Origin of the sequence: Heyndrickxia sp. FSL W8-0423, assembly GCF_038009395.1 — a bacterium.
Lineage (GTDB): Bacteria > Bacillota > Bacilli > Bacillales > Bacillaceae_C > Heyndrickxia > Heyndrickxia sporothermodurans.
In genome coordinates this window covers 3,283,327-3,398,669 of the sequence record NZ_JBBPBE010000001.1, presented here as the reverse complement: position 1 = coordinate 3,398,669, position 115,343 = coordinate 3,283,327, and the positions used below count along the sequence as shown (strand labels likewise).

The 115,343-nt window shown below is 35.8% G+C and carries 123 protein-coding genes, 3 pseudogenes, 1 riboswitch and 1 other annotated feature (2 of these 128 only partly in view); of the genes and pseudogenes, 100 read left to right on the top strand and 26 right to left on the bottom strand.

Annotated elements, in window-relative coordinates; genetic code table 11:
- Positions 1-1,022, top strand: partial view of an aminomethyl-transferring glycine dehydrogenase subunit GcvPB gene (gene gcvPB, locus MKY81_RS17425; RefSeq protein WP_066234420.1) — the 3' portion only. The gene continues 442 nt to the left of window position 1, outside the view; only the last 1,022 of its 1,464 coding nucleotides appear in the window; its start codon lies off the left edge, out of view; it ends in the stop codon at positions 1,020-1,022.
- Positions 1,023-1,070: 48 nt separating this feature from the next.
- On the opposite strand, the gene MKY81_RS17420 is transcribed toward gcvPB, so the two are convergent.
- Positions 1,071-1,499, bottom strand: a complete 429-nt coding sequence (locus MKY81_RS17420; RefSeq protein ID WP_213087488.1) for a rhodanese-like domain-containing protein — start codon at positions 1,497-1,499, stop codon at positions 1,071-1,073.
- A 373-nt stretch (positions 1,500-1,872) separates the two neighbouring features.
- Here MKY81_RS17420 and MKY81_RS17415 point away from each other — a divergent pair.
- From MKY81_RS17415 to MKY81_RS17400, 4 genes and pseudogenes are all read left to right on the top strand, one after another.
- Positions 1,873-2,661: pseudogene (locus MKY81_RS17415) on the top strand (ribonucleotide reductase N-terminal alpha domain-containing protein); the annotation flags it as partial.
- A gap of 786 nt (positions 2,662-3,447) precedes the next feature.
- Positions 3,448-4,068: pseudogene (locus MKY81_RS17410) on the top strand (vitamin B12-dependent ribonucleotide reductase); the annotation flags it as partial.
- 183 nt (positions 4,069-4,251) lie between these two features.
- A pseudogene (locus MKY81_RS17405) lies at positions 4,252-5,367 on the top strand (vitamin B12-dependent ribonucleotide reductase); the annotation flags it as partial.
- Between the two features lie 108 nt (positions 5,368-5,475).
- The gene (locus MKY81_RS17400) at positions 5,476-6,366 is read left to right on the top strand and encodes a patatin-like phospholipase family protein (protein WP_066234431.1); all 891 of its coding nucleotides are present in this window, start codon (positions 5,476-5,478) and stop codon (positions 6,364-6,366) included.
- 20 nt (positions 6,367-6,386) lie between these two features.
- On the opposite strand, the gene MKY81_RS17395 is transcribed toward MKY81_RS17400, so the two are convergent.
- Together MKY81_RS17395 and MKY81_RS17390 are read right to left on the bottom strand one after the other, a co-directional pair.
- Positions 6,387-6,740, bottom strand: a complete 354-nt coding sequence (locus MKY81_RS17395) for an SA1362 family protein (RefSeq protein WP_066234435.1) — start codon at positions 6,738-6,740, stop codon at positions 6,387-6,389.
- A gap of 137 nt (positions 6,741-6,877) precedes the next feature.
- Complete coding sequence (locus MKY81_RS17390) at positions 6,878-7,774, bottom strand: DUF1385 domain-containing protein (RefSeq protein WP_235993013.1); 897 nt, start codon at positions 7,772-7,774, stop codon at positions 6,878-6,880.
- 182 nt (positions 7,775-7,956) lie between these two features.
- On the opposite strand from MKY81_RS17390, the gene MKY81_RS17385 reads away from it, so the two are divergent.
- The 25 genes from MKY81_RS17385 to spo0A all read left to right on the top strand — a co-directional run bounded on the left by MKY81_RS17385 (position 7,957) and on the right by spo0A (position 29,373).
- Entirely contained in the window at positions 7,957-8,454 is a 498-nt protein-coding gene (locus tag MKY81_RS17385; RefSeq protein WP_108073422.1) for a YqhR family membrane protein, read from the top strand.
- A 73-nt stretch (positions 8,455-8,527) separates the two neighbouring features.
- Positions 8,528-8,974 carry a type II 3-dehydroquinate dehydratase gene (aroQ, locus tag MKY81_RS17380; RefSeq protein ID WP_341118799.1) on the top strand — a complete coding sequence of 149 codons (447 nt, stop codon included), beginning with the start codon at positions 8,528-8,530 and terminating at the stop codon, positions 8,972-8,974.
- Positions 8,975-8,977: 3 nt separating this feature from the next.
- A complete protein-coding gene (locus MKY81_RS17375; RefSeq protein ID WP_066234448.1) occupies positions 8,978-10,039 on the top strand; it encodes a M24 family metallopeptidase in 1,062 nt (353 codons plus the stop codon).
- Positions 10,040-10,108: 69 nt separating this feature from the next.
- On the top strand, positions 10,109-10,666 hold the full coding sequence (gene efp, locus MKY81_RS17370) for an elongation factor P (protein WP_066234451.1): 558 nt from the start codon (positions 10,109-10,111) through the stop codon (positions 10,664-10,666).
- Between the two features lie 160 nt (positions 10,667-10,826).
- Entirely contained in the window at positions 10,827-11,756 is a 930-nt protein-coding gene (gene spoIIIAA, locus MKY81_RS17365) for a stage III sporulation protein AA (protein WP_341118392.1), read from the top strand.
- Positions 11,749-12,264 carry a stage III sporulation protein SpoIIIAB gene (gene spoIIIAB, locus MKY81_RS17360; protein ID WP_066234456.1) on the top strand — a complete coding sequence of 172 codons (516 nt, stop codon included), beginning with the start codon at positions 11,749-11,751 and terminating at the stop codon, positions 12,262-12,264. Before spoIIIAA ends, spoIIIAB begins: the two co-directional genes overlap by 8 nt.
- A gap of 12 nt (positions 12,265-12,276) precedes the next feature.
- Positions 12,277-12,483, top strand: a complete 207-nt coding sequence (spoIIIAC, locus tag MKY81_RS17355) for a stage III sporulation protein AC (protein ID WP_066234458.1) — start codon at positions 12,277-12,279, stop codon at positions 12,481-12,483.
- 20 nt (positions 12,484-12,503) lie between these two features.
- Positions 12,504-12,890, top strand: coding sequence for a stage III sporulation protein AD (gene spoIIIAD / locus MKY81_RS17350; RefSeq protein ID WP_084347816.1), 387 nt, complete (start codon positions 12,504-12,506; stop codon positions 12,888-12,890).
- Between the two features lie 23 nt (positions 12,891-12,913).
- A complete protein-coding gene (gene spoIIIAE, locus MKY81_RS17345; protein WP_325945777.1) occupies positions 12,914-14,098 on the top strand; it encodes a stage III sporulation protein AE in 1,185 nt (394 codons plus the stop codon).
- A gap of 38 nt (positions 14,099-14,136) precedes the next feature.
- Positions 14,137-14,760 carry a stage III sporulation protein AF gene (gene spoIIIAF, locus MKY81_RS17340; protein WP_328007521.1) on the top strand — a complete coding sequence of 208 codons (624 nt, stop codon included), beginning with the start codon at positions 14,137-14,139 and terminating at the stop codon, positions 14,758-14,760.
- The gene (spoIIIAG, locus tag MKY81_RS17335; protein ID WP_107920150.1) at positions 14,757-15,410 is read left to right on the top strand and encodes a stage III sporulation protein AG; all 654 of its coding nucleotides are present in this window, start codon (positions 14,757-14,759) and stop codon (positions 15,408-15,410) included. Before spoIIIAF ends, spoIIIAG begins: the two co-directional genes overlap by 4 nt.
- A gap of 13 nt (positions 15,411-15,423) precedes the next feature.
- Positions 15,424-15,966, top strand: coding sequence for a SpoIIIAH-like family protein (locus tag MKY81_RS17330; RefSeq protein WP_066234474.1), 543 nt, complete (start codon positions 15,424-15,426; stop codon positions 15,964-15,966).
- 236 nt (positions 15,967-16,202) lie between these two features.
- Positions 16,203-16,691, top strand: coding sequence for an acetyl-CoA carboxylase biotin carboxyl carrier protein (gene accB, locus MKY81_RS17325; protein WP_066234478.1), 489 nt, complete (start codon positions 16,203-16,205; stop codon positions 16,689-16,691).
- 13 nt (positions 16,692-16,704) lie between these two features.
- Positions 16,705-18,054: an acetyl-CoA carboxylase biotin carboxylase subunit gene (accC, locus tag MKY81_RS17320; RefSeq protein WP_341118391.1), complete on the top strand. Its 1,350-nt coding sequence runs from the start codon at positions 16,705-16,707 to the stop codon at positions 18,052-18,054.
- 26 nt (positions 18,055-18,080) lie between these two features.
- On the top strand, positions 18,081-18,494 hold the full coding sequence (locus MKY81_RS17315; RefSeq protein WP_107920149.1) for an Asp23/Gls24 family envelope stress response protein: 414 nt from the start codon (positions 18,081-18,083) through the stop codon (positions 18,492-18,494).
- Positions 18,495-18,693: 199 nt separating this feature from the next.
- A complete protein-coding gene (gene nusB / locus MKY81_RS17310) occupies positions 18,694-19,086 on the top strand; it encodes a transcription antitermination factor NusB (protein ID WP_066234490.1) in 393 nt (130 codons plus the stop codon).
- 111 nt (positions 19,087-19,197) lie between these two features.
- Positions 19,198-20,541, top strand: coding sequence for an exodeoxyribonuclease VII large subunit (gene xseA / locus MKY81_RS17305; protein ID WP_066234493.1), 1,344 nt, complete (start codon positions 19,198-19,200; stop codon positions 20,539-20,541).
- A gap of 7 nt (positions 20,542-20,548) precedes the next feature.
- On the top strand, positions 20,549-20,773 hold the full coding sequence (gene xseB / locus MKY81_RS17300; protein ID WP_066234496.1) for an exodeoxyribonuclease VII small subunit: 225 nt from the start codon (positions 20,549-20,551) through the stop codon (positions 20,771-20,773).
- Positions 20,774-20,802: 29 nt separating this feature from the next.
- Complete coding sequence (locus tag MKY81_RS17295; RefSeq protein WP_107920153.1) at positions 20,803-21,663, top strand: polyprenyl synthetase family protein; 861 nt, start codon at positions 20,803-20,805, stop codon at positions 21,661-21,663.
- Positions 21,664-21,786: 123 nt separating this feature from the next.
- Positions 21,787-23,676 carry a 1-deoxy-D-xylulose-5-phosphate synthase gene (gene dxs / locus MKY81_RS17290; RefSeq protein WP_066234499.1) on the top strand — a complete coding sequence of 630 codons (1,890 nt, stop codon included), beginning with the start codon at positions 21,787-21,789 and terminating at the stop codon, positions 23,674-23,676.
- 3 nt (positions 23,677-23,679) lie between these two features.
- The gene (locus MKY81_RS17285) at positions 23,680-24,522 is read left to right on the top strand and encodes a TlyA family RNA methyltransferase (protein ID WP_066234504.1); all 843 of its coding nucleotides are present in this window, start codon (positions 23,680-23,682) and stop codon (positions 24,520-24,522) included.
- Between the two features lie 157 nt (positions 24,523-24,679).
- Positions 24,680-25,129: a transcriptional regulator AhrC/ArgR gene (ahrC, locus tag MKY81_RS17280; RefSeq protein ID WP_066234507.1), complete on the top strand. Its 450-nt coding sequence runs from the start codon at positions 24,680-24,682 to the stop codon at positions 25,127-25,129.
- A 46-nt stretch (positions 25,130-25,175) separates the two neighbouring features.
- On the top strand, positions 25,176-26,888 hold the full coding sequence (gene recN, locus MKY81_RS17275) for a DNA repair protein RecN (protein ID WP_066234511.1): 1,713 nt from the start codon (positions 25,176-25,178) through the stop codon (positions 26,886-26,888).
- Between the two features lie 140 nt (positions 26,889-27,028).
- Entirely contained in the window at positions 27,029-28,321 is a 1,293-nt protein-coding gene (gene spoIVB / locus MKY81_RS17270) for a SpoIVB peptidase (RefSeq protein ID WP_107920145.1), read from the top strand.
- Positions 28,322-28,584: 263 nt separating this feature from the next.
- Positions 28,585-29,373: a sporulation transcription factor Spo0A gene (gene spo0A, locus MKY81_RS17265; RefSeq protein WP_341118390.1), complete on the top strand. Its 789-nt coding sequence runs from the start codon at positions 28,585-28,587 to the stop codon at positions 29,371-29,373.
- A gap of 66 nt (positions 29,374-29,439) precedes the next feature.
- Here spo0A and MKY81_RS17260 read toward each other — a convergent pair whose 3' ends face one another.
- Entirely contained in the window at positions 29,440-29,769 is a 330-nt protein-coding gene (locus MKY81_RS17260; RefSeq protein ID WP_341118389.1) for a hypothetical protein, read from the bottom strand.
- A gap of 176 nt (positions 29,770-29,945) precedes the next feature.
- On the opposite strand from MKY81_RS17260, the gene MKY81_RS17255 reads away from it, so the two are divergent.
- Positions 29,946-30,686 (top strand): glycerophosphodiester phosphodiesterase, encoded by a 741-nt coding sequence (locus MKY81_RS17255; protein WP_341118388.1) that lies wholly within the window; start codon positions 29,946-29,948, stop codon positions 30,684-30,686.
- A 30-nt stretch (positions 30,687-30,716) separates the two neighbouring features.
- Here the strand turns inward: MKY81_RS17255 and MKY81_RS17250 are convergent, their stop codons facing one another.
- Positions 30,717-30,959 (bottom strand): DUF2627 domain-containing protein, encoded by a 243-nt coding sequence (locus MKY81_RS17250; RefSeq protein ID WP_341118387.1) that lies wholly within the window; start codon positions 30,957-30,959, stop codon positions 30,717-30,719.
- 171 nt (positions 30,960-31,130) lie between these two features.
- Between MKY81_RS17250 and MKY81_RS17245 the strand changes: the two genes are divergently transcribed.
- From MKY81_RS17245 to MKY81_RS17220, 6 genes are all read left to right on the top strand, one after another.
- Positions 31,131-33,200, top strand: coding sequence for a sigma-54-dependent Fis family transcriptional regulator (locus tag MKY81_RS17245; RefSeq protein ID WP_341118386.1), 2,070 nt, complete (start codon positions 31,131-31,133; stop codon positions 33,198-33,200).
- Between the two features lie 355 nt (positions 33,201-33,555).
- Entirely contained in the window at positions 33,556-34,653 is a 1,098-nt protein-coding gene (bcd, locus tag MKY81_RS17240; protein ID WP_066234532.1) for a branched-chain amino acid dehydrogenase, read from the top strand.
- Between the two features lie 141 nt (positions 34,654-34,794).
- Positions 34,795-36,219: a dihydrolipoyl dehydrogenase gene (lpdA, locus tag MKY81_RS17235; RefSeq protein ID WP_066234534.1), complete on the top strand. Its 1,425-nt coding sequence runs from the start codon at positions 34,795-34,797 to the stop codon at positions 36,217-36,219.
- Positions 36,220-36,255: 36 nt separating this feature from the next.
- Positions 36,256-37,251, top strand: a complete 996-nt coding sequence (locus MKY81_RS17230) for a thiamine pyrophosphate-dependent dehydrogenase E1 component subunit alpha (RefSeq protein ID WP_066234536.1) — start codon at positions 36,256-36,258, stop codon at positions 37,249-37,251.
- Between the two features lie 32 nt (positions 37,252-37,283).
- On the top strand, positions 37,284-38,267 hold the full coding sequence (locus MKY81_RS17225) for an alpha-ketoacid dehydrogenase subunit beta (protein WP_066234539.1): 984 nt from the start codon (positions 37,284-37,286) through the stop codon (positions 38,265-38,267).
- A 29-nt stretch (positions 38,268-38,296) separates the two neighbouring features.
- Positions 38,297-39,577, top strand: coding sequence for a dihydrolipoamide acetyltransferase family protein (locus MKY81_RS17220; protein ID WP_108073427.1), 1,281 nt, complete (start codon positions 38,297-38,299; stop codon positions 39,575-39,577).
- Positions 39,578-39,621: 44 nt separating this feature from the next.
- Here MKY81_RS17220 and MKY81_RS17215 read toward each other — a convergent pair whose 3' ends face one another.
- Positions 39,622-40,563 carry a magnesium transporter CorA family protein gene (locus MKY81_RS17215; protein ID WP_108073428.1) on the bottom strand — a complete coding sequence of 314 codons (942 nt, stop codon included), beginning with the start codon at positions 40,561-40,563 and terminating at the stop codon, positions 39,622-39,624.
- 178 nt (positions 40,564-40,741) lie between these two features.
- Here MKY81_RS17215 and MKY81_RS17210 point away from each other — a divergent pair, with 178 nt between their 5' ends.
- The 6 genes from MKY81_RS17210 to MKY81_RS17185 all read left to right on the top strand — a co-directional run bounded on the left by MKY81_RS17210 (position 40,742) and on the right by MKY81_RS17185 (position 48,362).
- Complete coding sequence (locus tag MKY81_RS17210; protein WP_341118385.1) at positions 40,742-41,356, top strand: TrkA C-terminal domain-containing protein; 615 nt, start codon at positions 40,742-40,744, stop codon at positions 41,354-41,356.
- A 122-nt stretch (positions 41,357-41,478) separates the two neighbouring features.
- Positions 41,479-43,338 carry a methylmalonyl-CoA mutase family protein gene (locus tag MKY81_RS17205; RefSeq protein ID WP_108073677.1) on the top strand — a complete coding sequence of 620 codons (1,860 nt, stop codon included), beginning with the start codon at positions 41,479-41,481 and terminating at the stop codon, positions 43,336-43,338.
- Positions 43,339-45,510 carry a methylmalonyl-CoA mutase gene (scpA, locus tag MKY81_RS17200; RefSeq protein WP_108073675.1) on the top strand — a complete coding sequence of 724 codons (2,172 nt, stop codon included), beginning with the start codon at positions 43,339-43,341 and terminating at the stop codon, positions 45,508-45,510.
- Positions 45,511-46,620 carry a methylmalonyl Co-A mutase-associated GTPase MeaB gene (gene meaB / locus MKY81_RS17195; RefSeq protein WP_108073673.1) on the top strand — a complete coding sequence of 370 codons (1,110 nt, stop codon included), beginning with the start codon at positions 45,511-45,513 and terminating at the stop codon, positions 46,618-46,620.
- 243 nt (positions 46,621-46,863) lie between these two features.
- Entirely contained in the window at positions 46,864-47,301 is a 438-nt protein-coding gene (locus MKY81_RS17190) for a BrxA/BrxB family bacilliredoxin (RefSeq protein WP_066234553.1), read from the top strand.
- A gap of 80 nt (positions 47,302-47,381) precedes the next feature.
- On the top strand, positions 47,382-48,362 hold the full coding sequence (locus tag MKY81_RS17185; RefSeq protein ID WP_108073671.1) for an aromatic acid exporter family protein: 981 nt from the start codon (positions 47,382-47,384) through the stop codon (positions 48,360-48,362).
- Positions 48,363-48,381: 19 nt separating this feature from the next.
- Here the strand turns inward: MKY81_RS17185 and prli42 are convergent, their stop codons facing one another.
- Complete coding sequence (gene prli42 / locus MKY81_RS17180; RefSeq protein WP_108073669.1) at positions 48,382-48,474, bottom strand: stressosome-associated protein Prli42; 93 nt, start codon at positions 48,472-48,474, stop codon at positions 48,382-48,384.
- A 162-nt stretch (positions 48,475-48,636) separates the two neighbouring features.
- Here prli42 and mce point away from each other — a divergent pair, with 162 nt between their 5' ends.
- From mce to MKY81_RS17155, 5 genes are all read left to right on the top strand, one after another.
- On the top strand, positions 48,637-49,041 hold the full coding sequence (mce, locus tag MKY81_RS17175; protein ID WP_108073667.1) for a methylmalonyl-CoA epimerase: 405 nt from the start codon (positions 48,637-48,639) through the stop codon (positions 49,039-49,041).
- Positions 49,042-49,079: 38 nt separating this feature from the next.
- On the top strand, positions 49,080-50,630 hold the full coding sequence (locus MKY81_RS17170) for an acyl-CoA carboxylase subunit beta (RefSeq protein WP_108073665.1): 1,551 nt from the start codon (positions 49,080-49,082) through the stop codon (positions 50,628-50,630).
- 69 nt (positions 50,631-50,699) lie between these two features.
- Positions 50,700-51,821, top strand: coding sequence for a tripeptidase T (locus MKY81_RS17165; RefSeq protein WP_066234560.1), 1,122 nt, complete (start codon positions 50,700-50,702; stop codon positions 51,819-51,821).
- A gap of 21 nt (positions 51,822-51,842) precedes the next feature.
- The gene (locus tag MKY81_RS17160; RefSeq protein ID WP_244913551.1) at positions 51,843-52,361 is read left to right on the top strand and encodes a chemotaxis protein CheW; all 519 of its coding nucleotides are present in this window, start codon (positions 51,843-51,845) and stop codon (positions 52,359-52,361) included.
- Between the two features lie 78 nt (positions 52,362-52,439).
- A complete protein-coding gene (locus MKY81_RS17155; protein ID WP_066234562.1) occupies positions 52,440-53,636 on the top strand; it encodes a DNA polymerase IV in 1,197 nt (398 codons plus the stop codon).
- Between the two features lie 3 nt (positions 53,637-53,639).
- On the opposite strand, the gene MKY81_RS17150 is transcribed toward MKY81_RS17155, so the two are convergent.
- Positions 53,640-54,089 carry a YueI family protein gene (locus MKY81_RS17150; RefSeq protein WP_108073663.1) on the bottom strand — a complete coding sequence of 150 codons (450 nt, stop codon included), beginning with the start codon at positions 54,087-54,089 and terminating at the stop codon, positions 53,640-53,642.
- A gap of 119 nt (positions 54,090-54,208) precedes the next feature.
- Positions 54,209-55,708, bottom strand: coding sequence for a glucose-6-phosphate dehydrogenase (gene zwf, locus MKY81_RS17145; protein WP_108073661.1), 1,500 nt, complete (start codon positions 55,706-55,708; stop codon positions 54,209-54,211).
- 223 nt (positions 55,709-55,931) lie between these two features.
- On the opposite strand from zwf, the gene rnz reads away from it, so the two are divergent.
- Positions 55,932-56,849 carry a ribonuclease Z gene (gene rnz / locus MKY81_RS17140; RefSeq protein ID WP_108073659.1) on the top strand — a complete coding sequence of 306 codons (918 nt, stop codon included), beginning with the start codon at positions 55,932-55,934 and terminating at the stop codon, positions 56,847-56,849.
- A 35-nt stretch (positions 56,850-56,884) separates the two neighbouring features.
- On the opposite strand, the gene namA is transcribed toward rnz, so the two are convergent.
- Positions 56,885-57,904, bottom strand: a complete 1,020-nt coding sequence (namA, locus tag MKY81_RS17135) for an NADPH dehydrogenase NamA (protein WP_108073657.1) — start codon at positions 57,902-57,904, stop codon at positions 56,885-56,887.
- Between the two features lie 87 nt (positions 57,905-57,991).
- Entirely contained in the window at positions 57,992-58,804 is an 813-nt protein-coding gene (proC, locus tag MKY81_RS17130; RefSeq protein WP_108073655.1) for a pyrroline-5-carboxylate reductase, read from the bottom strand.
- 46 nt (positions 58,805-58,850) lie between these two features.
- Positions 58,851-59,064, bottom strand: a binding site (T-box leader).
- Between the two features lie 174 nt (positions 59,065-59,238).
- Here proC and MKY81_RS17125 point away from each other — a divergent pair.
- The 10 genes from MKY81_RS17125 (at position 59,239) to MKY81_RS17080 (ending at position 69,214) form a co-directional block, all read left to right on the top strand.
- On the top strand, positions 59,239-60,201 hold the full coding sequence (locus tag MKY81_RS17125; RefSeq protein WP_108073653.1) for an MBL fold metallo-hydrolase: 963 nt from the start codon (positions 59,239-59,241) through the stop codon (positions 60,199-60,201).
- Positions 60,202-60,215: 14 nt separating this feature from the next.
- Positions 60,216-61,013: an SDR family NAD(P)-dependent oxidoreductase gene (locus tag MKY81_RS17120; protein ID WP_107920124.1), complete on the top strand. Its 798-nt coding sequence runs from the start codon at positions 60,216-60,218 to the stop codon at positions 61,011-61,013.
- A 115-nt stretch (positions 61,014-61,128) separates the two neighbouring features.
- Entirely contained in the window at positions 61,129-61,650 is a 522-nt protein-coding gene (locus MKY81_RS17115; RefSeq protein ID WP_108073651.1) for a sigma-70 family RNA polymerase sigma factor, read from the top strand.
- Complete coding sequence (locus tag MKY81_RS17110) at positions 61,643-62,950, top strand: DUF4179 domain-containing protein (RefSeq protein WP_108073649.1); 1,308 nt, start codon at positions 61,643-61,645, stop codon at positions 62,948-62,950. Before MKY81_RS17115 ends, MKY81_RS17110 begins: the two co-directional genes overlap by 8 nt.
- A 456-nt stretch (positions 62,951-63,406) precedes the next feature.
- Complete coding sequence (locus MKY81_RS17105) at positions 63,407-64,630, top strand: IS110 family transposase (protein WP_108072308.1); 1,224 nt, start codon at positions 63,407-63,409, stop codon at positions 64,628-64,630.
- Between the two features lie 531 nt (positions 64,631-65,161).
- Entirely contained in the window at positions 65,162-66,373 is a 1,212-nt protein-coding gene (locus tag MKY81_RS17100) for a Y-family DNA polymerase (protein WP_066234692.1), read from the top strand.
- A 21-nt stretch (positions 66,374-66,394) separates the two neighbouring features.
- Positions 66,395-66,736, top strand: a complete 342-nt coding sequence (locus MKY81_RS17095; RefSeq protein WP_066234589.1) for a YolD-like family protein — start codon at positions 66,395-66,397, stop codon at positions 66,734-66,736.
- 142 nt (positions 66,737-66,878) lie between these two features.
- Positions 66,879-67,712, top strand: a complete 834-nt coding sequence (locus MKY81_RS17090; protein WP_181294683.1) for an SPL family radical SAM protein — start codon at positions 66,879-66,881, stop codon at positions 67,710-67,712.
- 105 nt (positions 67,713-67,817) lie between these two features.
- Positions 67,818-68,387, top strand: coding sequence for a helix-turn-helix domain-containing protein (locus tag MKY81_RS17085; protein ID WP_066235443.1), 570 nt, complete (start codon positions 67,818-67,820; stop codon positions 68,385-68,387).
- Positions 68,288-69,214, top strand: a complete 927-nt coding sequence (locus MKY81_RS17080; protein ID WP_107920789.1) for an IS3 family transposase — start codon at positions 68,288-68,290, stop codon at positions 69,212-69,214. Before MKY81_RS17085 ends, MKY81_RS17080 begins: the two co-directional genes overlap by 100 nt.
- Before the next feature lie 94 nt (positions 69,215-69,308).
- Here the strand turns inward: MKY81_RS17080 and MKY81_RS17075 are convergent, their stop codons facing one another.
- From MKY81_RS17075 to MKY81_RS17045, 7 genes are all read right to left on the bottom strand, one after another.
- Complete coding sequence (locus MKY81_RS17075) at positions 69,309-69,506, bottom strand: CDGSH iron-sulfur domain-containing protein (RefSeq protein ID WP_066234591.1); 198 nt, start codon at positions 69,504-69,506, stop codon at positions 69,309-69,311.
- 92 nt (positions 69,507-69,598) lie between these two features.
- Positions 69,599-71,014, bottom strand: a complete 1,416-nt coding sequence (locus MKY81_RS17070) for a LysM peptidoglycan-binding domain-containing protein (protein ID WP_066234593.1) — start codon at positions 71,012-71,014, stop codon at positions 69,599-69,601.
- Positions 71,015-71,103: 89 nt separating this feature from the next.
- Entirely contained in the window at positions 71,104-72,042 is a 939-nt protein-coding gene (locus tag MKY81_RS17065) for an alpha/beta hydrolase (RefSeq protein WP_084347820.1), read from the bottom strand.
- Positions 72,043-72,129: 87 nt separating this feature from the next.
- Positions 72,130-72,261, bottom strand: a complete 132-nt coding sequence (locus MKY81_RS17060; protein ID WP_258223510.1) for a hypothetical protein — start codon at positions 72,259-72,261, stop codon at positions 72,130-72,132.
- 65 nt (positions 72,262-72,326) lie between these two features.
- Positions 72,327-73,220, bottom strand: coding sequence for a hydroxymethylglutaryl-CoA lyase (locus tag MKY81_RS17055; protein ID WP_108071306.1), 894 nt, complete (start codon positions 73,218-73,220; stop codon positions 72,327-72,329).
- Between the two features lie 126 nt (positions 73,221-73,346).
- Positions 73,347-74,525, bottom strand: a complete 1,179-nt coding sequence (locus MKY81_RS17050) for a toxic anion resistance protein (protein WP_108071307.1) — start codon at positions 74,523-74,525, stop codon at positions 73,347-73,349.
- Complete coding sequence (locus tag MKY81_RS17045; protein ID WP_108071308.1) at positions 74,522-75,181, bottom strand: 5-bromo-4-chloroindolyl phosphate hydrolysis family protein; 660 nt, start codon at positions 75,179-75,181, stop codon at positions 74,522-74,524. The genes MKY81_RS17050 and MKY81_RS17045 overlap by 4 nt, the downstream gene beginning before the upstream one ends.
- A 274-nt stretch (positions 75,182-75,455) precedes the next feature.
- Between MKY81_RS17045 and MKY81_RS17040 the strand changes: the two genes are divergently transcribed.
- The 4 genes from MKY81_RS17040 to MKY81_RS17025 all read left to right on the top strand — a co-directional run bounded on the left by MKY81_RS17040 (position 75,456) and on the right by MKY81_RS17025 (position 78,508).
- Positions 75,456-76,643: an acetyl-CoA C-acetyltransferase gene (locus tag MKY81_RS17040; RefSeq protein WP_107920119.1), complete on the top strand. Its 1,188-nt coding sequence runs from the start codon at positions 75,456-75,458 to the stop codon at positions 76,641-76,643.
- A 147-nt stretch (positions 76,644-76,790) separates the two neighbouring features.
- On the top strand, positions 76,791-77,480 hold the full coding sequence (locus tag MKY81_RS17035) for a CoA transferase subunit A (RefSeq protein WP_107920118.1): 690 nt from the start codon (positions 76,791-76,793) through the stop codon (positions 77,478-77,480).
- A gap of 30 nt (positions 77,481-77,510) precedes the next feature.
- Positions 77,511-78,179 (top strand): CoA transferase subunit B, encoded by a 669-nt coding sequence (locus MKY81_RS17030; protein WP_108071310.1) that lies wholly within the window; start codon positions 77,511-77,513, stop codon positions 78,177-78,179.
- A gap of 77 nt (positions 78,180-78,256) precedes the next feature.
- A complete protein-coding gene (locus MKY81_RS17025; RefSeq protein ID WP_066234698.1) occupies positions 78,257-78,508 on the top strand; it encodes a YqkE family protein in 252 nt (83 codons plus the stop codon).
- A gap of 27 nt (positions 78,509-78,535) precedes the next feature.
- On the opposite strand, the gene MKY81_RS17020 is transcribed toward MKY81_RS17025, so the two are convergent.
- Genes MKY81_RS17020 through MKY81_RS17010 form a run of 3 tightly spaced genes read right to left on the bottom strand, consistent with a single transcriptional unit; the run spans position 78,536 to position 79,676 of the window.
- Positions 78,536-79,150, bottom strand: coding sequence for a class D sortase (locus MKY81_RS17020; RefSeq protein ID WP_066234616.1), 615 nt, complete (start codon positions 79,148-79,150; stop codon positions 78,536-78,538).
- Positions 79,147-79,320 carry an anti-repressor SinI family protein gene (locus MKY81_RS17015; RefSeq protein ID WP_084347822.1) on the bottom strand — a complete coding sequence of 58 codons (174 nt, stop codon included), beginning with the start codon at positions 79,318-79,320 and terminating at the stop codon, positions 79,147-79,149. Before MKY81_RS17015 ends, MKY81_RS17020 begins: the two co-directional genes overlap by 4 nt.
- Complete coding sequence (locus MKY81_RS17010) at positions 79,305-79,676, bottom strand: helix-turn-helix domain-containing protein (RefSeq protein WP_066234619.1); 372 nt, start codon at positions 79,674-79,676, stop codon at positions 79,305-79,307. Before MKY81_RS17010 ends, MKY81_RS17015 begins: the two co-directional genes overlap by 16 nt.
- A 290-nt stretch (positions 79,677-79,966) precedes the next feature.
- Here MKY81_RS17010 and MKY81_RS17005 point away from each other — a divergent pair, with 290 nt between their 5' ends.
- From MKY81_RS17005 to MKY81_RS16970, 8 genes are all read left to right on the top strand, one after another.
- The gene (locus tag MKY81_RS17005; protein WP_066234622.1) at positions 79,967-80,527 is read left to right on the top strand and encodes a TasA family protein; all 561 of its coding nucleotides are present in this window, start codon (positions 79,967-79,969) and stop codon (positions 80,525-80,527) included.
- Positions 80,528-80,844: 317 nt separating this feature from the next.
- A complete protein-coding gene (locus tag MKY81_RS17000) occupies positions 80,845-81,438 on the top strand; it encodes a CalY family protein (protein WP_066234628.1) in 594 nt (197 codons plus the stop codon).
- Between the two features lie 100 nt (positions 81,439-81,538).
- Positions 81,539-82,471 (top strand): amyloid fiber anchoring/assembly protein TapA, encoded by a 933-nt coding sequence (gene tapA, locus MKY81_RS16995; RefSeq protein WP_341118798.1) that lies wholly within the window; start codon positions 81,539-81,541, stop codon positions 82,469-82,471.
- A complete protein-coding gene (sipW, locus tag MKY81_RS16990; protein ID WP_341118384.1) occupies positions 82,468-83,046 on the top strand; it encodes a signal peptidase I SipW in 579 nt (192 codons plus the stop codon). The genes tapA and sipW overlap by 4 nt, the downstream gene beginning before the upstream one ends.
- 241 nt (positions 83,047-83,287) lie before the next feature.
- Positions 83,288-84,862 (top strand): transposase, encoded by a 1,575-nt coding sequence (locus MKY81_RS16985; RefSeq protein WP_108071312.1) that lies wholly within the window; start codon positions 83,288-83,290, stop codon positions 84,860-84,862.
- Positions 84,863-85,098: 236 nt separating this feature from the next.
- Positions 85,099-85,707: an LPXTG cell wall anchor domain-containing protein gene (locus MKY81_RS16980; protein ID WP_107958666.1), complete on the top strand. Its 609-nt coding sequence runs from the start codon at positions 85,099-85,101 to the stop codon at positions 85,705-85,707.
- Positions 85,708-85,773: 66 nt separating this feature from the next.
- On the top strand, positions 85,774-86,391 hold the full coding sequence (locus tag MKY81_RS16975) for a TVP38/TMEM64 family protein (RefSeq protein WP_066234641.1): 618 nt from the start codon (positions 85,774-85,776) through the stop codon (positions 86,389-86,391).
- Positions 86,392-86,404: 13 nt separating this feature from the next.
- Entirely contained in the window at positions 86,405-86,698 is a 294-nt protein-coding gene (locus MKY81_RS16970; RefSeq protein ID WP_066234643.1) for a DUF5658 family protein, read from the top strand.
- Between the two features lie 20 nt (positions 86,699-86,718).
- Here the strand turns inward: MKY81_RS16970 and MKY81_RS16965 are convergent, their stop codons facing one another.
- The 4 genes from MKY81_RS16965 to mciZ all read right to left on the bottom strand — a co-directional run bounded on the left by MKY81_RS16965 (position 86,719) and on the right by mciZ (position 88,882).
- Positions 86,719-87,051: a helix-turn-helix domain-containing protein gene (locus MKY81_RS16965; RefSeq protein WP_341118383.1), complete on the bottom strand. Its 333-nt coding sequence runs from the start codon at positions 87,049-87,051 to the stop codon at positions 86,719-86,721.
- A 102-nt stretch (positions 87,052-87,153) separates the two neighbouring features.
- Positions 87,154-87,282 carry an anti-repressor SinI family protein gene (locus tag MKY81_RS16960; protein WP_107921359.1) on the bottom strand — a complete coding sequence of 43 codons (129 nt, stop codon included), beginning with the start codon at positions 87,280-87,282 and terminating at the stop codon, positions 87,154-87,156.
- 42 nt (positions 87,283-87,324) lie between these two features.
- A riboswitch (cyclic di-GMP riboswitch) is annotated at positions 87,325-87,433 on the bottom strand.
- Between the two features lie 336 nt (positions 87,434-87,769).
- Positions 87,770-88,684: an aldo/keto reductase gene (locus MKY81_RS16955; protein WP_327991093.1), complete on the bottom strand. Its 915-nt coding sequence runs from the start codon at positions 88,682-88,684 to the stop codon at positions 87,770-87,772.
- A gap of 69 nt (positions 88,685-88,753) precedes the next feature.
- Positions 88,754-88,882 (bottom strand): Z-ring formation inhibitor MciZ, encoded by a 129-nt coding sequence (gene mciZ, locus MKY81_RS16950; protein ID WP_084347829.1) that lies wholly within the window; start codon positions 88,880-88,882, stop codon positions 88,754-88,756.
- A gap of 101 nt (positions 88,883-88,983) precedes the next feature.
- Here mciZ and MKY81_RS16945 point away from each other — a divergent pair, with 101 nt between their 5' ends.
- From MKY81_RS16945 to MKY81_RS16850, 20 genes are all read left to right on the top strand, one after another.
- Positions 88,984-89,535, top strand: a complete 552-nt coding sequence (locus tag MKY81_RS16945; RefSeq protein WP_066234652.1) for an NUDIX hydrolase — start codon at positions 88,984-88,986, stop codon at positions 89,533-89,535.
- Positions 89,532-90,695 (top strand): endonuclease Q family protein, encoded by a 1,164-nt coding sequence (locus MKY81_RS16940; RefSeq protein ID WP_066234655.1) that lies wholly within the window; start codon positions 89,532-89,534, stop codon positions 90,693-90,695. The genes MKY81_RS16945 and MKY81_RS16940 overlap by 4 nt, the downstream gene beginning before the upstream one ends.
- Positions 90,696-90,742: 47 nt before the next feature.
- Positions 90,743-91,933: a class I SAM-dependent methyltransferase gene (locus MKY81_RS16935; RefSeq protein WP_244913471.1), complete on the top strand. Its 1,191-nt coding sequence runs from the start codon at positions 90,743-90,745 to the stop codon at positions 91,931-91,933.
- Between the two features lie 122 nt (positions 91,934-92,055).
- Positions 92,056-92,706, top strand: a complete 651-nt coding sequence (spoIIM, locus tag MKY81_RS16930; protein ID WP_066234657.1) for a stage II sporulation protein M — start codon at positions 92,056-92,058, stop codon at positions 92,704-92,706.
- Between the two features lie 111 nt (positions 92,707-92,817).
- Positions 92,818-93,261 carry a ferric iron uptake transcriptional regulator gene (fur, locus tag MKY81_RS16925; RefSeq protein ID WP_066234661.1) on the top strand — a complete coding sequence of 148 codons (444 nt, stop codon included), beginning with the start codon at positions 92,818-92,820 and terminating at the stop codon, positions 93,259-93,261.
- Positions 93,262-93,385: 124 nt separating this feature from the next.
- Complete coding sequence (locus tag MKY81_RS16920) at positions 93,386-93,607, top strand: YqzK family protein (RefSeq protein WP_066234663.1); 222 nt, start codon at positions 93,386-93,388, stop codon at positions 93,605-93,607.
- A gap of 4 nt (positions 93,608-93,611) precedes the next feature.
- Positions 93,612-94,505, top strand: a complete 894-nt coding sequence (gene xerD, locus MKY81_RS16915; RefSeq protein ID WP_066234666.1) for a site-specific tyrosine recombinase XerD — start codon at positions 93,612-93,614, stop codon at positions 94,503-94,505.
- Between the two features lie 210 nt (positions 94,506-94,715).
- Entirely contained in the window at positions 94,716-95,903 is a 1,188-nt protein-coding gene (gene deoB, locus MKY81_RS16910) for a phosphopentomutase (protein ID WP_327991099.1), read from the top strand.
- 13 nt (positions 95,904-95,916) lie between these two features.
- Positions 95,917-96,750, top strand: coding sequence for a purine-nucleoside phosphorylase (locus MKY81_RS16905; protein ID WP_066234669.1), 834 nt, complete (start codon positions 95,917-95,919; stop codon positions 96,748-96,750).
- Positions 96,747-98,054: a pyrimidine-nucleoside phosphorylase gene (locus MKY81_RS16900; RefSeq protein ID WP_066234671.1), complete on the top strand. Its 1,308-nt coding sequence runs from the start codon at positions 96,747-96,749 to the stop codon at positions 98,052-98,054. The genes MKY81_RS16905 and MKY81_RS16900 overlap by 4 nt, the downstream gene beginning before the upstream one ends.
- Before the next feature lie 142 nt (positions 98,055-98,196).
- Positions 98,197-99,357, top strand: a complete 1,161-nt coding sequence (locus tag MKY81_RS16895; protein WP_325945929.1) for a D-alanyl-D-alanine carboxypeptidase family protein — start codon at positions 98,197-98,199, stop codon at positions 99,355-99,357.
- A 168-nt stretch (positions 99,358-99,525) separates the two neighbouring features.
- Positions 99,526-99,876, top strand: coding sequence for an anti-sigma F factor antagonist (spoIIAA, locus tag MKY81_RS16890; RefSeq protein ID WP_325945932.1), 351 nt, complete (start codon positions 99,526-99,528; stop codon positions 99,874-99,876).
- A 3-nt stretch (positions 99,877-99,879) separates the two neighbouring features.
- The gene (gene spoIIAB / locus MKY81_RS16885) at positions 99,880-100,320 is read left to right on the top strand and encodes an anti-sigma F factor (protein WP_066228815.1); all 441 of its coding nucleotides are present in this window, start codon (positions 99,880-99,882) and stop codon (positions 100,318-100,320) included.
- Positions 100,321-100,332: 12 nt separating this feature from the next.
- Positions 100,333-101,091 carry an RNA polymerase sporulation sigma factor SigF gene (gene sigF, locus MKY81_RS16880; RefSeq protein ID WP_066228813.1) on the top strand — a complete coding sequence of 253 codons (759 nt, stop codon included), beginning with the start codon at positions 100,333-100,335 and terminating at the stop codon, positions 101,089-101,091.
- An 86-nt stretch (positions 101,092-101,177) separates the two neighbouring features.
- A complete protein-coding gene (locus MKY81_RS16875; RefSeq protein ID WP_327991103.1) occupies positions 101,178-101,798 on the top strand; it encodes a stage V sporulation protein AA in 621 nt (206 codons plus the stop codon).
- Positions 101,758-102,210 carry a stage V sporulation protein AB gene (locus tag MKY81_RS16870; protein WP_341118381.1) on the top strand — a complete coding sequence of 151 codons (453 nt, stop codon included), beginning with the start codon at positions 101,758-101,760 and terminating at the stop codon, positions 102,208-102,210. The genes MKY81_RS16875 and MKY81_RS16870 overlap by 41 nt, the downstream gene beginning before the upstream one ends.
- 45 nt (positions 102,211-102,255) lie before the next feature.
- Entirely contained in the window at positions 102,256-102,828 is a 573-nt protein-coding gene (locus tag MKY81_RS16865) for a stage V sporulation protein AE (protein WP_327991106.1), read from the top strand.
- Entirely contained in the window at positions 102,818-104,299 is a 1,482-nt protein-coding gene (locus tag MKY81_RS16860) for a spore germination protein (RefSeq protein ID WP_341118380.1), read from the top strand. Before MKY81_RS16865 ends, MKY81_RS16860 begins: the two co-directional genes overlap by 11 nt.
- A 139-nt stretch (positions 104,300-104,438) precedes the next feature.
- Positions 104,439-105,758, top strand: a complete 1,320-nt coding sequence (gene lysA, locus MKY81_RS16855) for a diaminopimelate decarboxylase (protein WP_341118379.1) — start codon at positions 104,439-104,441, stop codon at positions 105,756-105,758.
- Positions 105,759-106,119: 361 nt separating this feature from the next.
- Positions 106,120-106,473 (top strand): GNAT family N-acetyltransferase, encoded by a 354-nt coding sequence (locus MKY81_RS16850; protein ID WP_066228794.1) that lies wholly within the window; start codon positions 106,120-106,122, stop codon positions 106,471-106,473.
- A 70-nt stretch (positions 106,474-106,543) separates the two neighbouring features.
- Here MKY81_RS16850 and MKY81_RS16845 read toward each other — a convergent pair whose 3' ends face one another.
- Entirely contained in the window at positions 106,544-107,092 is a 549-nt protein-coding gene (locus tag MKY81_RS16845; RefSeq protein WP_066228791.1) for a DUF309 domain-containing protein, read from the bottom strand.
- A gap of 238 nt (positions 107,093-107,330) precedes the next feature.
- On the opposite strand from MKY81_RS16845, the gene MKY81_RS16840 reads away from it, so the two are divergent.
- The 9 genes from MKY81_RS16840 to ccsB all read left to right on the top strand — a co-directional run.
- Positions 107,331-108,086, top strand: coding sequence for a segregation/condensation protein A (locus tag MKY81_RS16840; RefSeq protein ID WP_341118797.1), 756 nt, complete (start codon positions 107,331-107,333; stop codon positions 108,084-108,086).
- On the top strand, positions 108,073-108,675 hold the full coding sequence (scpB, locus tag MKY81_RS16835; protein ID WP_066228783.1) for an SMC-Scp complex subunit ScpB: 603 nt from the start codon (positions 108,073-108,075) through the stop codon (positions 108,673-108,675). The genes MKY81_RS16840 and scpB overlap by 14 nt, the downstream gene beginning before the upstream one ends.
- A 116-nt stretch (positions 108,676-108,791) precedes the next feature.
- The gene (locus MKY81_RS16830; protein WP_107921205.1) at positions 108,792-109,904 is read left to right on the top strand and encodes a D-alanyl-D-alanine carboxypeptidase family protein; all 1,113 of its coding nucleotides are present in this window, start codon (positions 108,792-108,794) and stop codon (positions 109,902-109,904) included.
- Positions 109,897-110,490, top strand: coding sequence for a nucleoside recognition domain-containing protein (locus MKY81_RS16825; protein WP_107921204.1), 594 nt, complete (start codon positions 109,897-109,899; stop codon positions 110,488-110,490). Before MKY81_RS16830 ends, MKY81_RS16825 begins: the two co-directional genes overlap by 8 nt.
- Before the next feature lies 1 nt (position 110,491).
- The gene (locus tag MKY81_RS16820; protein WP_107921203.1) at positions 110,492-111,022 is read left to right on the top strand and encodes a spore maturation protein; all 531 of its coding nucleotides are present in this window, start codon (positions 110,492-110,494) and stop codon (positions 111,020-111,022) included.
- A 121-nt stretch (positions 111,023-111,143) separates the two neighbouring features.
- On the top strand, positions 111,144-111,878 hold the full coding sequence (locus MKY81_RS16815) for a pseudouridine synthase (protein WP_107921202.1): 735 nt from the start codon (positions 111,144-111,146) through the stop codon (positions 111,876-111,878).
- A gap of 98 nt (positions 111,879-111,976) precedes the next feature.
- Complete coding sequence (gene resA, locus MKY81_RS16810) at positions 111,977-112,510, top strand: thiol-disulfide oxidoreductase ResA (protein ID WP_107921201.1); 534 nt, start codon at positions 111,977-111,979, stop codon at positions 112,508-112,510.
- Between the two features lie 12 nt (positions 112,511-112,522).
- Entirely contained in the window at positions 112,523-114,148 is a 1,626-nt protein-coding gene (resB, locus tag MKY81_RS16805; RefSeq protein ID WP_327991114.1) for a cytochrome c biogenesis protein ResB, read from the top strand.
- A gap of 18 nt (positions 114,149-114,166) precedes the next feature.
- Positions 114,167-115,343, top strand: the 5' portion of a protein-coding gene (ccsB, locus tag MKY81_RS16800) for a c-type cytochrome biogenesis protein CcsB (protein ID WP_066228759.1). It continues 32 nt past the right edge of the window; 1,177 of the gene's 1,209 nt are visible here — the first part of the coding sequence; its start codon is at positions 114,167-114,169; its stop codon lies off the right edge, out of view.

The following is a 115,343-nucleotide window of genomic DNA, read 5'->3' as shown; positions in this document are numbered from 1 at the left end:
TAATGATGATTCGTGCCTATCACAAAGCAAATGGTGACCATAATCGGACTAAAGTAATTGTTCCCGATTCCGCCCATGGAACAAACCCAGCATCCGCTAGTGTTGCAGGACTTGAAACGGTAACGGTTAAATCGGATGAAAATGGACTTGTTGATTTAGAAGATTTAAGAAGATTAGTAGATTCAAATACAGCTGCTCTAATGCTAACAAACCCGAATACTTTAGGATTATTTGAAGAAAATATTTTGGAAATGGCAGAAATCGTTCATAGTGCAGGTGGTAAACTATACTATGATGGTGCTAACTTAAACGCAGTGCTATCAAAAGCTCGCCCGGGGGATATGGGATTTGATGTTGTTCATTTAAATCTTCACAAAACATTTACTGGCCCGCACGGCGGTGGTGGTCCAGGTTCTGGTCCGGTCGGGGTGAAAAAAGATTTAATCCCATTTTTACCAAAGCCAGTGCTTGTGAAAGAAAACGATGTTTATAAGTTCGATTATGAACGCCCACTTTCCATAGGTAGAGTAAAGCCATACTATGGTAACTTCGGGATAAATGTAAGAGCATATACGTATATTCGAACAATGGGACCGGATGGTTTAAAAGCTGTAACCGAAAATGCAGTGCTAAATGCAAACTATATGATGAGAAGGTTAGCAGAATACTATGATCTACCTTATGACCGTCATTGTAAGCATGAATTTGTTTTAAGTGCAAAACGCCAAAAGAAATTAGGTGTTCGCGCATTAGATATTGCTAAACGTCTGTTAGACTTTGGCTATCATCCACCAACTATTTACTTCCCGTTAAACGTTGAGGAATGTATGATGATCGAGCCTACTGAAACAGAATCAAAAGAAACTTTGGATTCCTTTATCGATGCGATGATACAAATTGCAAAGGAAACAGAAGAGAATCCTGAAATCGTTCAAGAGGCTCCACATACAACCGTTATCAAACGTTTAGATGAAGCACAAGCGGCCCGTAAACCAGTATTACGCTATAATAATCAAAGATAAAGATAAAAAGCCTCTTCCGAATGGAAGAGGCTTTAAACATGTATTCATTTATTTAGATTTAATTTTACCAGTCCATTTTTTAAATCCGCCTTGTAATTGGTAAAGATCTTTATAACCTTTACGGTAAAGCATTTGAGCAGCACGACCACTGCGCATCCCGCTTTGGCAATATAAGTATACAGGTTTATCAGGACGAATTTCTTTCATTCTCATTTTCAATTGCGATAATGGAATATTTCTTGAACCTAATATATGTCCTCCATCGAACTCATTCGCTTCTCGAACGTCGATTAATTGTGCCTTCCGATAGCCCGCTTTAAATTCTTCTTCAGTTAAAGTTTTAACCGCTCTCTTTTGAGAAAAATAATTATAGAGCGTATAGGCAATGACTGCTACTATGACAATAATAAGAAAATATAAACTACCCACTAAACTTTCTCCTTTCTTCGATACACCACTATCTTCTATTATATTCATCAATGGAAGAGGAATCAAAACTTTTTGCTATAAAAATATTTATTTTTGAAAGAAAGGGGTAGTATCTTTGATATACCTATCTTTCATTTGCTTCAAAAATATGCAACCGTGGAAATTTTCAAATTTACCCTAAATTTAATTCTATAACTCTCTTTTTCTCCTCTTTTCTCTTTATTTTATTTATTTTTCGATTTGACAAAAAGGAACAAAGTTTAACCATTTCACAATATATAGTATTTTTCTTAGTATTAATAACACTATATATTGTATTTATTTATTGATTTTCTATAAGTGAATATGATAACTTATAGAAGAATACAACAAGAGTACTCAAGCTAGATTTTATGCTAGAAAGATAGAAGGAGTTGTCAAAATGTCTGTTGCGTTTACAAATGAATTGAAGATTAATGAGGAACAATTAAACAAAGATATCAAATTGTTTCCACAGGTACATCCTGTTACACCAGATATGAAAATCACACATAAAGGTGTATCACGTTTAGTAATGATTGACCGCTATGCATTCAAAGATACCGAAAAGCTTACATTATCGAATGGTGATTTTGTCGTTTTGACCATCAAGGAAGATCCGAAATTTCCTGCAAGAGGACTAGGATTTATCAAAAATATTGATTGGGAACAAAAATTAGCAGATGTACTAGTTGATGAAGAATATCGGAGTGCTTTAGAAGATCCGAAAGAAATTGAAACAGGACTTATTACTAGACCACTAGATATTATCGAAAAGCCATTGGAAGTTTATTATGAGCAAATTGCCAAAAGGAACGCAACAGGTTTGGCTTCAGTTGAAACAACCGAGGAAAAACGTCAAGAATGGTTCGAAAAGTTTTATCAAGAACTTGTGAACTTAAATTTTGTACCTGCTGGACGTGTACTTTATGGTGCTGGTGCAGATACAGAAGTAACCTATTTTAATTGTTACGTTATGCCGTTCGTACCAGATTCTCGTGAAGGGATATCAGAACATAGAAAACAAGTAATGGAAATTATGAGCAGAGGTGGCGGAGTAGGAACAAATGGCTCGACATTAAGGCCAAGAAACACTTTGGCTCGCGGCGTAAACGGCAAGTCATCAGGTTCTGTATCATGGCTTGATGATATTGCGAAATTAACACATTTGGTTGAGCAGGGTGGATCCCGTTAAACACTCCAATGGCGGGATTAAAATCTCGTGAATTGCTGGAACACCCTTAGAGCTTTATCAACCACAACGTGACTGGCAACGGTGAGCGTGAAGGTTTGAAAATGATAAGGATTGGGCAATCAGCAGCGAAGCATCTCTGGAAACGGAGATGAACGTTCAACGACTATTGAAACTCCCTAATTCTTACTAAAAACATAAAAAAGGTGTAAATTAAATGGAAGAAATGGGAGGAGTAAATCATATGGTATGGAAACGACCTTATGAGGCGCGAGACAAGGAAGAGTTAATTAAAAAAATTTATATATCTCCATAATCATGGATATAGCTACGATTTTTTCTTCCTTGATGAGATAGTCTGATCTCATGTGAAAGCATGAGAGCTAGGCAGAAATGACCTAGCCACTCTTAGCCTGAGTGTAACAAAATAGCGTGGAGCTCAAATGATAATGTTAGCGGATTAAAAAGATGCCTTAGTCCGCGTCGTTCAGAAAATGAACGACTAAAAAATCGGGTGAATTGCGGGAAAATCCTTAGAGACTTACAAGCTACAACGTGTCCGGAAACGGTGAACGTGAATGCTATAAAAATTGTGAGTATTGGACAATCTGCAGCCAAGCGTCATAGGGCATAGGTTATGGCGAAGGTTCAACGACTAGAGGTTGAGTCCCAACAATAAAACCTCATAAGCGCCCGGCCCCTAACAGATCATGCTGAGGGTGATGATATAGTCTAGTCCGTTTTGCAAAAGCAGAGTAAATATCCTGAAAAGGACGGTAAAATACGTGGCATCCGGATATCATAGAATTTATTATTTCAAAGATGCAAAATCCAAGAATTTTGCGATTTTTAATTGAAAATACAAAAGATGAAACGATTAAAAAACTAGCGAAAGACAAATTGAAGTTTACACCTTTAACAATGCAAGAAATTGCTATATATCAAGGAATTATAAACTATAAAAATATTCCTGGGTATGGTGGCTTTAGTGAAAATATCATTGCTGATGCTGAAGAGAAATTAGCTGTTGGTGGCAATTACACAGTCCATAATCCAGAGTTCTTAACGGGTGCAAACATTTCTGTTTGCCTAACAAAGGAATTTATGGAAGCAGTTGAAAATGATGGAGAGTATGAACTTCGTTTCCCTTATGTTGAACATTATAATGAAGAGGAAATGAATATTTATAATGAGAAATGGCACAAAATCGGAGATGTCCGTGAGTGGGAAAAACTTGGATATAAAGTGCGCGTCTACAAAAAAATTAAGGCAAAAGAACTTTGGAACTTAATCAATATATGCGCCACCTACTCAGCAGAACCAGGAATTTTCTTCATCGATAATGCCAACGATATGACAAATGCTAAAGCATATGGTCAACAAGTTGTTGCTACAAATCCGTGTGGTAAATTGCTTGCCTCACGTTAAAAACTCGACCTAATTGACTTGGAACCCTAACAGGTTATGCTGAGGGCAACAGGGGGCAAGGGTAATGCCAGCCTGAGAGACTAAAGCGGTTGAGCCAGTATATTATACTATTATACTGTAAGCGATAGTCCGATCCTCTTAGAAATAAGAGAGCGAGATATGGAGCAACCTCTCGCACCATTTTCCGTCTGCAACCTTGCAGCAGTGAACCTTGCTGAGATGGCGGATAAGGTAAATAAAACGGTTAATTTTGAAAAGTTAATGAAAACAGTAGCAGTCGGCGTCCGCATGCAGGATAACGTTATAAACGCTACACCTTATTTCTTAGACGAAAATAAAAAGCAGGCGCTTGGCGAGCGTCGAGTTGGTCTTGGTGTCATGGGTCTTGCAGACTTACTGATCTATTGTGAGAAAGAATATGGTTCAGAAGAAGGCAACCAATTGGTTGATAAAGTAATGGAAACGATCGCGACAACAGCTTATCGTACATCCATCGAATTAGCAAAGGAAAAAGGAAGCTTCCCATTTTTACAAGGGGAGACTGATGAAGAAACAATTCGTTTACGAGAAGCGTTTATCCGAACTGGATTTATGAAAAAAATGCCTGAGGACATTCGTCAATCGATATTAGAAAACGGTATTAGAAATTCTCATTTGCTAACTGTTGCTCCAACTGGATCGACTGGTACGATGATTGGATGTTCAACTGGCCTAGAACCATATTTCTCATTTACTTATTACAGAAGTGGTCGACTAGGTAGATTTATTGAAGTAAAGGCGGAAATTGTCGAAGAGTATTTAAAGACAAATCCAGATGTAAATGCTGATCAATTGCCAAATTGGTTTGTGACAGCAATGGAATTACGACCAGAAGCACATGCTGATGTGCAATGTATTATTCAACGCTGGATTGACAGCTCAATTTCTAAAACAGTAAATGCACCGCGGGGTTATGCTGTTGAACAGGTCCAAAAAGTATATGAACGTCTATATAAAGGTGGAGCTAAAGGCGGCACAGTATATGTTGATGGAAGCCGTGATTCACAAGTATTAACTTTAAAAGCCGAAGAAAATCAAGTCGAAAATAGCATTGAGCCAATAAAGGATAAACAAACAGTTGTAATAGTTGATACGATTCAGGATTTGCGCTCAACGAGTGTAACAATTGGTTCGGAAATTGGCAATACATGTCCTGTTTGCCGTAAGGGGAAAGTTAAAGAAATTGGTGGCTGTAATACATGTGAAAACTGTAATGCACAATTAAAATGTGGATTATAAGTAATGGGAGATAGGCAAAAGCCTATCTCTTTTTCTTTTTTTGTTCTATTTTCTTAAACACCATCTTAAAAATATAACATGAGGATCGACACCAAAGGAGATGCGAACATGGATATAGATGGAGTGTTTTCAGGAGGTGGCATAAAAGGTTTAGCACTAATCGGTGCTTATGAAGAATTAGAATCACAAGGCTTTACATTTAATCGTGTAGCAGGGACAAGTGCTGGGTCAATTATAGCCGGTTTCATTGCAGCTGGTTACTCTAGTCAAGAGATGAAAAATCTTTTTTCACAGGTGCCATATGAAAGTTTATTGGATTCATGGAAAACATGGATGCCTATTCCAAAACAAATTTCAAAATGGATTTTTCTGTATTGGCGCTTAGGCCTGTATAGAGGGAAAGCGTTGGAAGATTGGTTACGAGAGATGTTAGGTGCAAAAGGGATATATACGTTTGCAGATTTACCGAAAGATTCCTTAAAAGTTGTTGCGTCTGATTTAAGCAATGGCCGTCTGCTTGTTCTTCCCGATGATCTTGTTCAGTACGGTATACCGATTGATAGTTTTCCTGTCGCTAGAGCAATCCGAATGAGCTGTAGCATTCCATATTTTTTTGAACCAGTGAAGTTGAAAAGTTTAGAAGGAATAAGTGTCATCGTTGATGGTGGTGTTTTAAGCAATTTTCCAATGTGGATTTTCGTTAATAATGAAACGAAAAAAAAGCGGCCAGTTGTTGGCGTATCGTTAAGTTATGATTTAAAAGAGCATCCAAAACATATGATAAAAAACGGAATACAATTATTCAATGCATTATTTGAAACGATGAAGGAAGCGCATGATTCTAGATATATATCAAGAAAACATGAAAAGGATATTGTTTTTATTTCTGCGGAAAACTATGTTTCGACAGACTTTCAAATATCCGAAGAAAAAAAAGACGCCCTCATCAAGTTAGGGCGAATGAAAACTAAGGAATTTTTAAAAACGTGGACATACTGATCAATTGAGAATAATCGAGTTTAGTATATCGCTCGATTTTTCTTTTTGCCTTTTTTTCCTTCAATTACAGTTAATTTTGCTTGAGACTTTTTTCGTATTGGCTTTTTCAAAGCATTAATCTGCGTACTAGCAGTAGCTTGTCGATTTTTTATTCGTTTTTTCGATCGTCGTGCGGCTTTTAGAAAAGCCCTTTTATTTTGATGAGAAGGACGTTTCCCTGACCATAATCGATAAATTAGATAAATACAACAAATAATAACAGCCCAAATAAGTAATTGTTTAAATAATGCTCCGGGCTGTTGAATTACATTTGATCCAAGCCCAATTAATGCAAGCAGAAAAACTAGTCCGATCAACCATTTTTTTGCAACCAAGAAAGCCACCTCCTTACGAGCATCATAAGCATTTTGTCCGTAAATTCATCCTTTTATACCATTTTTTTCACATATTTATATCTTTTCAAACATGCAAATAAAGACTTGGATAAAGTTTAGGCTTGAAATGCTTCATGTTACATTTGCAAAGACTGTGAATCCTCTTTAGACGTTGTTTGATTTTCTTCCAGTTTCAAAAGCTCATTAAAAGATGCAATGGCCACTTCTACTTGATCATCAGTAGGTTCTTTTGTTGTAAGTAACTGTAGCCATAGACCAGGGTATCCTAAATAACGGAGAACGGGTATCTCTCTTAACTTATTTGTAAATTGCAGAACTTCAAAAGAAATTCCTAATACAACGGGTATTAATGCAATCCGATCGACTAAGCGTAACCATAGTGGATTTGTTGGTACTAACATATAAATAAAAACGCCAATGATTACTGTAAAAAGAATAAAACTGCTTCCACATCGATAATGAAGTCTTGATTGTGATTGGACATTTTCAATGGTAAGTTCTAAATTATTTTCGAATGTATTGATGACTTTATGCTCCGCACCATGATATTGAAACACACGTTTAATAAGAGGCGTTAACGATACAAAGTAAATATAGGCCAATAAAAGGATTAGCTTTATTAATCCTTCAATTAGTACTTGAGCCACATCACTTGAAAAGATTGGCTTTGTGAATGATGCGAGTATTGCCGGTACAAGAGTAAACACAAATTTCCCAAAAATAAATGATAGAACGCCAAGTGTAGCAACACCTATAATCATCGTCGTTTTAGAAACTTTTTCTTCTTCAATATATTGATCATTTTCAGGATCTTGATCATACCGTTCACTCGAAAAATTTAAATGTTGGGAACCATTTGCACTCGCTTCAAGTATCGCAATAATCCCTCTTAAAAAGGGAATTTTTTTAAGCTTTTGCAATGTGGGGTGTGATTTCCTCGGTAAATAAAAATAATCTATTGTATGATCTTTACGACGGATCGCAGTTACAGTTTGGCTCTTCCCACCAAACATAACTCCTTCTATTACAGCTTGCCCACCATATGAGGGCTTTTTTTGACTTTCCACTAATTTTTCACCAACCATTTCTTTGAATGCAAGACTTATTAAGTTTATTTTACTAAAAAAACAAAATTACGACTAGCACCATTACTTGTGGTTATTCTATAAATAGTACATGTAATTGGGGGTGCATTATGTCAAATCATAAAGATGAAGTAGAATTTCCAAAAATGTCTTTTCTATTAATGACTGTCACAACCGGGTTTGTTGGGGGAATATTTTGGAGCTTAATTGGTTATTTATGTTACTATTTTAACTTTTCGACAATTGAACCAAATATTTTATTAGAGCCATTTACAGTAGGAACATGGCGAGAAAGCTGGATAGGGATTATTCTTACAATCATTTTGTACGGAATTATCTCGATCGGTGTAGCGTTAGTGTATTATATTCTATTAAAAAAATTAAATACAATGTGGGTCGGTATCGGTTATGGTTTCGTTCTATTTTTAGTTGTTTTTATGATCTTAAACCCAATATTTCCAAGTATGAAACCATTTTTTCAAATTGATATAAATACTTTAATTGCCGCTGCATGTGTGTACATTTTATATGGTCTTTTTATTGGGTACTCGATTTCCTATGAACATAATGAACTAAAATATTTTAAAGAAAATGAATTGAAGCGATAATTTTTATGATAAAATGTGTTGTGTAGAAAATTCTTAACAATTTCTACAAATACCATTTTTAAAGGTGCGTTTGATTATGAAAATCTTATTATTAAATGGACCTAATTTAAATTTATTAGGTAAAAGAGAACCGGATGTGTATGGAAAGAATTCGCTAAAAACTTTATATGAGCGCTTTAGTGAATTGGAAAAAGAATATAATGTAGAAGTCGTTTCAATGCAATCCAACCATGAGGGTGAACTTATTGACAAATTGCATGAAACAAGTAATGGGGACTTTTTAGGGGTTATTTTCAATCCCGGCGCATTTACCCACTATAGTTACGCGATTCGTGATGCGATTGCTTCGATTGATGTACCTGTCATTGAAGTGCATATTTCAAATGTACATAATCGCGAGGAATTCCGCAGGGTATCCGTCATTTCACCGGTGACAGCTGGACAAATTGTCGGATTAGGACTATTTGGTTATGAATTAGCGTTAAAAGCATTAGTAGAATACATAGGCAAGGGAGAGTAAACAATGCAAAAATTAGAGAACTTGCGCAATCAATTTTCTAAACAAGGGATTGATGGGATTTTAATAACAAGTCCATATAATCGGCGATACATGACTAATTTTACGGGAACAGCAGGTGTCGTGCTAATTTCAGAAACAAAAGCACTTTTTATTACCGATTTTCGTTATGTAGAACAAGCTGCAAAACAAGCACAAGATTTTGAAATTATTCAGCACAAAGGAATTGTCCATGAGGAAATTGCACAGCAGCTTACTGCTTTAGGAATTAAAAAACTTGGATTCGAACAAGACTACGTGAATTATTCCGACTATATTCTGTATGAAAAATCTTTTTCTGTAGAATTAGTTCCAGTTTCAAGTTTAATTGAAAATTTACGCTTGATTAAGACCGAATCAGAGATTAAGATATTAAAGGAAGCAGCCGACATTGCTGATGCTGCATTTAAACATATATTAGATTATATTAAGCCTGGTGTTACTGAGCTTGAAGTATCCAATGAACTTGAGTTTTTCATGAGAAAAGCAGGTGCAACTTCTTCATCCTTCAATACAATTGTTGCTTCTGGAACAAGATCAGCACTTCCGCATGGAGTTGCCTCCGATAAGGTGATTGAAAAAGGTGATTTCGTTACTTTAGATTACGGTGCACTTCATAAAGGATATGTTTCTGATATTACTCGTACGGTCGCAGTGGGGAAACCATCAGACAAGTTGAAAGAAATTTACGATGTTGTTTTAGAATCACAATTGCTTGCGATGGAAAACATTAAACCAGGAATGACAGGTATTGAAGCTGATGCCATCGCAAGAAATTATATTTCTGAAAGAGGCTACGGTGAATATTTTGGTCATTCTCTCGGACATGGAATTGGTTTAGAAGTTCATGAAGGACCTGCGTTATCAGTAAGATCTGATATTGTCCTACGACCTGGCATGGTTGTGACTGTTGAACCTGGTATTTATTTACCAGGTATTGGTGGAGTTCGTATCGAAGATGACACATTAATAACAGAGGATTCGAATGAAAAACTAACTCATTCAACAAAAGACTTAATTATTCTTTAATATGATTTTGAACCTCAGTATATTAAGGATTGATTCCTTAATTCTGAATAAATAGGAGGAAGAAACAACATGATATCAGTTAATGATTTTCGAACTGGTTTAACAATCGAAGTAGATGGTGGAATATGGAGAGTAATGGACTTTCAACATGTTAAGCCTGGTAAGGGAGCAGCGTTTGTTCGTTCTAAATTACGTAACTTAAGAACCGGTGCCATTCAAGAAAAAACATTCCGTGCCGGTGAAAAAGTAGGGAAAGCACAAATTGATAATCGCAGAATGCAATATCTTTATGCAAACGGTGATCAACACGTTTTTATGGACAATGAATCATACGAACAAATTGAATTAAGTTCTGCAGCAATTGATTATGAATTGAAGTTTCTTAAAGAAAACATGGAAGTACACATTATGATGTATCAAGGGGAAACACTTGGGGTTGAACTTCCAAACACAGTTGAACTTACCGTAACTGAAACAGAACCGGGAATTAAGGGAGATACAGCATCAGGCGGTTCGAAACCGGCTAAAGTTGAAACTGGTTTAATTGTACAAGTTCCTTTCTTTGTTAACGAAGGAGATAAATTAATCATTAATACAACAGATGGCTCTTATGTATCACGTGCATAATAGGAGTGCAAAGCTGTTCAAAAGGTTACATATAACCCTTTTGAACAGCTTTTTTTTATGTCTTTTTAGTCATACTCCCAAGTAGGATGAATACATATTAATATCGGGAGTACAAGCATTTTAAAACTTATTAAAGCAGCAACATAAGGAGGAACGAACGTTGGAAAATATACTTGCATTCTTGCCAAAACAAATTTCAGAAAAAATCCGCGAATTGCCAGCTCCCATTTTAAATACAATGGAGGAAATAAGAATTCGAATTAACCGACCTCTTGAGGTTTCGACTAGAGGGAAGCCATACTTCCTTCCATATCTTGTTTCAGAGCAAGATGCGGAACAGTTAATTAACAAGTTAGCTAATTATTCGTTTTATACATTAGAAGAGGAATTACAAAAAGGTTATATTACAATCCCCGGCGGCCATCGGGTTGGATTAGCAGGAAAGGTCATTCTAGAAAATGGATCAGTGAAAGCAATTAGAAATTTAGCATCTTTTAATTTTAGAATTGCAAGAGAAAAAATCGGTATTTCTGAACCATTTCTTCCATTTCTATATCAAGAAAAATGGAAACATACGATGATCATCGGCGCCCCGCAAACAGGAAAAACAACTTTGTTACGGGATATTGCTAGATTTATTTCAACAGGAAGTAAAGAAAAAGGGATTCCACCTTTAAAGGTGGGAATAGTCGATGAGCGCTCCGAAATCGCCGGTTGTGTGCGAGGGATTCCTCAATTAACCTTTGGTCCGAGGATTGACATTTTGGACGCATGTCCGAAAGCTGAAGGGATGATGATGCTTATTCGTTCGATGAGTCCGGACGTTCTTGTCGTGGATGAAATAGGCAGAGAAGAAGATAGTATCGCGATTATGGAAGCGATTAATGCGGGAATTACATTGATTATGACTACACATGGAAACTCGTTTGAAGAGATCAAAAAACGGCCTATATTAAGGGATATTTTGGACCAGCATGTATTTGAAAATTACCTTGAACTTTCCAGGAAAAATGGTCCCGGAACTATTAAAAAGTTTCTTAATGCAAATGGTGATGAAAAGAAATTTAAAGCTGGTGTTATGAGTGGTTAGTGTGATTGGAGCTATATTTATTATTCTTTCTACAACATGGGCAGGATTTGAACTATCAAGACATTTAAGTGAAAGACCGAAGCAGTTAAGGATGCTTCGAACGGCACTACAATCATTAGAAGCAGAAATCATGTATGGTCATACACCTTTACATGAAGCATCAAGAAAATTAGCCGCACAATTACCTAAACCAATATCCATTATTTTTGAGAGATTCTCACAAAAGTTAACGACTATGGAAACGACGGTTAAAATTGCTTGGGAAGAAAGCTTACAAGAAATTTGGAAAATAACTGCATTAAAAAAAAGTGAATACGAAATTCTTATTCAATTTGGTGAAACGCTAGGTAAGCATGATCGTGCAACAGAACAGAAACAAATTATTCTCACATTAACACATTTGGAACGTGAGGAGTCGGAGGCACGTGATAAACAACAAAAATATGAAAAAATGATGAAAAGCTTAGGTTTTCTTTCGGGCCTTTTAATCGTAATTTTGCTCTTGTAGGAGGAATATGTTGTGGGGATAGACGTAGATGTAATCTTTAAAATAGCTGGTGTAGGTATTGTCGTTGCATTTTTGCACACGATATTAGATCAAGTTGGAAAAAAGGAATACGCTCAATGGGTTACATTATTTGGTTTTTTATATATTTTGTTTTTAGTAGCCTCAATCGTCGATGATTTATTTCAAAAAATAAAGTCAGTATTCTTATTTCAAGGCTAGAGGAGGGATTAAGGATTGAAATCTTAAAAATAGTAGGGATTGCCTTAATCACAACTTTTCTTGCATTAATTATAAAAGAACAGAAACCTAATTTTGCGTTTTTATTAGTTTTATTTGTTGGATGTGGGATATTCATCTTTTTAGTCGACCAAGTTTACGCGATTATACAGATGGTAGAACGAATCGCTGCAAATGCGAACGTCAATACAATCTATGTAAAAACCATCCTCAAAATCATTGGCATAGCGTATATTGCGGAATTTGCTTCACATATTTCAAAAGATGCCGGACAGGGAACAATGGCAGCAAAGGTAGAACTTGCCGGGAAAATATTGATTTTAGCAATGGCCATACCTATTTTGACAGTTTTAATTGAAACTGTAATTAATTTAGTTCCGAAAGGATAGACCGAGTGATGAGGTGAAAAAATTTGAGGCAATGGTTCCCGATTTTCACTATACTACTGATTTTTTTTATTGGACAAGATACCGTTCATGCAGCCTCTTCGAGCGAAAACAAGACGACCATTCAAGATGAACTTGTTGAAAAACAGATGGATGATTTAGGTGTAAATGAATTAAAGCAGTATTGGGAAACAATCGTCGACGAATATGGCGGTTATTTACCGGATAGTCAAAAAGGAAGCTTAATTGATTTTATTAAAGGTGATAAAGATTTTTCGCTAAATCAATGGTTTCATGGTATTTTAAAATTTTTTTTCCATGAACTGATTGCCAATGGTAAATTACTAGGATCGTTAATCATTTTAACTATTTTTAGCATGTTTCTTCAGTCACTTCATAACGCATTTGAACAGGGGACAATAAGTAAGGTTGCCTATGCAATCGTATTTATCGTAATAATTATTTTAGCTTTAAATAGTTTTCACGTAGCAATTGATTACGCCAAAAATGCCATAATGATGATGATTAACTTCATTGTAGCAATTATTCCTCTTTTATTGGCATTAATATCAACCTCGGGCGGTGTTACTTCTGCGGCATTTTTTCATCCGGTTATTCTCTTTCTCATGAATACAAGCGGTATACTCGTTCAATATATCGTCTTACCATTATTATTATTGTCCACCGTTCTTAGTATTGTAAGTACGTTATCAGAGTATAAGGCGACACAATTAGCGCAATTATTAAGGAACTGCAGTATTGGGTTACTTGGAATCTTTATGACTATCTTTTTAGGCGTCATTTCCGTTCAAGGAACAGCAACTGCAGTTGCAGATGGAATTACGATAAGAACGGCAAAGTTTGTAACCGGGAATTTTATTCCTGTTGTGGGAAGGATGTTTACGGACGCTGCAGACACAGTCATTAGTGCTTCTGCATTATTGAAAAACACATTAGGAATTGCTGGGGTGGCGATCGTTCTTATTATTGCAGCATTTCCTGCAATCAAAATTTTGGTCCTTGCTTTTATGTTTAAATTTACAGCAGCAATTATACAGCCAATTGGAAATGGTCCGGTCATTCGCTGCCTTGATACAATCAGCAAAAATATGGTCTATGTTTTTGCTGCATTAGCCATTGTTGCTTTTATGTTTTTTTTATGCATCACCATTATAATTACAGCCGGAAATATTACAATCATGATGCGCTAGATTAAATAAACATATATGAATAGGGAGGGGTGACGTTTTTGTCCTTTATTACCGAATGGATTATGAATATTGTAGTATTCATCTTGCTGGCGATGATTGTGGATATGCTCCTACCAAACTCGGCAATGAAAAAGTATACAAAAATGGTAACCGGCCTGTTGTTGATTGCGATTATTCTAACCCCTCTTCTAAAGGTGGTAGCAAAAGATTTCGATCAGGTCGTTGCATCGTTTTCAAACAAAAAAATAATAGATAATAACAAAGTAGAAAATTTAATAGAATCGAAAAAAAAAGAAATACAAGCAGGACAAGTTGAATATACATTAAAACAAGTGGGTGAAAAAATGAAAAATGATGTTAAAGAGGAGTTGATAGACAGATTTGACAAAGATATTCAACAAATAAAGATAGATTCTAAAGACCGAGTTGCAGAAAACGAAAATCCGATAGAAAAGGTGATTGTTTATCTCGCGGAAAAAAAGAAAGATGATTCCGTTCCAATCATTAAACCAGTTAATATTAGCATTGGTGAAGAAGAGCCGGAAGAAGGGATGGGAAGTAGAGAAAATGAAAGCATATTATCTATGTTATCCGAACGCTGGGGAATAGCTCCCGACCAAATTGAACTCCATAACGGAGAGGGGGGTTCTAGACCGGAATGAGTAATAATAAAGGTCCAGTCGATTGGATTAAGGAAAAACTATTTCAGACAAACGAAAAAGATCCAAGTAAAAAAAGTAAAAAGTATCAATATTTTTTAATTGTATTAGTATGTGGAATTGCTTTCATGCTCATCAGTGATATATGGAAAAGTGGGAAAAAGGAAACATCCACATCCGTCTATAGTGCGGCAAATAATCAAAAAGATGTAGAAACATTTGGTTCTGGTAATAAAAATCAGAATAAATCGATGAAAGATTATGAAATGCAATTTGAAACTGAGTTAAAGGATGCGTTAGAACAAATATCAGGTGTTGGAAAGGTCCGGGTGATTGTGAATCTAGAAGCAACTGAGAGTAAAGTGTATGAGAAAAATACAGTCATCCAAAATCAAACAACAACTGAAACAGATCCAAATGGTGGTGAGCGTAAAATTGAAGATTTATCGAAGGATGAAAAGCTCGTTGTAATTAGGGATGGAGATAAAGAAATACCAATAATTACTGAAACAAAAAAACCAGCTATTCGAGGCGTTCTTGTTATTGCAGATGGCGCGAAAAATATATTCATTAAAAGCACCATTATTGAAGCAGTTTCAAGAGTTTTAGATGTTCCGAGCCACCGTGTATCTGTTCAACCTAAAAAAAGCTAAGGGGGATTTATCTATGTTATTAAAAAAACAAACAGTATGGTTATTAACAATGCTAAGCTTAGTTGTTGTTTTATCAGTCTATTATGTCACTTCCGAGCCAAAACAATCGGATATGGCAGCAGTTGAGAATAAAGATGGCAAAGAAGCAACAAAGAATCAAGACACTACTAAAAAAGGAAAAAATAAAAGTGTGGTAACTGAATCTGCAGATAATGAAGTATTTGAACAAATCCGCTTACAAGTTCAAGATGCTAGAAGTAAACTAAGAGAAGATTTAACTGCAAAAGCAGCTTCAACCGATTTATCTGCCGATGAAAGAAGTAAAGCGGTAGATGAAATGAAAAAATTAACAGAAATAGCTCAAACAGAAAAGGTTTTGGAAAACTTAATTAAATCAAAAGGATATGAGGACGTTTTAGTTCATGCAGATGGAGATGATATGAAAATCACGGTGAAGGCAAAAGAACACGATACAAAAGCGGCAAACCAAATTGTTCGACTCGTAACTGAACAATTAGGTAGCTTACAAAATGTTGCCGTAAATTTTCAACCTTAAAATACATGAAAGTCCCTTATTGATAAGGGGCTTTTTTAAATTCTTTTGAGATTGATTCGTGGGGATATTCGATTGTTCCTATTCAGTTATTGAATTTTGACTAACTATTATCGTATGATATTAGTAGCTAGTCATAAGCTACCAAAATCTAATTTTTTATTAGATGTTTGACATTGTCAGACTTTCAGCGGGATAATAGTAATAGCTGAAAAATTCAAAAAGAGGTGTAATTCAATATGAAAATACAAGAAATTCGTGAATTAATCAAACTTGTTGATCAATCAAGTATTGATGAAATTGAAATTGAAAATGATGGTTCAATTATTAAAATGAAGAAACAATCCGGAGTAACTCTAGTTGAAACACCACTTGTTGCTAACGTTCCAACTCAGCAAGTCGCACAAGTACCAGTATCTCAACCTGCTGTAGCAGAAGTGAAAAAAGAAGCTGAACAAGTTCAACCACAAGCGGCTGCTGACGAAAATTTACATAAAATTGTTTCGCCAATGGTTGGTACATTCTATCAATCACCTTCACCAGATAGTGATGTATATGTAAAGGTTGGTTCAAAAGTTCAACCGGATACTGTTGTTTGTATCGTCGAAGCAATGAAACTATTTAATGAAATCGAAGCTGAAGTTGAAGGAGAAATCGTCGAAATTCTAGTAAAGGATGGTCAACTTGTTGAATATGGACAACCTTTATTCTTGGTGAAGTCTAAGTAAGGAGCGAACTTCAATGATAAAAAAAGTGTTAATCGCAAATCGCGGTGAGATAGCCGTTCGAATTATTCGTGCTTGTCGTGATTTAGGAATCGAAGCAGTGGCTGTTTATTCGGAGGCTGATAAAGATGCTTTGCATGTACAATTAGCTGATGAAGCCTATTGCATAGGTCCAAAATCATCAAAAGACAGCTATTTAAACGTAACAAATATTATAAGTGTTGCGAAATTAACTGGATGCGATGCAATCCATCCAGGATATGGTTTCCTTGCTGAAAATGCTGATTTTGCAGAATTATGCAGAGAATGCAATATTATCTTCATCGGTCCAAGTCCGGAAGCAATTTCTAAAATGGGAACGAAGGATATTGCTAGAGAAACAATGAAGGAAGCTGGTGTTCCGATTGTTCCCGGGTCCAATGGGATTATTAACAACATAGAAGAAGCGATTGAATTAGCTAATTCAATGGATTATCCAGTCATTATAAAAGCGACTGCAGGGGGCGGCGGTAAAGGAATCCGCGTTGCAAACAATGAAGACGAATTAATTAAAGGGATTAATATTACTCAACAAGAGGCAGCAACAGCTTTTGGAAATCCAGGGGTTTATATTGAAAAATATATTCAAGACTTCCGACATGTTGAGATTCAAGTGATGGCAGATCAACATGGAAATGTGATCCATTTAGGAGAAAGGGATTGCTCAATACAAAGAAGATTGCAAAAATTACTAGAAGAGTCGCCTTCACCTGCACTCACTCCGGAAATACGCGAAAAAATGGGTGAAGCAGCTGTTAAAGCAGCGAAAGCAGTAGATTATACTGGCGCTGGAACAATTGAATTTATTTATGATCATCGTAATCAAATTTTCTATTTCATGGAAATGAATACGCGAATTCAAGTAGAACATCCGGTTACTGAATTAGTTACAGGTGTTGACCTAGTTAAAGAACAAATACTTGTTGCTTCCGGTCAGCCATTGTCCATTAAACAAGAAGATATAACATTTTCAGGTTGGGCAATTGAATGCCGAATAAATGCTGAAAACCCCGCTAAAAATTTTATGCCATCAGCGGGAAAAATTGAAATGTATTTACCGCCAGGTGGTTTAGGTATTCGAATTGATTCAGCTGCATATCCTGGTTATGAGATCCCTCCATATTATGATTCGATGATTGCTAAAGTAATATCGTATGGCTCAACGAGGGAAAAAGCCATTGCAAGAATGAAGCGAGCCTTAAGTGAATTTGCAGTTGAAGGTGTTCACACTACAATTCCCTTTCATTTAAGATTATTAGAACATGAGACTTTTGTTAAAGGTGACTTTAATACAAAATTTTTAGAGATATACGATCTAATGAAATAATTAATCGTACGGAGGTGCTTAATCATATGGTTGAGACAAATTCAATGCTAGAAATGGATTACGGGCACGATGGATTAGGTAAAGTTGAAATTGCACCAGAAGTTATCGAGGTTATTGCTGGAATCGCCGCTTCTGAGGTCGAGGGTGTCGCACAGATGCGTGGGAATTTCGCTTCGGGTGTTGCTGAAAAACTCGGAAGGAAAAATCATGGAAAAGGCGTAAAGGTAGACTTAACGGATGAAGGAATTATTATTGATGTATATTGCTCCATGAACTTTGGCATTTCAATCCCAACAGTGGCGCAAAAGATACAAGATAATATTAGGCAAGCATTATTGAATATGACAGCACTGGAAACAAAAGAAATAAATATTCATATTGTAGGGATTCAATTTGAAACCCAAAAACCTGAAACGGATTTCGAATCAGAAATGATGTAAATTAGAAAAGGTAATCCAAAATCTATTTTGGATTACCTTTTTAATTTGTTGAACGATGTTAAAATTCAATCTTCTCATGATAAATGTGCTTTCTTAGTTGTTTTTGTGATATTATCTTTTTAGGAAATGTGTAATTTTACAATGTAACTGGCGATAATGATATTATTCATGACTAGTTTAAAAGGAGTTTTATGTAAAGATGAAAAGAAGAACTGCTAGAGAAAAAGCACTTCAAGCATTATTTCAAATAGATATAAACGAGGCTGCTCCAGAAGAAGCAATTAAGAATATCTTAAGAGATGAACAAAATGATGAATACTTAAACACTTTGGTAAACGGAACATGTGGGCATATTAAAGAAATTGACGACACCATTTCACGCCATTTAGAAAAGTGGACAATCGAACGTTTAGCTAAAGTAGATTTAAATATTTTACGACTTGGAGTATTTGAACTTGTTTATGTACCCGAAGTTCCAGCAAATGTGGCGATTAACGAAGCGTTAGAGGTCTCTAAGCGATTTGGTGATGAACGTTCAAGTAAATTTATTAATGGAGTGCTTTCAAAAATAAAAGATTCGATCGAAAAGTAATTTAAACTTCGTAAATACGGTGATTAAGTTGTATAATGTAAACAAAAGCTGTCTTCCGTGGAAGCAGCTTTTGTTTTGTAACGTAATTTTTGAGATTAAGGATGTTTTTGAATGACAACAAAACCCTATCTTACAGTCCATGCATTAACAAAATATATAAAAAGAAAATTTGATGTTGATCCACATCTTGTTGATATTCATGTAAAAGGTGAAATTTCTAACTATAAGCAACATTCTAGCGGTCATATGTATTTTACATTAAAGGATGACAAAGCTAGAATATTAGCAGTGATGTTTTCAAAATCAAATAAAGGATTGAAATTCAAACCTGAAAATGGCATGAACGTTCTCATTCAGGGTCAGATTACCGTGTATGAAGGTAGCGGGCAATATCAATTATACGTAAAGCAAATGCAGCCGGATGGAATTGGTGAATTATATTTAGCCTATGAACAACTTAAAACTAAACTTAGTCAGGAAGGCTTATTTGCGCTAGAAAGAAAAAGAAAATTACCCCCATACCCGAAAAATATTGGTGTTATTACCTCTCCTACCGGTGCGGCCGTTAGAGACATCATTTCAACGATAAAACGTCGATATCCGATCGGCAAAATCAAATTAATACCTGCATTAGTTCAAGGTGAAAATGCAGCAAAATCGATTGCAAATGCGATTGAAAAAATGAATGAAATGAAAGAAATAGATGTATTGATCGTTGGTCGTGGTGGGGGATCAATTGAAGAGCTTTGGGCATTTAATGAAGAAATTGTTGCTCGAGCGATTTTTAACTCAAAGATACCTATTATATCTGCGGTTGGACATGAAACAGACTTCACAATAGCAGATTTTGTTGCTGACCTACGTGCACCAACTCCAACTGGTGCCGCTGAATTAGCTGTGCCGCATATCGAAGAAATTATGGAAAAATTATTAAATAGAAAATCAAGACTAATTAGGGGATTTTCCGAAATCGTTCAGCATCAACGAAAAAGGCTGCAATTTATTAAACGATCCTATGTTTTTCGCAACCCAAACAGATTGTATGAGCAAAAAATGGAGTATATGGATCACCTTACGGAACGATTGACACGGCAAATGAACAAAACGTTGCAACACGAAATGACAGGATATGAACAACTAGCGAAAAGACTACAAAGAAATCAGCCTCATCAGTTACTTGAGCGGGGAAAAGAAAAACATGTACGGTTAAATAAAGAATTAAGGAGTCGTTTGCAAGCAATTTTACAAACGAAACAACAAGAGTTTTCAAAAGCAATTACTGCACTGGAGGCTTTAAGTCCCCTTAAAGTAATGGAACGAGGATATAGCCTCGCATATACTCCAGAAAAAGAAATTATAAAAAGCATCGAACAAACCTCTAAAGGTGAAGAAATTCAAGTAATGGTTTCGGATGGGAAAATCATCTGTTCGGTTGAAAACATTGAAAAGGGATGAGAGAAAAATGGAAAAGCAATTATCTTTTGAAGAAGCAATGGAACAGTTAGAAGTAATTGTCCAGCGGTTAGAAGAAGGAGACGTTCCATTAGAGGAGGCACTTACAATCTATAAAAAAGGAATGGGTCTTTCAAAGCTTTGTCATGATAAATTAAAAATGGTAGAAGAACAATTAACTAGTGTAATTACTGAAAATGGAGAAGAGGAGTTTATCATCAAAGAGGAGGAGTAGAATTGGATTTACATAAATTAAGATCATTTATGAAGAAAGTGAACGAACGATTAGAAACAGAACTTTCTCAGGCTATTGTGAAATTACATGCTCCTCAAAAAATAAAGGATGCTATGGCTTATTCGCTTCAAGCAGGTGGTAAACGAATCCGTCCGACATTGCTTTTAGCTACCTTACATGCCTTTGGAAAAGAAATGAAGTATGGAATAAAAACAGCTTGTGCATTAGAAATGGTTCATACATACTCACTAATTCATGATGATTTACCCGCGATGGATAACGATGATCTACGACGTGGAAAGCCAACGAATCATAAAGTATTTGGTGAGGCCTATTCGATTTTAGCGGGTGATGGTCTACTCACATATAGCTTTCAAATGATTGCGCAGGATTCAACTTTAACGAGCGAACAAAAGGTAAAGATCATTGAACTTCTGGCGATTGCTGCCGGTCCTGAAGGCATGGTTGGTGGACAAGTTGCAGATATGCTTGGTGAAAAACAAGAATTATCAATAGAAGAATTAGAATATATTCACAGAAATAAGACCGGTAAACTTCTAACATTCAGTGCGGTAGCAGGTGCTATAATAGCAGGTGCATCGAGTGAACAAATAGATTTGTTAAAAAAATATGCAGAAAATATCGGCCTTGCCTTTCAAATCCGTGATGATATTTTAGATATTGAAGGAAAAGAAGAAATCATTGGTAAGCCGGTGGGAAGCGATGAAGGAAATGTGAAAAGCACATACCCATCCTTATTAACGTTAGATGGTGCGAAGGAACGTCTCCATTATCATACGAATCTTGCAAAAGATATGCTGCGGGATCTAAATCTTGATACTAAGCTTTTAGAAGAACTTGCTGAATTAATTGTAGTAAGAAATCATTAAAATAGGTATAGAATGAGTATGTAAGTAAAATATGTTATAATACAGTAATCTAACTATCCGTTACAATTATAAAAATCAAGACATCAACAGTAAAATCTATGAAATGAAAGTGAGTGATCCATTTTGGATCTATTATCAATTAAGGACCCTTCCTTTCTAAAAGATATGAATATTGACCAGTTAAAAGAACTAAGTAATGATATTCGTCATTTTTTAATTGAAAATCTATCTAAAACGGGTGGGCATATTGGCCCTAATTTGGGTGTAGTAGAATTAACTATCGCCTTGCATAAATGTTTTAATAGTCCGAATGATAAATTTATTTGGGATGTGGGTCATCAATCTTATGTTCACAAAATATTAACCGGTCGTGCAGATCAATTTTCTACGTTAAGGCAGTATCAGGGGTTATCCGGATTCCCGAAAATGTGTGAAAGTGAGCATGATGTGTGGGAAACAGGACACTCTTCCACATCCCTATCCGCTGCAATGGGAATGGCTATTGCCCGAGATTTAAAAGGTGAAAAGTCATTTATAGTTCCAATTATTGGGGATGGTGCCTTGACTGGCGGAATGGCCTTAGAAGCATTAAATCATATTGGACACGAAAAAAAGGATTTACTTGTTATTTTAAATGATAATGAAATGTCCATCGCTCCTAATGTAGGTGCTTTGCATAATATTTTAGGACGACTCCGTACAGCAAATAAATATCAATGGGCGAAAGACGAACTTGAGAATTTGCTCAAAAAGATTCCTGCAGTTGGTGGAAAACTCGCTGCTACAGCTGAAAGGCTTAAAGATAGTATGAAGTATTTTCTTGTCTCAGGAATGTTTTTTGAGGAATTAGGCTTCACTTATTTAGGTCCTGTAGATGGACACAATTTCGAAGCACTATTTGAACAATTACAATATGCAAAGAAAACGAAGGGGCCAATTCTATTACACGTAATAACGAAAAAAGGTAAAGGATATAAGCCTGCTGAAAACGATACGATAGGTACTTGGCATGGTACTGGACAATACAAAATTGAAACTGGTGATTTAATTAAACCGGTAAATGCACCACCTGCATGGAGTAAACTTGTAAGTGACACAGTTTTAAAACTTGCTAAAAAAGATGAGCGGATTGTCGCAATAACACCTGCAATGCCTGTAGGATCTAAACTTGAAAAATTTGCTGAAGAATTTCCTAATCGTATGTATGATGTTGGAATTGCAGAACAACATGCTGCAACTGTAGCTGCTGGATTAGCCACACAGAACATGAAACCGTTTTTAGCAATTTATTCTACATTTTTACAACGTGCATATGATCAAGTCGTACATGATATATGTCGGCAAAATCTTAATGTTTTCATTGGTATTGATCGTGCGGGATTAGTAGGTGCAGATGGAGAAACACATCAAGGTGTGTTCGATATTGCATTTCTTCGTCATATTCCCAATATAGTACTTATGATGCCAAAAGATGAAAATGAAGGACAACATATGGTTAATACGGCGATTAAGTACAATGATGGTCCAATTGCGATGAGATTTCCTCGTGGAAATGGATATGGCGTTCCAATGGATGAAACATTAAGGACGATACCGATTGGGACATGGGAAACGCTCCGTGAAGGAAAGGATGCAGCAATTTTGACGTTTGGTACAACAATTCCTATGGCACTTGAAGCGGCTAATCTCCTTCAAAAACAAGGGTTTTCCGTCAAAGTAATCAATGCACGTTTTATTAAACCATTAGATGAAAAAATGTTAAAAGAATTGTTAGATACAAATATGCCGATTTTAACGATCGAAGAAGCTGTGTTACAAGGTGGATTTGGCAGTGCTGTACTTGAATTTGCGCATAGTCACGGATTTACAAATGTAATTGATTGTATGGGTATTCCAGATAAATTTATTGAACATGGAAGTGTCAATGAATTACTTAGAGAAATTGGTTTAACAAAGGAAGAGGTTGTAAAAAGAATTCAAGCTTTTTCACCTAAAATACAAAAAAGGGCATGACATATGAAAAGCAAAAAACAACGAATTGATACTCTTTTAGTTGAAAGAGGATTAATTGAAACGAGAGAAAAAGCAAAACGTGCGATAATGGCGGGATTAGTCTACTCAAATGAAGAGCGTCTCGATAAACCCGGCGAGAAAGTAAATGAGGATATTCCGTTAACGATTAAGGGGAAAATGATACCCTATGTAAGCCGGGGAGGATTAAAGCTTGAAAAGGCATTACGTGTTTTCGAGCTTTCTGTAAAAGATAAAATCTTATTAGATATTGGAGCATCTACAGGTGGCTTTACAGATTGTGCCTTGCAAAATGGTGCGAAAATGTCATATGCACTAGATGTTGGTTACAATCAATTAGCTTGGAAGCTTAGACAGGATGAACGAGTAGTCGTTATGGAGAGAACGAATTTTCGTTACGTGACTCCGAAAGATTTAGTACGTGAAATGCCTAATTTTGCTACAATTGATGTTTCGTTTATATCTTTATCGCTCATTTTACCAGTTTTAAAAACATTATTGGTTCCATCGAGTGATGTTATAGCCCTGATTAAACCACAATTTGAAGCTGGAAAAGATCAGGTCGGAAAAAAAGGGATTGTAAGGGATAAAAAGGTTCACGAATCCGTTATTGAAAAAATTGTCCAGCTATCCCTCACCGAAGGCTATGATGTAATAAATTTATCCTTTTCCCCAATAACTGGAGGAGAAGGAAATATTGAATTTTTAATCCATTTAAAATGGACTGGTTCAAATAAAAAAGAAAATGGATCAAATGCGCTTGATTTTACAATTAAAGATGTAGTAAACGCAGCACATAACGAGTTAACAGGAAGATCAGATCAATAATAGGATCTGTTCTTTTTTCTTGTGTTTTTGCCACCATTCGTGTTAATTATGTACATTTTGACAAAAATAAGCTAACATTGTAGTAAAAAGCATGGTGGGATATGTCAGTATTATTGTTAAAGAAACTGTCAGTGTAACTTTGTAAAGGTGGATGAGGATGAATAAAGGACAAAGACTCATTAAAATAAGAGAAATAATCGCAAATTTTGACATTGAAACTCAAGATGAACTAGTTGATCATTTAAAAAATGCTGGTTTCAATGTTACACAGGCAACGATTTCTCGTGATATAAAGGAATTACATTTAGTAAAAGTACCACTTATGGATGGCAGATATAAATATAGTCTGCCGGCAGATCAACGTTTTAACCCAATGCAAAAATTAAAAAGAACATTAACAGATGCTTTTATCAGCATAGATTTTGCCGGCCATTTAATTGTCTTAAAAACATTACCCGGTAATGCCCATGCATTAGGCGCCTTAATTGATATTCTTGAATGGGAAGAAATTATTGGTACGTTATGCGGAGATGATACATGTTTAATCATTTGCAAGGACCAAGAAAAATCAGAAATGGTTTCACAACGCTTTTTAGATATGTTATAAAACAAAGAATTAAACGGGTAATTGAAAAAATGGGGTGAAGTTTTCATTGTTACAAGAATTATCGATCAAAAATTTTGCCATCATTGATGAACTTTATTTGTCTATAGAAAAAGGATTAACGGTATTAACAGGAGAAACCGGAGCAGGAAAATCGATTATCATTGATGCGGTAAATTTATTAGTTGGCGGAAGAGGTTCTTCAGAATTCGTTCGTCACGGTGAAAAAAAAGCTGAAATAGAAGGACTTTTTATCTTAAATGACGAGTCACATCCATGTTATAATCGTGCAAACGAATTTGGAATTGACATTGAAGAAGGAATGATTATCCTTCATCGTGATATTTCCGTTTCCGGAAAAAGCGTCTGTAGAATTAATGGGAAATTAGTGACGATTTCAATTTTGCGTGAAATTGGCAGTACACTAATTGATATTCATGGCCAGCACGAACACCAAGAATTAATGAATGAAACCCATCATTTAAGGCTTCTTGACCAATATGGGGGTAAAGAGATTAAGACTGCTCTTGATAATTATCGTGTAATATACAAACAATATGAGCAAATCGTTTCAAAACTTAAAGGATTAAGTGAAAATGAACAACAAATGGCCCACCGATTAGATCTTATTCAATTTCAACTTCAAGAAATCCAAAAGGCAAATCTTCAAATAGACGAAGACACCATTCTCTTGGAAGAAAAGAAAAAATTAATGAATTTTGAACGGCTATTCGATTCATTGAAAACGAGTTACGGTGCATTGCAGGGTGAACAAAAAGGAATTGATTGGATAGGGCTGGTTATGAGTCAGTTAGAAACAGCTGCTGAAATTGAGCCTGATTTTAAGCCACTACTAGAATCTGTTTCAAATTGTTTTTATATCCTTGAAGATGCCGCAAGTACGATTCGCAATGATTTAGATAGCTTGGAGTTTAACCCTGAACGGTTAAATGAGATTGAAAGCCGCCTAAACGAAATAAACCAATTAAAAAGAAAATATGGTGGCACATTGGAAGATATATTGGAATATAGTTCGAAAATAGAAGAAGAAATTGAAACGATTATTAATCGTGAAAGCCATATTGATAAATTACAAATAACATTAACACAACTTGAGAAAGACTTGTATTTAGAAGCTAAACAACTTAGTGATTTAAGAAAAAAATGCTCAAAAAAATTAATTAATGCAATCCATAAAGAACTAAAGCAATTGTATATGGATAAAACAGTATTTGAGGTGAAGTTCCTTCAATCAGCTGAGGACTATAAAAATGAAGGAAATCTTCCATTTCGAAAAGATGGCTTGGATGTAGTTGAATTTTATATATCAACAAATCCGGGTGAGCCTTTAAAACCATTAAATAAAGTTGCTTCAGGCGGTGAATTATCGAGAATGATGCTGGCGTTGAAGACGATTTTCTCAAAACATCAAGGCATTACTTCGATCATTTTCGATGAGGTAGATACAGGTGTAAGTGGAAGGGTTGCTCAAGCAATTGGAGAGAAAATTTATCAAGTTTCAGAGCATTCACAAGTTTTATGTATTTCCCATCTTCCGCAAGTTGCAGCTATGGCAGATACACATTTGTTTATCATGAAGGAAACCATTGATGGACGAACACGAACAAAGGTGAAAACACTTGAATTGGAAGAAAAAATTAATGAAGTTAGTCGCATGATTGCAGGTGTTGAAATAACCGATAAAGCAATAGAACATGCACAAGAATTGCTACAACTTGCCTATGCAAAAAAATTCACTTGAAAAGCTATCCATCAATGGGTAGCTTTTTTCTTAATCCCTTGTTATATTTCCGCCGTATCAAGGCTAAATTAAAATTGTAACCAAAAAAATAAAAAGGTTACTCTTTAAAAGTGGACTAGAAGCGAGGAGAGTGAAAAGTTTTGAAATTGGATCATCTAAGAAAAGTAATTGGTGGGTTTCTCCTTGTTTCACTTTGTTTAATAGGATTTTCAAAACCGTTTCAAAATTATCTTCATATACCAACCGATATCACATTATTTGAAGGTGACGTTTTAAATATTGCGAAAGCGGCAAATGTGTCTGCTAAAGTAACATCCAAAGGCGAAAGTATTGACGTGTTTGCACAAAAGAAATCACTAGACATAAAAGGTAATTCTGCGGGAAAAGATGAAGTATTTTTCGAATTAGCTGGACTGCCAATAAAAAAAGTGGATGTAAAAGTAATTAAGGATTTCAAGGTAATTCCGGGTGGACAATCGATTGGTGTTAAATTAAATACACTTGGCGTTTTAGTAGTAGGACATCATCTTGTCGAAACAAAATCAGGCAAGATTTCACCGGGAGAAAAGGCTGGAATTAAAGTAGGGGATATTATTACACAAATTAATGGGGAAAAAATAGAAAAGCTGTCAGATGTAGCTCCATTAGTAGAAAAAGCGGGCAAAGATGGGACCCCTTTAAATATCACCATCCAAAGAGAACAGCAAAAAATAAATACTTCTTTAAATCCACAAAAGGATCAGTCAGAACAAACGTATAAACTTGGCTTATATATTAGGGACTCGGCCGCAGGAATTGGAACAATGACCTTTATCGATCCAAAAACAAAAAAATATGGAGCACTTGGCCATGTTATCTCAGACATGGACACGAAAAAAGCAATTTTGGTCGAAAAAGGGCAAATATTAAATTCGACAGTAACGTCTATTGAAAAAGGCAGTGACGGAAAACCCGGAGAGAAACTTGCGCGCTTTTCTTCAGACCATGAAGTTATTGGTGATATTACACGAAATAGTTCCTTTGGGATATTTGGAAAGTTAGATAAGAAAATAAAAAATGAAAAGTATGACAAACCGATGCCAATCGCATTATCCTATCAAGTAAAAGAAGGTCCGGCAAAAATTTTGACAGTCGTTGAAGGAAATAAAGTAGAGGAATATGATATTGAGATAATAAATGCCATTCCTCAAAAGTTTCCAGCAACGAAAGGGATGATAATAAAAATTACTGATCCCAAATTATTGAAGAAAACAGGCGGAATAGTACAAGGAATGAGTGGTAGTCCAATTATTCAAAACGGAAAGATCATCGGAGCAGTTACTCATGTATTTGTTAATGACCCAACGTCAGGATATGGCGTTCACATCGAATGGATGCTTCGAGAAGCGGGAATAAATATTTATCAAAAAAGAAATGAAGAAAAGGCAAGCTGATAGAGAAATTTCTCTTCAGCTTTCTTTTTTGCATTTTTAGTACGAATGAAATATGTTATGATGAAAATAAAGATAATTCGACAAATATATAATTAAAAATCGAAAGAGGTCGAAATCGAGAGAAATAAAGAGAAAAATAGAGAAAATATAGTTTTTTTAATAAATTTTCAAATATAAGAAGGAATTTATAAGGCATTGTCGAAAATGTGATAAGAGAATAAGATATGAAAAAAAGTGGTTAGTAATTGAGGAGGAAACAAGGAGTGAACAACAAAATTAAAGTTTGTATCGTAGATGATAATCGTGAGTTAGTTGCTTTATTAGAAGAATTTATTTCTTCTCAAGATGATATGGAAATTAGCGGTGTTGCGTATAATGGGCAAGAGTGCTTAGAAATGTTACAAGATGCTTCACCAAATGTGCTAATATTGGATATTATTATGCCTCATCTCGATGGATTAGGAGTTCTTGAAAAATTAAGACAAAAAGGTGAAATGCCAAACGTAATAATGCTGACTGCATTTGGACAAGAGGATGTTACGAAAAAGGCGGTTGAACTTGGAGCTTCATATTTTATTTTAAAACCTTTTGACATGAATAATCTTGCAAACCAAATTCGGCAAGTTAGCGGGAAGCCAAGTCCAATTTTGAAAAAGGAAAATCATTCCTATATTAGATCTAATAATGAAGATAAACCAAAAAATTTAGATGCAAGTATTACCAGTATTATCCATGAAATCGGTGTACCCGCACATATTAAAGGATATTTGTATTTAAGAGAAGCTATTTCCATGGTATATAATGATATAGAGCTTCTTGGATCAATTACCAAAGTATTGTATCCTGATATCGCGAAAAAATTTAATACGACTGCAAGTCGTGTAGAACGTGCAATCCGCCATGCGATAGAAGTTGCATGGAGTCGCGGAAATATTGATTCGATATCTTCCTTATTTGGTTATACAGTAAGCATGTCCAAAGCTAAACCGACAAATAGTGAATTTATCGCAATGGTTGCGGATAAACTACGTTTGGAACATAAAGCGTCCTAATAAATATTATTTTTCTAAATTGTATTTAAAAAGGGTCCTAACGTAAGGACCCTTTTTTGATGGATATTATTTTCGTCTTATATCGATTAAACGATGATTTTTATATTTGATTTTTACTTTTTCCCCAATTGAATATTGTACATACGTATCGCATTCCATTTCTAGAATTTTTCCGTTATCAAATTCCATTAAGCATGCTGCCTTTCCATTTGGAGTTGATATTACTGGTATACTTTTCTTAGTTTTCACTCCTTTTGCTTTTCCTTTTGATTGGGGAGTGTAATATTTTTCAATAATTACTACTTTTTTGTAACTAGTTGAAGGACGAGATAATAAAAAGAAAAGGACGATCAATAATAGACATAGTACGACGATTTTTATTAAAACCTTTTTCATCATGCACTCCTTATGACAAGTATTTCGTTTATACTATGTATATTGATTGGAATGTGGAATATGCATTGGTAAAATAACAAGTAAATTAATCAATTAAGTAAAATTTCTTCCATATGGATGTTATTGTTCATACTGTGTAATAGACTAGAAATAAAAAAAGCCAAGGAAGTGACTACATGACCTTTATATTTGCACACCGTGGATCGGCAGGAACACATCCTGAAAATACGATGGAATCATTTATTGCTGCTGAAAAATCAGGTGCAGAAGGGCTTGAACTTGATGTTCATCTATCTAAAGATGGAGAAATTGTCGTTATTCACGATGAAACGGTGGATCGCACAACAAACGGAAAAGGGTTTGTTCATCAGTTGACGGTAGCGGAACTAAAAGAATTGAATGCAAGCTATAAATTTAAAACCTTCCAGTCCTTTATTAGAAGTCCCAAAATACCTACTTTAAAAGAAGTGTTTGAGTGGATGAGAGGAAATAATCTCCTATGTAATATTGAAATGAAAAATGGGAAAATCATGTATCCATTATTAGAAGAAAAAGTGATCCAACTGATAAGAGATTATCGGTATGAGGACCGAATCATTATTTCTTCCTTTAATCACTATTCGCTTGTACGCTGCTTTCAATTGGCTCCTGAATTAGAAACCGCCCCATTATACTCGGACGGCTTATATATGCCGTGGATATACGCTAAAGCGATTCATGCGAAAGGATTACATCCAAACTTTAAGGCAGCTCCGGATATGATTATACAAGAGGCGATGTCAAATGGGATAGCCGTTCGCCCATATACAGTGAATAAAGAAAGTGATATGGAAAGACTAATCGCCATTCAGTGTTCAGCGATTATTACTGACTATCCGGAAAAGGCATTTAAAATAAGAAAAAAACTATCAAAATAAAAAAAATCTGCGTGTATTGAGCAGATTTTTTTATTTAACGCCTTTCCTAAACCGTTTTTGGACTTTATTTCGTTTTCGGTCACGATAAAAAACAAATCCTGCAATAAATCCTAATCCTCCAATAAATAAAACGAGTCCTACAAGAAATTGAAGCCACAAATATGGAAATGGAGGTTGGAGGATTCCAAACAGCATATCCCGCATTAATTTAATACCAAGCGCCGCGAAACATCCCGGTATTACCATTATTAATAGAGCAATAAGACGTATCATAAAGGTTCTCCTTAAGTAAGTAAACTTAGGTAAATGTTTTATCCAACAAAAAAATCATATAACAACGAAATTATTTGTCAAGCAATCGACCTGTTATAAAACTTGAATTTACCTTTAACTATTCATAAAATAAAAGTATGAAATATATTGTATTGTTAGGGGGCTCGAAACTTGCAATACGTATTATTGGTTGGTGGTGGTAAGGGTGGTGCGGCTATTTTAAAAATGCTCGTCGGCAGCAATATGTTTAAAGTGATAGCGGTTACCGACCCAAACAACAATGCAGAAGGAATCCAATTGGCTAAAAAAAGGGGTATACAAACAGGGGCGAACTGGAAAGATTTTTTAGACGATTCCATTGATATCATTATCGAAGTAACGGGAGATGAAGCTGTTTTTCAAGAAATTCTTCAAGTTCGTAATAAACACACTGTTTTAATTCCCGGGAGTGTTGCTTATTTAATCGCAACATTGATGGAGGAAAAAGAAGAGCTGATATCAACTTTACAAGATGAAACGTATAAGCATAATCTGATATTTAATTCAACAGATGAAGCTATGGTTGTAATAGATACGGAAGAAAAGATTATATTTTTTAACAAAAGTGCTGAGAGAATGACAGAAGTTCCAATCATAGATGCAATAGGTAAACATATTCTCGATGTTATTCCGAAAAGTCAACTACCTAGGGTAATTTCAACTAGAAGAATTGAAGCAAATCAAGAAACAGTGCTTGATAATGGACTGAAAATTATAACGACGCGGATACCGATTATAAATGAAAAGAATATTGTTATTGGTGCGATTGCTGTTTTTAAGGATATTACTGAAGTAGTCAATTTAGCCGAAGAAATTACAAATTTAAAAGAAATTCAAACGATGTTAGAAGCAATTATTCATTCAAGTGATGATGCAATATCTGTAGTTGATGAAAATGGACGAGGAATATTAATTAACCCCGCTTATACCCGAATCACTGGATTAACGAAGGAGCAAGTAATCGGAAAACCGGCAACTATTGATATTTCCGAAGGGGAAAGTATGCATTTAAAGGTCATACAAACGAGAAAAGCGATTCGTGGAACGAAAATGCGCGTAGGACCAATGAAAAAAGAAGTCATTGTAAATGTCGCTCCAATTATTGTCGATGGAATTTTAAAAGGGAGTGTTGGGGTTATTCATGACGTTACAGAAATTCAATCGCTGACAAAAGAATTGGACCGGGCACGGCAAATTATTAGAAATTTAGAAGCAAAATATACATTTGAGGATATTATCTCCAATTCGGAAGAAATGGATATTGCAGTTGAACAAGCAAAATTAGGGGCAAAAACCCCTGTAACGATTTTACTAAGGGGAGAGTCAGGAACTGGGAAGGAACTTTTTGCTCATGCGATACATAATGCAAGCGATCGAAAGTATAATAAATTCATTCGTGTGAATTGTGCCGCAATCTCGGAATCATTATTGGAAAGTGAATTATTTGGTTACGAAGAAGGAGCATTTTCAGGAGCAAAGAGAGGTGGCAAAAGGGGACTTTTCGAAGAAGCGAACAACGGGAGTATCTTTTTAGATGAAATTGGCGAACTAAGTGCTAATACGCAAGCAAAATTGCTAAGGGTTTTGCAGGAAAATGAGATTGTCCGCGTCGGTGGGACTAAACCTATCCCAATCAATGTTAGAATTATTGCGGCAACACATGTAAATTTAGAAAAGGCGATTGCAGATAAATCATTTCGTGAAGATCTTTATTATCGAATAAATAGAATGCCGATTCAAATTCCTCCCCTAAGAAATAGGAAAACGGAAATACCGCTTTTATGCCAAAAGCTAATTCAAAAGCTTAATCAGGATTATGGAAGAAATGTAGAGGGGATTACGAAAGAGGCCTTGGTAAAACTAATGGATTACGATTGGCCGGGAAATGTTCGTGAATTGGAGAATATTTTAAGTCGAGCAATCATTTTTATGGGCTATAATGAAGCACAAATTGATCAGCAACATATTCTTGTATTATCCAATAAAAAAGATATTCAACATGCCTCCACCTACTCCGAAACAATGACAGCTGAACAAGATTTAACTACTCTTGTAGAGAGCTATGAGAGAAATGTCATTCAACAAGTATTGGAGAAAAACAATGGAAATAAGACAGCAACAGCAAAGCAACTAGGTGTATCAATTAGAAATTTATATTACAAGTTAGAAAAATTTAAGCTTGCAAATAATAACATGCAATAATTTGCGTAGTTTGAAAAAAATTGCACGAGTTTTGGTAGTTAAAATTTTATTAATACTGATTTAAATGCTATAATTTAATTGGCATGAAAATTGCATCAGTACATAGAGTACGGATTTTTATATAAAGGGGTTGAGGCAGCACATATGGATTTAGACACAATACTTAACCGTGCAACCCAACAAAATAAAGTAAAAGTAGCAATTGCAGCTGCGAGAAGATTACGAGGTATTGGAAGCGGTTTCATTTGCGGTAGAAAAATTTAGCAAGTTTTTATTTATTTAGAGACGAAAAGAATTATATTTATTAGCACTAGCGATTTGTTCTGCTAAATTATAAAGAGATGGAGAGATTGAAATGAAAATTTTTGAATATATGGGAAAATACGATTATGAACAATTATTATTTTGTCAAGATGAACAATCTGGCTTAAAAGCAATTATTGCGATTCATGATACTACTTTAGGACCTGCATTAGGTGGGACAAGGATGTGGACATATGCTTCTGAGGATGCAGCCATTGAAGATGCACTACGTTTAGCTAGAGGGATGACATACAAAAATGCAGCAGCTGGGCTAAACTTAGGCGGAGGGAAAACAGTTATTATTGGTGACCCTCGCAAAGATAAAAATGAAGAAATGTTTCGGGCATTTGGCCGTTTCATCCAAGGTCTAAACGGTCGCTATATTACTGCAGAAGATGTAGGTACAACTGTTGCTGATATGGATTTAATACATGAGGAAACAAATTTTGTTACAGGTATTTCACCAGCATTTGGTTCTTCCGGTAACCCATCACCAGTAACTGCTTATGGATGTTATGTTGGCATGAAAGCTGCAGCAAATGAAGCATTTGGAACGGATTCACTTGAAGGACTAACGGTTTCTGTTCAAGGTGTAGGAAACGTTGCTTTTGAACTTTGCCGTTATTTACATGAAGAAGGCGCGAAATTAATCGTGACGGATATTAACAAAGAAGCTGTGCAAAGAGCTGTGGAACAATTTGGTGCCGAAGCTGTCGATCCTAATGATATTTATGGTGTAAACAGCGATATTTTTGCGCCATGTGCATTGGGTGCGATTATTAATGATGAAACAATTCCTCAATTAAAAGCAAAGGTAATTGCAGGTTCAGCTAATAATCAATTAAAAGAAACACGTCATGGTGACCAAATTCATGAAATGGGAATTGTTTATGCACCAGATTACGTTATCAATGCTGGTGGAGTAATCAATGTTGCGGATGAATTATATGGATATAATCCTGAACGTGCGATGAAAAAAGTTGAAGGAATTTATAATAATGTGGCAAAAGTAATCGAAATTTCAAAACGTGACGGCATTCCAACATACGTAGCTGCTGATAGAATGGCGGAAGAGCGAATTGCTAAAGTATCCAAATCAAGAAGTCAATTTTTACTAAATAACCGTCATATTTTAAGTTATCGTGCTTAGTCAATAAATATCAATGAATCAGCTTAGCTGATTCATTGATATTTATTTCTTCATAGGTGTGGAAAATGTGAAGGTATATCAGAATGTAATGAGAAAAATGAATTTAAAATAGAATGTTTTTATAGGAATGGAGGAATAAGCTTGGCACAGGAATATGATTTAGTCATTCTTGGCGGTGGCACAGGTGGTTATGTAGCTGCGATTCGGGCATCACAATTAGGTCTTAAAACAGCAATCGTTGAAAAAGGACTTTTAGGCGGAACCTGTTTACATAAAGGATGTATACCTAGCAAAGCCTTACTACGCAGTGCAGAAGTATATGCGACAGCGAAAAAAAGTGAGGAATATGGTATTTCAATTGGTGACATCCAACTTAATTTCTCCCATGTGCAAGAACGAAAAGAAAAGATAGTCGAGCAATTACATCGCGGTGTTCAACATTTAATGAAACAGGGAAAAATCGATGTTTATGAAGGAATAGGAAGAATATTAGGACCATCAATTTTTTCTCCAATGCCTGGAACGATATCTGTTGAATTAAATAATGGGAAAGAAAATGAGATGCTCATTCCAAAAAACGTGATCATTGCTACCGGATCTCGTCCAAGATCTCTTCCGGGATTGGATATTGATGGTTCCTTTGTTCTTTCATCAGATGAAGCACTACAACTAAAAGAATTACCTAAATCTATGATTATCGTAGGTGGCGGTGTGATTGGGATAGAATGGGCTTCCATGTTAAATGATTTTGGTGTCGATGTAACCGTTATTGAATATGCTGATCGTATTGTACCAACAGAAGATCATGAAATATCAAAAGAAGCAGCGAGAATTCTCAAAAAGAAAGGCATTAAAATTGTTACCTCAGCTAAAGTTTTATCAGAAACTTTAGTTAAGGAAGATGACCAAGTGTCAATATCTGCTGAAATTAAAGGTGAGAACCAAACTTTTACCGGGGAAAAGATTTTAGTGTCTGTCGGCAGAATCGCCAACACCGAAAATATTGGTTTGCAAAATACGGAAATTAAAGTAGAAAAAGGCTACATCCAAGTAAATGAATATTACCAGACAAAGGAAACTCATATTTATGCGATTGGTGATGTTATTGGCGGATTGCAGCTTGCACATGTAGCTTCACATGAAGGAATTGTAGCGGTTGAGCACATGGCGAGTAAGAAACCAACACCTATCGATTATTCGCTAGTATCGAAGTGTATTTATAGTAATCCGGAAATGGCAAGTGTTGGATTAACAGAAAACGAAGCAAAAGAAAAAGGATATAATGTTAAAATTGGTAAATTCTCATTTAAAGCAATTGGAAAAGCATTAGTATATGGCGAATCCGATGGTTTTGTGAAAATTATTGCTGATAAAGATACAGATGATATTCTTGGTGTCCATATGATTGGACCTCATGTGACAGATATGATATCCGAGGCTGGCTTAGCAAGAGTATTAGATGCAACACCGTGGGAAATCGGGCATACGATCCACCCGCATCCATCCTTAAGTGAAGCGATTGGTGAAGCTGCTTTAGCTGTAGATGGTAAAGCAATCCATTCGTAATATGAATAAAATAAGAAATTTAGGAGGTAAAAAGTGATGGCTGAAAACCGACATAAAGAACTAGGTTTGAGTGACGAAACCGTATTGGAAATGTATGAAACGATGTTGTTGGCACGCCGTATCGATGAAAGGATGTGGCTTTTAAACCGCTCAGGAAAAATTCCATTTGTTATTTCTTGTCAAGGTCAAGAAGCTGCACAAGTTGGTGCTGCCTTTGCATTAGATCGTAATAAGGATTATGTATTACCGTATTATCGTGATCTTGGTGTCGTTTTAACCTTTGGTATGACTCCAAAGGAATTAATGTTATCGGGATTTGCTAAAGCAGAAGACCCGAATTCTGGTGGCCGTCAAATGCCGGGACATTTTGGTCAAAAGAAGAACCGTATTGTAACAGGATCGTCTCCGGTTACAACCCAAGTGCCACATGCAGTTGGTATTGCTCTGGCGGGTAAAATGGAAAATAAAGACTTAGTTACATTTGTGACATTCGGTGAAGGTTCATCAAACCAAGGGGACTTCCATGAAGGAGCAAACTTTGCTGGAGTACATAAGTTGCCGGTAATTTTCATGTGTGAAAACAATAAATATGCTATATCTGTTCCAATCGAAAAACAGTTAGCATGTGAGAAAGTATCTGATCGAGCGATTGGATATGGCATGCCTGGTGTTACTGTTGATGGTAATAATCCATTAGACGTATATAGAGCGGTTAAGGAAGCAGCAGAAAGAGGGCGACGTGGTGAAGGTCCGACACTTATCGAAGCTGTATCTTACCGTTTAACTGCACACTCTTCAGATGATGATGATCGCTCATATCGTTCGCCTGATGAAGTCGCGGAAGCAAAAACGAAAGATTCTATTATCACGTTCGGTGCCTATTTAAAAGAAACAGGTATTATGAATGATGAGCTTGAAAAAGAAATCAATGATCGTGTAATGAAAATTGTCAATGAAGCAACTGATTATGCTGAAAATGCTCCTTATGCAGATGCAGAGGACGCATTAAAATATGTATACGGGAACGAATAATAAATGAGACGTGAGAACAGGAGGGAAATAAAATGCCAGTGATGTCATATATTGATGCAGTAACTACTGCAATACGTGAAGAAATGGAAAGGGATCCGAAGGTTTTCGTACTTGGTGAAGACGTTGGGAAAAAAGGTGGAGTGTTTAAAGCGACTCACGGTTTATACGATCAATTCGGTGAAGATCGTGTTATAGATACGCCATTAGCGGAATCAGCGATAGCAGGTGTTGGGATTGGTGCAGCAATGTATGGAATGAGACCGATAGCGGAAATGCAATTTGCTGATTTCATTATGCCGGCTGTCAATCAAATTATTTCTGAAGCAGCAAAAATTAGATACCGTTCAAACAATGATTGGAATTGCCCAATCGTCATTCGGGCGCCATATGGTGGCGGAGTCCATGGAGCCTTGTATCATTCTCAGTCTGTCGAAGCCGTATTTGCTAATCAACCAGGCTTGAAAATTGTGATGCCTTCTACTCCTTATGATGTGAAAGGATTATTAAAAGCTGCGATTCGAGATGAAGATCCTGTTCTTTTCTTTGAGCATAAACGTGCGTATCGCTTAATTAAAGGAGAAGTTCCAGACGATGATTATGTCTTACCAATCGGAAAAGCGGATGTCAAACGCCAAGGTGAGGATATCACGGTTATTACATACGGTTTATCCGTCCATTTCGCTCTTCAAGCGGCTGAGCGCTTAGCTCAAGATGGAATAGAAGCCCATATATTAGATCTTCGTACAGTCTATCCACTCGATAAAGAAGCAATCATCGAGGCTGCATCTAAAACAGGAAAAGTTTTACTTGTAACAGAAGACAATAAAGAAGGCAGCATTATGAGTGAAGTATCCGCAATTATAGCAGAAAATTGTTTATTCGATCTTGATGCACCGATTATGAGATTGGCCGGCCCAGATGTTCCAGCAATGCCATATGCACCAACAATGGAAAAATATTTTATGATCAATCCAGATAAAGTTGAAAAAGCGATGAGAGAATTGGCTGAATACTAATCCAATGTCTTAAAAGGAGGTTACTTAAATTGCCATTAGAAAAGATAACGATGCCTCAATTAGGTGAAAGTGTAACAGAGGGTACTATTAGTAAATGGTTAGTATCCCCGGGGGATCACGTTAACAAATACGATCCAATCGCAGAAGTAATGACAGATAAAGTGAATGCAGAAGTACCTTCTTCATTTACTGGGGTGATAAAAGAATTAATCGCCGACGAAGGAGATACGTTAGAAGTCGGTGAAGTGATTTGTATGATGGATGTAGAAGGCAGTAATGGTGCACCATCTGAAAAAGTAGACACGCCTACAGAGGAAAAAGTGAATGAGTCCACACAAGATAAGAACGAAACGACTGTTGCGAAAAATGACAAAGGAAAAGTTCGCTATTCCCCAGCCGTTCTTAAACTTTCACAGGAGCATGATATTGACCTTTCTTTAGTAAATGGTACCGGCAAGGACGGAAGAATTACACGTAAAGATTTACTTAAAATTATTGAATCCGGTCATATTCCAACTACAAATACCGTATCTGAAAAAGAAGTATCTGAAGGTAAGCAACCTGCTGCATCAAAACCAGCTGCACCAGCGGTAAACATTCCTACATTACCGGGTGATATTGAAATTCCAGTAAGTGGTGTAAGAAAAGCGATTGCAAGCAATATGCTAAGAAGCAAACATGAAGCACCACATGCTTGGACAATGATGGAAGTGGATGTAACGAATCTTGTTGAATACCGCGATTCGATTAAGGGAGACTTTAAAAAGCGAGAAGGCTTTAATATCACCTATTTTGCGTTCTTCGTAAAAGCAGTTGCACAAGCATTGAAAGAATTTCCACAAATCAATTCTATGTGGGCAGGAGACAAAATTATACAAAAGAAAGATATTAATATTTCAATTGCCGTTGCAACTGACGATTCCTTATTCGTACCTGTTATTAAAAATGCAGATGATAAGTCTATTAAAGGAATTGCTCGTGATATTTTTGAACTTGCCAATAAAGTTCGTACAGGAACATTAAAGGCAGATGAAATGCAGGGTGGTACATTTACTGTAAATAATACTGGTTCGTTTGGTTCTGTTCAATCGATGGGAATTATTAACTACCCACAAGCTGCAATCCTTCAAGTAGAATCAATCGTCAAACGTCCGGTTGTTATGAACAATGGTATGATCGCTGTTCGTGACATGGTGAATATATGTATGTCACTCGATCACCGCATACTCGACGGATTAATTTGTGGCCGTTTCCTCCAACGTGTGAAGCAAATCCTTGAAAACATATCTAAAGAAACATCAGTCTATTAATCAAAGTGTCCCAAAAGTATCGAATGCTTTTGGGACACTTTCTATTATTTAAAGAAAGAATGCTTTTTAGATGACTGCAAAATATCTCCTGTCCAGCCTTTCATCTTTAAATAAAAATAAAGGATGAGAGTAGTAACAGCTATCACTATAATCGAGTAAACATAGCCGAATTTTAAATCTAATTCCGGCATAAATTTAAAATTCATCCCCCAAAGAGCACCCCATGCGGCAATTGGGGTGAATAAAGTTGTTAACACAGTTAAAGTTTTCATTATTTCATTTCCACGATGTGATGAAACGACTACTTCAAAGTCAACTAAAGCATCGATTTCTTGCTGGTATTCTTTTAACAAATGTAATGTTCTCTCGATTCTTTTGTTCGTTCGTTTACAAGCAGGAAATGAAGTAAGTTCTTCACCAAACACCTCATCCATACCTATTTGTATTTCTTTAATAGGAATCATTAAATTTTTCCAAATTAAAATTTCATGCCGCGCATGATGGATCCTTTCTAATATTTCAATATTATTTTTTTCCTTTAAGTCCCAAAGCAGTTGATTAAGTCTTAATTCGAAGTCATCAATTTTAGCTAAATAATTTTTGATCATTTCTCCTATTAGAATAAAAAAACCTTCTATCGCAGTAGAGGTGTGTTCCATTTCCATTAACATTTCTGAAATAACTGTTTCCGGTAGCTTTGAAAAGTCTAAATCTACGGTAATAAAATATTCCTTTGTAATAAAAAAATGAAACAAATCATTTTCATTTTGCACTTTACTATTTTGTAGATAGATAATCGACCCACTTAAATGCAAACATTCGGGATTAAAGGTAGAAACTTCAAGGTAATTAGATTCATTATTATTGATTCGATTAATCCAATAATTACAATACTGAGTATGATCTACAAGCTTTTTTAGTTCAGATGTATTATCACTTTCCATGCGATACCATTCCCAATTTGATGTGGAATATATTTTCTTCATCCATATATTCACCTCGCAATACTATTATCAACTTAAAGTTCCCTAAAATGTTGAAATCAAAACAATTATTAATCGTTTTTTACTAGTAAAAGATGGGTAGAAAAATAAAAACGATAGATTAAGATATGAGGGGATATATTTGGGCATATTTTTTATCTTAATATATTTAACAATTGTTATGGTAGTAATAGAAATTAATGTTGTGCTTTTTACTTTAACAGGGCTAGATAACAATATTTCTAGATTTCAAGTTATTTCAATGTTGACTGGTACTGGATTTACGACGAGTGAATCCGAATTAATCATCGAGCATCCACTTCGAAGAAAGCTTGGCGCATTTTCGTTAGCGGTTATTATTTCAGTTGTTAGCAGCATTCTTTCTGACGATTTTCGAACGAAGGAAATTTCCTATTTGGCCGTAGTTTTAATCATTATATTTTATATTTTAAAAATACCCGCTCTCCAAAAGGCTTTATCGAAACATTTAAGGAATAATATTAAACATACGTACAAAACTCATGAACTCCCGATTAAAAACGTATTGTTAAAAAATAAGGGCGATGCCTTTTTAGATGTGGAATTAAAAAAATCGTCCCCATTTATCGCTAAAACCTGTGCTGAAATAATGAACGAAAGCGACGATTATTTGTTAATTTTACTTAAAAGGGGAGAAGTATTAATACGAAAAGATTGTATGAAAGAAAAACTGCAGGCCGGAGATCACTTATACTTATATGGAAATAAAGAAGCTATTCAATCGACTTTTCAAGAAGATTTACGAGATGAGAAATAAATAATCATCATGTAAATCTAGATTGAATGTTATTTTTATATTAAAATAATGATAGGCAATTCCTAATTTAAATTATTTTATAAAAATTGCAATCGGTTACATCTGGAGATGGGGGGAAAAGCATGGGTGAAAATGTAAAGGAATTAAAGAATCAAACGTTTCAAGCCTATTCAGTTATGGATTGGGAAGATGCAGCAAATCAAACGTTAAAAAATAGAAATATAGATTCTTTGTCCCGAAGCACATATGAAAATATTATGCTCAAACCTTTGTATACAAAGGAGGATATCGAACATTTATCAATCGAGCAAAACCCTCGTTCAGGGTTAAATACTAGAGGATTTGACGAGTTCGATAACAGTCAAAATAAGTGGCAAATTGCTCAAAAGCTTACGAAAACAAAGTGGGCGAAATTACATCCCATTCTGGCTGATGTTTTAAAACGTGGTCAGGAAGTTTTATCTATAGATATTGATAGGCTAAATGACATTGACCAAGTAAATTTTATGGATATAGAGGAACTTGATTTATCCCAAACGCCCATCTTTATTCATACAAAGGCCCATTTTAAAACGATGCTAGCGAAATTAAGAGAGATTCCAAATAAAGAACAATTAAAAGGGATATTGGGCACGGATATTATTTCAAAAGGAGTTGAAAACGGGGATATTCCGAATTCATTAAGTAGTGAAATGAATAATTGGTTGCAGCAAATTAAACTTGCAGATCAAGAATTTAATGCCTTAAAAACGGTTTTTATCGATACTACTCCTTACCATAACGGGGGGGCGAATGCAGTTCAAGAAATTGCGATCGCGCTTTCCGAAGCGGTTTATTATATTGAACGATTGAAAGAAGCAAATTGGGAACCCGGAAAGACAGCAAGAAAATTAGTGTTTCATTTTTCAATTGGCGGTAATTTCTTTATGGAGATTGCTAAATTACGAGCTTTTCGGAAGCTTTGGTCGACGATTGGCAATGCATATGAAATGACATTAGATGAGCAGGCTGTACCGATAAGTGCGGAAACCTCCATGATAACAAAATCGAAATTAGATCCTTATGTGAATATCCTTCGTGCAGGGAATGAAGCATTTTCGGCAATATTAGGCGGAGTCAATTTATTACATGTATCGGCTTTTGATGAAATTTATAAGGAAACAAATGAATTTTCAGCAAGAATCTCCAGGAATATTCAGTTACTTCTTAGGGAAGAAGCACACTTAAACAAAGTAAGTGATCCTGCGGGCGGTTCTTATTATATTGAAACATTAACGAATGAACTAGTGAAGAAGTCTTGGGAACTTTTCCAATTAATTGATCGAAAGGGAGGTATCGTTGAAGTTCTTCAATCTAGCTGGCTTCAACAAGAAATTAAGAACATCCGCGATCAGCGATTAACAGATGTTGCCACGAGAAAGCAATCGCTTATTGGAACAAATGTATATGCAAATCTGGCTGAACAAGTGCCCTATGTAAATAAACGTCAATCAACCAATGTCAGTTCGAATAAAGTATTACCTTCAGTAAGATTGGCTGAAGCGTTTGAAAATCTTAGAGAACATGCAAAAGGGTTAGAAGAAACTGGTCGTGCTCCGATTGCTGGATTAATTTGTTTAGATAAATTAAAACATCATAAAGCAAGAGCAGATTTTGTTACAGGATTTTTAGCTACAGGGGGAATAAAATCCGTATGGAGCCCTGAATGTACTAAATTAGAAGATATACAAACGTTTGTTAAAGAAACAAATTTTTCCTATTATTGCCTTTGCGGTAATGATGAAGCATACGAAGGGTTAAACGAGAAAATTATTGAATGGTTTCAAGGACAAACTTCACATTTTATTCTCGATATTGCTGGGAAAATATCGGGTGAAAAATGGATAGCAATGAAATCAGCTGGTGTATCTGATGCAATATATAAAAATCAAAATGCAATTGAAAAACTAACATCATTATTAACCTTGTGGGAGGTGAAATAAATGAAAAATAAACCGAATTTTCAAATGATCCAACCTGGTGAAGACATGCCAAATTTTGAACAAGAAAGAAAAGATGATGAGTTTCAAGCAAATTTGTTTGAAACAAATGAGAAAATTATGGTTAAACCACTTTATACAAAGAAGGATCTACATTCACTTGAACATCTAGATGATAAGCCGGGGCTAGAACCTTTTACAAGAGGCCCTTATCCAACAATGTATGTCAATCGACCATGGACAGTTAGGCAATATGCCGGGTTTTCTACAGCTGAGGAGAGCAATGCGTTCTATCGCCGAAATTTAGCGATGGGACAAAAAGGATTATCTGTTGCTTTTGATCTGGCTACGCATCGAGGATACGATTCAGATCATCCTCGTGTAGTTGGTGATGTAGGAAAAGCCGGAGTAGCGATAGATTCGATTTTAGATATGAAAATATTGTTTGAAGGAATCCCTTTAGATCAAATGTCTGTTTCCATGACAATGAATGGTGCAGTATTGCCAATTCTTGCATTTTATATCGTTACAGCAGAGGAACAAGGAGTTCCACCGGAAAAATTATCCGGTACGATTCAAAATGATATTTTAAAAGAATATATGGTTCGTAATACGTATATTTATCCACCGGAGATGTCTATGAAAATAATTGCGGATATATTTGAGTATACGTCTAAAAAGATGCCGAAATTTAATAGTATTTCAATCTCAGGCTATCATATGCAAGAAGCAGGTGCTCCGGCTGATCTTGAACTTGCTTATACATTAGCAGATGGTCTGGAGTATGTTCGTACAGGAATTAAAGCAGGAATCGATATCGATTCTTTCGCTCCAAGATTATCATTTTTTTGGGCAATAGGGATGAATTATTTTATGGAAGTGGCAAAAATGCGTGCTGCACGAAGAATTTGGGCACAGTTGATGAAGCCATTTAACCCGCAAAATTCAAAATCCCTTGCTTTGCGTACGCATTCACAGACTTCCGGTTGGAGCTTAACCGAACAAGATCCATTTAATAATGTAACAAGAACGCTTATCGAGGCTCACGCGGCTGCGATGGGGCATACTCAGTCACTGCATACAAATGCCCTTGATGAAGCGATTGCTTTGCCTACTGATTTTTCCGCAAGAATTGCTCGCAATACTCAGCTGTATTTACAAGAAGAGACAGGAATAACCAATGTAATCGATCCTTGGGGAGGGTCTTATTATGTCGAATCCCTTACAAATGAATTAATGAAGAAAGCGTGGGAGCATATTGAAGAAATTGAAAGTTTGGGAGGTATGACAAAAGCGATTGAAACGGGGTTACCAAAGATGAGAATTGAGGAGGCCTCTGCGAGAAGACAGGCGCTTATTGATTCGGGAACAGAAACGATTATCGGTGTGAATCGTTACCGCTTAGAGAAGGAAGAACCATTAGATATATTAAATATTGATAATACCGTTGTAAGGAAGAAGCAAATTGAACGTTTGCATGAGCTTAAAGCATCTCGGAATGAGGAAGAAGTTCAAAGCAGGCTCTACGAGATTACTAGCGCAGCAAGAACAGGAAAGGGTAATCTATTAGAACTTGCCGTTTGTGCAGCTCGTGCCAGGGCAACATTGGGTGAAATATCAGATGCAATCGAAGCAGTTTCCGGAAGACATAAAGCAGTTATTCGATCCGTGAGTGGAGTGTATAGCTCTCATTTTTCAAATGACGAAGAAATTAAAGAAGTGCAAGAAATGACAGACCAATTTTTGGAGAATGAAGGAAGAAGGCCGCGGATATTAATTGCGAAAATGGGCCAGGATGGTCATGATCGTGGGGCAAAAATTATCGCCACGGCATTTGCCGATTTAGGCTTTGATGTTGATATCGGTCCTTTATTCCAAACGCCGGATGAAACTGCTAAACAAGCCGCAGAGAATGATGTTCATGTTATCGGTGTGAGCTCTTTAGCGGCAGGACATAAGACATTATTGCCGCAGTTAATTTCAGAATTAAAAAAAATCGGCAGAGAAGATATTGTAGTAGTAATTGGCGGAGTCATTCCAGCACAGGATTATGAATTTTTAAAAGAAAACGGTGCGGCGGCTATCTTCGGACCAGGCACTGTTATTCCGGTAGCTGCGGGTAAGGTGATTGAAGAAATTTATCATCGTTTAGGCTATGAGGAAGTGAATGATTAAATGATGGATTCGAGGCGTCCTGAATGGTCTGATTCAAAGCATGAGACATCATCTTACATGCCGGGAATTCCGTCCACACATGATGGAGTTCATAAGTCTTCAAAAAAATCATTTCAAAAGCGAAAAAATGATGAGATTTCAGTGAATACTTTAGTAAATAAGGTGCTTAGTGGCGATCGCATGATGCTGGCAAAGGCGATTACATTAATTGAAAGCAATGCATCACATCATTTTAGCCAAGCGCAACAAATGTTAGGACAATTGCTTCCCTATACAGGTAAATCGATTCGTATCGGAATTACGGGGGTTCCCGGAGCAGGTAAGAGTACGTTTATTGAAGAATTCGGTTCACTATTGTGTGAGCGTGGATACCGGGTGGCAGTACTTGCGATTGATCCAAGTTCTACTATTAGTGGAGGAAGTATTTTAGGGGATAAAACGAGGATGGAGCGGCTCGTACGTAATAACAATGCTTTTATTAGGCCATCGCCATCTTCAGGCACGCTAGGTGGTGTTCATCGGAAAACGAGGGAAACCATTTTAGCGTGTGAGGCCGCGGGTTTTGATATTATAATTGTTGAAACAGTTGGAGTAGGCCAAAGTGAAGTCATTGTTAGAGGAATGGTTGACTTTTTTATGCTCCTTACCATTACAGGTGCTGGTGATCAACTGCAAGGGATGAAAAAAGGAATCATGGAGTTGGCTGACGCAGTTGTCGTAAACAAGGCGGATGGGGTAAATAAACCATTAGCAGAAAAAACACGCCGGGAATATAATCAGATTCTCCATTTTCTGATGCCTCCAACAAAAGGTTGGGAAACGAAAGCATATACATGTTCATCTATTAATGGAGATGGAATGGAAGAAATTTGGGATGTTATAACAAAATTTAAAAAGATTACGGAACAAAGTGGTGTTTTTATAGAAAGAAGAAAAGAGCAAGCGAAGGAATGGATGGCCTCACAAATAACCGAACGACTCCATTATACGTTTTATCAGCACCCGGAAATAAAAAAATTACTACCGTATTTCCAACAAGCAGTCATTAACGGTGATACTACCGTTTCACTAGCTGTGGACAGTTTATTTGAGCAATATTTTAATAAATAATAGATAATCACTTACATTAAAAAAGGACAGCGATAATCGCTATCCAAAAAAACATCTAGGGAGTTTAGGGGTATGGATCTAGATGTATTATTATCATACCCGTTTTCAAAATACTTAATCTTATTTTTTTATAAAGTTGCTAACAATTTAACTATTTTCTTATTGGGGATTTGATTATTTGTATAATTAAAAGAAAACCTGCTATTATGAGAAAGTAGATATTGTATGGAAGGAAGCGAGAATATGAGTATGGATTTTAATTTATTCATGAATGATGTAGTACGACAAGCTCGAGAAGAGGCGACTGCATCTGGTTATAAAGAGCTAAAAACAGTCGAAGAAGTAGACGAGGCATTAACGAAAAAAGGGACAACATTAGTGCTTGTAAATTCTGTATGTGGTTGTGCCGGCGGAATTGCACGTCCTGCTGCTGCACATGCTATTCATCACGATAAGCGGCCGGATCAACTAGTAACTGTATTTGCCGGGCAAGATAAGGAAGCAACGGCAAAAGCAAGAAGTTATTTTGAAGGCTATCCACCTTCCTCACCATCATTTGCGTTATTAAAAGATGGAAAACTATTGACAATGGTTGAGCGTCATGAAATTGAAGGTCATGACCCAATGTCAGTTGTTAATAAGCTCCAAGAATATTTCGATCAATATTGTGAAGAAATTTAAGTTGGATAAAAAAATCCGGTTCATAACCGGATTTTTTTGTGAAATTCTATTATAAAAGAGTAAATAATGGGAGTTAAATTATGTTCAAAATCGGCTATCGTACAATGAAAACCGCTATTGCCACACCAGTTGCTATCTATATTGCGCAAATATTCGATTTACAGAATTATTTTTCTGCGGGAATATTAGCCATTCTTTGCATCCAAAGCACAAAGAAAAAATCAGTAAAAGCGGCATGGAGCAGGTTTGCTGCCTGTGTAATTGCGATGATCTTATCAACATTATTTTTCACCATACTTGGACAGCATCCATTTGTCATCGGTCTTGTTTTGCTTATATTTATTCCTGTTACAGTCATGTTAAAAATAAATGAAGGGGTTGTATCAAGTAGTGTCATTATTTTACATTTTCTTGCAGCCTCATCCATCGATTCACATCTTGTTGTAAATGAATTTGCGATTATTCTTATTGGAATTGGTGTAGCGTTAGTCATGAATTTATACATGCCAAGTCTTGATCGTCAATTATTAAAATACCAAGAGAAAATTGAAGGGAATTTCCGATTAATCTTTGAAGAAATTATTCAATATTTGAGGACAAATAAAAATACATGGGATGGAAAAGAAATAACGGAAACGGCTGAAATTATTGAAAATGCAAAGCTTCTTGCTTTTCGTGATGTTGAAAATCGTTTTACTACTAACGAATCGTTTTACTATTCCTATTTTAAAATGAGAGAAAAGCAATTTGAGATTATCGAGAGATCGCTTCCTATTATTACATCAATTTCATCTATGGTAGAACAAAGAATGATGGTGGCGGATTTTATAGAAGACTTAAAGGAAAATATTAAACCGAAAAACACAGCTTTAGACAGATTAAAAAAGCTTTATTCTATGCAAAGGAAAATACAACAAATGGATCTTCCAAAAACAAGAGAGGAATTTGAGGCAAGAGCCACTCTATTCCAATTTATGCGAGAAATGGAACAATACTTAATGATTAAAAGCAATTTTAAAGTAGATAAAAATGTACAAAAAAAGTCCCTAGCTAAGAATTAAATTAACTAGGGCTTTTTTATTATAGTAACCATGCTAGTCCAGCAAGTACAGTTGAAGCAAGCATTGCAAATATCATCAAATAAACAACAATTTTTTGCGCTTTTTTTGACATAATCATCTTCACTCCTTGTAACTCTTAATACTATTCTATTAATTTATAGATGAGAAGACAACCACTATTCCTAATTAAATAAGGCATTTTTATTAATTATTGCAGGATTTTCGACACTTTATGTATAAGTATATATGGTACAACTTGGGGAGGGATTCAGAAATGAAAAAGGTAGATCATATTGGGATCGCCGTTCATTCAATTAATGAAGTATTGCCGTTTTATACGGAAACGCTTCCATTTTCTTGTTTACATATTGAAGAGGTTCCATCAGAAAATATTCGGGTTGCCTTCATTGATGCGGGAAACGTGAAATTGGAATTATTAGAGCCGATCAACGAATCGAGTACAATTGCGAAATTTTTAGAAAAACGAGGGCAAGGGATCCATCATGTCGCCTTTAGTGTAGACGACATTCAAACGCGGATAAGAGAGCTTAGAGACAAAGGTGTGCAAATGATACAAGATACCCCAAAACGAGGGGCTGGCGGTGCACAAGTCGCATTTCTTCATCCGAAATCAGGACATGGTGTTTTATATGAACTATGTGAGAAGAACGAGAAATAGTTATTTGATTTGATTACTTACATCAGGGAGGGATCAAAGTGACAGATATATATGAGAAAATTAATGAATTATATGACAGGAAACGAGAAATTGAGCTCGGTGGCGGAGATGAAAAAATCGATAAACAACATCAAAAAGGTAAATTAACGGCGAGAGAAAGAATTGATTTATTGGTTGACCCAGGTTCATTTGTCGAATTACAACCGTTTATTGAGCACCGGAGCCATGATTTTGGATTAGATAAGGTAAAAGGTCCCGGCGATGGTGTGGTCACAGGCTACGCAAAAGTAAATGGACGACCAATTTATTTATTTTCCCAAGACTTTACTGTATTTGGTGGTGCACTTGGCGAAATGCATGCTGAGAAAATAGCAAATGTAATGGATTTAGCGGCAAAAAACGGTGCACCATTTATTGGATTAAATGACTCCGGCGGAGCAAGAATTCAAGAAGGTGTCGTATCATTGGATGGATACGGACATGTTTTTTATCGCAATGCGATATATTCAGGTGTTATTCCGCAAATATCCGTTATTATGGGTCCTTGTGCCGGTGGGGCCGTCTATTCTCCAGCTATTACAGATTTTGTCTTTATGGTTGATGAATCAAGTCAAATGTTCATCACTGGTCCAAAAGTGATTGAGACTGTGACTGGTGAAAAGATCTCTTCAGAAGATTTAGGCGGCTCAAAAGTCCATAATACAATCAGTGGAAATGCTCATTTCCGTGATAACAATGAAGAAGGCGTATTAGAAATGGTACGTACACTTTTATCTTATTTGCCACAGAATAATGGAGAAAAAGCACCTAAACTAGCAGTTGATGAAACAGATCATTATCGACCGGATTTAACGGATATCATTCCATTTGATGCAGTCAGGCCCTATGATATTAGAAAGGTTATTGATCAAGTAGTAGATGAAGGATCATTTTTTGAAGTCCAAAAAGAATTTGCGAAAAATATTGTCATTGGATTTGCACGGCTAAACGGGGAATCTGTTGGACTTGTTTGTAATCAACCGAAGTTTATGGCTGGCGGGTTAGATATTGATTCTTCAGACAAAGCAGCTCGCTTTATCCGTTTCTGTGATTCTTTTAATATACCAATTATTACTTTTGAGGATGTAACAGGTTTCTTTCCTGGGATTAAGCAAGAACATGGCGGAATTATTCGTCATGGTGCAAAAATCTTATATGCGTATTCTGAAGCGACCGTTCCGAAAATAACCGTTATTTTGAGAAAAGCTTTTGGCGGAGCGTATGTTGCCTTAAATAGTAAATCAATCGGTGCTGATTTAGTATATGCATGGCCAAATGCGGAGATTGCCGTCATGGGACCTGAAGGCGCAGCCAATATCATTTTTGCCAAAGAAATTCAAAATAGTCCTAATCCTGAAGAAACGAGAAAACAAAAAATTGACGAATACCGAGAAAAATTCGCTAATCCATATGTTGCTGCCTCAAGGGGAATGGTAGATGATGTCATTGATCCGCGGGAAACAAGAATGAAATTAATTCAAGGGCTAGATATAATGCGCCATAAAAAAGAAGAAAGACCAAATAAAAAACACGGAAATATTCCACTATAATTGTCCGTATTTAAAAATAGGGATATACTTATAAGGAAGCGTACATATTTTTATTGGAGGTCTCTATAGATGGCTAATCAAGAACGATTACTTAATGAGTTTCTAGAATTAGTTCAAATTGATTCAGAAACAAAAAATGAAGGAAATATTTCTAAAGTTCTAAAGAAAAAATTTCAAGATTTAGGTGTAGAAGTGTTTGAAGATGATACGATGTCTCAAACAGGTCATGGTGCGGGAAATCTGATTTGTACATTAAAAGGAACAAAGCAAGATGCCGATACAATTTACTTTACTTCACATATGGATACGGTTGTTCCGGGAAATGGTGTTAAACCGTCTATTAAAGATGGGTATGTCGTTACTGATGGGACAACCATTCTTGGTGCTGATGACAAAGCAGGACTTGCTGCCATGTTTGAAGCTTTACGTGTATTAAAAGAGGAAAATATTGAACATGGTACAATCCAGTTCATTATTACAGTCGGCGAAGAGTCCGGTCTTGTTGGCGCAAAAGTGTTAGATCCATCATTGTTGAAAGCTAAATACGGTTTTGCTTTAGATAGTGACGGAAAGGTTGGTAATATCGTTGTTGCTGCACCAACACAAGCAAAAGTGAAGGCAGTTATTCATGGGAAAACGGCGCATGCCGGCGTAGCACCGGAAAAAGGTGTATCGGCTATTTCCATCGCTGCAAAAGCAATTTCAAGAATGCCGCTTGGACGAATTGATGAAGAAACGACTGCAAATATCGGAAGATTCGAAGGCGGCCAAGCAACAAATATTGTTTGCGACCGTGTAGATATTTTAGCTGAGGCTCGTTCATTGGTTCCTGATAAAATGGAGAAACAAGTTGCCAAAATGAAAGAAGCATTCGAACAAGCTGCTGTTGAAATGGGCGGTAAAGCAAATGTAGAAGTTCAGGTTATGTATCCAGGATTTAAATTTGCTGACGGCGATCAAGTCGTTGAAATTGCGAAAAAAGCTGCAGCTAAAATAGGCAGAGATTGCAAGCTTGAGCAAAGTGGTGGAGGTAGTGATGCGAACGTAATCGCCGGATTTGGTATCCCTACTGTCAATCTAGCTGTTGGTTATGAAGAAATTCATACAACAAACGAACGCATGCCTGTCGAAGAACTCGTTAAATTGACAGAAATGGTTGTAGCTATTGTTCAAGAAGTTGCAAATGCATAATTTTTAAGAAGAAACTAGACCATGGAAAATGGTCTAGTTTCTAAAATGAAAGTGGAGGATTTAGGTGTGGCAGTAAATGAAAAAGCAATTATCTTTCAAATTGGTAACGAAGAATACGGAATTTCTGTTGATTATGTCATTTCAATAGAAAAATTCGAAAATATTACATTGATTCCAAATTTGCCCCCGTTTGTCAGGGGTATAGTAAAATCAAGAGGAGAACTGATTCCAGTCATCGATTTCGAACATGTATTATACGGTCATCTCTTACAACATAATGAACAATCACGATTAATTGTGTTAAATACAGAAGAATTATCTATCGGTTTACTAGTAAAAGAAGCGAAAGAAATTCTTGATATACCAAATGACACATTAACACAAATCGGTTTGGTCGCCTATCAAAAAACGAATTACATGAGTAGTGTAGCAAATTTAGAATCTCGCTTAATTACGATGATTGATCCGAATCTTTTAGTTCATTCATTAGAAGGAATTAAAGATATACTAGAATATATGAAAGAACCGCAAGTCAATTGATGCATGTGCAAACATGCATTTTTGCTTGTATAAATATAAAAAGAAAAAACGCCTACTTTAAAAAAGGAAATGATTTAGGTGAAACAATATTACCCAAAAAACGGACGTGTCATTTTACATGTTGATATGAATAGCTTTTTTGCCTCTGTTGAAATGGCCTATGATGCATCACTAAAGGGGAAGCCGATCGCTGTAGCCGGAAATCCTGAGGAGAGGAAAGGGATCGTTGTAACATGCAGTTATGAAGCACGTAAATTTGGTGTAAAAACAACGATGACTGTTTGGGAAGCAAAAAAACGATGTCCGCAATTAATTATATTGAGACCTAATTTTACGAGATATCGTGAGGCATCAGAAGCAATGTTTCGTATTTTACGTCAATATTCTGAGCTAGTAGAGCCGGTTTCTATTGACGAAGGGTATATTGATATTACGGAGAGCTATGAATTAGGGACACCTTACGAAATTGCCACAATGATTCAGCAACAATTAGTGAATGAATTAGATCTGCCCTGCAGTATCGGTATAGCCCCAAATAAATTTTTGGCTAAAATGGCCTCAGATATGAAAAAACCAATGGGAATTACCGTTTTGAGAAAACGTGACATCCCCGAAAAAATATGGCCGCTTCCGTTAATCGAAATGCACGGCATTGGCAAAAAAACGGCAGACAAACTAGTTGATGCAGGGATACAAACAATTAAAGATCTAGCTCACACCAATGACTTACAACTTGAAAAATTATTAGGTATAAGAGGACTGAAATTGAAAGAAAAGGCGAATGGTGTTGATTTACGAGTAGTCGATCCAAATGCTGCGAATGATTATAAAAGTGTAGGAAGTTCCACAACCCTACCAAAGGATTCCACGAACCAACAAGAATTATTAAAGGTTTTAGAAAAATTATCTTCGGAAACGGCTACGCGTATGAAAAAGAAGGGTTACTTAACAAACAATGTCTCGATCACGATTAAATATAAAAATCGCAGCACTATAACGAGGAGCCGAAAACTAAACAATCCGGTTGTTCAGCAAAAAGATATATATAGCGCTGCGAAAATGCTTTTCCTTAAACATTGGAATGGAAATCCAGTTCGGTTACTCGGAGTAACAGGGCAAGATCTAGTAGAACAACAAGATGCTGTTGAACAATTAAACTTATTTTCCTATGAGAAAGTAGCTATGAAAGAACCACTGTATCAAGCGATCGATAAACTGCGTGAAAAATACGGCGAAAATGCTGTGCAAAGAGGGGTGAATAAAAATAAAAAATGAGAATTATTTCTTTTTAATAAGCACCCCTTTTAAGGAGGACCAGAGCCCTTCTTTTTTAACTGTCTCTGTTTGTTGATTGCTTGCCTTTGTTATATAGATATTTTCCTTATTAATCGCATAATCCAGCGCCAGTACAAGACCAATTGGGGTATTGGAATCGTTATTCGTAACGATGGAATACGAATTGTTATGTTTTTTTGCCAGTTGAATATATTTAGTTAAAAAAGTGTAAGTTAAATCTCCATTTAATAACAGCTTTGCTTTTGGATTTTTTTTCATTAAATCTTCTACTTCGGGATAGATTTGCTTTTCCATTACTTGACTTTTCTTTAAAGCGACAACGATACGTTCTCGAAATGTTCCAAGATATTTTCTTTTTTCATCAGGTTTCAATTGTTTTTCACCATACATTCCTTTTTGCAAATAATCATCTAAATTAGGTTGGCGTGACATCTGTTAAACCTCCTCATTAAAAAACATTCCTTTATTACAAAGTAAGCATAAGTGTAAAATATGTTCCGTAAAAAAAAGAAACCCATGAAGCAACATGGGTTTAATATGAATATACGTTTTTAGTCACAATTTTCTACATCAAGATCATTGAGGTTCCACCAGAAGAAACCATCGTTTTCGATAAGCTTTTCTGCTTCTTCCGGACCCATTGTACCAGAAGCATATTTTGGGATTTCCGAATTCGTTTGTTCCCATACTTCTGAAATATTGTCGACAAATTTCCAAGACAATGCTACTTCGTCCCAATGAGTAAAGTTTGTTGCATCACCATGTAAGCAATCGTAAAGTAATTTTTCATATGCCTCAGGTGTATTGATTCCATTGGAACCTTCATTTGAAAAATTCAATTTAACAGGATTGGTTTGCATGTTTTGTCCTGATTTTTTCGCGTTAAGATGCAAAGTAATCCCTTCGTCCGGTTGAATATGAATGACAAGTAAATTTGGTTGAAGCTGCTCATTATTATTATAAAGATTCATCGGAATATCTTTAAATTGAATGACAATTTTCGTTGATTTCGTCGTCATGCGCTTTCCTGTTCGAATATAGAAAGGAACACCGGCCCATCTAAAGTTATCAATCATTAATTTCCCCGCTACGTATGTTTCAGTTTGTGAATTAGGATCAACATTCATTTCATCGCGGTAACCGACAACTTCATTATTGTCAATCGTACCCGGTCCATATTGTCCGCGAACAAAATACTCATTAACCTCGTTTCCTTCTATTGGTCGGAGAGCACGAAATACTTTAACTTTTTCACTTCGAATCTCATCTGTTGTTAAACGAATAGGTGGTTCCATTGCTAACAACGCCAACATTTGTAACATATGATTTTGTACCATATCTCTTAGAGCACCGCTTGTTTCATAGTATCTTGCACGTTCTTCAACCCCTAGTTTTTCACTTGAGGTAATTTGGATATTTGAAATGTAACGATTATTCCAAAGAGGTTCAAAAAATGCGTTCGCAAATCGAATAACCTCAATATTTTGTACCATCGCTTTTCCTAAGTAGTGATCGATACGATAAATTTCTTCTTCAGGAAAAGATTGACGAATTTGCGCATTTAATTGTTCGGCAGATTCTAAATCGTGACCGAAAGGCTTTTCAATAACAAGACGTTTAAAGCCGTTTGTATCAGTCAATCCATCAGCTTTTAAATGATCAGCAATTGTTCCAAAAAATTCCGGTGCCATCGCAAGGTAGAAAATCCGATTTCCTTGTAAAGAGTACTTCGTATCTAGCTCTTTTGCTAATGTCTTTAATTGTATGTAAGATTCAGTGTCAGTGACATCATGTGGTTGATAATAGAAATGCGAGCTGAAATCATCAATTTGTTCATCTGCTCCAACGAATGAATGAATCGAGTCTTTAATATTTTCTCTAAATTCTTCGTGTGACCATGGTCGTCTAGCTGTACCGATCACTGCAAAATGATCCGCTAATTTTCCTTTTTTGTATAGATGATAAAGGGAAGGGTAAAGTTTTCTCTTCGCTAAATCTCCGGTTGCACCGAATATCATAATTAATGAAGTTGAAGAATCATTTGAATTCATTGTTGTTCATTCTCTCCTTTTTACTTGCTATTTATAGGATACCAATTATTATCGGTAATACTTAGTAATGAAAAAATTTTTTTCGCAGGATTAGCATATCCAAGTATTAAATTTACTCCATTTATAGATGAAATAGCAAATGATATGCAATTAACGCACTAAAGGCTATTTTCAAAAGTTTATGGTAAAATAAGCAGATAGTAATATATGGGAGGGTTCCTCTTTGGATCTTTTATTTTTAGGAACAGGCGCAGGAATACCTGCAAAGCTACGAAATGTAACTTCAATTGCACTGAAAATGTTGGAAGAGAGAAAAACGATATGGTTGTTTGATTGTGGAGAAGCCACACAACATCAAATTTTACATACATCACTGAAGCCACGGAAAATCGAAAAAATTTTTATCACTCATTTACATGGTGATCATATATACGGTTTACCAGGACTACTCGGTAGCCGCTCTTTTCAAGCCGGTCATTCAGAACTTACTGTATATGGCCCAAAAGGGATAAAAGAATTTATCGATGTGTCACTTAAGGTGAGTGAAACACATTTGCAATACCCGCTTGTCATTAAAGAAATCGATGAGGGAATTGTTTTTGAAGATGATCAATTCGTTGTGGAGGCTGCCGTTTTAGAACATGGTATTCATAGTTTTGGTTACCGTATTACTGAAAAGGATAGGAAAGGTACGTTGGATGTCGATAAGCTTCGTAACGATGGAATAATGCCGGGCCCGATTTACGCGAAATTAAAAAGCGGTGAGACCGTTCAATTAGAAGACGGCCGGATCATTAATGGCAACGATTATGTAGGGCCTGACCAAAAGGGGAAAATCATCACTATTTTAGGCGATACAAGATTTTGTGAAAATGCACGTAACTTAGCCCAAAATGCGGATATTCTTGTTCATGAAGCTACTTTTTCAGCTGAGAATGAAGAACTTGCATTTGACTACTTTCATTCTACAACGAAACAAGCAGCAACTATTGCTTCTGAAGCCAATGTAAGGACTTTATGTTTAACACATATTAGTTCAAGATATGGAAAGGACGATTGGCCACAGCTAGTGAAGGAAGCAAAGGAAGTATTTCCTAATAGTGTGATTGCACATGATTTTATGGAGATAAAAATCAAATAGTGGTTTAAAAAAAATAAGCCGTTTAGGCTTATTTTTTAATTCCATCCACGTTCATATTGTATTGGACTTTCAATTTCGGCACCAAGTTCTTTCGCTGCACGGCGTGGCCAGTAGGGATCTCTTAATAATTCACGAGCTAATAAAACTAAATCAGCACGTCCATTTTGCAAAATTTCCTCCGCTTGTAATGGGGAGGTGATTAATCCGACTGCTCCCGTATCAACGCCTGCTTCTTCTTTAATTTTTTGAGCGAAAGGAACTTGATAACTAGGAAATACAGAGATTCTTGCTGGAACAACTGCCCCAGAACTTACATCAATTAAGTCTACCCCTTGATCCTTCATCCACTTACCAAATTGAACATAATCTTCTGGTGCAAGTCCTTCAGGATGGTAATCATTTGCCGACACACGCACCATTAATGGGCCATCCCATATTAATTTCACTTCTTCAATGATTTCTTTCAAGAAACGGTAGCGATTTTCTGCAGAACCACCATACTCATCTGTTCTTTGGTTAGAAAGTGGAGATAAGAATTCATTAATTAAATAACCATGTGCGCCATGAAGTTCGATGACCTCGAAGCCGGCTTTTTTTGCACGCAAAACCCCTTGTTTAAAAGCTTCCACTGTTTCTTTGATCTCTTCTTTACTCATTTCTTTCGGTGTTTTGCTTTTTTCATTGAAAGCGATGGCTGAAGGCGCAACTATTTCTCCCTCAAGTTCAGCTTTTCTTCCAGCATGGGCGATTTGAATACCGGCAACAGATCCATGAGATTTGATCATTCGCACTAAATCGGCTAAGCCTTCAATATGATCATCGCTCCAAATCCCTAAATCTTGGGGACTAATCCTTCCTTGTGGTGTTACGGCTGTCGCTTCAAGAATGATCAATCCTACTTGACCGACCGCACGGCTCGTATAGTGTGTTCGGTGCCAGTCATTAACGATGCCATCTTCATTTTCGCAAGAATACATACACATCGGTGACATAACAATCCTATTTTTTAACGTAACATTTTTTAGTGTATATGGTTCAAATAATTTTACAGTCAAAAGTTATTCCCTCCTTAAATCTTTCTTGAATACAAATTATAGCAATGTGAGTTGGTTAAGGAAAGAAACTTGATTGTTAAACTATAGTTATTTCTTACTATTTATTTGTGCGAGTCTTTTCGATTGTGTCGTCGCTTCTTTGATGCAATGAATAAATGCTTCCTTTACATGACTGTTATCCAAGACACGAATACCCGCTTCTGTTGTTCCGCCTGGGCTTGTTACCGACTTCCGTAAATCGGCCGGTGATTTTCCGGATAACTCCAACATTTCCGCTGCACCTAGTAATGTTTGGATTATTAATTTTTTCGCTTCTGTTTTTTCCAATCCTATTTCTTGTGCTGATTGTTCCATTGCTTCTGCAATATAGTAAATATAAGCTGGGCCACTACCAGATAATCCTGTTATTGCATCAAGCTTCTCTTCCTCAACGATAGTAGTTTTACCTATGGATGATAATAAATTTATGGTGATATTTAGCTGTTCATTTGAAACTTTATCATTGTAAGCTAGGGCTGTTGCTGACTTTCCGATTGCAGCAGATGTGTTTGGCATGGCACGAATAATCGGACCATCTACGATTGATTCAATAAAGGAGAGCGATATACCTGCCAAAACAGAAATGACCAACGTCGTTGAATGAAGATAGGGGCGAATAGCTAGCAATGCATCTTTGGCGTCTTTCGGTTTAACAGCAAGGAAGACGATGTCTGTTTGTTCTAGGAGATTTTTCATACTATATGTTGTTTGTATTTTATATTTTTCCTTTAATGTAGATAGTTTTACATTGTCTGAACGATTCGTTACATAAATATTTTTATGATCGATTAATTTCTTTTGAGTCATGCCGCTAATAATTGCTTCAGCCATAGATCCAGCACCGACAAATGAAATTTTCATCTATATCCCTCCAAAATTTTGATGTAAAATAAAAACCCTCTCATCCAAAAAGGACGAAAGGGTTATTCGCGGTACCACCTTTATTAAATGTAAAAAACTTTTTTACATTCATCTCATGCCGTTAACGCCGGAGACGTATTGGTTTGCCAATAAGCTCTCAAGGTAGGTTCAATAAAAAAGCGGATGGTGAAGTCTTTCAGCCGATGAACTTCACTCTCTATCATCATTTTTTATTTACTAGCCTTGGTCATTGCGATTATTTTTTAAATTATATAGATTATGCAAAAGAAATGGCTTGTTTGTCAAGTGTTCTTTTTTTATAATTTTCTGCATTTTTATATTAATATAATGACATTTTTCATTCTTATCGGTACAATATATGTATTAATCATTTAGAATATTATAGAAATATAAAAATAAGGGGATGCAGACAAATGGTTTCTTGGATTGGTAATATTGCGAAAATCTCATTGCCTACACCTTTTGCTGTAGGTGATGTCAATGTGTATATTATTAAAGGGGATGTATTAACACTAATCGATGCAGGGGTAAAAACAAAGGAAGCATGGGAATCCTTTACATATCAACTATCACAATTAGGATATACGCCGAATGATATTGAGCAAGTTATTTTAACCCATCACCATCCCGATCATGTGGGATTGCTAGAATGGTTACCTCAAGAGATTAAGATTTTCGGGCATCAGTACTGCAAGCCGTATCTTTCTTTTGATGAAGCGTTTTTTAGCGCACATGATCAATTTTATTTAACCTTATTTCGTGAATTTGGTGTACATGGTGAATTTGCTCAACTATTAAAAAAATGGAAATCGCCATTAAGGTTTTCTGCTAGTCGTTCGCTAACTGATATAATAAATGAAGGAGATTGTATTCCAGGATTTGAAGATTGGAACATACTTGAAACACTTGGACATGCGCAAAGTCATCTATCCTTTTATCGTGAAAAGGATGGCACAATGATTGCAGGTGATCATATACTTGCGAAAATTTCTTCTAATCCATTATTGGAACCACCACTATCTAAAGAGAGCGAGCGTCCAAAGCCTCAATTGCAATATAATGCTTCTTTAAAGAAGCTTTTTGATTATGATATTTCCATAGCTTTTACCGGGCATGGAGCGGAAGTAAAAGATGTCCATGCTTTGGTTGAACGCAGGCTGCAAAGACAGCATGATCGGGCGATGCAAGTAAGAGAAATGATTAAAGAGAAAGCTTTAACGACATTTGAAATCTGTCAAAGGCTCTTCCCTGCAGTTTATCAAAAAGAATTAGGACTGACTTTATCGGAAACGACCGCTCAATTAGACTTCTTGCTCTCAAAAGAAGCCATCAAGAAAGTAGTGAATGAAGAAGGTATCGCTTATTTTTGTGCGTAATAGGAGTGAACGAAATGACGAATCATCGTCTTCAAAACAAAACCATTGTCATTACAGGGGCATCCGGAGGTTTAGGTGAACAGATTGCCTGCAAATGTGCAAAAGATAGGGCCAATCTTGTCCTTTTGGCTCGCAATATTGAAAAATTGAAGGTGATGAAACGTAATATAGAAGAAAAATATTCAATAAAATGTAGCATTCAATTTTTAGATGTTTCCGCACATGAACAGATTCCTACTGTTTTTCAAAAAATTCGAGAGGAGTTTGGAAACATTGATGTGTTAGTTAATAATGCGGGATACGGTGTTTTTGAAGAGGCGCATTCTGCCTCTATGTCCGATATTAAAGGAATGTTTGATGTGAATGTCGTTGGATTAATGGCCTGTACGAAAGAGGTCATCCCATCAATGCGAACGAACAAATCCGGACATATCATTAATATTGCCTCCCAAGCTGGGAAAATGGCCACTCCTAAATCAAGTGTCTATGCAGCAACAAAGTTCGCCGTTATCGGATATTCTAATAGCATAAGAATGGAATTGTCGCCATATAACGTCTTTGTGACAACAGTTAATCCTGGCCCGATTGCGACTAATTTTTTTCAAGTAGCTGATAAATCCGGAACTTACGCAAAAAGTGTTGAAAAATATATGCTGAATCCGGAAAAGTTAGCGAAGAAAATTGTTGACAGCATGCTGACAAAACGCAGAGAAATCAATGCGCCCGGTTGGATGAATGCGGGAAGCCTTATCTACACTTTATTTCCTCGAACTGTAGAACGGCTAGGGAGAAAGGCGTTTTTCAAAAAGTAAGGACGTAACCCGGATCGATTTGTATCCGGGTTTTTTCTATTGAGAAGCAATAAATGTGAAAACACTAAAACTTTTTTAAAGACTCAAATGTCTAATGAATGAAAGGGGGAAGCAGATGGATATTATTTCTCTAGTGAAGAAAGCGAAAAAAGGTGATGATGCCGCCTTTTATCAGCTATTGCTTGAGCATAAAGAGCAGCTTTATCGGATTGCTCTTTCCTATATGAAAAATGAAGAAGCTGCCCTTGAAGCTGTTCAGGAAACATCCTTTCGAAGCTTTAAAGCGATTAAGAAATTAAAAAATCCTCAATTTTTTTCAACATGGATCATTCGGATATTAATTAATTATTGCAATGATGAATTAAAAAAACGTAATCGCGTTATTCATTATGATGATATGTCACACATTGCAGGTGGTAAAGAAGATCTAATGAATCTAGATCTCTATGAAGCTGTTAGACAATTAGATGATAAACAAAGTCATGTAATTATTTTAAAATACTTTCATGATATGAAAATCTCTGATATCGCTAAACTATTGAATTGCCCGGAAAGTACGGTAAAGACATGGCTTTATAAAGGACTCCGACAATTAAAGCTTCATTTAGAAGAGGGAGGGGTAGAAAATCATGTTTGAAAAAGAAGAAAAGCAGCTGCAAAGTGTGAAACAGGAGATCGATACGGCAACGATTCCTGAAGAGCAATTAAATCAAGCAATTTTTACTGGAATACAAAAAGCAAAACGTCGGAAAAAACACTACTCTCTCTGGAAAAAAACAATTATTTTGGCTGCCTCCTTTATCATTATTTTTCTCGGTTCTATACGGGTGTCTGATACATTTGCCTCCTATATAAAAAAAATTCCTGGAATGGAGCATATTGTCGAATTGGTTCAAGATAATAAGGGATTACTAGCCGCTGTGGATAACGAGTATTTTCAAAAAGTGAATCGTTCCGATGAGCATCATGGATTTAAAGTGACTCTTGATTCCATTATTACAGACGAGGAACAATTGGTTGTTTTCTATTCTTTTAAATCGAGCAAGAAACTTCCCAAACAAGTTTGGTCTAAGGATGTATATATTGAAAAGGAAAATGGAGAGAAATTAAAAACAGGTTCTTCCTCTTGCTGTGGGGGAGATCGCCGCAATCAATATGAAACCAGCATTTCGGATGGCACTTTTGAATTCGCTGAACCGATTCCTAAAGGAAAATTAACTCTTGTTATGAAATTTGAAAAATATAATGAGGAGTGGAGAATTCCTTTTTCTATCGACCAAAATAAAATCGGCAAGAAAAAAACAATTCCAATGAAAAAGACAGTGACTGTTGAGAATCAACAAATTCTTATTGATCACATCACTTTTTCCCCGACAAGAGTAGGAATTAATGTGAAATTCCCTACACAAAACTCAAAAGAGATTTTTGATATTCAAGATCTCCGGTTTGTTGATGAGAATGGTGAAGCCTGGTCAAAAATCCAAAACGGAATTGTTGCCCATGGGGGAAATGATGAAAAGACTTATTTTTTGCAAAGTAATTATTTTGAACAGCCAAAGAAACTTTTCTTAGTTTTTAATAAAATAAGAGCTCTAGACAAAGATGAATTGAATGTTGTTATCGACCCATTTAAAAAGAAAATTATTCAAGCTCCCAAAGACGGGCAGTTGCACAAAGTTGAATTTGGTGCATTCGATGATTCGACTGATCTTTTGATGTTTTATTTAAATGAGAAATTCAATGGCCAAATTTTTGATAGCTATACGGATTTTACTGGAAAAATGCATCGACTTTCCACTTATATTTGGGAAGCTGATGGGGGAAAAATCGGTTTTCCATACAAAATAAATAATGCGATTTCCAAAAAGCCGATTACATTAAAACTCATTGATTATCCTGCTTATATCAATACGGATGTGAAAATTCAAATAAAGTAAGTAAAAACTCGTCTATTTTAGTAACGGGTGTACTTGTGAGGTGCAGAACGGTAAGTTACAGACCAAACTTCACAGTCAAAAAGGCTTAGAGCTGTAAATGTCTCTAAGCCTTTTTTTCACAAAACCATAAGTGCATTAAGATGCTAAAATGAGTTTGATAAATAAGCGGAAAAATTTCTCTTAATTAGAGAATAGCACTGAAAATAGCTTAAACATACTAACATTAGTAGCACAAACCAAGGCCATGGTTTGTGCTACTATTTTTTTATAGTAGAAGTGAAGAAAGGTCGATCCGTCTATGGGACCATGTAAGAGTCCGTATCTTAAACAGGCCAACTTCACACCCTTGTTTGAATCAGTTTAGTATGTTGGGTCCTAGAGATCGTGTATAAGAAAATGGAATCGATAAGGCACTGTGAAGACTTCTATGATTGGTTATAAAAGGAGAATATTTATATGAAACATGTTATCGCTCTTGATGTAAGTAAAGGGAAAAGTACCATTGCCATTTATGATGGTTATGGACAATGTGAATTTGAAGGGGAATTGTATCATACACGCATTGATTTTGAGCAGCTACACCTACGTATTAAGGAAATAACAGCTATTGATGGGCAAGCCCCTGAAATCGTATTTGAGGCGACGGGTGTCTATTCAAAATCCGTTGAAAAGTTTCTACGGGATCACGGACATACATACTATCGCATGAACCCGCTTGAAGCGAACCTACAAATGGCTTCAATGCGTCGACACAAAACTGATATTAGCGATGCCCATGAGTTAGCGAAAACCCACTTTAAATTGGAACGTGAAACGACGTATGTGCAGAATGATTATTATGAACAGATGCGGGCAATTACTCGTTATTATGACGAAATTGAAGAAGAACTTATTCTTTTACGCAATCGTATGCATGCCATTTTACATATTTCATTTCCAGAGTTGGAACGACTTATTACACCGAGTTCAGCGCTATTTCTAAATTTTGTGCAACTGTATCCACATCCAGCACTATTATTAGCTCATTCAAAGACAATTATTAAAAATCGTTTGAAAAGCAATACACGTAAAAGACTTTCACTAGAACGTGCAGAGAAAAAAGCCATCGTGTTATTAGAAGCTGCGAAAAATTCATATCCTGCCATTGAACCAACGGATATTCGCTGTAATCAAGTAGGCGATTACGCCCGACGTATTGCAGATTTAATGGAAAAGAAAGACCAGCTTGTGAAACAAATGGTTGTGATGTCTGAAGGAAGAAAGGAATATACCGTATTACGCTCTTTTCCGGGAATTGGTGATACAACAGCTTGCAGACTTATTGGCGAACTAGGTGATATTCGCCGATTTAAAAATGCGAAACAACTGAACGCATACGTTGGAATCGATATTATGCGCTATCAATCTGGCAATACACAATACCGAGATCGAATTAATAAACGAGGAAATAAGAAGCTACGGAAGATTTTATTTTTTATGATGTGTACAATGATTATGGCAAAAGGAAAACCCAATCATTTAGTAGACTATTATTACAAATTAAAAACGCAACCTCAGAGAAAGCCTCATAAGGTCGCGATTGTGGCGTGTATCAATAAGTTTTTGAAAGTGACGTTTCAGTTACTGACACACGGCATACTTTACGATTATGATTCCGCACTACCAGCTCAGAAATCGTAGCAAAGTTTATATTCACTATAGCACACTGACCTTTCGAAAAAAAGAATATCGTGAGGTTTTTTCGTCATGGGAAAAATTTAGCTGTATTTGGAAGGGGTACCCCTCCCAAATACAGCTAAACAAAAAACATAAATGAATTAACTGAAATACACTTGACTAATCGTAAGAAATAGACGGAAGTTTTCCGGCTATTGACTCTAAAAACGTAAAAAAGGGTAATTTTTCTTTGCTTAATCGGAAAATCTCCGCCTATATCCCCCAAACCGAGCTCTATTCTACTGTATAACCGAAGAATTTCCGCTTATTTTAAATTAGTTTAAAATATAATCCATATTAACTATGAACAGGGTGGACTTTTTTCCTAATTTCCAAAAAATGATGATTGAACACGAACGTATATTCGAATAAAATAATACATATAATAAGAACTAACGTTCCTATTCAGAGGCAAAATTATATAATTGAAAAAGGGTGAAGAGCGTGACGGTTGATTACAATACGTTACCACATCATCAGATTTTATGTGTAGATATGAAAAGCTTTTATGCGAGTTGTTCTGCTGTAATGGAGGGGGAGGATCCATTAAGCTGCTATTTAGCGGTAGTTGGGAACAAAGAACAGCAAGGAAGTGTCGTGCTTGCTGCTTCACCAAAATTAAAAAAGGATTTTGGAATTAAAACAGGCTCTCGACTGTTTGAAATTCCAGATGATCCTTGTATTAAAATTGTTGAAGCAAAAATGGCAACTTATCTACGCATTGCAACCGAGATTACCCGTTTATTTAACCGATACGTACCAAAGGAAGCGATACATGTATATAGTGTCGATGAAAGTTTTATCAAAGTGGATAAGGCAGATCTTCTTTGGGGAGATGCAAAAACGATTGCTGCAAAAATAAAAGATGAGCTTGAACGGGAGTTTCAGCTTCCGTGTGCAATTGGCATTGGTCCAAATATACTCATGTCAAAGCTTTGTCTAGATATTGATGCAAAGAAGCAGGGCATTTCCGAATGGACCTATGAGGATGTTCCTGAAAAGCTGTGGGGGATTTCTCCATTAAAAGAAATGTGGGGAATTGGGAGACAACTTGAAAAGCGGCTCAATCGGATGGGGATTTTTTCTGTCGGACAGCTTGCACATTATGACCTCGCGAAGTTAGAAAAGGAATTTGGTATTATTGGCAATCAGCTCTATTACCATGCCTGGGGCATAGATTTATCTGAATTAGGAGCTCCTATTATGGAAGGGCAGGTAAGCTTTGGAAAAAGCCAAATTTTGTTACGGGACTACAAAGAAGAACCTGAAATCAAACATGTCATTTTAGAAATGTGTGAAGAAGTAGCCCAAAGAACCCGAGTACATGGAAAGGCTGGACGAACGATTAGTTTAGGAATAGGGTACAGTGACTCTGATTTCGGTGGAGGATTTTACCGTTCACACACGATTAATGAACCAACAAATGTGACGATGAAGATATATCAAGTATGTTTAAAATTATTTCACCTTCATTATTCGGGGAAAAATGTTCGACAGATTACTATTGCCGTTTCGAATCTTATCGATGATCGGGTCCTTCAGCTTAGTTTATTTGAACCGAATCGTGTTAAACAGCATGAACTAGGATTTGTCGTTGATCGAATTCGTCAAAAGTATGGAGCAGGCTCACTGCTTCGAGCGGTTTCTTATACACAAGCGGGAACAGCAAGAAAACGTGCCGCATTAGTAGGTGGTCATAAAGCATAACAATGAATAGAGGTGACAAAGATGATACGTGATCGCGGTCGAATCAAGTGGAATTCACTTATGCTTCCTGAGCATGTAAAAATGCTTCGGGATTGGGCAGAGGAAGATACGTATGAACAGCAAAAATACATGGATGAACAACAACTTGAACGAATGGACGATATAATGAACGAAGCAATAGAATGTGGAAAAACGGTAACCATCACTCATTATCGCAATCATCACCATGAGCTTGTGCTAGGATTGATTAAACGCTACAAGCCATTAGAGGGAAAACTGGATATTATTGATAGATTTGATGAGGTGCATACAATTTTTCTTGAAAATATTGTGGATGTTCAGATGATCGAAGACGAAATATAAGTTGTTACATTAATTATTAAAGGGTGGGCTAATAACCATCCTTATTGACCTCTATTAGTGGTTTTCTTATTATGCACTCGACTATTTCGTTTAGTAATCAGGATATGTGGCTATGGTAAACCCAAAGAGAGGAGAAAAGTACGTGAAGATTGAAATGAAAGAAACACTTTCTAAAAAAATCCTTACAGAAGCAAAAGGTTATTTAGATGTCGGATTTACACATTCATTGAATCCCTATAGTGGGTGTGCGTTTTCTTGCAGATACTGTTATGTAAGGGAAATGCCGATTCAGAGATTCAAAGAAATTCCTTGGGGAGAATGGCTGGACATAAAAACAAATGCAGCTGAAAATTACCGGAATGAAATCATCAAACTTCGGAGGAAGAACAAACCCGTAAATATATTTATGTCCTCTGCAACGGACCCTTATCAACCAATAGAACGTAAGGCAAACATTACAAGAGCGATCTTAGCAGAAATGATTGAGAATCCTCCTGATTTTCTTCAAATTCAAACACGAAGCCCACTTATCACAAGGGATATCGATTTGATAATTAGATTGAAAGAAAAATGTGAAGTTTTAGTATCTATGACAATCGAAACGGACAGAGAAGAGATTAAGCAAATATTCGCACCATATGCACCGGGAATTAAAATCCGGCTAAAAGCCTTAAAGGAAATTCATGATGCCGGAATACCTACACAAGCTTCGATTTCCCCGCTGTTACCTTTTACACCTGATTTTCCAAAACAATTGAAGGGTATCGTAAACCATGTTTGGATCGATACTTTAAGTATTGGTGATGGATCAATGGGAAAGCGTTCAGAGAGATTAGGAATGCCAAAAGTATTTGAAGAGCATGATTTATCCAAGTGGTATCGTAAAGATATACATGTAATGGTAGAAAAATATTTTCATAAATACTTTCCTAGTGAAATGATAAGAGTTTCAAAAAAAGAAGCCTTTCCAAAATAAAAAGATTAGATCATGAAGCGAACCCCCCTAAGTTGGACTAAGAATCAAACTTTGTACTGCACCCCAAAAGTTAGAGTAAAAATCTAACTTTTGGAGTGTTTATTTATGGCTAAATATAGTGAGAAATTTAAACTGATGGTAGTTAAAGAATATCTAGAAGGAAATCTTGGATACAAGCTCTTAGCCCGTAAACATGGTGTGAAGTCACATAAGCAGATTATTAACTGGGTAAAAAATTACGAAAATTTTGGTGCCGAAAGCTTAATGAGCAAGAAACATGAGAAATCATATTCTGTTCAATTTAAGCTAGATGTATTAAGATTTATGAAGAGAACAGGTTCTTCAGTGATTGATTCAGCCCTTCAATTTGGGATAACTAACCCTCCGATGATATCTAGATGGAAAAAGGAATTTCTTGAAGGTGGTGCTGAAGCCCTGGGTAAACCGAAAGGACGGTCACCCATGTCTGATAAAGGTACGAGTAAGAGTAATAAAAACAAACACGTGGAAGAAAAAGAAATGACATACGAACAAAAACTAGAAAGAGAAAATGAGCTTCTTCGTTTGGAGGTAGAATATCTAAAAAAGTTGCGAGCTTTTCAGATGGATCCGGAGGGCTATCTAGAAAAGCACAGGCAGCATTATCATTCGAACTCAAAGAAGAATTTAAATTAAGGGATGTATTACATGTAGTCGGCATCCCTGAATCCTCCTACCACTATCATATAAAGATGATGAAAAAGGTTAATCCGGATCAAGGACTAGAAGATCTTATCCAATCCATTTTCGAAGAAAATGACGGAAATTATGGTTACCGTCGTATTCATCTTGAATTGGGAAATCGGGGCTATAAAGTGAATCATAAGAGGATTCAACGTATCATGAAGAAACTAGGACTAAAAGGAAAAAAGTTCTGGAGAAAAACACGCAAGTATAGTTCTTACAAAGGTACTGTTGGAAAAGTTGCGAAGAACCTTATTAATCGTAGATTTTATTCTAATGTGCCCCATCAAAAGTTAACTACAGATATCACTGAGTTTAAATGTACTAATGGAGAAAAATTATATTTAAATCCAATCATGGACATGTTTAATGGTGAAATACTTTCACATGAAATAGCTAAGCATCCAAGTTTAGAACTTGTGATGAAACCCTTGGGAAAAGCATTAGAAATCGTAAAAGAATCAAAATACAGAACAACTATTCATTCTGACCAAGGATGGCATTATCAACATAGAAAATGGGTGAAAACACTTAAGAAAAATAAAGTTTTTCAAAGTATGTCTAGAAAAGGAAACTGCTTAGATAATTCACCAATGGAAAACTTCTTTGGTTTATTAAAACAAGAGATGTATCATGGAGAGGCATTGTGTTCTTTTGAAGAATTAAAGAGCAAGATTGAAAGATATATAGATTATTATAATAACAAACGTATCAAACAAAAATTGGCCGGTATGTCTCCGGTTCAATACCGCATTCATACCAGCCAATTAGCTGCTTGATATAAACTCTAACTTTTCGGGGTCACAACACTTAAGGGGGTTTTTACATAACAAAAAGTTATGTACGGGATTATCTGTTGGTGAATCACCAAAACTACTCTGCACGAACAACGGACTCAAAATTCCCTTTATGGGAGCCATCGCAAAATGGCTTTTTATTTGATAAGCCACAGCGGCATAATGAAAAAGATGGTTTCGTTTCAAATACATTTCCTTCCGCATCAACTAGTTCCACATCGCCTGTTACACGGTAAGATCCATTATCATTGACTTTAATTTGTACTTTAGACATCATCATCATCCTTTCTAAAATTAGACAATCTACTATTTATGGTATAAGGAAAAATACAAAAAAGCAACAAAGTATATGGAAAGAAATTGCTACTATATTAATTTGCGGGCTTTAAAGTTATTTTCTTGGACGAACCAATTTTGAGGAAAGGGGGTTCCCAGTACCCAATAGCTGATTCCTCTGAGACGATAGTTATTAACGACATCAAATTTTGCTTGGGCACTTCTTGCATCTTCGAACCAAACTTCATGCTGTTGACCATTTTCATCAGTATAGCGGAAGAAGGGAGATTGGTAGGTTGTATTGTATTCAATGGTTGCTCCATATTTCTGGGCTAACTGAATCGCTCTTTGGGGACTAACGGTTTTTGCGAGAGTTCCTTCCTGCCACGGAATTTTCCAATCACGTCCATATAACGGTGCACCCATCATAATTTTATTTCGTGGGATCACTGTTACGGCATAATCAAGAACTTTTTTCACTTCATTAATTGGCGCGATAGCCCATGGCCGTCCCCCTGCCCAGCCCCATTCATATGTCATTAGTATAATGAAATCAACAATCTTTCCTTGAGCTTCATAATCATGTGCCTCATAAAGAATCCCTTTTTGTTCGGACGTAAGTTTCGGAGCTAATGCAGTTGAAACTAAAAAGCCTTGCGGATGGAGCTGTGACACGACACGACTGAGAAAAGAATTGTAGTTTTCACGATCCTCAGGATAGATGTATTCAAAGTCAAAATTAACGGCATTATATCCTTTCTCCTGCATTATAGATAGGAGATTCTGAATAAGAAGATCTTGAACCGATTGGTTTCTTAAAAGGCTCGCAGCCAAATCAGAATTAAAATTTTGATTAACAAAATTTGTTACAACTAATAAAGGGGAGACATGTTCAGAACGGGCAGCGCGAATAACAGCAGTGTCATTCAGTTCTGTCAAACTGCCATCCTCTTTAATTGAATAGGTGAATGGTGCCAGGTAAGTAAAATATCTCCCAAGTTGATGAATGTTTTCAGTAGCGCTTGCATCTAGCGTTGTTATATACGCATTTACCTCTTTAAATGGGCGAGTCCTTTCCGGAATTCGCAGTACTTGACCAATATAGAGAGTGTATGGGCTTGCTATGTGGTTCACTTCAGTAATATCTGAAGGATTTACATTATATGCTTGAGCAATCGACCAAAGTGATTCACCAGGGCGAACAGTATGATAGTGGATAGGGATAAATAATACTTGACCAATGGAAATATCAATTGGATTGGATAGTTGATTGGCTACAGCAATTGCTTGCACTGATGTTCCAAACCGCTGTGCAATCGCCCATAGATTGTCTCCAGGCTGAATAATATATTCATAACCGGGTGAAGGAATAACAAGTGCTTGACCGATCACTAACGTATCAGGATTTTTCAATTGGTTAGCCGTTGAAATTTGAGTTATGTTCACTCCATATCGCTTGGAAATAGCCTGAAGACTTTCTCCTTTTTTTACTACATGAATATTCATTTGGATCTCTCCCTAGTTATTTTCCCTATAGATACTGTATTCAGATACAAGTACAAATGTTTAAAAAAATCACTAGAAAGAGAAATTTTTTATGCATTTTGCTTAGAAAAATTTTGATCTTTCACATATTTCATAAGAAATTCATCCACTGTTCTTTCATAATCTTCACGATTCTCATTAAAGGATTGGGCGTGCATACCGTTGACAGCAAGATAGAGCATTTTTTCACCTTTCTTCTTTTTAAATAAAGCTTTCGTCATTTCTGGTAATATATAATCATCTTTTTCACTATGTACAAATAATATCGGTTTCTTTATATTTTCAATAACATTAATTGGAGAAACGTTTTTTAAAGAATACCCGTCACGAAATTTAATAAATAGGTTAGCAAGAGGAAGTAGCCATTTTCCAGGTAGTTTAATTTCACATGAGATTTGATACGCCAAAAGTTCACGAAAATCGGAAAAAGGGCAGTCGACGATATAAAAATTAGCCCGATCCTCAAGGCTTCCCGCATATAAAAGAGTTGTTGCAGCTCCCATTGATTCCCCATGAATACCAAAAAAGACATTTTCTCCTTCAACAGAAATAAGATAATCTACTACGGCTTTTAAATCATGCTTTTCATAATAGCCATAGCTAGTCGTTTTTCCACCGCTTTCACCATGTCTTCGATGATCATAAATAATCGCATTAAAGCCTCTTTCAATAAATATGTTCATATATTTGATAGAATTTGTTTTATTTTCGGTAACCCCATGACAAAAAATCATGTATTTCTTCACATTTGGGTATGGGCGGACGAACATAGCCTTTATGTTATAACCGAAAGGAGAAGGAATCCATACCTCTTGCTTTGGCAAAGCTTCAAACGAATGGGGATCAAGACGCTTTGCTTGGACTTCTCGATCGAAAACAAACTGTTTATCTTTTCGAGCAATATGCATAATTCTTTCTGAAAGATAAAATCCTAACCCAGCCGTTGCAAGGATCGTCGCACCGCCAAGAATGGAAAATTGTTTTTTCAATTTGCACGCCTCCATCGCTTTTTTTGATTATTTTACCATAAATATAAAAAAAGAAACTGACGAATGAAGTCAGCTTCCATGAAGCAATTACTGTTCTGAATTTTGTCGATTAGTAGGGTGGATCGCTTTATTTAATTCTTCTGCAGCGATCGTTTGTTTTGTCGTATCCGCAGTTGGTTTCCCTTTTTGACTATAGCCTTTTTCACGTTGTTTTGTCATTTGTAGTCATCCTCCTTAAACAATAGCCGATAACATTAAAATGAGCAAAACGGGAAAAATTATACTTATTTCTTAGAAAGCTGATAATAACCACTTTCAATTTTTCGGGATAGAGCAGGTGATACAGTATCAATCGCTTCGACAAGCTTAGTTAAATCGATACCTGTACTAATTCCCATTCTTTCGAGCATAAAAACGACATCCTCCGTCGCTACATTTCCAGTGGCACCAGGTGCAAACGGACAGCCACCAAGACCGCCGGCAGAAGTATCAAAACGGTCAATACCAGCCTGTAAAGCCGCAAAGATATTGGCAAGAGCCATTTTCCTCGTATCATGAAAATGTGCGGTTAAAAGAACATTCGGCAGTCGCTCTTTTAAGGAAGAAAACAATGAAAAAGATTCCGATGGAGCTGCCATTCCAATCGTATCTGCTACACTTAACTCATCAACTCCAGCAGCAACAAATTCTTCACACAAACGAAGTGTATCGCTTTCTGCGACTTTTCCTTCAAACGGACAATAAAAGGCTGTGGAAATACATGCCCTTACAAAAATGTTTTTTTTCTTTAATTCAGTGATAATTGGTTTTAATTCATCTAAACTTTCCTTTGTGCTTTTATTAATATTTTTTTTATTAAAACTGTTACTTACACCTACAAAAACAGCGACTGAATCGCATCCCAGCTCCAAAGCTCGATCAATTCCTTTACGGTTCGGGGCTAAGACGATATTTGTAGGGATATCAGGGGGTGAAGCAACAATTTCAGATGCATCCTGCATTTGCGGCACCCATTTAGGAGAGACGAAAGAAGTTAATTCCATCTCCTTAATCCCTGCACCAGCAAGTTTATTGATAAACTGTAGTTTTGTCTCTGTTGGAACAAAATTCTTTTCATTTTGTAATCCATCACGTGGACCGACTTCAATAATAGTAACTTCCTTTGGTAATGACAACATAAATTTCTCCCTCCCATTTTCTATTGTAGTGACAGTTAGTGAATAATTGCAAGAATTATGTGAAATGAAAGAAAGTAGGTAGGAGTCCTCATGAAAAAAAACGGTAAAGATTACCGCTTTTTCGAATTACGATTTTAAATTCAATAGCTTTTGCTTTAATTCGTTTTCCATCGTCATTAATTCTTGTTCTGCTTGATAACGTTTTGCTCGACCTTCTTGTTGAATTCGAAGTGTTTCTTCTAACGTAGAAACGAGATTTTCTTGTGTTTTCTTTAATGTTTCAATATCAACGAGTCCACGCTCATTTTCCCGAGCTGTTTCTAATGTGTTTTGTTTCAGCATTTCGGCATTTTTAAGCAGAAGATCATTTGTTGTTTTAGATACCTGCTTTTGTGCTTCAACGGCACTTCGCTGGCGGATTAGTGTTAAGGCAATAGCAATTTGGTTTTTCCACAATGGAATCGCCGTCATAATGGAAGATTGAATTTTTTCTGCAAGTGCTTGATTCGTGTTTTGAATTAAACGAATTTGTGGAGCACTTTGAATCGTTATTTGTCTGCTTAATTTCAAATCATGAAGTCTTTTTTCAAGACGGTCGGCGAACTGAATCATGTCATTGACATCTTGGACAGCCATTTGATCTCCTGTTGCAGCAGCTTTGTTTTTTAGTTCCGGAATGGTTTTAGATTGCAATTCCTCAAGCTTCAGTTCACCGGCTGCAATATAAATGTTTAACGCATGAAAATAATCTTTATTTTTTTCATATAACTGCTCCAGCATTTGCACGTCGGCTAATAATGTTTTTTTCGAATGGTCGAGCTTTACACTTATTCGATCAATTTGGGCACCTGTTTTCTGATATTTTGAAAGGACTTCTTGAATAGAATTGGAGATTTTTCCGAACATTCGAGAGAAAAGACCTTTCTTCTCAGGGGAAAGTTCATCAGGATTCACATCGTGCAATTTTTTCATTAAGTCACTCAAAATATCCCCGATTTCGCCAATGTCTTTCTTTTGAACATGATCGAGCATTGAATGAGAAAAATTCAACAGCTTGGATTGTGCTTGCGTCCCATATAAAATAATTGATTGATGGTTTTTCGGGTCAATTTGTTCAGCTAATTGGACCGCCTTTTGCCGGTTTTCTTCTGGTAATACATCAATCAATCGGGTCGGTCTATCCGTTTGATTTTGTGTAGGTGTGTCATTAATGATGAGCTCCTTATCTCCAAATGGATTTGCGAGGAGGTCATCCATGCCGGTACTTATATCTTCTTGCCATAAGGTGTCTTTTGTTTCACTCATTTGATCGTTCTCCTTTCATCGTCTTTTGTCAGTGGATTTTTTAATGTTTTTAATGAGTGTTTAGCTACGTCTAATTCCATTTCTAGATGATCAATATCACTTGATAGTACTTCATATAAATCTTTCTCGATGGATCTCTTTAAATCCTTTAAAGTATCCCGCGTTTCGTTTAAGGAAAAAGAGAGTTTATCATTTTTTGCTGGTTGTGAGGCCAAAAATGTATATTTTTCAGAAAGCTCAACAATCGAATCTAAATGATAGAAATAAAACTTCTCAGCTTTAAAAAAGCGCCCAGGTTCTTTTTTGATGATCGTTTGGATTCGTTTTGTGAGTCGAATAATTTCAAACATTTGTTTAAACGCACCGATATTACGCATACTGAAAAACACTTTTTGCAGCCGTTGTATTTTCTTTTGTGCTTCTTTTAAATTTTTGACAATATAAGCATACTCTTTTCTAGTTAAACGGTGTCTTTTCAAATAATGGTGGCTTGTATACCATTTGATCACCGAATAGACAATTGCGCCACCGCCTAGTGCAAAGAGGGACGCCAGCCAATAGGGTTGGGAATATACAAAGAAGCTAATTAACCAGATGGCCACAGTAGTAGGTAGTGTGATAATCAATCGTAACAAAAACGCTAAGAATGGATGCATTCCAATCGACTCCTGTCTAAAGAACTATTACATTATTTCATACGATTATCGTAAAATAAAGATTCATTGCATACTATTATAAAGGAGAATGCTTATGAAATAAATACATCTAGAGGTGTAGAGAATGCTACTTCGCAAGAATCAGGAACCTTTTTTTAAAAGGGAATTTAAAAAAAATAGAGGAATTCCGCACTTTTTATCGAAGAAGTAGTGAGTAACGTCATTTTTTGACGAATGAAGGTAGACATTAGTAACTACAGCTGGGAGGAGAACGATGGGAAATCAAGAGGTAGTCATTGTAAGTGCCGTAAGAACGGCGATTGGCAGTTTCAATGGAACATTAAAAAATACACCAGCAACCGAACTCGGTGCAATTGTTATTAAACAGGCATTAGCAAAAGCGGGAGTAAAAGGCGAACAAGTAGATGAAATTATCATGGGAAATGTTTTGCAAGCAGGATTAGGACAAAATCCAGCGCGTCAGGCAGCCATTAAAGCGGGCGTTCCTGAAAGCGTTTCCTCGATGACGATTAATAAAGTTTGCGGATCGGGATTAAAAGCAGTTCACTTGGCAACACAGGCAATTTTAGCGGGCGATGCCGATATTATTGTAGCCGGCGGAATGGAAAATATGAGCAGGGCTCCATATCTTTTAAACAATGCAAGAGATGGTTTCAAAATGGGAGATCAAAAGCTCGTCGATAGCATGATTCAAGATGGCCTATGGTGTGCGTTTAACGATTACCATATGGGCATTACAGCTGAAAATCTTTGTGACCAATATCAAATAAGTCGCGAGGAACAAGATCAATTTTCCGCTAATAGTCAGACAAAAGCAGTAAAAGCGATTGAAGAGGGAAAATTTAAAGAAGAAATCGTTCCAGTAGAAATTCCACAACGAAAAGGCGATCCGATCATTTTTGATACGGACGAATATCCGAAAAAAGGTACATCTGTAGAAAAATTAGCGAGCTTAAGACCAGCCTTTAAAAAGGACGGGTCAGTTACAGCGGGCAATGCATCAGGAATAAATGATGGGGCAGCAGCTGTTGTTGTCATGTCTAGAAAAAAAGCGGAAGAACTAGGGATAACTCCACTCGTTACGATTAAAGCGAATGCAAATGCAGGAGTCGATCCGAGTATCATGGGAATAGGACCTGTTACAGCAGTGAAAAAGGCGCTTGAAAAAGCGAATGTATCATTAGAGGAAATTGATTTGATTGAAGCAAATGAAGCGTTTGCAGCCCAGTCACTAGCTGTCGATCGTGAACTTCATTTCAACCAAGAGATTTTAAATGTAAATGGCGGGGCAATTGCTTTAGGACACCCAATTGGGGCAAGCGGAGCAAGAATTCTTGTTACGTTAATTCATGAAATGAAAAAAAGACAAGCAAAGAAAGGGTTAGCGACTCTATGTATTGGTGGGGGCCAAGGCGTTGCGACAATTGTCGAACTAGTTTAAAGAAAAGCGGAGGCGACTGTTAAGCCCCGACAAGCATAAGTCATCTTACGTAGTGGCTTGCTCTGTAGCCACGCAGTAAGATGACTTATGACCTCGAGGGGCTAGGAGCCGCAGCTGGACAAAATTGATTAGGAGGTAAGGCTAAAAATGAAACAAGTTCACACATCCTTTCAAGAAGCAGTTGCCGATATTCATGATGGAGCTACATTAATGGTTGGCGGCTTTGGACTTTGCGGGATTCCCGAAAATTTAATTCAAGCATTAGTTGAAAAAGGGGTCAAAGATTTAACGGTCATTTCAAATAACTGTGGGATCGATGACTGGGGATTAGGTCCATTATTGAAAAATAAGCAAATTAAAAAAATGATTGGATCCTATGTGGGAGAAAATAAAGAATTTGAACGCCAAGTATTGGCGGGAGAATTAGAAGTAGAATTAACGCCGCAAGGAACATTAGCGGAAAAAATTCGTGCCGGTGGTTCGGGCATTCCGGCATTTTATACACCTGCGGGAGTAGGGACACCCATTGCAGAGGGAAAAGAAACCCGAGAATTTTATGGAAAAGAATATTTATTAGAAGAGGCCCTAACAGCTGACTTTAGCCTAATTCGAGCGTGGAAAGGCGATAAAATGGGCAATTTGGTGTATAACAAAACGGCCCGCAACTTCAATCCGATGATCGCAGCAGCAGGTAAGGTAACGATAGCTGAAGTAGAGGAACTCTATGAAACAGGTGAACTGGACGCAAACTTTATCCATACGCCAAGTATTTACGTTCAAAGGATTATCCAAGGGGATCAAGAAAAACGGATTGAAAGAAGAACCATTTCGAAATAAATAGATACATAGGGAAAGGAGTGTTCCTAATTGGCGGAAGATAAATTTCTAGTACGGGAAAAAATAGCGAAGAGAGCGGAAAAGGAAATAGAAGATGGATTCTACGTGAATCTGGGGATTGGTATGCCTACTTTAGTAGCAAACTATATATCTGAAAATAAGCAAGTCGTTTTGCAATCGGAAAATGGATTGCTCGGAATCGGCCCATATCCAACAGAAGAAAATATTGATGCTGACTTAATAAATGCTGGCAAAGAAACGGTAACAGCCATTCCCGGATCATCCTATTTTGATAGTGCGGAATCATTCGCGATGATTCGTGGCGGACATATTAATATCGCCATTCTAGGTGGAATGGAAGTTTCAGAAAACGGCGATTTGGCCAACTGGATGATTCCAGGAAAAATGATTAAAGGCATGGGCGGAGCGATGGACCTTGTCCATGGAGCCCAAAAAATTATCGTCATTATGGATCACGTCAATAAAAATGGCGATGCGAAAATATTAAAAAAATGCAGCTTACCTTTAACAGGAAAAGGCGTTGTGAACCGAATTATTACGGAACGAGCAGTCATTGATGTAACCGATCAAGGTCTTGTCTTAAAAGAAGTGGCAAAAGGATATTCGGTGGAAGATGTTCTTACTTCTACAGAGCCCAAGCTGCACGTACCCGAAGATGTGAAACTAGAGGCTTATTGATATTTGTAGTAAAATAAGGAGGAATTAGCGAAAATATGCTAATCCTCTTTCTTATTATTTTTAAAGGAGTATTTCTGATGGCTAAGAAAAAGAATAAACAACCGAAAACGAAGAAAACAGATGATCATTTGACATTGCAAGATACATTAAATCAAGATATTCTTTTAAAATTAAAACAAACGCAACAACAATTAAAAGATGAAGAAGAAACTAAAAAGCTAAAAGAAGCAGAACGAAAACGTGAGGAACGAAGACAAAAGGAAAAAAATAAATCATTTGAAGAATTGTTAAATGAAAGCTCAATGGATTGGAAAAAATATAAACAATAATAGGGTGTATGTGGCTACATCCTATTATTATTTTGATGAATGTTGGACAGGCAGTGCCGTAATAATGTAACGATTTGGAGCATCCCCTATGTAAGAAAAAGGATAACAGGTTGTTATGGTCAACACCTCTTCAGGTGCTGTTGATTGAATGACACTGCGATCATCTACGTCAACGATTTTTGTCTCTTTGATTTTATAGGAAAATGTTCCATAGGGGAGCTTAATAGTCAGAATATCCCCTATGCGCAATTCTCCCATTTTTCGAAACACTGTATCCCGATGGCCGGATAGAACAATTTGATCCTTGTCCATTGGATATGCGGTTCCTTTATAATGTCCGACCCCTTTTTCTAAATCATCTTCATCCGTTCCTTCTACAATTGGCAGCTCTGCATTGATTTGCGGGATGGACAATATCCCTACGACATCATTTTGCTTTGGTTTAAAATCAGCTTTTTTTTGTGATTTATGTTTTTTCATATCATCAGTATGTTTTTCTAAATCATCCGTTTGTTTTAATAATTGCTGAGCCTTTTTAATGCTTTCACTATGGGTATGTTGAGTTTTGAAAAATTGATATCCACCAATGCCGATAAAGAGAAGGCCAAACAAAATAATAATGAAAGATAATGATTTAATCATCCGCTTTTATGTAAATCTCGTAAAAAGGCTTGATTAGTCGTTTTCGTTATTTCAAGAAAGTGACGAATTTCATTCGGAGTAATCCCTAAATTCCTTGCTTCCTCTAATAATTTTCGCCATTCTTCTCGTTGATCAATCGATTCATTTTTTTCTTTTAATTCCATCCCCATTTGCCAATCCTCCTAGTTTTTTTCTTTTCTTTCCAATGTTTAAAGATGAAAAATTCTTGGAGTGTTTGAAAATCTTCTTTATTTAATCCGTTATTAATCGCATGATTCAACAGCTTCTGCCATTCTTCATCAATAAGCTTCATTTCGCTTTCATTCTCTATATTTTCATGAAGAAGAAATTCAATTGTTGTATCAAGTGGTTTAGCAATCTTACCAAGGAACTCAAGAGAAGGATTATTTCGCAAATCCCGTTCGATATAGCTTAAATAAGATTTAGAAATTCCGGCAAGTGCCGCTAATTGTGTAATGGAATATCCCTTTTCCATTCGCAATTTCTTTATTCGTTCACCAATCATCTCTCTCTCCTCAAATCATTATGAATTTAAACAGTATGATGGTTTATTTCGTTCATTATAAAAGACGTTTTGTTCTTTATAAAGTTGTGAAATAGTGAGAAAGAACGAGCATAACCTAGATAATGAACGAAAAATGTTCTTTATATAGAAAAATAGGTTAAATTTACGATTTTTCCAAATAGTTAAAACGAACTAAAATTACAATAAGTGTTCTTAATTGGAAACGAATCTTAAAGAACGGCATCAATGCGTATAATTAAGGACTCAATATTAAAGGGAGGGGCTTAATAATGAGTATTAAAAAGAAGCTTGGCATGGGGATGGCAACAGCTGCACTTGGGCTATCTTTAATTGGTGGAGGAACATATGCTTATTTTAGTGATACGGCTGAGGCAACAGGAAGTTTTACAAATGGTACATTGGATCTAGGGATAAATAAAACAACGATTGTGGATATTAGTAATTTAAAGCCGGGAGATTATATGTTTAGAGATTTCCAATTATCTAATGACGGATCTCTTGATATGAAACAGGTGTTATTAAATTCATCTTATGAGGTTATTGATGCAAATAAAGATAATGGTACGGAAGACTTTGGAGATCATATTATGGTTGAGTATCTTTATAAAGTAGAAGGAAAGGAAAATGTAGTTTTTAGAAAAACTCTATCAGAGTTAAAGAATAACCCTATAGAAGTTTTGAAGAATGTTCCTGCAGGGAAAAAACAAATCAAATTTACTGTTCAATTTAAGTTTCTAGATAATGGGGAGGATCAAAATAAATTCCAAGGTGATTCATTGAAACTGAAATGGAATTTTGAAGCGAAGCAAAAAGATGGTGAAGCAAGATAAAACAAACAGGTGCAAAAGCTAAGCTTTTGCGCCTTTTTGTTTGTACTTTATAAAAAATAATTTCATTAAAAAATTATAAAAAAGTAAGGAAATAAGAGATAAAACGCGATAAAGAACATTATCTGTTCTTTTTAAAGAAAATACGGACCTTTTTACGATTTTTCAAACTAATCTAAATGTCCTATACTCAAAATAAATATTCGTTAAAACGAACAATAAAGAACAACTATGAAGAACAAATACTGTTTGCAACTTCTTATGATCATCATAAGGGTTCAAAATAAAAAAATTTCTAGGGAGAAAGAGGAGGAAACAAAATGAGTCTTAAAAAGAAACTAGGTATGGGCGTAGCATCAGCGGCACTAGGATTAGCACTAATCGGGGGAGGTACATATGCGTATTTCAGTGATACAGCGGAAGCAAGTGCTAACTTTGCAGCTGGAACACTTGATTTAGTTGCAAATCCAACAACTATTATTGATGTAAAAAATATTAAGCCAGGAGATTGGATGGATCGGGAATTTACTCTTCAAAATAATGGATCATTAGATATTTCAAAGGTTTTATTAGAAACAGATTACGAAGTAATTGATGCAAAAGGAGATAATGCGGAGGATTTTGGTAAATATATTGAAGTCTCATTCTTAGTAAATAAGGATAAAAAGACTGAGGTAGTATATAAAACAACATTAGACAAATTGAAAAACGATAAAGATGACGTTGTAGAAAGAGATCTTCTTGGTTGGGTTTTAGGTGGAGAGCCAAGTGGGCTTAAAGCTGGTACATCAGACAAATTCTCGGTTAGATATAAGTTTGTAGATAACGGTAAAGATCAAAACGAATTTCAAGGTGATCAACTTAAACTTACATGGAAATTCAATGCTAAACAAACAGCAGGTCAATCCAAATAATAAATTTACATTGAAGGTGGGATCTTCCCACCTTCTTAATAGATATTAAAATTATTCCTTATAAAAAATCATTAAATAAACGAGAACTTTAAGATTTTTTATAAGGAATAAAATCCTCATAAGCATTGGTTTTTGGCAGGAAACAGGATGTAGGGAGGGATATAAAATTAGAAGATTAAGAGTCCATAGATTCGGAAAGAAAACAAAAAAGTTACAATTGCTTGTGAAATTAGTTGCGATTTGGTACATAGCACTATTCACCGGTTCATACCTAACCTCTAACACTGGAGCCTATTTCAACGATACAGATGATATAAAAGGTACGATAACTGCAGGAACCTGGGAAGTAGATGATGGGAAATGGGATAAGAGTTCGCTGAAATTTCTTGGTGAAAAAGCTCAAACAATTAAAAGCTGTGTGAAAACAACTATTTCTGCAGCGATCAAGAATACTGGAAATGATATGAAAGATACATCCAAGTTTGAAATCTATTACGCTAAAAAGGGAAATCCAAAAGATGGATCGAAAATTGGAGAAGGAACTATACCAAAGCTAGCAACCAACAAATCAATGAATCTTACATTTGATGCAAAGGAACCTGGTAACTATAAGTTTAAAGCGCTCCAAAGACCGGGACATCCGGGTAAAGGTGAGTTATGGAGTGAAACAATTACAATTGACTGTAATAAAACGAAAACTACAACGACAGATAAAGATGAAACTGCAAAAGACGATAAGAAAAACGAAACGAATACACCGGAAAAACAACAATCAAATAGCGAAGATAAAAAAGACACAACTGATAAAAAAGAAAACAGTGATGAGTCAAGTAAAAATACTAACGAAAAACAAGATCCAAAAGACTCAAACGGTAATACAAATGAAAAACAAAATCCTAAAAACTCAAATGATAATACTAACCAAAAACAAGAACCAAAAGATCCTTCGTCCGATGGAAAAGAAAAAACAACTGCTACTGAACCAAAAGATGATGGAGACGCAAATACAAAAACGGATGGTGATCAGAAATGAAGGCAAAAAGAATAAAAAAATGGATTAGTTCTATTATCACAACAATTTTATTTCTCGTATTAGTTTTTATGCTATTCGTTGTGATTTCATCGAAAGCGTCGGGCGGTGAACCACAATTTTTAGGATATCAATTAAAAACGGTTTTATCTGGGTCGATGGAACCAGGGATTAAAACAGGATCAATTATCGCAGTAAAGCCAGCTGAAGATAAAACCCATTTTAAAAAAGGTGATGTGATTACCTTTAAAGCGGATGAAAAAACAATTGTGACACATCGAATTATTGAAGTAAATAAAAATGGCAATGAAGTTATATATAGAACAAAAGGCGATAATAATAAAACAGCAGATATGGAACCGGTCCTTTCGCAAAATGTATTAGCTAAATATTCCGGATTTACTTTACCATACGTAGGCTATTTCATTAATTTTTCACAATCAAAAAATGGAAGTGCATTATTGCTCATTCTACCGGGATTATTATTGCTTGGCTATTCAATCATCTCCATTTGGAGAGCGATTGCCCAAATTGATAATAAAAAGACTCCTCCGGAAAACATTGAAAAGTCAGCCTAATCAATTAGATGGGGAAAATCCCATCTAATATATTTTTTTACAGAATTTTCCGAACGAGAAAGCCCACTCCTTTAGGGGTGGGATGAGAGAGAGGTCAGATACGGAGTGCCACGAAAACAGAATGTTTGTAGTACTTCAAGTATCTGAAAAATATCGTAAAAACTTGGGCATGTCCCTTGTTCTTTTATATTCAAAATAATATAATTATAGAAACATATGTTCGAATTGTAGGTGTTCACGAATGGCAAAAATATCTTCACCGAGTTTCGTATTATCGTTAGAGTTAAAGAAAAACCCTCTTTTATTTTCCGTAGCTTTTGATGAATTAGAAATTTGTAGAGCAATGTACAATACGATATTGAGCCAGTATTTGAAATTAGAAAAACAAATGAAACGGGAAAAACGTTATAAAAAACTTATTCGTCAATTGAAAGCTGTTTCGAAAAAATTAGAGAAAGATGAACAAAATAAAGCGTTGATAAAAGATAAAAAACAAATTAAAGATGACTTAAAAACATTAAGAGAAAAATACCACCTAACGGAATATTCTTCTCATGTATGGGTGAAGCCGATTCGTGAACACTTCGGTAATAGAGTGAATGCAGCTGTTGCTCAAAAAATAGCGACAAGAGCCTGGAATACTTTTAGTAGAAAATTGTTCGGGAAAGCTAAAAAGGTTCGTTTCATTCGAAAAGATGAAATGGATAGTTTTGAAGGCAAAACCAACAAAACAGGGTGGAGATACATCGATGGAAATATTGTATATAAAGATTTACAATCTCCATTAATCTTGAAAAAGAAAGACCAATATGCTTTAGAAATCATTCGTCATTTAGAAAAGAAAACAGAGTTTTCTTTTAAAGTAACCTCTAAAGGGGAAACAAAAACCGTTCAGGATTTTTATCGTGTCAAATATGTTCGTATCGTCAAGAAAGAAATTCGGGGAAAAGTGCGTTTATTTGCTGATCTAGTCATTGCTGGTTATCCACCGTCAAAAAACAGAAAACTTGGTAAAGGAAAAGTAGGTTTAGATATTGGTATCTCCACCGTCGCTGTTTCAGCTTTAACAAAAGTTTCATTGGTAAATTTAGCCGAGCAAGTAAAAGAGATATCCCGTGAAATTACGCTAACCCAAAGAAAGATGGATCGTTCAAAGCGTACCACAAATCCACAAAACTTTCATGTTGATGGGACCATTAAAAAGGGTAAGAAATACTGGGTGTTTTCAACGCGTTATAAAAAGCTTCGCGCGAAACTAAAAGAGTTTCATCGGAAACAAGCGGTTATTCGAACATTATCTCATCGAACATTAGCGAACAGACTGTTAGAATTAGGCGACACTTTCTATATTGAAACAATGAATTTTAAAGCACTGCAAAAGCGAAAAAAGGAAACTGAAGTTTCTGTAAAGACTGGTAAATATAAACGTAAAAAGAGGTTTGGAAAATCACTAGGACATCGAGCACCGGCAATGTTTGTTTCTATATTAGAAGGAAAGGTAAATCGTCTTGGAGGTTCATTTATTAAAGTTAATACGCATAAATTTAAGGCCAGTCAGTATTGTCATGTACGAGATGACTATATTAAAAAGGCTTTGTCACAACGTTGGCATCAGATAGATGAAAACACGAAAATTCAAAGAGATTTATATTCGGCATTTTTGTTAATGAACTCAAACGCATCTGGAACGAAAGCCAATCGAAAACGTTGTCACGAAACGTTTCCTATTTTTCAAAATCTACACGATTTTGAAATAAAGGAGATTCTAAGTCAAAAAAGGATGATCTTTAATTCAGGCATCATCCTAAATAATTAAGTGAATTTAAATTTGCGGTTTGATACAACCGAACTCGTGAGAGCCGAAAGATGCTGTTGGTAATGGAAACGAATGTTTCTTTGACAGCGAGTGTTCTGGAGAAAATTGTCTCAGTATCTGCAACCCTAAATGCCGAGCATACATTTTGTACGATCTGTGGCTGCCGGTCAGATGAAAGCAATAGATTCAGAACCCCACTGCTTTAGCTGTGGGAGTATCGGGAGGGTGGAGAGTGAATGAAAAAAATTCGAAAGTGGTTCCCTCTAATATTATTGGTTCTTATCCTTTTGCCAATAAATCATGTCGATGCACAAACAAGCGAAAATGAAATTAATATTGAGACGTCCCCGCATAAAATCTTATTCGACGTCGATAATATGAAACCCGGTGATTGGGCGATAAGGGACTATACTATTTTTAACAAAGGAAAACAGGATTTTGAATATACAGCTTCTGCTCAGTTTAAGTCGGGTTCAAAAAAGTTGTTTAAACAATTGGAAATTGAAATATCTGACAAGAACGGCGTATTATATAGTGGGAAAATTAAAGATTTTGATGGATTGGATTATCGAAAATTAGCCAAATCGGATGAAGAAACGCTTACGTTCAGAGTGGATTTTCCGGCAGAACTTGGAAATGAATATCAAGGTTTAACGAGTAAATTTACAATTAAGCTGTATGTTAGAGGAACTTTAGGCGGACTTTTACCAGCGGATGGAGGGGTCTTGCCGAATACAGCAACTAATATGTTTAACTTTATTGTCGGAGGCTTGATTTTAGTCATAGGTGGTGCGACAATGTATTTGTACCAACGAAGAAAATCAATCGATCTAAAAAAGATATAATAAGATGCGTATTCATTGAATACGCTATTTTTATAAATGCAATTTAAGAAAAAGAGGGAACTTAAGATGAAGCAAATCATAACATTAGTGATAACAATTTCTATAATCATCTTGGCCTATACACAAAAAGAAGGGATGCTTCATCTTATCGAATCAGGAGAAAGCACGGCCATAATTATTAGCCTACTTTTTGTTGCTTTGCTCGTATTCTTTCCTGTTACGCCGTTTGCGATTGTAGCGGGGATAATTGGTTCTGTGTTTGGGGTTTGGACGGGCTCGATTATTTCATTGTGCGGAAGTGTTTTCGGTTCGTTGATTATGTTCTTCGTGGCAAGATACGGATTCCAGCAATGGGTGCAAAAAGTACTTAATAAATATCCGAAAGCGAAGGAATACGAAAGCATTTTTCAAAAAAATGCATTTCTTGGAATTTTATTATTTCGTATAGCCCCCGTCATACCTGCGCCATTGCTGAATGTTCTCTGTGGTGTCAGTATGATTAGGTGGCCTATTTTCTTTATTGCTACTTTAATAGGAAAGTTTCCTTCAATTGTTATTTTTACGTTTGCAGGCAGTTTATTCGCTAGCAATAAATTACTCTCAGTCATAATTTATGGGACTTATTTTGTCATTATCGCAATAATCACAACTATTCATATCCAAAAAAGAAAAATACAAATGTGAATGGGGAGGTTCTATGATTGTTGCCTTTCATTGTTTGGCAGCACTAAATATCATTGATGCAGTAATTACGTTTATTGGTCTAAAGTTAGGTATGATAAAAGAGGCAAACCCATTAATGGATTATATATACAATCAACATTCAATCTTGTTTTTAGCAGTGAAACTGTCGTTTTCCTTCATATTATATAGTTTTCTATATGTAAAAAAAGTACCTGCAAAAAACATAGTAAAATACACGGCGTATATGGCCGTTTTGATTTACTCGTTTGTATTTTCACTTCATTTATATTGGATTGTAAAAATATAAAAGCGTCCAACTGAACGCTTTTATTTATTATTATTTAATTTCCATTTATTAAATTCTAAAAACTCACGGAACTCATCTTTCGATACACCAGAATTCATTGCTTCACGAACGAGAAGTTCCCAGTCTGAATCAAGTTCGTTTTCATCCGTTTTTTCAATCTCCTCATGTAATAAGGAGTTCACGGAAATTCCTAAAACGGCGGCAATTTTTTCAAGAAATTGAACAGAAGGATTGGATTGGATATTTCGCTCAATGGAGCTTAAATATGATTTCGCAACTCCAGCCTTTTCCGCAAGTTCTGATAAAGATAATTGTTTTTGAAGTCGAAAATTTTTAATACGCTGACCAATCATACACTTCTCACCTTCCTCCGAATTATTATAACATATAGCGAAGGAATTGTTTCATATTTAGAACAAAAAATACGCCTAACATATGAACTATGTACCCATTTTTTAAAATTTAACCTCCAGTTTATTTTTTGAAAAGTATTCTTTAATATCAGAAATACTTATTCCCATATCTATTGCATCCAAAATTAAGTTAACCCATTCTTGATCTAACGACTTTTCATCTACCTTCATTTGATTTTCCATTTTTATCCCCCTAAAATACGATGATAGTATTTAGGTAGTCCAGCCACCATAGTCGGGACACCGGGTTTCGCCTAGTATCCCAATCCTTAGATCTGTGACTTTGCGTCCCTATTTTTCAATAGGTTTGCCCTTTTCTGATGAAAATTACCTTCATTTTTGCTATTACTTATTGTCTATTCCCTACAAACCTGAGTATAAAGGATTAGATAGTTGGATACTCGTGGAATTTGTCGATGTCGAAAATACATTAATTTGCAGCAGATTGAATCAAATCTTGTAGATAATCAAAGAATTTTGTATTTTGATGTAAATTAAAGTCGATTTACTAACTTATTTATGTAACTTGACCGTCAAAGGCTTCTAAAAATAATACTTAAAAGTAATATATTTTGTCGAAAGTCATATATAGATGTAGAAATGTTTTTTTAGGATTATTCTGTTTATTTTTAAAAAAAGCTTTTTGTGAATGATCAAATCATCTGTGGTCTGTGTATTTATTTTGTTTAGTCAACTTAATTAATAAATCGCGTTCTTCTTTAGATAATGGACTCTTCTCAACTGCTTTGGCATTTTCCCTAATTTGTTCCGCGTTGCTGGCACCGGTAATTACGGAAGCAACTGATTCATTAGCTAAATTATACTGCAGAGCAAGTTCTGTCATTTTGCGGTTTCCCAGCAATAATTTATCCTTGATTTCTTGCATTAATTCAACTAATTCCTGATAGGAATAATCCAAATACCCTTTTTCCGAAATCTTTTCTATGCTTCTTTCGCTTAATATCCCTTTCGCAACAGGTCCTCTTGTCACCGCACTAACAGAATGTTCTTTTAAAAGAGGGAGTATGTCCTCTTCTGGACGACGATCTAGCAAACTATACTGGATCATTACGCTTACAATATTCGATTTTTGCACATATTCTCGGATGACATTTGGGCGAATGGAAGAGATTCCATAATATCTAATTAATCCTTCTTTTTTTAGTTCCTCAAAAGCTTCAATTGTTTCATCAATCGGATCTTGAATTGTCCCGCCGTGCAATTGATATAAATCGATATAATTTGTTTGTAGACGGTGAAGACTATTTTTTACCGCTTCTTTAATATAAGCTTTTGAGGGATCCCAATGCCAACTCGTTTTATCATCATTCCAGCGATTACCTACCTTAGTTGCGATAATGACCTGATCACGTACCGGTTTTAGTGATTTTCCAACTATCTCTTCATTTAAACCAAAGTCATAAAGATCAGCTGTATCGAAGTAATTAATTCCTACATCAACAGCGGCTTTCACAATCTCTTTTGCGGCAATTTCATTCGTCCCTAAAGACATACATCCAAGCCCTAACTTTGATACATATAATTCGGATGTTCCTAATTGATTTTTCTGCATGAAATTTAGTCCTTTCTTTCATTAGTAGAACTTATTTTATCGAAAAAAAGTGAGAAAAACCACTAATTGCTATTGTCCGGTTTTTTTAATCCAATCACTAACGTATTTATGCTTTTTCGCATAAAATTTAAGACTCTCTCTAATTTCCCAAGCCTTCCCACTTAAAATAATCCCTTTTGGTTGAATATAAATTTTCACTTGTATTCGCTCCTTGAAAAAACTCTAAGATTTTTTCGCATTTTTCTTTTTGTGTTAAAATGTATGAATGATGTCCAAGATTAGAACAGGGAGCAGATAAAATGCATAAATTCACTGAAAAAACATTGAAGACTGAAAAAATCTTTGAAGGAAAAGTGGTTCATTTACAAGTTGATGAGGTTGAACTTCCAAACGGAAAAACATCAAAGCGTGAAATCATTAAACATCCAGGTGCAGTTGCGATCTTAGCTGTTACCGATCAAAACAAAATTATTTTAGTTGAACAATTTAGAAAACCAATGGACAGGGCAATGATTGAGATTCCTGCTGGTAAATTAGAGCCAGGGGAAGAGCCGGAAATTACCGCTGTTCGGGAACTGGAAGAAGAAACGGGCTATGAATGCGATGCGTTAGAGCATATCACCTCCTTCTATACTGCACCGGGATTTGCTGATGAAATTTTACATTTATATTTAGCAAAAGGGTTAAAAAAGAAAGAACATCCTAAAGGTGCAGATGAAGATGAATTTGTTGAATTGATGGAGGTGACATTGGAAGAAGCAGTCAAATTGGTCGAGCAACAAAAAATTTGTGATGCGAAAACAGCCTATGCAATCCAATATTTACAATTAAAAGAGGCGAAAAAGAATTGAAGAAATACTTTGTTGATCTACATATTCATATCGGCCGTACAAAAACGGGTAAACCAGTTAAAATTACAGCTTCAAAAACATTGACACTTACAAATATTTTACATGCTGCAAAATTGCCAAAAGGACTCGATATGATAGGGATCATTGATTGTCATTCACCAGAAGTGATCGCCGAAATTGAAGATTTATTACAAAACGAAGAACTAGTTGAAATGGAAGATGGAGGTTTTAGCTTTCAAGATTCTGTCACACTTATTCCCGGTGTTGAAATAGAAGTGAATGATGAGAATTGTAAAGGTCCGCTCCATGTACTAGGTTATTTTCCTTCTCTTAAGAAAATAAAGGAATTTTCCAATTGGTATACTGGAAAAGTGAAAAATAATCAGTTAAGCACACAGCGAATTCGTGAAGATGCACGGAGTTTGCAGAAAAAAATCAAATCATTGGATGGCATTTTTATTCCAGCTCATGTATTTACCCCATTTAAAAGCCTTTATGGAAAAGGTGTAGAGTCATCACTAACAGAAGTATTAGATCCGAATTTAATTGATGCTATTGAGCTTGGCCTAAGTTCCAATACAGAAATGGCGGATCATATAAAGGAATTGCATGATTATACATTCGTTAGTAATTCCGATGCACATTCACTAGCGAAAATTGCCCGTGAATATCAAGTAATGAAATTAGAAGAACCGACCTTTCTTGCCCTAAAAAAAGCACTTCATCATAAGGATGGAAATGAAATTGTTGCGAATTATGGATTAAATCCTTACTTAGGAAAATATCATGAAACAACCTGTGCCAAATGCTTTACGAAAAAGATTGGTGATACATGCGAACAATGCGGTTCTACGAAGTTTACTAAAGGGGTGGCAGATCGAATTAAGGAATTAACAACTGCAAATTCAGTACCAGATCGACCACCATATATTCACCAAGTGCCACTAGATTTCTTGCCGGGTCTAGGACCAAAAACGATGGCAAAATTACTTGATCATTTTGGGACAGAAATGAATATTCTTCATAATGTCCCGAAAGAGGAAATCGAAAAACTAGTAAAAATGGACTTAGCTGAATTGATTATCAAAGCGAGAAATGGTGACCTACAGTTATCTGCTGGCGGCGGTGGACAGTACGGGAAAGTGTCTGATAAACAATAAATATTTAGACGCGTTTTAGTCCACCTTGTGAAATTACGGAGGGTTTTATGAAAGATAAAAATTATTTAGAATTAATTAAAGAAATCACAGTACGTCTTGTTGAGGAAAAAATTCCATATCATTTTATCGATTCCACATCGTTATGGCTGCAAGGTGTAGAAGTAGACCATTCGGAATCGGTTTTTGTTCAAGTTCAGTGGGATCTTTTTGACAATTGCTATCAGATTTTTCAAGATTTTGAACAAATAGGTAGGGAGAGAAATGAAAGATCTGCACTTTTTAAAGTGAAAAGTGCAGATTACACGATTCTTGTTCATTGTGATTTTAATACGACGATAAAAACAGATCCTTATCGAATCGAAATAATGAAGGAAAATCAATTATTTTACTGTATTTCTTTATATAAATATCTTTATTTTAACTCGAAAAAGATAAATACGCTCGAAATAGAAGCATATTTATCAAAAGAACAAGCTTTGGTAACCGAGCAAAATGAAGCAGCTTGGAATCAAAATAATTACGCTGCCCTTTTAAATCGCTATGGTGCGCCCGAAGAGATAGCAAATAAAATAATTGAAAATCCAAAATGGAGACTCCATCCTTTTTATAAATATCTCGACCCTTTAGCTAATAAGAAAGTGCTTCATTTATTAGGGTCAAATGGGATCAAGGGAGTGGCGATGTCATTACTTGGAGCAGATGTAACGGTAGTTGATTTTTCAAAAGAAAATGAAATGTTTGCGTTGGAACTAAGCGAAGCAGCAGGGACTAATCTTTCATATGTAGTTTCAGACGTACTATCACTACCTAACGAGCAATTTCATGACCAATTCGATATTGTCCTAATGGAGCTTGGAGTGTTGCATTATTTTATTAATTTGAATGAATTAATGCAAAAAATCTATCAACTATTACGAAAGAATGGTCGTTTTGTTTTGCATGAGTTCCATCCGATTTCAACAAAACTAATCACTTCAACAGGGAAGAAACATAAAGTGACAGGTAACTACTTTGATCCATCTATTGAAAAAAATCATGTCGCCTTTACAAAACATATGCCGGAGGATGAAAAAGCAAATTTACAACATGTTCTCCAACGAAAATGGACATTAGGTGAAATCATAACCTCTGCAGGGAGTTCTCAACTAGTTATTGAAACGTTAGAAGAAGAACCGAACCATAAAATTTCAGATATTGGCTTGCCAAAAACATTTACATTAGTTGCTAAAAAGCTGTAGCCCTATTAATAGGTACCTACAGTTTTTTTATTAAATAATTGATAGATTAGCATAAGATTTCATATCCTGCATAAGGTGATAATAAGAGATTTTGTTATCTAATTTAGTAGGAGGAAGTAAAAATGCGGAAAAAACAGTCGTTCTCTAATCCTATCATTCGTCATGTACAAGAATATTCCTCAATTTACTCATTTATCATTGTTCTGTTTTTAATGGGAGTCGTATTCGGGGCGGTTATTGTTAATAGCTTATCCTTTGATCAGAAAGAAGACTTATACTATTATTTAAACCAATTTTTTGGACAAGTATCGGATGGGAAGGTGGCTGCTCCTTCTGATTTATTTCGCTTAAGCTTTCTCCATAATGTGAAATTTCTAGGGTTAATGTGGATATTGGGAATTTCGATTATTGGTTTACCGCTTATCCTTATATTATTATTTATTAAAGGGATTGTCGTCGGATTTTCCGTTGGTTTTCTTGTTAGTCAAATGCATTGGGGAGGTTTTTTGCTTTCATTTGTTACGGTTTTGCCACAAAATCTTTTTATTATCCCGATGTTTATTTTTATCGCAGTGGTTTCCGTAGGGGTATCACTAAAATTAATACGCAAAATCTTTATTAAACAAAATATAGGTTTTCACATTTTTCCAATGCTTGCCCAGTATGTCATTGCTTTTGTTTTCGCTGTAGGGATCATTTCGTTAGCAGCAGGTGTCGAGGCCTATCTTTCACCAACTTTGATGAAAAGTGTCATGTCATATGTTAATAAATAATGATTATTAAATAATAAAAGCTACTCTTTAAATGTAATAATAATTTTATTTTGCATCTTTTCTCTTGCTTCTGTTATAATTAAAACGATAGTGGCGAGGGAGGATACTTCAATGGAAAGTCGTGTTGATAGAATAAAAAAACAATTGCATTCTGCAAGTTATAAACTAACTCCGCAACGTGAAGCGACGGTAAGAGTGTTGTTGGAAAATGAAGAAGATCATTTGAGTGCAGAAGATGTTTACCTCCTTGTTAAAGAAAAGTCGCCAGAGATTGGGCTAGCAACCGTTTATCGTACATTAGAACTACTAACAGAACTAAAGGTTGTAGATAAGATTAATTTTGGTGATGGTGTATCACGATATGATTTAAGACAAGAGGGAGCTGCACACTTTCATCATCATTTAGTTTGTATTGAATGTGGTGCGGTGGATGAAATCCAAGAAGATTTACTTGAAGATGTTGAAGCAATTGTTGAAAAACGCTGGAATTTTAAAATTAAAGACCATCGCTTAACCTTTCATGGGATTTGCTGGCGCTGTCAAGATAAAAAATAAAGAAGACGAATCTTAAAAAAACCTTTTCATTAATGAAAAGGTTTTTTAGGTATAATTTTTTGTTCCTTTGGCATAGCTTGTATTAGAATAGACAAATTATTTAGCGAAGGGAACGGACAATTTCATGTCTTGGATTAAAGTGATTGTACGTACATTAAAGGTTTTTATTTTATTTACTGGATGCACATTGCTATTTTATTATGGTATTATGTGGGTAAATCAAGAATATGAGGATTATCATCGTTATGATGAACCAAAAGGTACGGCGGTAAAAGTAAATTCGGTAAATCAGGAAGGTCCCAATTGGTTTAACCGCTTATTATTGTTTTATTTAGATGGGGAGTAATAGAATGCTTGATCGTTTAAGAGATTTTATTCATTTTATGATAGTAGAAAAAGGATTATCGAAAAACACGATTGTATCGTATGAAAGAGATTTAAAAAGCTATATAAACTATATGCAAAAAGTGGAACAGCTGGAAACATTAAATGAAATTACTCGTGTGCATATCGTCCATTTTTTAAATCATTTAAAACAACAAGGAAAGTCGGCGAAAACACTTGCACGACATGTTGCATCTGTCAGATCATTTCACCAATTTCTTTTAAGAGAAAAAGCAACCGACAATGATCCATCTGTTCATATAGAAACTCCGCAGACGGAGAGAAATTTACCAAAAGTACTAAGTTTATCAGAAGTAGAGGCCCTATTAGATGCGCCATCAGAAACAGGGATATTACCGTTAAGGGATAAGGCGATGTTAGAATTATTATATGCGACCGGAATTCGTGTAAGTGAACTGATAAATCTTAATTTAGATGATCTTCATTTAACAATGGGCTTTGTAAGATGTATAGGAAAAGGGAATAAAGAAAGAATTATTCCGATTGGTAAAACTGCTTCAACGATACTAGAATCCTACTTAAAAGATAGTAGACCAAAGCTTCGATCGAAACAATATCAAACAGAGGCCCTCTTTTTAAATCATCATGGCAATCGCTTAACAAGACAAGGTTTTTGGAAAATACTTAAAAGCCTTGCTAAAAAAGCAAATATCGAAAAAGAACTTACACCACATACATTGCGCCATTCGTTTGCGACCCACTTGTTGGAAAATGGTGCTGATTTAAGAGCAGTTCAAGAAATGCTCGGGCATGCAGATATATCGACGACACAAATATATACGCATGTATCGAAAACAAGATTAAAAGATGTATATTCGAAACATCATCCTCGTGCTTAATAATAGATTGAGAGAACCACTATTCTAGTGGTTTTTTCAATTGAAGGATTTAGTTGTAGAGTTGCTCTCTCCTTTGGTAAAATAGAGTTGTCAGACCTCTTACCTTGAAATACGATCAGCTTAATCGCTGGTTAACTTTTCGCACGAAGGGTAAGATATCTTTGTTAGAATGTAACCGTTTTAAATATTATTTGAAAGGAATGAAATAACTTGAGTAATTATACATACAAGCGAGTTCATCTTATTGTAATGGATTCTGTTGGAATTGGTGAAGCACCAGATGCAGAAAAATTTAATGATCTAGGTGCGGATACCTTCGGACATATTGCTGAAAAAATGAATGGTCTTAACATGCCAAATATGGGGAAATTAGGCCTTTCTAATATACGTGAGATTCAAGGGATTAAAAAAGCGGATAAACCCCTTGCTTATTATACAAAAATGCAAGAAGCATCGAATGGGAAAGATACAATGACTGGTCACTGGGAGATCATGGGGTTAAATATTTCTACTCCATTTCAAGTTTTTCCTAATGGTTTTCCAGATGAATTAATTTCTGAATTAGAACAAAAATCCGGTCGTAAAATAATCGGAAATAAACCGGCGAGTGGGACGGAAATTTTAGATGAACTAGGTAAAGAACATATGGAAACAGGTGCCTTAATTGTTTATACATCGGCTGATTCTGTATTACAAATAGCTGCTCATGAAGAAATCGTTCCATTGGAAGAACTTTATAAAATATGTGAGATTGCCAGAAAATTAACATTAGACCCCAAATATATGGTAGGACGTATTATTGCTCGTCCGTTTGTTGGTGAGCCGGGCAATTTCACGAGAACACCGAATCGTCATGATTACGCACTAAAGCCGTTTGATCGTACCGTAATGAATGAATTAAAGGACAATGACTTTGATGTTATTGCTCTAGGGAAAATTTCAGATATTTATGATGGCGAAGGTGTGACAGAAGCAATTCGTACAAAATCCAATATGGATGGAATGGATAAATTTATTCAAACATTCGATAAGGAATTTACCGGATTAAGCTTCATTAATTTAGTTGATTTCGATGCTTTATACGGTCACCGTCGTGATCCAATCGGATACGGAAAAGCATTAGAAGAATATGATGCTCGTTTACCTGAGGTTTTTGAAAAAATGACTGATGATGATCTTCTTATTATTACTGCTGACCATGGGAATGATCCTATCCATCATGGAACTGATCATACTCGGGAATATGTTCCGTTACTCATTTATTCAAAACGTTTTAATGGCGGGGCAGAACTTCCACTCAGAAAGACATTTGCAGATATAGGGGCAACCATTGCAGATAATTTCAATGTGAAGCTACCTGAATTTGGAACGAGTTTCCTAAAGGATATTCAAGGATAGAGGGGGAAAACCGGTGGAATACAATTTAATTGAACAAGCATCATTATTTTTAAAAGAAAAGTTTAGTAATCAACCAAAGATTGGACTTATTTTAGGTTCCGGCCTTGGCGTTTTGGCAGATGAAATTGAAAACCCGTTAAAAATTCAATATAAAGACATTCCTAATTTTCCTATTTCAACCGTTGAAGGGCATGCTGGTCAATTAGTATTTGGAAAGTTAAGTGGAAAAGATGTTGTTGCGATGCAAGGAAGATTCCATTATTACGAAGGGTATTCATTTGATCAAGTAACATTTCCGGTTCGAGTGATGAAAGAACTCGGTGTTGAAGTGTTAGTTGTAACAAATGCTGCAGGTGGAGTAAACAAAGATTACGAACCTGGGGATCTCATGATTATTTCTGATCATATTAATAATATGGGCAGTAACCCTCTTATCGGTCCGAATGATTCAAGGTTCGGCGCGCGCTTTCCTGATATGTCTGAGGCATATAATAAAGAATTACGCTCTCAAGCTAAAGAAATAGCAAATCAACTTAATATTAAAATTCAAGAAGGGGTATATGTAGGAAATACCGGTCCAACCTATGAAACTCCAGCAGAAGTTCGGATGATTAGAACACTGGGTGGAGATGCTGTAGGGATGTCGACGGTTCCGGAAGTCATTGTCGCTAGACATGCCGGCTTAAAAGTTCTAGGAATATCCTGTATTTCCAATATGGCCTCCGGGATATTAGATCAGCCATTAACACATGATGAAGTCATTGAAACGACGGAGAAAGTCCGAGCTGATTTTTTAACTTTTGTGAAAGAGATTGTCAAAAACATACAAGTTGGTGAAGAAAAATGAGAATGGTTGATTTAATAGAAAAAAAACGGGATGGCAAGGAACTCACGACTGAGGAAATTCAATTTATTATAGAAGGTTACACAAATAATACGATTCCGGATTATCAAATGAGTGCATTGACGATGGCGATTTATTTCCAAGGAATGAATGAACGTGAACGAGCAGATTTAACGATGGCGATGGTTCATTCAGGAGATACCATTGATTTATCTGCGATTGAAGGGATTAAAGTAGATAAACACTCAACCGGCGGTGTTGGAGATACAACAACATTGGTTCTAGGACCTTTAGTAGCAGCCTTAGGTGTACCAGTAGCAAAAATGAGTGGTAGAGGCCTAGGGCATACTGGTGGTACGATTGACAAACTAGAAGCAGTTAAAGGATTTCACGTTGAAATCGAAAATGATGAATTTATCCGACTTGTCAATGAAAATAAAATTGCCGTTATTGGTCAAAGTGGCAATTTAACTCCAGCAGATAAAAAGTTATACGCACTAAGAGATGTGACTGGAACTGTCAATAGCATTCCATTAATCGCGAGTTCAATTATGAGTAAAAAAATCGCAGCAGGTGCCGATGCCATTTGTTTAGACGTGAAAACCGGCGCCGGTGCATTTATGAAAACAATTGAAGATTCACGTGAGTTAGCCAAGGCGATGGTGAATATTGGGAACAATGTAGGCAGAAAAACGATGGCAGTTATTTCAGATATGAGCCAACCACTCGGTTATGCAATTGGAAATGCACTTGAAGTGAAAGAAGCGATTGATACATTACGTGGGGAAGGTCCGGAAGACTTAACCGAATTATGTTTGACACTTGGAAGTCATATGGTTTACCTTGCTGGAAAGGCAGCAACTCTGGAAGAAGCGCGCCAAAAACTATTAGAAGTTATTTCAAATGGAAAGGCGTTGGAATCATTTAAAATATTTTTACAATCTCAAGGTGGGGACCCTGAGGTAGTTGACAATCCTTCCAAATTACCACAAGCAAAATATACATTCGATTTACCTTCACTTGAAGATGGATATGTTTCGGAAATTATTGCTGATGAAATTGGAACGGCAGCAATGATGCTAGGAGCAGGACGTGCAACAAAAGAATCAGTCATTGATTTAGCAGTTGGAATTGTTCTTCATAAAAAAATTGGAGACGAAGTGAAAAAAGGGGAATCTTTACTAACAATATATGCTAACCAAGAACAATTTGAAGATGTAAAAGAAAAGCTCTATGCCAATATTAAAATTTCAAAACAAAAAGTTACCGCTCCAATCTTGATTCATGAAGAGATTGGAAAGGATTAATTTCTTTTTTACTGGATAAAAATGGGTCAGTTCATAAATGAACTGACCCATTTTTTATTTTTTTAGCTGTATAAAAAAACTAGAGATGGAAAAAATGGTGCTATGTATCTTGTTTAAAAAGAAAATCTTTGGAGGGGTCCAAATGAAAAAAGGTTTAAGTATTCTCGTTATTTATTTTTTAATGGCATCCATTCTCACTTCACAAGTGAAAGCTGCCGAAAAAACGACCGAATTAGCTTCGGATGCGAAATCTGCTATTTTAATCGAACGGGACACAGGAACAGTTCTATATGATAAAAATAGTCATGAAAAACTTCCACCCGCATCGATGACAAAAGTGATGACAATGATTTTAATAATGGAAGCGCTTGAGCAGAAAAAGATCTCTTTAAATGAAAAAGTGCGAACTAGTGAATTTGCCGCTTCGATGGGAGGCTCTCAAATATTTCTTGAACCAGGGGAAGAAATGACGGTTGAAGAAATGTTGAGAGGCATTTCGATTGGTTCAGCAAACGATGCATCTGTCGCAATGGCTGAGAAGATTGCCGGCAGTGAAGAAGAGTTTGTAGAAATGATGAATAAAAAAGCTGCTGAACTTGGACTTAAAGATACGAAATTCCAAAATGCTACAGGTCTACCTGAAAAGGACCATTATAGTTCGGCTTATGATATGGCCATAATGGCCAAAGACCTATTAAGACATGAAAACATTACAAATTTCACCGGAAAATATGAATCCTATTTACGCGAAAATACGGATAAAAAGTTTTGGCTCGTAAATACAAATAAACTTGTAAAATTTTATCCAGGTGTAGATGGTCTTAAAACTGGATTCACAAATGAAGCGAAATTTTGCTTAACAGCCACTGCGAAGAAAAACGGAATGCGTGTCATTGCTGTTGTATTTGGAGCACCTTCGACAAAAGTTAGAAATGCACAAGTAACGAAAATGCTAGATTACGCTTTTGCTATGTACACGACACACCCGTTATATAAAAAAGGACAATCATTAGGGAATGTAAAGGTTAGCAAAGGTGATAAGAAACAAATACAAGCCATTACGAGTGAACCGATTTCGGTTTTAACTAAAAAAGGTGAAAAAGTTGATCACCTTAAAAAATCGATTAAATTGAATGAAAAATTAAAAGCACCAATCAAAAAAGGTGACCAAATAGGTACAATAACTGTGAAAAAAGATGGGAAAATACTTGTTCAATCAAAACTTGTTGCAAATAAAGATGTAAAACAAGCCGGTTGGTGGAAATTATTTAAACGTTCCTTTGGTATGTTTACTAATAGCTAATTAAAATAAATGGTTTGCCTTGCTCGAGGCCTAGTCAAGGCACTTACGCTTTTCTAACGTCGAACGAAGACTAATTATGACGATATACTTCTAGTTTTGTCAGGAAGAAGGATTATTGCAGTAAAAAATCGAATTGACTCAATATAAAGCTAAAAGGAGGCTGCGAAATTGAGTCTATCGATTGATTTAGAAGTGAAAAAAGATGTTCTTTGCATCCGGTTAAAAGGAGAATTAGATCATCATACAGCAGAAACATTAAGGGAAAATGTATCAGGTGCAATTGAAAAATTTCATATCCAACACCTTGTCTTGAATCTTGATCAATTATCATTTATGGACAGCTCTGGTCTAGGCGTCATTTTAGGGAGATATAAACAAATCAAACAAAAAAATGGCGAAATGGTCGTTTGCGCAATCTCACCAGCGGTAAAACGTCTTTTTGAAATGTCTGGACTATTTAAAATTATACGTTTAGATGAATCAGAACAGTTTGCGCTGGAAAGATTGGGGGTTGCGTAATCGATGAGAAATGAAATGCAAATTCAATTCACCGCCTTAAGTCAAAATGAGTCCTTTGCCCGAGTCACTGTAGCAGCATTTATTGCTCAATTGGATCCTACCATTGATGAACTTACTGAAATAAAAACAGTTGTTTCCGAAGCAGTAACAAATGCTATTATTCATGGATATGAAGGGAATCCTGCAGGTATGGTCTATATTTCAGCAGCCATTGAAGATGGTGTTGTTGAATTGGTGATTCGTGATGAGGGGATTGGAATTCCTGATATTGAGGAAGCAAGACAACCTCTATTTACAACGAAGCCGGAATTAGAACGTTCCGGAATGGGATTTACCATTATGGAAAACTTTATGGACGACATAGAAATAGAATCACAACCTAGAGTAGGCACCATTATTCGTTTAAAAAAGCATTTGGCCTTCAAAAAAGCCTTATGTAATTAAGGAGTCGTGCCTATGGATGTGGAACTTAAGAAAGAGAAAACTCAAGGCTTTCTGAAGGATCATGAAGTAAAAGAGTTAATTCACAAAAGCCAGGAAGGCGATCAAGATGCGCGCGACCAGCTCGTTGAAAAGAATATTCGCCTTGTTTGGTCGGTCGTGCAACGTTTTTTAAATCGCGGCTATGATCCGGATGATTTATTTCAAATAGGCTGTATTGGATTATTGAAATCTGTAGATAAATTTGATTTATCATATGATGTTAAGTTTTCGACATATGCAGTTCCGATGATTATCGGAGAAATACAACGCTTTTTACGTGATGATGGTACAGTTAAAGTAAGTAGATCTTTAAAGGAAATTGGTAACCGTATCAGAAAAGCGAAAGACGAGTTAACGAAAAGTTTTGGAAGGGTACCTACTGTAAATGAAATTGCCGACTTCCTTGAAATTTCTGCTGAAGATGTCATTATGGCTCAAGAGGCAGGCAGGACGCCATCTTCGATTCATGAAACCGTATATGAAAACGATGGAGATCCCATTACACTTTTGGATCAAATTGCCGATCAAAATGATCAGAAATGGTTCGATAAAATTGCCTTAAAGGAAGCCATTAGAGGGCTGGATGAACGGGAACGATTAATCGTTTATTTGCGATATTATAAGGATCAAACACAATCCGAGGTAGCGGAAAGATTAGGGATTTCTCAAGTACAGGTATCTAGATTAGAGAAAAAAATATTAGAGCAGATGAAAGATCGCATGGGTTCATAGCCTGTGCGATTTTTTTCATGAATGAAAATGAGGCATTTCCACATACTACTATGTATCAAACACAAAATTTTTAGGGGTTGAAGGAAATGGAAAGTTTGATTTATTTGCGTCTTCGCTATCGTGTAGAGGTGAGGCCTGATAGCATAATTAAACTTTCAGATATCGCACAGATTATTGCGCCGGAAAATGTTCTGGCAGATTTAAAAAACCTGCCTGTTTATCAAGTGACAAAAAAAGATAAGAGTTCCGCAGTAATCGATATTATGGAGGTAATCAATGTTATTACTAAAAAATATGGAGCGGTTGATATCCAAACCATTGGTCCCACGCAAACAATCATTGAAATTATTTATAAAAAGAAGAAAGTTTCAATTCCGTTTTTCTTAGTAATCTGGATTCTCCTTTTTATAGGGTCTGCTTTAGCAATTATGAATTTTCATGAAGATGTAAGCATGAGAATCGTCCATCAGAAAATTTACCGAATGATCACGGGTCATGAGGTCTCGAAACCATTAATCCTTCAAATCCCTTATTCAATCGGCTTAGGATTGGGAATGATTATTTTCTTTAATCATATTTTTAAAAAACGCTTTAATGAAGAACCTAGCCCTCTGGAAGTCGAAATTTTTAATTATCAGCAAGATGTGGATCATTATGTCACATTAAATGAAAACAAAGAAAGTATTAAGCGCCTTGACGATGATTAATAACATTCTTTTTTTCATTATTGGCCTTTCAGGTGGGTTAATCGTAGGTTGCGGGTTAGTTGCGTTTTTATCAGTGCTTGGGATTATTCCGAGATTGGTTCAACTATCGAAAACAGCAAAAATGGTGTATCTGTACGAATGGGCTATTGTAATAGGCGCGATCTTAGGCGGCTGGGCTCAGCTAAGAGATGTTACGTTTCATTTAACCGTGTTATTGCTTATACCAATCGGACTAGGATGCGGTATATTTGTAGGAATGCTCGCTGCAGCTCTAACTGAAGTAATTAATGTCATCCCGATATTAACTAAGCGAATAGGAATTGATGGGCATTTAATTATCGCTTTAATGGCAATTGTTTTTGGGAAGGTGTGCGGTTCTTTATTTCATTGGATCTATTTCGTCGATCATTAAATAATCATATCTAAATTAAAAACTTTAAATGGAAAGGATTTTCGTATGAATAGTAAACGAAAGGTGATATTAATTACAGATGGTGATGATTATGCGAGAAAAGCAATTGAAACAATTGCTAAAGATATCGGCGGCAGATGTATTTCACAGTCATACGGAAACCCTTCTCATTTATCTGGACATGAAATCGTTAACCAAATTAAAAAAGCTCCAGTCGATCCGGTGTTAGTTATGTTTGATGATAGTGGCTATATAGGTGAAGGAAATGGAGAAGAGGCATTAATGATTGTCGCTACACATCCTGATATTGAAGTGCTTGGTGTTATTGCAGTTGCTTCAAAAACCCACCAAGCTGAATGGTCAAAAGTTGATGTATGTATTGATAGGGAAGGAAACTTGACCCCATACGGTGTCGATAAATATGGTATCCCCGAAATGGAATTAAAGAAAATTAATGGGGACACCGTCTATTGTCTTGATAAATTAAACGTACCGATAATTGTGGGTATTGGGGACATCGGAAAGATGGGGAAAATTGATCATTATACGAATGGCTCCCCAATAACGAGAAAAGCGGTTGATTTAGTATTAGAAAGGAGCGGGTATTATGACAAATGACCTAAATAGAAAAGAACCAATACCCAAAAATATCGAAGAACTAGAGAAGATATTTGAAAAAAGAATAGGATTGGGTGTAAGTTTTGATCTAGGTGTCCGACATATAAAGGTGTCAAAAAAGAATATCCAAATTTATTATATTAATGGATTAACCGATACGATATTTATCATCCATATTTTACGGGAATTAGTAGACTTAAATGGCTCGGATCGGCTTTCTAGTAGGATTTACGATATTATCCAAAATCGAATCGTAAATCAGTCGGTAGAAGTAGTGAAAACGATTGATGAAATGGCTGATCAAGTACTATCAGGATTGATTGCTATCGTTGTAGAGGGTGAAGGCGAAGCAATTATTGTCGATGTAAGAAGTTATCCAGGAAGACAGCCGATGGAACCTGATACAGAAAAAGTTGTTCGTGGATCACGTGATGGATATGTCGAAAATATTATCGTTAATACCGCTCTGACAAGAAGAAGAATTCGTGACGAACGATTGCGATTTGAAATTATGAAGGTGGGAGAGCGTTCGAAAACGGACGTTGCCATTAGCTATATCGAAGGTGTAGCAAATCCCGATTTAGTAAAAACAGTTAAAAAGGAATTAAAAACAATTGATGTTGATGGAATTACAATGGCAGATAAAACGATTGAAGAATTCCTTTTAAAACAAGGATATAATCCTTATCCACTTGTCCGCTATACAGAGAGAGCTGATGTCGGTTCCATTCATCTATTAGAGGGTCATGTATTAATTTTTATTGATACTTCACCAAGTGTTATGGTTACACCTGCAACCTTTTTTCACCATCTTCAGCACGCCGAGGAGTACCGACAATCAGCAGCCGTTGGAACCTTTATACGTTGGGTTCGTTACCTAGGGGTGCTTGCGTCCATTTTTTTACTACCATTATGGTATTTATTTGCTACTGAACCTAGTTTACTGCCCGAGCATTTAGAGTTCATTGGACCGAATAAACAAACAAATATTCCGTTAATTTTACAATTATTTATCGCAGATATGGGGATTGAATTTTTAAGAATTGCCGCCATACATACACCAACCCCTTTGGCTACGGCGATGGGATTAATTGCCGCTGTTTTAATTGGTCAAATTGCTGTTGATGTTGGTTTATTTGTATCGGAAGTAATTCTATATGTGTCGGTCGCGGCTATAGGTACATACGCGACACCAAGTTATGAATTAAGTGTAGCAAATAAAATTGCTAGGGTAGTATTGATGCTATTTGTTGCCTTCTTTAAATTACCGGGCTTATTAATAGGTGGAACTCTTTTTGTCATTTATTTAGCACATATTCGCGCATTAAATGCACCATATTTATGGCCATTTATCCCGTTTAATCCTCAAGCAATTACTCATATTTTAATTCGGAGAACGGTACCGGGATCGAAAATTAGACCAAGCATTGTGCATCCACGAGATCGTTTTCGACAACCAGCTGATAAGTAAAACAACCATTGCGAAAATGATCGTTTTATGATAAAGTTTAGCTAATTTATTATAAATATTGAATAAATAGACAGTTTGTCCTATTTGACAACTGTCTATTTATTCTTAAAAGGATTTTACATAGAAATGAGGAAAACTAATGTATTTTCATGGTACTTCAAAAATAAATGAAAACAACCATCTTGAAATTGGTGGCGTCGATACAGTTGAATTAGTTAAAAAATATGGAACGCCTATATATGTGTATGATGTTGCTTTAATACGTGACCGTGCCAGAGGGTTTAAACAAACCTTCGATAAACTAGGAATAAAATCACAGGTAGCATATGCTAGTAAAGCATTTTCTTCAATTGCCATGCTAAATTTAGCACATGAAGAAGGATTATCGTTAGACGTTGTGTCAGGCGGGGAATTATATACAGCAATTGCCGCTAAGTTTCCGGCGGATCGCATCCATTTTCATGGTAATAACAAGAGTAAAGAAGAATTAGAATTAGCCTTAGATTACAATATAGGCTGTATTGTCGTAGATAATTTTTATGAACTAGAATTGCTTGAGCAGCTCACACTGGAAAGAAATACCCAAATCGCAATCTTACTTCGTGTAACTCCTGGAATTGAGGCACATACCCATGATTACATTTTGACTGGCCAGGAAGACTCAAAATTTGGGTTTGATTTACAAAATGGTCAAGCGGAAGAAGCTCTTAGAAAATCACTAGAATCAGAGCACTTTAAGGTGTTAGGGCTTCATTGTCATATTGGTTCACAGATTTTTGAGACAACTGGATTTATTCTTGCCGCAAATAAAATTATCGAAAAGTTAGTTAAGTGGAATGAAAAGTATGCATATTTTCCATCTGTTTTAAATTTAGGCGGGGGATTTGGAATCCGCTATACGAGTGAGGACGCGCCATTAACCCCAGATAATTACGTAAAGGAAATTATTATAGAAGTACAGAAACAAACTAATTCCCATCAACTCCCTATGCCCGAAATTTGGATTGAACCAGGCAGATCACTAGTGGGTGAAGCAGGTACAACATTATATACTGTTGGGTCTAACAAAGACGTACCAAATGTACGGAAATATATAGCGGTTGACGGTGGAATGAGTGATAATATTAGACCAGCACTCTATGAAGCAAAATATGAAGCTGTATTAGCAAATCGACCTTTAGCTAAAGTAGAAGAAACCTATTCTATTGCTGGAAAATGCTGTGAATCAGGAGATATGCTAATTTGGGATCTCCCACTGCCTAATACAGTATGTAATGATATTTTAGCGGTATTTTGCACGGGCGCCTACGGATATTCAATGGCAAATAATTATAATCGAATACCGAGACCACCAGTCGTGTTCGTTGAAAATGGCGAAGACCAACTTGTGGTAAAACGAGAAACCTATGAAGATATTATCAAATTAGATCTGCCTCTCCATAGTAAGATTAATTTATAATTTTTTTCGGCTCATTTGCTTATTTTTCATATCTACAATTGAGCCGAAAAATATACCCACTACCCAATTAGCAGAAATTTGAATATGTTACATCATTTTTTTTGTGATTGCGTAAAGTATCTAAAATCGATACAATAGAGGGCGAATAACTTATTACATATAGATGATTTTATGGAAATAGGAGTGTTCTCTTTGAAAAAAAATAATATTTTACTATTTATTCTAATCCTTGTTTTAGCTTTAGGATGGGGACTCTACTATTGGTTGTACATCGTTTAATTATAGTGTTTAATATTGCCTGTCGATGTTTATAATGATAGAAAAGTATTCATAATATGTAGAAGGATAACGAGGGATATGCATGCTAATTAGATATAAAAAAGCTTTTGAAAAAATCGCCATGGGACTTCTGTCTTTCATGCCAAATGAAAAAGATATAAAAAAGCTGCAACAAACAATAAAACAATATGAAAATGAGGAAAATTGGCAGCTTTTTTTATGGAAAATAGAAGATGATGTAATTGGATTAATTGGGGTTCAATTAAAAGATCAGTTGGTTGAAATTCAACATATATCAGTGAATCCTTCTCACCGCAATCAAGGTGTAGGAAAGAATATGCTAAAATCTATAAAGCAGATTTACGAAGGAAAAACAATTTTGCCAAATGAATACACGGCAGCATTTTGTGAAAACTGTAACGATGAAGAACTGTAAGGCTGATCAATAGTGTTTGATTCATGATAATGAAACGGGGATTTATCGTTTTATTATGGTCAGCCTTATTTTAATTTTTAAGTTGTAATTTTCGTTCTCTCTTCAAACGTTTCGTTATGGCTGAGAGATACCTTTCCATTTCGATACTTGTCCGATCTCGTACTGCGTGTCGATGAATAATTGTGTAGTCATCTCCCGCGTTTTGTTCCCCCCATCTAAACCCTAGCTCCTTACATTTACTTTTACATATAGTAAGTAACCTTTCATCATTAATTTTTATATTGATACTTTCGTATTCTTCATTATTTTTCATTCTTGTAAGCTGTGTATTCATTTTATTAAATAGATCATTCACATCTATTTTTAATGTGATCAGAATATTTTTATTCTCAATTAAATTATTTAATGCTTTTTTCATTAAACGGATGGCGCCAACAATGTTCGAGCGTCGATAATGGTATTGCGAAACGGCTAATTGAATTAAGCCAACCCACACTGAATGGCGATTTTTGATATCGGTTAGTTTCCAATGCTCTTCTAAAAGTTCATGGCACTCAAAATAATCTCTATCACCGTGAAAATGCACTAAATATTCAATATATGCTTCCGGTATTTTCATTACATAACTCACTCACTTTCAACTTATGTAAGTGTAACATAAATTACTGTTTATTTTATACATATAGCTAGGAAAATCATTTCCAAAAAGCTTAATTGTTTGGATTGTTTTAATATGGAGTTGCATAATTTTGGTACAAAAACCGTATGGAAAAATTTTTATTGGACTGCAGAAGATATTCCACTATACTAATAATATTGGGGTTATTTTTTACTAGAGGCATGAAATTGGTGATATGATGGAATATAATGTGAAAATTGATGCATTTGAAGGACCTTTAGATTTACTTCTGCATTTAATTAATCGGTTAGAAATAGATATTTATGATATACCTATGGCTGAAATATCTGAACAATACTTATTATTTATTCATGCGATGAAGGAATTGGAATTGGATGTTGCTAGTGAGTATTTAGTTATGGCAGCAACATTACTCGCAATTAAAAGTAAAATGTTACTTCCTAAATATGAAGATGAATTGGAAGATGAGTTTGAATATGAAGAAGATCCTAGGGATGATTTAGTTGAAAAACTAGTAGAATATCGAAAATATAAAGAAGCAGCTATCGAGCTAAAGCAAATGGAGCAGGAACGTGGACAAATGTTTACAAAACCTCCAAGTGATTTAACGGAATATATGAAAGACATCCCTTCGGATCAATTTCAAGGGGATGTTTCTATATATGATATGATAGGGGCGTTGAATAAATTATTGCGCAGAAAAAAGTTGCAAAAGCCACTATCGACAAAAATCACAAGACAGGAAATATCAATTGAAAGCCGTATGGAAGAAATATTAAAAGATCTTACGATTGAAAAGGGCAAGCAAAATTTTAATACACTCTTCCCTGTACCTGAAAAAAATCATGTGGTCATTACATTTCTTGCTATTTTGGAATTAATGAAACGAAATGAAATTTATGTTGAGCAAGATGGCAATTTTGAAGATATTTTCGTAGCAAGGATGGGAGCGAGTATGATTGGAACAAATTAATTGGAAAGGCATATTGGAAAGCTTACTTTTTGCTGCTGGGGATGAAGGTTTGTCATTAAAACAAATAATGACAGTTATGGAGCTTGAAGAATTTCAAGCGATCGAACTAGTTGAACAATTGAAACAGGATTATGAAATGCAAAATGACCGCGGAATTGTTATTGTCGAGCTGGCGGGTACCTATCAATTAGTAACGAAGAAAGAAAACTCACTTTATTTGAAAAGACTAGTTGAATCTCCGGGGATGAGTACACTTTCACAAGCAGCATTGGAAACACTTGCCATTATTTCTTATAAACAACCAATAACAAGAATTGAGATCGAAGATATACGTGGAGTGAAAACGGAACGTCCATTGCAAACTCTTACTTCTAAAGGTCTGATAAAGGAAGTTGGCCGTGCAAATGGTGCAGGAAGAGCTAGATTATATGGAACGACTAAAGAATTTCTAGATTATTTTGGTCTAAAAGATATTAAGGAATTGCCGCCTCTTCCTGAACCAACAGACAATGATTTTGAACAGGACGATGCAGATCTATTTTTTGAAAAATTTCAAGAAACATTGGAATCTAATAAAGATATTGAATAGAACAGATTCAAAAGGCTATTTGCAAACGCAAATAGCCTTTTTTATTCATATCTATCCTTGTCCATTCATAAACTTGTACAAAGTACATGTTCATAATGGAGAAGAGGAGCAACTGTATGAAACGTTTTTTTATATTCGCTATTTTTATTATGCTTATATTGGCCAGCCCCGGAAAATCTTTTGCTGCATCACCTTCAGTTACAGCCGCAAGCGCTATTTTAATGGACCAAGATAGTGGAAGAGTTTTATACGAAAAAAATGCAAATGATGTACGAAGGATAGCCTCTATTACGAAAATAATGACGGCCATCCTAGCAATTGAATCGGGAAAGTTAGATGAAAATACTAAAATTAGTGACACAGCTGTTCGAACGGAAGGTTCATCGATTTATTTAAAACCGGGAGATACGATGAAACTAAAGGATTTAGTGTATGGTTTAATGCTGCGATCGGGAAATGATGCTGCCAATGCGATTGCCGAATGTGTAGGGGGGAGTATTGAGGGATTTGTCTTTTTAATGAACCAGAAGGCGAAAGAAATTGGAATGGTTAATACACATTTTGCGAATCCCAATGGTCTAGATAACAAAGAAGATCATTTTTCAACTGCATATGATATGGCACTTTTGACGCGATATGCAATGCAAAATAAAACATACAGAGAGATTTCCGGAACTAAGTTTTATAAAGGATGGGGAAATAAAAATCGATTATTAACAGAAAAGTATAAATACACGACAGGCGGGAAAACCGGTTTTACAAAACGTGCGAAAAGAACTTTAGTTACAACGGCAACAAAAGACCATCAAAATCTAATTGCGGTTACATTAAATGGTCCTGATGATTGGAATGATCATATAAATATGTTTGAGTACGGTTTTAAGTATTTTGATACAACCATTGTGTTGGACAAAGGTTTGATTAAAGGTATTAACAACAAGTATTTGAAAAATCATGTTTACATTAAAAATCCCGTCTTATATTCACTTACAAACAATGAAAAAAAAGAGATTTCAATAGAAATGAAACTACTAAATTCCCAAAAAAATTGGAAAGACGCAAGGAATATTCCAAAAATAGTTGGAAAAGCAGTCGTTTATAAGGGGAACGAAGAAATTAAATCGGTACCCATTTATTATAAGCATGAGAATGTAGAAAAAAAGAAAGGATGGTTCGGGTACTTTATTCAATTATTTTCGATCCATTTAGGTGTAAAAGAGAATGGTTAATTATATTTGGATTGGTATGACATTAATCGGTTTGGTTTTCGCGGCTATTAATGGAAAAATGAAAGATGTTAATGAAGCTATTTTTCAATCAGCAAATGAAGCGGTTACCCTTTGTATAGGGTTGATAAGTATACTTGTATTCTGGCTGGGAATTATGAGAATTGCCCAAGATTCAGGACTTTTGGATAAATTCTCGCGTTTATTTCGTCCGATCATTAAACGACTCTTTCCCGAAGTCCCCGAAAATCATCCTGCAATGGGGTATATATTATCTAACATCATTGCTAATATGTTCGGACTTGGCAATGCTGCTACACCGTTAGGAATAAAGGCGATGGAGCAATTGAAGGAGTTAAATGGCGGAAGACCTGTTGCAAGTCGATCGATGATTACATTTCTGGCATTAAATACATCCGGGCTTACGTTAATACCAACAACTGTTATTGCAATCCGAATGAATTATCATTCGGCATCACCAACTGAAATTGTTGGACCAACATTATTGGCTACGACAATAGCGACCATTGCTGCTATTTTGATAGACCGCTACTATTACTATAAAAGAACCCGCAATGGGGTGAAATAATATGTATATACTGTCAATTGTATCAATTTGGATCATTCCTATTCTAATTGGTTTTATATTAATATATAGCGTCATGAAAAAAACTCCTGCATATGAGAGTTTTGTAGATGGTGGGAAAGAAGGAATAAAGATAGCTGTATCGATTATTCCATTTCTTGTCGGAATGTTAGTTGCAATTACTGTATTCCGAGCTTCTGGTGCATTAGACTTTTTTGTCCAATTGCTTAGACCTGTTTTAGATTTCTTAGGAGTCCCATCAGAAATTGTCCCTTTAGCATTAATCCGTCCAATATCAGGAAATGCGGCATTAGGAATTATGAGTGATATCCTTAAAGTACATGGACCAGATACTTTTATCGGAAAATTAGCATCAACTATACAAGGGAGTACAGATACGACTTTATATGTATTAACCGTTTATTTTGGTGCAGTTGGTATTAAAAAAATGGGAGATGCGTTAAAAGTCGGCCTATTAGCTGATTTAGTTGGAATAGGTGCAGCAATCATCATCATAACTTGGATGTTTGGATAAAAAGCCAAATATCCAAGTTTTTTTATGTCTATGGTATAACTCATTTCTTTGCTTTTTCTATTTGATATGTAATAATTCATAAAGAATATGCTTTGAAAAAATAAATGAGGTGGAAAATAGAATGGAACGTCTTCAAAAGGTTATTGCACAAGCAGGGATTGCCTCTCGGCGGAAGTCAGAAGAATTAATTGCAGAAGGAAAAGTGAAAGTTAACGGAAAAATAGTACGTGAGCTCGGTACGAAAGTTTCTGTCAATGATAAAGTAGAAGTTAATGAAATTCCACTTGAAAGAGAAGAAAAAAAATATATTTTAATGTACAAGCCAAGAGGAGTTATCTCTGCAGTAAAAGATGATAAAGGTAGAAAAGTGGTCATCGATTTCCTTCCAGAAATAAAACAACGTGTTTATCCTATCGGACGTTTAGATTACGATACTTCAGGATTATTACTATTAACAAATGATGGTGAGTTTGCAAATTTGCTTATGCATCCACGATACGAAATTAACAAAACATATGTGGCAAAAATTAAAGGAATCCCAACTAGACAATCATTAAAACTATTAGAAAAAGGTGTTAAATTAGAGGATGGTATAACAGCTCCCGCCAAGGCGAAATTACTATCCGCTGATAAAAAAACACAAAAATCTATCGTAGAATTAACGATCCATGAAGGGAAAAATCGCCAAGTCCGCAGAATGTTCGAAGCAATCGGGCATCCGGTTCAAAAGCTAAAGCGCGAACGTTACGCATTTTTAAATTTACACAGCTTAAATGCGGGGGAAAGCCGAGAACTAACTCCACATGAGGTTAAACAACTTAGAGCACTAGCGGAAACAGGAACAGGACTGCAATAAAGGTTCACATAACCTTCAAATTATGCTAATTAGCATGTTTTGGGGGAATGATATAATAGTAATTATAATGTGACGAATTTTCGATTGGAGGTTGCGAAATGTCACAAAAGAAAAAACAAAGATTAATCATTAGAACAGTCATTTTACTTGTATTAATCTCTGCTGTTGCTTACACTTTATATGCAAATCTAACGAAAGATAGTCGTGGAGAAATAAAAGTGGGAGATAAGGCACCGGATTTTGTTTTACAAGATATGTCTGGAACGAAACATAGATTATCAGACTACCGCGGAAAAGGAATATTTTTAAATTTTTGGGGCACATGGTGTGGTCCGTGTAAGGAAGAAATGCCTTATATGGTTGACTTATATAAAGACTTTAAAAAACAAGGAGTCGAGATTTTAGCCGTAAATGTTGGAGAATCTAACTACCTGGTAAATAAGTTTATTAAAGAGTATGGGCTGAATTTTCCTGTATTAATGGATAAAGGCAGGGACGTTCAATATGCATACGGAATTGATCCTATTCCAACTTCCTTTTTTATTGATTCCAGCGGTAAAGTAAAGCAAATTGTAGTTAAAACAATGACTAAAAAAGAAATTCAACACTTAATGGAGAGTATTAAACCTTAAGGAGTTTTATGTATGAAGGAAATAAAATGTGAGTGTGGTCACGTAAACCCAATTGGTACCATACTTTGTGAATCTTGCGGGAGAGCCTTAACTGAAGAAGCAAAACGAGATAAACTTCATGATATGCGTTATGAAGGTAGTGCTCGTCGTTCTCAAACATATAATAAAACAATTATTGATAAAATCTGGAACTTTTTTTCATCTGTAAAAGTTGGAGTTTGGTTAATTGTCATTACATTAATAGCTAGTGCTATTGGGACCATTCTTCCGCAAAAAGAATACATACAGCAAAATATCCCGCCCGAACAATATTATAAAGAAGAGTACGGATGGGTTGGACAACTATGGTACAACTTAGGTTTCCAAGATCTTTATAGTTCTTGGTGGTACTTGCTTTTAATTGCTAGTATTGGGATATCATTAGTTATCTGTAGTCTCGATCGTTTTATCCCGCTCCATCGTGCTTTAAAAAATCAAAAAGTATCTCGACATGAAGGATTTTTAAAGCGTCAACGACTGTTTTCTCGGTCTAATATTGAAGTATCAGATGAAGTGTTTGATTCAATCAAACAAAAATTGAAATCCAAAAGATACAAAATCCGCGAAGAAAATGGGAATATTTTAGCAGAAAAAGGGCGATTCTCGAGATGGGGACCGTACGTTAATCATATCGGTCTAATCATATTTCTTATCGGGGGAATGCTTCGATTTGTTCCCGGTATGTATGTCGACGAAACTTTATCGATTCGTGAAGGAGAAAAAAAGGTTATTCCAGGTACCCATTCACAATATGTACTTGAGAATAAAAAATTCATTTTAGAAAAATACGACAATAAGAAAGATAAAGAAACATTTAATCAAGCAATTAGTCGGGTTGGAAATGTAGCAAAAAATTTCCAATCAAATGTTACATTATATAAACGGGTAGATGGCGGAATAGCTGGAGAATCCGATAAACTAAAAAAAGTGAAAGATTTTTCGATCAAAGTGAATAAACCGTTAAAAATGGATCATTATGCACTTTATCAAATGTCTTACCAATTAGATGAATTAAAAGCAATGTCATTTGAATTACAAAATAAAGCCAATGGAAAATCAATGGGAAATCTTAAAGTGGATTTATTTGATCCGAAAGATGTTTATGATTTGAAAAATGGGTATAAAGTAGAGTTAATAGGATATTATCCTGATTTTTCAGGTTTTGCTAAAAATGGTGAACCACAAACAAAAACATCTGTACCTAATAATCCGGCATTTTTGTTTAGAATGTATTCACCTGAACATCCGAAAGGTGAAGTGAGTTTTGTCGCAATTAAACAAAATGTTGAGCCGTTGGGAGAAAACGACTATAAAATGGCGTTCAAATCAATTGATACGAGAAATATTTCAGTGTTAACGGTCCGTAAAGATTTGACGTTATGGATACTTGCTTTAGGTGGTTTAATCTTTATGATCGGTGTCATCCAAGGGATGTATTGGAATCATCGAAGAATTTGGTTACAACGTGTCAATGGAGAAGTATTGATTGCGGCACATACAAATAAAAACTGGTTTGGAATAAAGAATGAAATTAAATATGCACTGAAAGATACAAATATTCCAGAACCGATTGATCAACAAGAAAAGAAAAAAGAGTAACATTAAGGAGGGGCGATTTTGTCTGACTTAGTTAACGTGAGCAGTAACTTTCTATATGCTGCATTTATACTTTATTTAATTGGTACTTTCTTTTTCGGTGGTGCCATTCGCCAAAAAAAAATACATGGAAATGAAGATAAACCTAATCGATGGGGAAACATTGCCATTTTCGTCGCCATTATCGGTTTTATTTCTCAATTAGTCTATTTCATTTTACGGTGGATTGCATCGGGTCATGCACCTGTAAGTAATATGTTCGAATTTGTTACATTCTTTGGGATGATGCTCGTCGCTGCATTTATCATTATTTATTTTATTTATAAAACACCTGTACTAGGTTTGTTCGCTTTACCAATTGCATTGCTTATCATTGCATTCGCTAGTATGTTCCCAGGTGAATTAAATCCGCTTGTTCCTTCTCTGAAAAGCCATTGGCTTTATATACATGTGACGACAGTCGCTGCCGGGGAAGCGATTTTGGCAATTAGCTTTGCTGCTGGCTTAATTTACTTAGTAAAAGCAATTGATCAAACTAAACGGAGCGCTCGTACAGTTTGGTTAGAAATTGTTATGTTTGCCTTAATTGCTGTACTAGGCTTCGTTGTATGTTCAACAATCTTTTCGGCAATGGATTACAAAGCTTCCTTTAATTGGGTTGATAAAAAGGGAGTTGCAAAGGTTAATGAGGACGGAATGGTCTATCATATGCCAGCATTAGTAGGTCCTCATAAAGGTGAATTGCAAACAGCAGATCGATTTGAACCGTTGTTCCATGTTCCAGCGATTATTAATGCCTTAAAGTTAAATACAGTAATCTGGTCACTAATTACTGGTATTATCATCTACTTGTTAATTAGGCTTATTTTTAGAAAACGAATCGGTGCGATATTACAGCCAATTACGAAAAACTTAAAATTGGACTTTGTAGATGAAATTAGTTATCGTTCGGTCATTATTGGGTTTCCGGTTTTTACACTCGGCGGTCTAATATTTGCAATGATTTGGGCACAAATTGCTTGGAGCCGTCCTTGGGGATGGGATCCGAAAGAAGTTTGGGCACTTGTTACATGGCTTTTCTATGCAGCGTTTCTGCATTTACGTTTATCAAAAGGCTGGCACGGTGAAAAGTCCGCGTGGTTAGCAGTTGTTGGTTTTGCGATTATTATGTTTAACCTTGTTGCAGTAAACTTAGTTA

Coding starts and splice junctions, on each gene's coding strand:
- MKY81_RS17420 (WP_213087488.1), bottom strand. CDS start 1,499: ATGAATATAATAGAAGATAGTGGTGTATCGAAGAAAGGAGAAAGTTTA.
- MKY81_RS17400 (WP_066234431.1), top strand. CDS start 5,476: ATGGATATAGATGGAGTGTTTTCAGGAGGTGGCATAAAAGGTTTAGCA.
- MKY81_RS17390 (WP_235993013.1), bottom strand. CDS start 7,774: ATGTTTGGTGGGAAGAGCCAAACTGTAACTGCGATCCGTCGTAAAGAT.
- MKY81_RS17385 (WP_108073422.1), top strand. CDS start 7,957: ATGTCAAATCATAAAGATGAAGTAGAATTTCCAAAAATGTCTTTTCTA.
- MKY81_RS17375 (WP_066234448.1), top strand. CDS start 8,978: ATGCAAAAATTAGAGAACTTGCGCAATCAATTTTCTAAACAAGGGATT.
- efp (WP_066234451.1), top strand. CDS start 10,109: ATGATATCAGTTAATGATTTTCGAACTGGTTTAACAATCGAAGTAGAT.
- spoIIIAG (WP_107920150.1), top strand. CDS start 14,757: ATGAGTAATAATAAAGGTCCAGTCGATTGGATTAAGGAAAAACTATTT.
- MKY81_RS17330 (WP_066234474.1), top strand. CDS start 15,424: ATGTTATTAAAAAAACAAACAGTATGGTTATTAACAATGCTAAGCTTA.
- accB (WP_066234478.1), top strand. CDS start 16,203: ATGAAAATACAAGAAATTCGTGAATTAATCAAACTTGTTGATCAATCA.
- accC (WP_341118391.1), top strand. CDS start 16,705: ATGATAAAAAAAGTGTTAATCGCAAATCGCGGTGAGATAGCCGTTCGA.
- MKY81_RS17315 (WP_107920149.1), top strand. CDS start 18,081: ATGGTTGAGACAAATTCAATGCTAGAAATGGATTACGGGCACGATGGA.
- nusB (WP_066234490.1), top strand. CDS start 18,694: ATGAAAAGAAGAACTGCTAGAGAAAAAGCACTTCAAGCATTATTTCAA.
- xseA (WP_066234493.1), top strand. CDS start 19,198: ATGACAACAAAACCCTATCTTACAGTCCATGCATTAACAAAATATATA.
- xseB (WP_066234496.1), top strand. CDS start 20,549: ATGGAAAAGCAATTATCTTTTGAAGAAGCAATGGAACAGTTAGAAGTA.
- MKY81_RS17295 (WP_107920153.1), top strand. CDS start 20,803: ATGAAGAAAGTGAACGAACGATTAGAAACAGAACTTTCTCAGGCTATT.
- MKY81_RS17285 (WP_066234504.1), top strand. CDS start 23,680: ATGAAAAGCAAAAAACAACGAATTGATACTCTTTTAGTTGAAAGAGGA.
- ahrC (WP_066234507.1), top strand. CDS start 24,680: ATGAATAAAGGACAAAGACTCATTAAAATAAGAGAAATAATCGCAAAT.
- MKY81_RS17260 (WP_341118389.1), bottom strand. CDS start 29,769: ATGAAAAAGGTTTTAATAAAAATCGTCGTACTATGTCTATTATTGATC.
- MKY81_RS17255 (WP_341118388.1), top strand. CDS start 29,946: ATGACCTTTATATTTGCACACCGTGGATCGGCAGGAACACATCCTGAA.
- MKY81_RS17250 (WP_341118387.1), bottom strand. CDS start 30,959: ATGATACGTCTTATTGCTCTATTAATAATGGTAATACCGGGATGTTTC.
- bcd (WP_066234532.1), top strand. CDS start 33,556: ATGAAAATTTTTGAATATATGGGAAAATACGATTATGAACAATTATTA.
- MKY81_RS17230 (WP_066234536.1), top strand. CDS start 36,256: ATGGCTGAAAACCGACATAAAGAACTAGGTTTGAGTGACGAAACCGTA.
- MKY81_RS17225 (WP_066234539.1), top strand. CDS start 37,284: ATGCCAGTGATGTCATATATTGATGCAGTAACTACTGCAATACGTGAA.
- MKY81_RS17215 (WP_108073428.1), bottom strand. CDS start 40,563: ATGAAGAAAATATATTCCACATCAAATTGGGAATGGTATCGCATGGAA.
- MKY81_RS17210 (WP_341118385.1), top strand. CDS start 40,742: ATGGTAGTAATAGAAATTAATGTTGTGCTTTTTACTTTAACAGGGCTA.
- MKY81_RS17205 (WP_108073677.1), top strand. CDS start 41,479: ATGGGTGAAAATGTAAAGGAATTAAAGAATCAAACGTTTCAAGCCTAT.
- scpA (WP_108073675.1), top strand. CDS start 43,339: ATGAAAAATAAACCGAATTTTCAAATGATCCAACCTGGTGAAGACATG.
- meaB (WP_108073673.1), top strand. CDS start 45,511: ATGATGGATTCGAGGCGTCCTGAATGGTCTGATTCAAAGCATGAGACA.
- MKY81_RS17190 (WP_066234553.1), top strand. CDS start 46,864: ATGAGTATGGATTTTAATTTATTCATGAATGATGTAGTACGACAAGCT.
- MKY81_RS17185 (WP_108073671.1), top strand. CDS start 47,382: ATGTTCAAAATCGGCTATCGTACAATGAAAACCGCTATTGCCACACCA.
- prli42 (WP_108073669.1), bottom strand. CDS start 48,474: ATGTCAAAAAAAGCGCAAAAAATTGTTGTTTATTTGATGATATTTGCA.
- mce (WP_108073667.1), top strand. CDS start 48,637: ATGAAAAAGGTAGATCATATTGGGATCGCCGTTCATTCAATTAATGAA.
- MKY81_RS17165 (WP_066234560.1), top strand. CDS start 50,700: ATGGCTAATCAAGAACGATTACTTAATGAGTTTCTAGAATTAGTTCAA.
- MKY81_RS17160 (WP_244913551.1), top strand. CDS start 51,843: ATGGAAAATGGTCTAGTTTCTAAAATGAAAGTGGAGGATTTAGGTGTG.
- MKY81_RS17150 (WP_108073663.1), bottom strand. CDS start 54,089: ATGTCACGCCAACCTAATTTAGATGATTATTTGCAAAAAGGAATGTAT.
- zwf (WP_108073661.1), bottom strand. CDS start 55,708: ATGAATTCAAATGATTCTTCAACTTCATTAATTATGATATTCGGTGCA.
- proC (WP_108073655.1), bottom strand. CDS start 58,804: ATGAAAATTTCATTTGTCGGTGCTGGATCTATGGCTGAAGCAATTATT.
- MKY81_RS17125 (WP_108073653.1), top strand. CDS start 59,239: ATGGTTTCTTGGATTGGTAATATTGCGAAAATCTCATTGCCTACACCT.
- MKY81_RS17120 (WP_107920124.1), top strand. CDS start 60,216: ATGACGAATCATCGTCTTCAAAACAAAACCATTGTCATTACAGGGGCA.
- MKY81_RS17115 (WP_108073651.1), top strand. CDS start 61,129: ATGGATATTATTTCTCTAGTGAAGAAAGCGAAAAAAGGTGATGATGCC.
- MKY81_RS17110 (WP_108073649.1), top strand. CDS start 61,643: ATGTTTGAAAAAGAAGAAAAGCAGCTGCAAAGTGTGAAACAGGAGATC.
- MKY81_RS17105 (WP_108072308.1), top strand. CDS start 63,407: ATGAAACATGTTATCGCTCTTGATGTAAGTAAAGGGAAAAGTACCATT.
- MKY81_RS17100 (WP_066234692.1), top strand. CDS start 65,162: ATGAAAAGCTTTTATGCGAGTTGTTCTGCTGTAATGGAGGGGGAGGAT.
- MKY81_RS17095 (WP_066234589.1), top strand. CDS start 66,395: ATGATACGTGATCGCGGTCGAATCAAGTGGAATTCACTTATGCTTCCT.
- MKY81_RS17085 (WP_066235443.1), top strand. CDS start 67,818: ATGGCTAAATATAGTGAGAAATTTAAACTGATGGTAGTTAAAGAATAT.
- MKY81_RS17075 (WP_066234591.1), bottom strand. CDS start 69,506: ATGTCTAAAGTACAAATTAAAGTCAATGATAATGGATCTTACCGTGTA.
- MKY81_RS17070 (WP_066234593.1), bottom strand. CDS start 71,014: ATGAATATTCATGTAGTAAAAAAAGGAGAAAGTCTTCAGGCTATTTCC.
- MKY81_RS17060 (WP_258223510.1), bottom strand. CDS start 72,261: ATGACAAAACAACGTGAAAAAGGCTATAGTCAAAAAGGGAAACCAACT.
- MKY81_RS17055 (WP_108071306.1), bottom strand. CDS start 73,220: ATGTTGTCATTACCAAAGGAAGTTACTATTATTGAAGTCGGTCCACGT.
- MKY81_RS17050 (WP_108071307.1), bottom strand. CDS start 74,525: ATGAGTGAAACAAAAGACACCTTATGGCAAGAAGATATAAGTACCGGC.
- MKY81_RS17045 (WP_108071308.1), bottom strand. CDS start 75,181: ATGCATCCATTCTTAGCGTTTTTGTTACGATTGATTATCACACTACCT.
- MKY81_RS17040 (WP_107920119.1), top strand. CDS start 75,456: ATGGGAAATCAAGAGGTAGTCATTGTAAGTGCCGTAAGAACGGCGATT.
- MKY81_RS17035 (WP_107920118.1), top strand. CDS start 76,791: ATGAAACAAGTTCACACATCCTTTCAAGAAGCAGTTGCCGATATTCAT.
- MKY81_RS17025 (WP_066234698.1), top strand. CDS start 78,257: ATGGCTAAGAAAAAGAATAAACAACCGAAAACGAAGAAAACAGATGAT.
- MKY81_RS17020 (WP_066234616.1), bottom strand. CDS start 79,150: ATGATTAAATCATTATCTTTCATTATTATTTTGTTTGGCCTTCTCTTT.
- MKY81_RS17015 (WP_084347822.1), bottom strand. CDS start 79,320: ATGGGGATGGAATTAAAAGAAAAAAATGAATCGATTGATCAACGAGAA.
- MKY81_RS17010 (WP_066234619.1), bottom strand. CDS start 79,676: ATGATTGGTGAACGAATAAAGAAATTGCGAATGGAAAAGGGATATTCC.
- MKY81_RS17005 (WP_066234622.1), top strand. CDS start 79,967: ATGAGTATTAAAAAGAAGCTTGGCATGGGGATGGCAACAGCTGCACTT.
- MKY81_RS17000 (WP_066234628.1), top strand. CDS start 80,845: ATGAGTCTTAAAAAGAAACTAGGTATGGGCGTAGCATCAGCGGCACTA.
- sipW (WP_341118384.1), top strand. CDS start 82,468: ATGAAGGCAAAAAGAATAAAAAAATGGATTAGTTCTATTATCACAACA.
- MKY81_RS16985 (WP_108071312.1), top strand. CDS start 83,288: ATGGCAAAAATATCTTCACCGAGTTTCGTATTATCGTTAGAGTTAAAG.
- MKY81_RS16980 (WP_107958666.1), top strand. CDS start 85,099: ATGAAAAAAATTCGAAAGTGGTTCCCTCTAATATTATTGGTTCTTATC.
- MKY81_RS16975 (WP_066234641.1), top strand. CDS start 85,774: ATGAAGCAAATCATAACATTAGTGATAACAATTTCTATAATCATCTTG.
- MKY81_RS16970 (WP_066234643.1), top strand. CDS start 86,405: ATGATTGTTGCCTTTCATTGTTTGGCAGCACTAAATATCATTGATGCA.
- MKY81_RS16965 (WP_341118383.1), bottom strand. CDS start 87,051: ATGATTGGTCAGCGTATTAAAAATTTTCGACTTCAAAAACAATTATCT.
- MKY81_RS16960 (WP_107921359.1), bottom strand. CDS start 87,282: ATGAAGGTAGATGAAAAGTCGTTAGATCAAGAATGGGTTAACTTAATT.
- MKY81_RS16955 (WP_327991093.1), bottom strand. CDS start 88,684: ATGCAGAAAAATCAATTAGGAACATCCGAATTATATGTATCAAAGTTA.
- MKY81_RS16945 (WP_066234652.1), top strand. CDS start 88,984: ATGCATAAATTCACTGAAAAAACATTGAAGACTGAAAAAATCTTTGAA.
- MKY81_RS16935 (WP_244913471.1), top strand. CDS start 90,743: ATGAAAGATAAAAATTATTTAGAATTAATTAAAGAAATCACAGTACGT.
- spoIIM (WP_066234657.1), top strand. CDS start 92,056: ATGCGGAAAAAACAGTCGTTCTCTAATCCTATCATTCGTCATGTACAA.
- fur (WP_066234661.1), top strand. CDS start 92,818: ATGGAAAGTCGTGTTGATAGAATAAAAAAACAATTGCATTCTGCAAGT.
- MKY81_RS16920 (WP_066234663.1), top strand. CDS start 93,386: ATGTCTTGGATTAAAGTGATTGTACGTACATTAAAGGTTTTTATTTTA.
- xerD (WP_066234666.1), top strand. CDS start 93,612: ATGCTTGATCGTTTAAGAGATTTTATTCATTTTATGATAGTAGAAAAA.
- MKY81_RS16900 (WP_066234671.1), top strand. CDS start 96,747: ATGAGAATGGTTGATTTAATAGAAAAAAAACGGGATGGCAAGGAACTC.
- MKY81_RS16895 (WP_325945929.1), top strand. CDS start 98,197: ATGAAAAAAGGTTTAAGTATTCTCGTTATTTATTTTTTAATGGCATCC.
- spoIIAB (WP_066228815.1), top strand. CDS start 99,880: ATGAGAAATGAAATGCAAATTCAATTCACCGCCTTAAGTCAAAATGAG.
- sigF (WP_066228813.1), top strand. CDS start 100,333: ATGGATGTGGAACTTAAGAAAGAGAAAACTCAAGGCTTTCTGAAGGAT.
- MKY81_RS16875 (WP_327991103.1), top strand. CDS start 101,178: ATGGAAAGTTTGATTTATTTGCGTCTTCGCTATCGTGTAGAGGTGAGG.
- MKY81_RS16870 (WP_341118381.1), top strand. CDS start 101,758: ATGAAAACAAAGAAAGTATTAAGCGCCTTGACGATGATTAATAACATT.
- MKY81_RS16865 (WP_327991106.1), top strand. CDS start 102,256: ATGAATAGTAAACGAAAGGTGATATTAATTACAGATGGTGATGATTAT.
- MKY81_RS16860 (WP_341118380.1), top strand. CDS start 102,818: ATGACAAATGACCTAAATAGAAAAGAACCAATACCCAAAAATATCGAA.
- lysA (WP_341118379.1), top strand. CDS start 104,439: ATGTATTTTCATGGTACTTCAAAAATAAATGAAAACAACCATCTTGAA.
- MKY81_RS16850 (WP_066228794.1), top strand. CDS start 106,120: ATGCTAATTAGATATAAAAAAGCTTTTGAAAAAATCGCCATGGGACTT.
- MKY81_RS16845 (WP_066228791.1), bottom strand. CDS start 107,092: ATGAAAATACCGGAAGCATATATTGAATATTTAGTGCATTTTCACGGT.
- MKY81_RS16840 (WP_341118797.1), top strand. CDS start 107,331: ATGGAATATAATGTGAAAATTGATGCATTTGAAGGACCTTTAGATTTA.
- MKY81_RS16830 (WP_107921205.1), top strand. CDS start 108,792: ATGAAACGTTTTTTTATATTCGCTATTTTTATTATGCTTATATTGGCC.
- MKY81_RS16825 (WP_107921204.1), top strand. CDS start 109,897: ATGGTTAATTATATTTGGATTGGTATGACATTAATCGGTTTGGTTTTC.
- MKY81_RS16820 (WP_107921203.1), top strand. CDS start 110,492: ATGTATATACTGTCAATTGTATCAATTTGGATCATTCCTATTCTAATT.
- MKY81_RS16815 (WP_107921202.1), top strand. CDS start 111,144: ATGGAACGTCTTCAAAAGGTTATTGCACAAGCAGGGATTGCCTCTCGG.
- resA (WP_107921201.1), top strand. CDS start 111,977: ATGTCACAAAAGAAAAAACAAAGATTAATCATTAGAACAGTCATTTTA.
- resB (WP_327991114.1), top strand. CDS start 112,523: ATGAAGGAAATAAAATGTGAGTGTGGTCACGTAAACCCAATTGGTACC.